The organism is Bradyrhizobium sp. CCBAU 25360, from assembly GCF_028128695.1.
In the GTDB taxonomy this organism is placed as follows: domain Bacteria; phylum Pseudomonadota; class Alphaproteobacteria; order Rhizobiales; family Xanthobacteraceae; genus Bradyrhizobium; species Bradyrhizobium ottawaense.
In genome coordinates, this window is record NZ_LBJA01000027.1 from 1 (window position 1) to 87,770 (window position 87,770).

The 87,770-nt window shown below is 64.7% G+C and carries 75 protein-coding genes and 2 pseudogenes; 42 read left to right on the forward strand and 35 right to left on the reverse strand.

Annotated features, from left to right (window positions below):
• Positions 1-1,058, reverse strand: a pseudogene (locus XH81_RS05540) (methyl-accepting chemotaxis protein); the annotation flags it as partial.
• Positions 1,059-1,323: 265 nt separating this feature from the next.
• Here XH81_RS05540 and XH81_RS05545 point away from each other — a divergent pair.
• Together XH81_RS05545 and XH81_RS05550 are read left to right on the forward strand one after the other, a co-directional pair.
• Positions 1,324-2,490, forward strand: coding sequence for an FIST N-terminal domain-containing protein (locus XH81_RS05545; protein WP_028143917.1), 1,167 nt, complete (start codon positions 1,324-1,326; stop codon positions 2,488-2,490).
• A 10-nt stretch (positions 2,491-2,500) separates the two neighbouring features.
• Positions 2,501-3,859, forward strand: coding sequence for a hybrid sensor histidine kinase/response regulator (locus XH81_RS05550; RefSeq protein WP_028143916.1), 1,359 nt, complete (start codon positions 2,501-2,503; stop codon positions 3,857-3,859).
• Positions 3,860-4,003: 144 nt separating this feature from the next.
• On the opposite strand, the gene XH81_RS05555 is transcribed toward XH81_RS05550, so the two are convergent.
• The 4 genes from XH81_RS05555 to XH81_RS05570 form a co-directional block, all read right to left on the reverse strand.
• Complete coding sequence (locus XH81_RS05555) at positions 4,004-4,702, reverse strand: response regulator (protein WP_038950738.1); 699 nt, start codon at positions 4,700-4,702, stop codon at positions 4,004-4,006.
• A gap of 106 nt (positions 4,703-4,808) precedes the next feature.
• Positions 4,809-5,495 carry a response regulator gene (locus XH81_RS05560; RefSeq protein WP_028143914.1) on the reverse strand — a complete coding sequence of 229 codons (687 nt, stop codon included), beginning with the start codon at positions 5,493-5,495 and terminating at the stop codon, positions 4,809-4,811.
• A gap of 108 nt (positions 5,496-5,603) precedes the next feature.
• Positions 5,604-6,785, reverse strand: coding sequence for a c-type cytochrome (locus tag XH81_RS05565; RefSeq protein WP_028143913.1), 1,182 nt, complete (start codon positions 6,783-6,785; stop codon positions 5,604-5,606).
• 130 nt (positions 6,786-6,915) lie between these two features.
• Positions 6,916-8,631, reverse strand: a complete 1,716-nt coding sequence (locus XH81_RS05570; RefSeq protein WP_038974744.1) for a PQQ-dependent methanol/ethanol family dehydrogenase — start codon at positions 8,629-8,631, stop codon at positions 6,916-6,918.
• Positions 8,632-9,553: 922 nt separating this feature from the next.
• Here XH81_RS05570 and XH81_RS05575 point away from each other — a divergent pair.
• The 4 genes from XH81_RS05575 (at position 9,554) to XH81_RS05590 (ending at position 14,586) form a co-directional block, all read left to right on the forward strand.
• Positions 9,554-10,039, forward strand: a complete 486-nt coding sequence (locus XH81_RS05575) for a (2Fe-2S)-binding protein (protein ID WP_018321562.1) — start codon at positions 9,554-9,556, stop codon at positions 10,037-10,039.
• Positions 10,040-10,122: 83 nt separating this feature from the next.
• The gene (locus XH81_RS05580; protein WP_028143910.1) at positions 10,123-12,465 is read left to right on the forward strand and encodes a xanthine dehydrogenase family protein molybdopterin-binding subunit; all 2,343 of its coding nucleotides are present in this window, start codon (positions 10,123-10,125) and stop codon (positions 12,463-12,465) included.
• Positions 12,466-12,480: 15 nt separating this feature from the next.
• The gene (locus XH81_RS05585; protein ID WP_028143909.1) at positions 12,481-13,281 is read left to right on the forward strand and encodes an FAD binding domain-containing protein; all 801 of its coding nucleotides are present in this window, start codon (positions 12,481-12,483) and stop codon (positions 13,279-13,281) included.
• A gap of 198 nt (positions 13,282-13,479) precedes the next feature.
• Entirely contained in the window at positions 13,480-14,586 is a 1,107-nt protein-coding gene (locus tag XH81_RS05590) for a CaiB/BaiF CoA transferase family protein (protein WP_028143908.1), read from the forward strand.
• A gap of 223 nt (positions 14,587-14,809) precedes the next feature.
• Here XH81_RS05590 and hppD read toward each other — a convergent pair whose 3' ends face one another.
• Positions 14,810-15,925 carry a 4-hydroxyphenylpyruvate dioxygenase gene (gene hppD / locus XH81_RS05595; RefSeq protein WP_097669197.1) on the reverse strand — a complete coding sequence of 372 codons (1,116 nt, stop codon included), beginning with the start codon at positions 15,923-15,925 and terminating at the stop codon, positions 14,810-14,812.
• A 123-nt stretch (positions 15,926-16,048) separates the two neighbouring features.
• Between hppD and XH81_RS05600 the strand changes: the two genes are divergently transcribed.
• Positions 16,049-16,528 carry an Lrp/AsnC family transcriptional regulator gene (locus XH81_RS05600; RefSeq protein WP_028143906.1) on the forward strand — a complete coding sequence of 160 codons (480 nt, stop codon included), beginning with the start codon at positions 16,049-16,051 and terminating at the stop codon, positions 16,526-16,528.
• A gap of 72 nt (positions 16,529-16,600) precedes the next feature.
• On the forward strand, positions 16,601-16,912 hold the full coding sequence (locus XH81_RS05605; protein WP_028143905.1) for a DUF1272 domain-containing protein: 312 nt from the start codon (positions 16,601-16,603) through the stop codon (positions 16,910-16,912).
• 125 nt (positions 16,913-17,037) lie between these two features.
• On the opposite strand, the gene fahA is transcribed toward XH81_RS05605, so the two are convergent.
• The 5 genes from fahA to XH81_RS05630 all read right to left on the reverse strand — a co-directional run bounded on the left by fahA (position 17,038) and on the right by XH81_RS05630 (position 22,727).
• Complete coding sequence (fahA, locus tag XH81_RS05610) at positions 17,038-18,309, reverse strand: fumarylacetoacetase (RefSeq protein ID WP_028143904.1); 1,272 nt, start codon at positions 18,307-18,309, stop codon at positions 17,038-17,040.
• A 210-nt stretch (positions 18,310-18,519) separates the two neighbouring features.
• Positions 18,520-19,866, reverse strand: coding sequence for a homogentisate 1,2-dioxygenase (gene hmgA / locus XH81_RS05615; protein ID WP_271596075.1), 1,347 nt, complete (start codon positions 19,864-19,866; stop codon positions 18,520-18,522).
• 2 nt (positions 19,867-19,868) lie between these two features.
• A complete protein-coding gene (locus XH81_RS05620) occupies positions 19,869-20,825 on the reverse strand; it encodes an MBL fold metallo-hydrolase (protein ID WP_271596076.1) in 957 nt (318 codons plus the stop codon).
• A gap of 37 nt (positions 20,826-20,862) precedes the next feature.
• Entirely contained in the window at positions 20,863-21,087 is a 225-nt protein-coding gene (locus tag XH81_RS05625) for a DUF2783 domain-containing protein (RefSeq protein WP_028143901.1), read from the reverse strand.
• An 8-nt stretch (positions 21,088-21,095) separates the two neighbouring features.
• Positions 21,096-22,727: an FAD-dependent oxidoreductase gene (locus XH81_RS05630; protein ID WP_212477547.1), complete on the reverse strand. Its 1,632-nt coding sequence runs from the start codon at positions 22,725-22,727 to the stop codon at positions 21,096-21,098.
• 110 nt (positions 22,728-22,837) lie between these two features.
• On the opposite strand from XH81_RS05630, the gene XH81_RS05635 reads away from it, so the two are divergent.
• The 3 genes and pseudogenes from XH81_RS05635 to XH81_RS05645 all read left to right on the forward strand — a co-directional run.
• Complete coding sequence (locus tag XH81_RS05635; protein ID WP_212429555.1) at positions 22,838-23,380, forward strand: MarR family winged helix-turn-helix transcriptional regulator; 543 nt, start codon at positions 22,838-22,840, stop codon at positions 23,378-23,380.
• 85 nt (positions 23,381-23,465) lie between these two features.
• A complete protein-coding gene (locus XH81_RS05640) occupies positions 23,466-24,185 on the forward strand; it encodes a class I SAM-dependent methyltransferase (protein WP_038973104.1) in 720 nt (239 codons plus the stop codon).
• 85 nt (positions 24,186-24,270) lie between these two features.
• Positions 24,271-24,351 (forward strand): annotated as a pseudogene (locus tag XH81_RS05645) (MarR family winged helix-turn-helix transcriptional regulator); the annotation flags it as partial.
• Between the two features lie 112 nt (positions 24,352-24,463).
• Here the strand turns inward: XH81_RS05645 and XH81_RS05650 are convergent.
• Positions 24,464-25,270 carry an N-acyl homoserine lactonase family protein gene (locus tag XH81_RS05650; protein ID WP_271596077.1) on the reverse strand — a complete coding sequence of 269 codons (807 nt, stop codon included), beginning with the start codon at positions 25,268-25,270 and terminating at the stop codon, positions 24,464-24,466.
• Between the two features lie 382 nt (positions 25,271-25,652).
• Here XH81_RS05650 and XH81_RS05655 point away from each other — a divergent pair, with 382 nt between their 5' ends.
• From XH81_RS05655 to XH81_RS05670, 4 genes are all read left to right on the forward strand, one after another.
• On the forward strand, positions 25,653-27,209 hold the full coding sequence (locus XH81_RS05655; RefSeq protein ID WP_271596078.1) for a caspase family protein: 1,557 nt from the start codon (positions 25,653-25,655) through the stop codon (positions 27,207-27,209).
• A 159-nt stretch (positions 27,210-27,368) separates the two neighbouring features.
• Positions 27,369-28,052, forward strand: a complete 684-nt coding sequence (locus XH81_RS05660; protein WP_038950746.1) for an OmpA family protein — start codon at positions 27,369-27,371, stop codon at positions 28,050-28,052.
• A 158-nt stretch (positions 28,053-28,210) separates the two neighbouring features.
• Positions 28,211-29,140 carry an efflux RND transporter periplasmic adaptor subunit gene (locus tag XH81_RS05665; protein WP_028143894.1) on the forward strand — a complete coding sequence of 310 codons (930 nt, stop codon included), beginning with the start codon at positions 28,211-28,213 and terminating at the stop codon, positions 29,138-29,140.
• Positions 29,140-32,274, forward strand: a complete 3,135-nt coding sequence (locus XH81_RS05670; RefSeq protein WP_028143893.1) for an efflux RND transporter permease subunit — start codon at positions 29,140-29,142, stop codon at positions 32,272-32,274. The genes XH81_RS05665 and XH81_RS05670 overlap by 1 nt, the downstream gene beginning before the upstream one ends.
• Positions 32,275-32,417: 143 nt before the next feature.
• Here XH81_RS05670 and XH81_RS05675 read toward each other — a convergent pair whose 3' ends face one another.
• Positions 32,418-33,092 carry a Crp/Fnr family transcriptional regulator gene (locus tag XH81_RS05675; RefSeq protein WP_097669207.1) on the reverse strand — a complete coding sequence of 225 codons (675 nt, stop codon included), beginning with the start codon at positions 33,090-33,092 and terminating at the stop codon, positions 32,418-32,420.
• 245 nt (positions 33,093-33,337) lie between these two features.
• On the opposite strand from XH81_RS05675, the gene XH81_RS05680 reads away from it, so the two are divergent.
• Together XH81_RS05680 and XH81_RS05685 are read left to right on the forward strand one after the other, a co-directional pair.
• Complete coding sequence (locus tag XH81_RS05680) at positions 33,338-35,401, forward strand: AsmA family protein (protein WP_038950747.1); 2,064 nt, start codon at positions 33,338-33,340, stop codon at positions 35,399-35,401.
• A 244-nt stretch (positions 35,402-35,645) separates the two neighbouring features.
• Positions 35,646-38,093, forward strand: a complete 2,448-nt coding sequence (locus XH81_RS05685; protein ID WP_028143890.1) for an adenylate/guanylate cyclase domain-containing protein — start codon at positions 35,646-35,648, stop codon at positions 38,091-38,093.
• A gap of 597 nt (positions 38,094-38,690) precedes the next feature.
• Here XH81_RS05685 and XH81_RS05690 read toward each other — a convergent pair.
• From XH81_RS05690 to XH81_RS05700, 3 genes are read right to left on the reverse strand one after another with little or no spacing between them, the layout of a single operon-like run.
• Positions 38,691-38,960, reverse strand: coding sequence for a hypothetical protein (locus XH81_RS05690; protein ID WP_038950749.1), 270 nt, complete (start codon positions 38,958-38,960; stop codon positions 38,691-38,693).
• Positions 38,961-39,000: 40 nt separating this feature from the next.
• The gene (locus XH81_RS05695; RefSeq protein ID WP_028143888.1) at positions 39,001-39,219 is read right to left on the reverse strand and encodes a hypothetical protein; all 219 of its coding nucleotides are present in this window, start codon (positions 39,217-39,219) and stop codon (positions 39,001-39,003) included.
• An 11-nt stretch (positions 39,220-39,230) separates the two neighbouring features.
• Positions 39,231-39,521: a BrnT family toxin gene (locus XH81_RS05700; RefSeq protein ID WP_028143887.1), complete on the reverse strand. Its 291-nt coding sequence runs from the start codon at positions 39,519-39,521 to the stop codon at positions 39,231-39,233.
• A gap of 379 nt (positions 39,522-39,900) precedes the next feature.
• On the opposite strand from XH81_RS05700, the gene XH81_RS05705 reads away from it, so the two are divergent.
• The 9 genes from XH81_RS05705 (at position 39,901) to XH81_RS05745 (ending at position 47,666) form a co-directional block, all read left to right on the forward strand.
• Positions 39,901-40,767, forward strand: a complete 867-nt coding sequence (locus XH81_RS05705; RefSeq protein ID WP_028143886.1) for a hypothetical protein — start codon at positions 39,901-39,903, stop codon at positions 40,765-40,767.
• A 166-nt stretch (positions 40,768-40,933) separates the two neighbouring features.
• Positions 40,934-41,641, forward strand: coding sequence for a GntR family transcriptional regulator (locus XH81_RS05710; RefSeq protein ID WP_038973090.1), 708 nt, complete (start codon positions 40,934-40,936; stop codon positions 41,639-41,641).
• Positions 41,642-41,694: 53 nt separating this feature from the next.
• The gene (locus XH81_RS05715) at positions 41,695-42,660 is read left to right on the forward strand and encodes an ABC transporter substrate-binding protein (RefSeq protein WP_028143884.1); all 966 of its coding nucleotides are present in this window, start codon (positions 41,695-41,697) and stop codon (positions 42,658-42,660) included.
• A 2-nt stretch (positions 42,661-42,662) separates the two neighbouring features.
• Complete coding sequence (locus XH81_RS05720; protein WP_028143883.1) at positions 42,663-43,418, forward strand: ABC transporter permease; 756 nt, start codon at positions 42,663-42,665, stop codon at positions 43,416-43,418.
• The gene (locus tag XH81_RS05725; protein ID WP_049801915.1) at positions 43,397-44,203 is read left to right on the forward strand and encodes an ABC transporter ATP-binding protein; all 807 of its coding nucleotides are present in this window, start codon (positions 43,397-43,399) and stop codon (positions 44,201-44,203) included. Before XH81_RS05720 ends, XH81_RS05725 begins: the two co-directional genes overlap by 22 nt.
• A 7-nt stretch (positions 44,204-44,210) precedes the next feature.
• Positions 44,211-45,032 carry an ABC transporter permease gene (locus XH81_RS05730; protein ID WP_028143881.1) on the forward strand — a complete coding sequence of 274 codons (822 nt, stop codon included), beginning with the start codon at positions 44,211-44,213 and terminating at the stop codon, positions 45,030-45,032.
• Positions 45,033-45,041: 9 nt separating this feature from the next.
• Positions 45,042-45,701 (forward strand): polysaccharide deacetylase family protein, encoded by a 660-nt coding sequence (locus XH81_RS05735; protein ID WP_028143880.1) that lies wholly within the window; start codon positions 45,042-45,044, stop codon positions 45,699-45,701.
• A gap of 3 nt (positions 45,702-45,704) precedes the next feature.
• On the forward strand, positions 45,705-46,574 hold the full coding sequence (locus XH81_RS05740; RefSeq protein ID WP_028143879.1) for a fumarylacetoacetate hydrolase family protein: 870 nt from the start codon (positions 45,705-45,707) through the stop codon (positions 46,572-46,574).
• Positions 46,575-46,622: 48 nt separating this feature from the next.
• Positions 46,623-47,666 carry a uroporphyrinogen decarboxylase family protein gene (locus XH81_RS05745; protein WP_197905467.1) on the forward strand — a complete coding sequence of 348 codons (1,044 nt, stop codon included), beginning with the start codon at positions 46,623-46,625 and terminating at the stop codon, positions 47,664-47,666.
• A 33-nt stretch (positions 47,667-47,699) separates the two neighbouring features.
• On the opposite strand, the gene XH81_RS05750 is transcribed toward XH81_RS05745, so the two are convergent.
• Both XH81_RS05750 and XH81_RS05755 read right to left on the reverse strand, forming a co-directional pair.
• Positions 47,700-48,992, reverse strand: a complete 1,293-nt coding sequence (locus XH81_RS05750; protein ID WP_049801917.1) for a Spy/CpxP family protein refolding chaperone — start codon at positions 48,990-48,992, stop codon at positions 47,700-47,702.
• A 184-nt stretch (positions 48,993-49,176) separates the two neighbouring features.
• A complete protein-coding gene (locus tag XH81_RS05755) occupies positions 49,177-50,226 on the reverse strand; it encodes a LysM peptidoglycan-binding domain-containing protein (protein ID WP_212477539.1) in 1,050 nt (349 codons plus the stop codon).
• Positions 50,227-50,406: 180 nt separating this feature from the next.
• Here XH81_RS05755 and XH81_RS05760 point away from each other — a divergent pair, with 180 nt between their 5' ends.
• On the forward strand, positions 50,407-51,114 hold the full coding sequence (locus XH81_RS05760) for a hypothetical protein (RefSeq protein ID WP_271596079.1): 708 nt from the start codon (positions 50,407-50,409) through the stop codon (positions 51,112-51,114).
• A gap of 128 nt (positions 51,115-51,242) precedes the next feature.
• Positions 51,243-53,906 (forward strand): bifunctional diguanylate cyclase/phosphodiesterase, encoded by a 2,664-nt coding sequence (locus tag XH81_RS05765; RefSeq protein ID WP_038950760.1) that lies wholly within the window; start codon positions 51,243-51,245, stop codon positions 53,904-53,906.
• Between the two features lie 240 nt (positions 53,907-54,146).
• Here XH81_RS05765 and XH81_RS05770 read toward each other — a convergent pair whose 3' ends face one another.
• Positions 54,147-55,514, reverse strand: coding sequence for an ABC transporter substrate-binding protein (locus XH81_RS05770; protein ID WP_038950761.1), 1,368 nt, complete (start codon positions 55,512-55,514; stop codon positions 54,147-54,149).
• Between the two features lie 204 nt (positions 55,515-55,718).
• On the opposite strand from XH81_RS05770, the gene XH81_RS05775 reads away from it, so the two are divergent.
• Positions 55,719-57,917, forward strand: coding sequence for a PAS domain S-box protein (locus XH81_RS05775; RefSeq protein WP_083859368.1), 2,199 nt, complete (start codon positions 55,719-55,721; stop codon positions 57,915-57,917).
• 244 nt (positions 57,918-58,161) lie between these two features.
• On the opposite strand, the gene XH81_RS05780 is transcribed toward XH81_RS05775, so the two are convergent.
• Positions 58,162-58,284: a hypothetical protein gene (locus tag XH81_RS05780; protein ID WP_256379453.1), complete on the reverse strand. Its 123-nt coding sequence runs from the start codon at positions 58,282-58,284 to the stop codon at positions 58,162-58,164.
• A 175-nt stretch (positions 58,285-58,459) separates the two neighbouring features.
• On the opposite strand from XH81_RS05780, the gene XH81_RS05785 reads away from it, so the two are divergent.
• From XH81_RS05785 to XH81_RS05800, 4 genes are all read left to right on the forward strand, one after another.
• Positions 58,460-58,624: a hypothetical protein gene (locus XH81_RS05785; protein WP_162131006.1), complete on the forward strand. Its 165-nt coding sequence runs from the start codon at positions 58,460-58,462 to the stop codon at positions 58,622-58,624.
• Positions 58,625-58,704: 80 nt separating this feature from the next.
• On the forward strand, positions 58,705-58,836 hold the full coding sequence (locus XH81_RS05790) for a hypothetical protein (RefSeq protein WP_256379486.1): 132 nt from the start codon (positions 58,705-58,707) through the stop codon (positions 58,834-58,836).
• A gap of 127 nt (positions 58,837-58,963) precedes the next feature.
• On the forward strand, positions 58,964-60,091 hold the full coding sequence (locus XH81_RS05795) for a lactonase family protein (protein ID WP_038973085.1): 1,128 nt from the start codon (positions 58,964-58,966) through the stop codon (positions 60,089-60,091).
• A 71-nt stretch (positions 60,092-60,162) separates the two neighbouring features.
• Positions 60,163-60,333, forward strand: a complete 171-nt coding sequence (locus tag XH81_RS05800) for a hypothetical protein (RefSeq protein WP_018321596.1) — start codon at positions 60,163-60,165, stop codon at positions 60,331-60,333.
• Positions 60,334-60,341: 8 nt separating this feature from the next.
• Here the strand turns inward: XH81_RS05800 and XH81_RS05805 are convergent, their stop codons facing one another.
• Positions 60,342-60,965: a PAS domain-containing protein gene (locus XH81_RS05805; protein WP_028143871.1), complete on the reverse strand. Its 624-nt coding sequence runs from the start codon at positions 60,963-60,965 to the stop codon at positions 60,342-60,344.
• Between the two features lie 290 nt (positions 60,966-61,255).
• On the opposite strand from XH81_RS05805, the gene XH81_RS05810 reads away from it, so the two are divergent.
• The gene (locus XH81_RS05810; RefSeq protein WP_028143870.1) at positions 61,256-62,146 is read left to right on the forward strand and encodes an efflux RND transporter periplasmic adaptor subunit; all 891 of its coding nucleotides are present in this window, start codon (positions 61,256-61,258) and stop codon (positions 62,144-62,146) included.
• 165 nt (positions 62,147-62,311) lie between these two features.
• Here the strand turns inward: XH81_RS05810 and XH81_RS05815 are convergent, their stop codons facing one another.
• Positions 62,312-63,160: a caspase family protein gene (locus tag XH81_RS05815; RefSeq protein ID WP_028143869.1), complete on the reverse strand. Its 849-nt coding sequence runs from the start codon at positions 63,158-63,160 to the stop codon at positions 62,312-62,314.
• Positions 63,161-63,592: 432 nt separating this feature from the next.
• On the opposite strand from XH81_RS05815, the gene XH81_RS05820 reads away from it, so the two are divergent.
• From XH81_RS05820 to XH81_RS05830, 3 genes are all read left to right on the forward strand, one after another.
• Positions 63,593-65,320 (forward strand): hypothetical protein, encoded by a 1,728-nt coding sequence (locus XH81_RS05820; protein WP_271596080.1) that lies wholly within the window; start codon positions 63,593-63,595, stop codon positions 65,318-65,320.
• Between the two features lie 215 nt (positions 65,321-65,535).
• Positions 65,536-66,261, forward strand: a complete 726-nt coding sequence (locus XH81_RS05825) for a thermonuclease family protein (RefSeq protein WP_028143867.1) — start codon at positions 65,536-65,538, stop codon at positions 66,259-66,261.
• Positions 66,262-66,367: 106 nt separating this feature from the next.
• The gene (locus XH81_RS05830) at positions 66,368-67,555 is read left to right on the forward strand and encodes a pyridoxal-phosphate-dependent aminotransferase family protein (protein WP_028143866.1); all 1,188 of its coding nucleotides are present in this window, start codon (positions 66,368-66,370) and stop codon (positions 67,553-67,555) included.
• 176 nt (positions 67,556-67,731) lie between these two features.
• On the opposite strand, the gene XH81_RS05835 is transcribed toward XH81_RS05830, so the two are convergent.
• The gene (locus XH81_RS05835; RefSeq protein WP_028143865.1) at positions 67,732-68,832 is read right to left on the reverse strand and encodes a hypothetical protein; all 1,101 of its coding nucleotides are present in this window, start codon (positions 68,830-68,832) and stop codon (positions 67,732-67,734) included.
• Positions 68,832-70,268 (reverse strand): MBOAT family O-acyltransferase, encoded by a 1,437-nt coding sequence (locus XH81_RS05840; protein ID WP_028143864.1) that lies wholly within the window; start codon positions 70,266-70,268, stop codon positions 68,832-68,834. The genes XH81_RS05835 and XH81_RS05840 overlap by 1 nt, the downstream gene beginning before the upstream one ends.
• A gap of 142 nt (positions 70,269-70,410) precedes the next feature.
• Between XH81_RS05840 and XH81_RS05845 the strand changes: the two genes are divergently transcribed.
• Positions 70,411-72,516 (forward strand): S9 family peptidase, encoded by a 2,106-nt coding sequence (locus XH81_RS05845; protein WP_028143863.1) that lies wholly within the window; start codon positions 70,411-70,413, stop codon positions 72,514-72,516.
• A 211-nt stretch (positions 72,517-72,727) separates the two neighbouring features.
• Here the strand turns inward: XH81_RS05845 and XH81_RS05850 are convergent, their stop codons facing one another.
• From XH81_RS05850 to XH81_RS05875, 6 genes are all read right to left on the reverse strand, one after another.
• The gene (locus XH81_RS05850; protein ID WP_028143862.1) at positions 72,728-73,819 is read right to left on the reverse strand and encodes an SMP-30/gluconolactonase/LRE family protein; all 1,092 of its coding nucleotides are present in this window, start codon (positions 73,817-73,819) and stop codon (positions 72,728-72,730) included.
• 74 nt (positions 73,820-73,893) lie between these two features.
• Entirely contained in the window at positions 73,894-74,613 is a 720-nt protein-coding gene (locus XH81_RS05855; protein ID WP_028143861.1) for a ribonuclease activity regulator RraA, read from the reverse strand.
• Positions 74,614-74,738: 125 nt separating this feature from the next.
• Entirely contained in the window at positions 74,739-76,478 is a 1,740-nt protein-coding gene (gene araD, locus XH81_RS05860; RefSeq protein ID WP_028143860.1) for an L-arabinonate dehydratase, read from the reverse strand.
• Positions 76,475-77,335 carry an ABC transporter permease gene (locus tag XH81_RS05865; RefSeq protein WP_028143859.1) on the reverse strand — a complete coding sequence of 287 codons (861 nt, stop codon included), beginning with the start codon at positions 77,333-77,335 and terminating at the stop codon, positions 76,475-76,477. Before XH81_RS05865 ends, araD begins: the two co-directional genes overlap by 4 nt.
• Positions 77,336-77,345: 10 nt before the next feature.
• On the reverse strand, positions 77,346-78,107 hold the full coding sequence (locus XH81_RS05870; protein WP_018321609.1) for an ABC transporter ATP-binding protein: 762 nt from the start codon (positions 78,105-78,107) through the stop codon (positions 77,346-77,348).
• Complete coding sequence (locus XH81_RS05875) at positions 78,107-79,126, reverse strand: ABC transporter substrate-binding protein (protein ID WP_038951261.1); 1,020 nt, start codon at positions 79,124-79,126, stop codon at positions 78,107-78,109. Before XH81_RS05875 ends, XH81_RS05870 begins: the two co-directional genes overlap by 1 nt.
• 94 nt (positions 79,127-79,220) lie before the next feature.
• On the opposite strand from XH81_RS05875, the gene XH81_RS05880 reads away from it, so the two are divergent.
• The 3 genes from XH81_RS05880 (at position 79,221) to XH81_RS05890 (ending at position 84,121) form a co-directional block, all read left to right on the forward strand.
• Positions 79,221-79,934, forward strand: a complete 714-nt coding sequence (locus XH81_RS05880; RefSeq protein WP_028143857.1) for a GntR family transcriptional regulator — start codon at positions 79,221-79,223, stop codon at positions 79,932-79,934.
• A gap of 196 nt (positions 79,935-80,130) precedes the next feature.
• On the forward strand, positions 80,131-80,550 hold the full coding sequence (locus XH81_RS05885) for a response regulator (protein WP_028143856.1): 420 nt from the start codon (positions 80,131-80,133) through the stop codon (positions 80,548-80,550).
• Positions 80,528-84,121 (forward strand): PAS domain S-box protein, encoded by a 3,594-nt coding sequence (locus XH81_RS05890; protein ID WP_028143855.1) that lies wholly within the window; start codon positions 80,528-80,530, stop codon positions 84,119-84,121. Before XH81_RS05885 ends, XH81_RS05890 begins: the two co-directional genes overlap by 23 nt.
• 140 nt (positions 84,122-84,261) lie before the next feature.
• On the opposite strand, the gene XH81_RS05895 is transcribed toward XH81_RS05890, so the two are convergent.
• Positions 84,262-84,897, reverse strand: a complete 636-nt coding sequence (locus tag XH81_RS05895; protein WP_026202588.1) for a response regulator transcription factor — start codon at positions 84,895-84,897, stop codon at positions 84,262-84,264.
• A gap of 149 nt (positions 84,898-85,046) precedes the next feature.
• Between XH81_RS05895 and XH81_RS05900 the strand changes: the two genes are divergently transcribed.
• Complete coding sequence (locus XH81_RS05900) at positions 85,047-85,367, forward strand: hypothetical protein (protein WP_028143854.1); 321 nt, start codon at positions 85,047-85,049, stop codon at positions 85,365-85,367.
• A 55-nt stretch (positions 85,368-85,422) separates the two neighbouring features.
• On the opposite strand, the gene XH81_RS05905 is transcribed toward XH81_RS05900, so the two are convergent.
• The 4 genes from XH81_RS05905 to XH81_RS05920 form a co-directional block, all read right to left on the reverse strand.
• Positions 85,423-85,926, reverse strand: a complete 504-nt coding sequence (locus XH81_RS05905; protein ID WP_028143853.1) for a response regulator — start codon at positions 85,924-85,926, stop codon at positions 85,423-85,425.
• Positions 85,927-86,067: 141 nt separating this feature from the next.
• On the reverse strand, positions 86,068-86,385 hold the full coding sequence (locus XH81_RS05910) for a hypothetical protein (RefSeq protein ID WP_018321617.1): 318 nt from the start codon (positions 86,383-86,385) through the stop codon (positions 86,068-86,070).
• 2 nt (positions 86,386-86,387) lie between these two features.
• The gene (locus XH81_RS05915; RefSeq protein ID WP_028143852.1) at positions 86,388-87,266 is read right to left on the reverse strand and encodes a CheR family methyltransferase; all 879 of its coding nucleotides are present in this window, start codon (positions 87,264-87,266) and stop codon (positions 86,388-86,390) included.
• Between the two features lie 60 nt (positions 87,267-87,326).
• Positions 87,327-87,713, reverse strand: a complete 387-nt coding sequence (locus XH81_RS05920) for a response regulator (protein ID WP_028143851.1) — start codon at positions 87,711-87,713, stop codon at positions 87,327-87,329.
• Positions 87,714-87,770 lie beyond the last annotated feature (57 nt).

Genomic DNA, 87,770 nt, shown 5'->3' on the forward strand with positions numbered 1-87,770 from the left:
AGCACCACGTCGAAATTGCCCGAGGCCAGCTCACGCATCGCCTTGCACATCGCGATCATCGGACGCGAGATGCCGGTGCCGAGCAGGATGGCGAGGACCGCACCAAGCAGCGTACCGCCGATGGCGAGCATCAGAACCAGTTGCTCGGTCTTCCCGATCGTCGCTTCCGATTCCGAATCCAGCCGCTGCTGCTCGGCGACGAGGTCCGCCTTCATGGCGGTGGCGCCTTGCAGGATGGCACCGGCCGAACCGCTCATCTCGGTGACGAGCCCGTCGACCAACTTGGCGTTGGCGATCAGCTTCTCCAGCGCTTCGCGATAGGCGCCGAGGATAGTCTTGGCCTCCTTCAGGCCGGCGACGATCTTGTCGTCCATCGAATAGACCGCGCCGAGCGAGTTCTCCACGAATTTCAGCCGCGCCAGCGCGCTGGTCGCGATCGCCTGATCGGACGTGAGCACGAAATTGGTGGCTGCAGCACTCGCGGTTTGGAACTGGGCGTTGACCTGCTTGGTACCGAACTCGATCGACTGGGCCTCGGAATCGGAAGCGTTGTTACCGATATCGTCCAGCTTGTACTTCAGGAGATTGGCTTGGCGCTGCAACTGGTTCTGCACCAGCAACGTGCTGTCACGCTTGGCCTGCAGAACCTTGGCGAAGGTTGCGGAGAAATTCGCAAACTCCTTGGCGAGCTTGTCGAGACTCTCCCCCCGCGCCGGGGTCTTGGCGCTCTTCACGGCCTGGTCGATGGCGTTCTTCAGGCTGGCCTCGGCCTCGAGCGCCGCCTTGGCGTCATCTTCCTTGCCGGTGACGACGAAATATTTGACGGCCGAACGGTAGCCGAGCAGCTCGCGGTCGATGTTGCGGGCGAGGTCGGCCTCCGACACGCTGCTGCGGTAGGACCCGACCCCGGCCGAAACCCGCTCGAAGCCGAAATAGGAGAAGGCCATGCTGCCGGCGGAGATCGCCAGCACGACCGCGAAACCCAGGATGATCTTGGCGCGGAACCTCAGGGTGGGAAATATTGTGCGCTTTGATGGCGACGCGATACGCCCGGACATTCCCACCCCCATTACTTATTCCAAACAGCCGCGATCCGAAGGCGCCCCGCCTCCCCGACCGCATGCGCAAAACTAAGGCAGAATCGTCAAGGGGCGGTAAATTCCTCCGGCTCGCAATCCCGGGCTGCGCAAGCACCAGACCGGCGACTTCCGGGCCGGACACCGCGCGACTTGTTGCGGGTAGACTGGAAAAGCCCTACTGTTTTCGGCACTTGGCGGCAGATCTTGGCGACAGACCAAGCCGGTCCTTGAGGAGAGAAACGAAGTGGGGCAGGCCGATCTTCGGTTTGGCGGTTCGTCCAGCGTTGCGGTCGCGAAATCGAAAGCTCCGACCGTCGACGAGGCCGTTGCCGAGCTGGTCGCCCAGCTTCCGTCGGACGAGCTGGCCCTGGTCCTGGTCTTCCTCTCCCCCCGCTACGATCCTCATCGGTTCATCGCCGAGATCACGAGACACTTTGCGGACACGCCGGTCTGCGGCTGCACGACGGCAGGCGAGCTGGCGCCGGACGGCTGGGACGAGAACAGCGTTGTCGCGATGACGTTCAGCCAGGCTGACTTCAACGCCGTGGTCCGGCCGATCCTGAATCTCGCCAATTTCCACGTCGAGGACGGCCGCCGGATCGGCAGCGAGCTTCGCCACGAGCTGCTGCGGGCAACCTCGGAGGTCAGCGGCCGCAACCCGTTCGGCCTGGTGCTGATCGACGGCATGTGCCGCCGCGAAGAAGCTGTGATGTCCGCCCTCTATGCCTCGCTCGACAATATCCCGATCGTCGGCGGGTCGGCCGGCGACGGCCTGCGCTTCGAAAGGACCTGGGTGTTCTTCGACGGCAAGGCCCACACCGACGCGGCTCTCCTCATTCTCCTGAACACGTCGCTGCCGTTCCGCGTGTTCAAATGCGACAATTTCGAGCCGACCGCACAGAAGATGGTGGTCACCGATGCCGATATCGAGCAGCGCGTCGTCAAGGAATTGAACGCCGAGCCTGCCGCCGCGGAATATTCCCGTGCCGTCGGAATCATCGACGCCAAGCTCGACCCGTTCTCCTTCGCATCCCATCCGGTGCTGGTCCGGGTCGGCGGGTCCTATTATGCGCGGTCGATCCAGCGCGTCGATCCCGACGGCTCGCTGCGCTTCTTCTGCGCGATCGACGAGGGCATGGTGCTGACGACGGCAACCTCGTGCAGCCTGGTCGGAGCCACCCGCGACGCCTTCGCGGAAACCCGTGACCAGATCGGCGACGTCTCTCTCTATATTGGCTTCGAATGCCTGCTACGCCGGCTGGATGCCGAGCAGCATCAGCTTTCACGCGAAATGTCCGAGCTGTACCGGCAGAACCGCGTCGTCGGGTTCCATACCTACGGCGAACAGTTCGGCTCGATGCACGTGAACCAGACCTTCACCGGCGTCGCCATCGGCAGGCGGCCGACGTAACGGAGCCGACGTGGCAGAGACCTGGCAGGATGCCGAAACGATCGAGCAGCTCCGGCGGGAGTCGGTCAAGCTGAAGAAGATCAATGCGGCGCTGATGTCGCGCGTCGAGCGGTCGATGGACCAGCAGCTCAATGCGTTCTCACTGTTCGAAACCGCAATTGCGCTCGACCATCAAGTTCGCGACCGGACGCATCAGTTGCGGGATGCCCTGCGTTCGGTCGAGCGGGCCAACGAAGGCTTGTACCGCGCCAAGCAGCAGGCGGAAGCTGCAAGCTCGCTGAAATCGTCCGTGCTGATCTCGGTCACCCACGATCTCCTGCAGCCGCTGAACGCGGCACGCCTGACCCTGTCGGCCCTCACCGAGATGATGGAGTCGCAGGAAGCAGGCCTGCTCATCGACCAGGTCGACCGGTCCCTGGTTACGCTGGAAGACCTGCTGCGCTCGCTTCTGGAGATCGCGAAGCTCGATGCGGGCGCGCTCCGGCCCGACGTGCGGCCGACCGCGCTTGGGCCGCTGCTCGACCAGCTCCGCGACGAGTTCGAGCCGATCGCCTGGAGGCAGGGACTGTCCCTGCGCGTCCGCAGCTCGCCACTCGCGGTCCTGTCCGACCCGATGATGCTCCGGAGGATCCTGCAAAATCTGCTCGCGAATGCGATCCGCTATACCCGCAGCGGCGGCGTCATCCTGGGATGCAGACGGCGTGGCGATCGCATCGCGATCCAGATCTCCGATACCGGGCCCGGAATTGCGCAGGCGCAGCAGGAGGCGATCTTCCGGGAGTTCCAGCGCGGCGACGCGAGCGCGACCGACCAGGCCGGCTTCGGCCTCGGTCTTTCGATCGTGCGCCGCTTCGCGACGGCGCTCGGCCACGAGGTGCGGCTGTCGTCGCATGTCGGCCGCGGATCGACCTTTGTGCTCGAGCTGGAGCAGGCCGATCGCGCCGATGTCAGCGACGACCTGCAGGAGATGAAGCCCGCAGACCTGCACTATGGCGGTCTGGGAGGGGCCAAGATCCTGCTCATCGAGAACGACGCCTCGGGCGCGGAGGCGCTGGCCGCCTTGCTGGAAGGATGGGGTTGCGACGTCGCGACCACGAAATCCGCCGCGGATGCCGCCCAGCGCTTGAGTGAGCTCGGCGGCACGCCGGACGCCATCATCGCCGATCTCCATCTCGATCACGGCGAAAGCGGATTGTCGGCCGTCGAGGGAATCCGGCAGCGGTTGAAGTCGGACGTGCCGGCGATGATCATCACCGCGGATTATTCCGAAAAGGCTGCGGCGGAAGCCAGCCGCTACGGGCTGGAAGTGCTGAAGAAGCCGATCAGGCCGGCGGAAATGCGCGCGCTGCTGTCGTTCCTGCTGAGCTAAAGCATGATCCGGAAAAGTGCGCAGCGGTTTTCCGGAAAGATCATGCTTAAACAACAACCTAAAGCGCGATGACGATTCATCCTGATCGCATATCGCGCTTTAGTTCATCACCTCGCGCCGCATCGGCTGCGAACGAGGTGGCAATCATGCCTGCGGATCGGTCCGGGCGCGGTCGCGCTTCGCGGCCGCTCCCGAGCCCGCCAGCGTCGCAAAATCGATCTTCGACATTTCGACGATCGCCTTGGTGCGGCTCATCACGTTCAGCTTGCGCAGGATATCCGAGACGTGAACCTTCACGGTGGTCTCGGAGATCTTCAGCTCAAAGGCGATCTGCTTGTTCTGCAGGCCGCGCTTGAGCATTTCGAGGACACGCAATTGCTGGGGCGTCAGATCGTGAAGGCGCTTCAGCAGCTCCTGGGCCGCGATCGGCGAACGCTGCGGGCGGGCCAGCGCGCGAAAAGCGGCCGGCAGACACACCGCGCCGCGCACGACTTCGCCGATCGAATGCGCCAGCTCCTGCTTGGACGAGGATTTGAGGATGTAGCCGGATACGCCGAGCGACAATGCGCCCGAGATGATCTGCGCGTCCTGGTGCCCCGACACGATGACGACGGGAATGCGCGGAAACGCCTTGCGGATGCGGATGATGCCGGACAGTCCGGTCGTCCCGGGTATCGACAGGTCGAGAAGAATGAGGTCGACATCGGGCCTCGACGCCAACAATTCGAGCGCACCGTCGATCGAGGTGGCCTGAAGCATCTCGGCATCCGGCGTCGCCATTTGCAGCGCTCCCTCGAGCGCCTCGCGAAACAGCGGATGATCCTCGACAATCAGAAACCGCATCAGATTTGGGCCGTTCCCAGCTCGTCACCGAAGTCAGCGATCAGACCGGCGAGCATGCCGTCGCCGGAGCAACCCGGCTTGATCCAGATCAAATCGGACCAGCAGCTCATTGCGGCCTCCCGCGATCGATCCTCGGATGGGGCCGCTGCCGCGGATCCGGCAGATCGACCTTGCCGATCTCGACGATCGCCTTGTTGCGGCTGAACAGTCCGAGCTTGCGCAGGATCTCGGTGATGTGCGCCTTCACAGTGGATTCGGCGAGTTGAAGCTCCTGCGCGATCTGCCGGTTCGGATAGCCGCGGCGAAGGAGATCGAGCACGCGAAGCTGCTGCGGCGTCAGTTCGCGAAGCTTGACCCTGAGTGCCTTGCTGCTGTCGGCCCGCTTCCGCTGCGGCTCCGCCACGAAATCCTTCGGCACCGACACCGATCCGCCGAGCACGCCTTCGATCGACTGCGCGAGCTCGCGCTTGGACGTGGATTTCGGCAGATAGCCGGCAGCACCCAGCGCCAGCGCCTCGCGGACCACATGCTGATCCTCCTCGCTCGAGACGATGGCGACCGGCAGGCGCGGATAGGTCTCGCGCAGCCTGAGAAAGCCGGAGAAACCGGTTGCGTCGGGAAGCGAGAGATCGAGCAGCGCAAGGTCGATCCCCCGTTCGACCGAAAGCACCCGTAAGGCGTCCTCGATCGACATCGCTTCGAGAATGCGGGCCTCCGGCAGCGCCAGCCGCACGGCATTGCCGAGCGCCTCGCGAAACAGCGGATGATCGTCGATGATCAGGAAGCTGGTCATGGCACCTTCCCCGGGGTCCATCGCGCGGGCGCATCCATCGGACGTTCGTGCCGATGGATGCGAAACGGACCCTAGAACATCTCCCCGATGCCGTCCGGTCAAGACCATTCAGTCGTTCGATTCGGCCTGAACCGTCAGCAGAAAGGCGTAGATGTTGTCGAACTGGCTGTCGGTGAAGACCTCTTTCCAGGACGGCATGCCCTTGGCCGGACGCCCCTCATGCACCGTGGTCAGGAATTTCTCTCGCATCTCGTCGCCGTAGCGGTGACGTAGCAGCCTCAGATCGATCTTCCGCTCGCTCTGGATCGCGTCGGGACCATGGCAATGCGCACAGGTGCCGTTGAAGATCTCCTTGCCCTGACCGACAGCTTCGGCATTTGACGCCAGCGCGTCGCCCTTGGTCTCGGTCGCGACGACGCTGGCCACATGCGCCGCGCCGGTCCCGGCTCCGGTCGTGGTTCCCGCCGGCGTCTGCACGGCATTGAAGTGGAGAGCCTGACCGGTCGGCAGGCCATACTTCACCTTGAGGTCGGCGATGGTCCGCTCGAGGTCCGGCAAGACCGCATCGATCTGGTCGCGCAGTTCTGTCGAGGCCTTCGCGAAGCCGATCGCCGCGTCCCACGACAAACCTTCGCCTTCGGTGAGCTGAACGCGATACCGATCCTGGTAGACGGTCTTGTTCAGCCAGCCGGCCACGGGTCCCCAGATAAAGGCGACGTCGGCCTTGCCCCGATCGAGCGCCTGCATGCCTTCCTCGGGCGACAGCACCGTCACCTTCTGGATGTCGTCACGCGTCGCCAGGAGGTTCTGTGGCGTGCTGGCGAACTGCACGGCGACCCGCTTGCCCCGGAGTTCGTCGATCCCGGAGACCGTCCGGTCCTTTGCCGTCACGAGGGCGTAACCCTCACGCGCAACCGTGCTCGAGAAGATGACGGCTGGCCCCATGAAATCCTCGGAGCGCGGCAGGCCGATCATGGCGTCGCACTGCTTGCCGAGCAGCGTCACGCGGACGGTGCGCTTGCCGAAATACGATTTGTACCAGTCGTAGGCGATCGGCCGCCCGAGCGCCCGCGCCAGCGCCTGCCCGATCTCGACATAGAGGCCGGGTTGCGAGGGGCTGTTGCTCGAGAACGGAAGATTGGTCGGATCGGCACAGAGCCGGAACGGCTTCACTTCGTCGGCGCGGCTTGTGGCGGCTGGCACGATGAGCGCGGAACCGGCAACACATGCAAGTAAAGCTGCGATGGCGCGACGTCTGCTATTGCCAAGGCCAGAACGATTTGGACGCATCCTCACCTCCCGTGGTTGGGCATCGTTGGCGTCACGTTGCGACAAGGCCCTGCCTCGGCCGCAACGACGCGATCACACTTTGGGAAAAGAGCGCGTGTATCCCCTCACCTCGGGATACACGCGCCAGTGGTCACTGGACGGAGAACACGAAGAGCGAGCCGCCCTCGGGAGCTGCAGCCGTCATCTTCTTGCCAACCTCGCCCAGGAACGCGGGCAGTGCTGCCGTACGGCCGACGACGATGGCGACGTATTGCTTGCCGTCGACCATGTAGGTCACAGGACCCGCACCGATGCCGGAGCCGAGATTCTTGCTCCAGAGCATTTTGCCGGATTTCGCATCGATGGCGCGGAAATCGCCATGGATGTTGCCGGCGAACACCAGGCCCCCGCCAGTGGTCAGCGTACCGCCATTGAAAGGCAGGTCTTCCTTGATGGACCAGACTTTCTTCTGGTTGACGGGATCCCAGGCCACGAGCTCGCCGAGGAAGCCACCGGGGCCTTCCTTGGTCGGGAATTCTGCGCCGAGATAGAACACGCCGCGCTTGTAGGCGACGTCACTGACCGACCAATCCATGCAGACATTGTTGGAGGGAATGTAGACGAGGCCGGTCTGCGGGTTGAACGACATCGGCTGCCAGTTCTTGCCGCCGATCAGATTGGGGCAGATGTCCTTGGCGGGATGGCCCGGGCCCGGACGCTTGTCGGGATCCTCGACCGCGCGCATGGTGGCGAGATCGAATTTCTGCGCCCAGTTCGAGAAGACATACTTCTCCGCCGAAAGAACCCTGCCGGTCTCGCGGTTGGCGACGAAGAAGAACCCGTTGCGATCCGCCTTCATCAGCGCCGGAACGTTGCTGCCGCCGATGTTGAGGTCGGCGAGCACGGCCTCGTTCACGCCGTCATAGTCCCAGGCGTCGGCGGGCGTGGTCTGGATATGCCACTTGATCTTGCCGGTGTTCGGGTCGAGGGCCAGCGTCGAGGCCGTGTAGAGGTTGGTCAGCTTGCCGAAATCGCCATTGCCGGTCGAGCGCACGGCAGTGTTCCACGGCCCGGGATTGCTGGTGCCCCAATACACGGTATCGGTCTTGGGATCATAAGAGCCGACCAGCCAGGCCGCGCCGCCGCCATGCTGCGCGGAATCACCCTTCCAGGTATCGCCGCCGGGCTCCTCCGGCGTGGGAACGGTAAAGGTCTGCCAAGCGAGCTTGCCGGTGTTGATGTCGAAGGCCTGAAGCGCGCCGCGCACGCCGTACTCGCCACCGCCGAAGCCGGTGATGACCTTGTCGCGCACGACCAGCGGCGGCGAGGTGATGACCGAGCCCTGCTTGTAATCGACCACCTTCGCCGTCCACAGCGCCTTGCCCGTCGCAGCGTCGAGCGCCGTCAGCTTGCCGTCGAGCCGGCCGACGAAGATCTTGCCGTCAGCGTAGGAGACGCCGCGATTGTTCACGTCGCAGCAGGCGTATTGCAGCACGTCGTCCGGAATCTCCGGCTCGTAGGTCCACTTGCGCGCACCGGTCGCGGCGTCGAGCGCGTAGACGTATTTCGGCCCCCATGACGTCGAGACGTACAACGTGTTGCCGATGACGATCGGCGAGGATTCGTTCGAGCGCAGCGATGCAAGCGAGAACGAATAGGCAAGCGACAGCTTGCCGGCGTTCTCGGCGTTGATCTGGTTGAGCGGGCTGAACCGCGTGTTGGCGTAGTCGTGGCCCGCCACCGCCCATTGATTGGAATCGGATTGCGCTTTGAGCAGTGAATCGTTGGCGCGAACGCCAATCGTGCCGGCGCCCAGCATCGCGATCATCGAAATGCCGGCCAAGAAGCCCCTCGTTCCAAAGGTCATTATTCCCTCCGTGATGTTGCTTTGCGCGCCACGTTGGGCGCCGATGCGCTTTTGCGCTTTCGATACGCAGTTCGCCTGCGAACCATCACGGAAATTACAGCATCGACTTTTCGCGCTTAGTATAGGCGGAAGGTAGTAGTGCAAATCACTGTCAGGCTTGGCCACTCATCTCGTTGTCGGCACTCGCTTCTTGTCGCTCGTTGGCAGCTCGAAACCAGTGATTGGATTGCGGCAACATCGTGCAGCCATCCGCGCGTTCCGTCGAAAGTCGGCATCAGCGACGTCCACAAATCACGACGACGGTTCAACCGCGACGGATGGCCGCTGGGCGTTACGAAATCCGTCAATGTCACGGTGTCGTTGTCGCTCGCTTTGACCGGCCCGCCTTCAGAACGACGGTGGGCGCTCGATTGGCGAAGCCATCTCGAGAGATCGGTTGTCTTCTTCGCGTCCATTGATCGCCAGGGGGTACAGGCGGACTTGGTCAGTCCGCTTCCCGGCAGCCCCCCCGAGCCGGCCCGGCTCGTCGTGGGCGATCAACGCTTCAATGAAATCAATGGCTTACCGCGCCAAATCCTACTACCAAGATCGCGATTACAAAGTTGCCCGGCCGTGCTCCTATTTTCGGAACGACGACAAGAATCCCAAGGGAGAGACAATCGGCGGCGCCAAGGACCGACATCCGCGGGGCGAGCAACCTTCGCGCGATGGCAGAGGTGGACGCCGCGGAAGACGAGAGACCATCTCCTTGCAGGTTTCGGACAGGTCGCGCCATGCGCTGGCGGCGGCACGGATCGCTGTTGTCTGATCGCGGCGCCTCGACGACCGTTTCGTGACGCCGGCGACCCAAAATCCCAGTTGCAAAGTTTCATCGCGCTGTTTCTAATTGGAATAACTACAAACATTCTGGGAGGACGACATCGTGTCTACAGTCAAACTGACGGTGAACGGCAAGGCCGTTGCTGTCGACGTCGAGGACCGCACGCTGCTGGTCCAACTGCTGCGCGATCACCTCAATCTCACGGGTACCCATGTCGGCTGCGACACCAGCCAGTGCGGCGCCTGTGTCGTGCACATGGACGGCCGCGCGGTGAAATCCTGCACCATGCTGGCGGGCCAGGCCGACGGGGCCAGCATCACCACCATCGAAGGCATCGCCAAGGGCGACGAGCTGCACCCGATGCAGGCCGCCTTCCGCGACAATCACGGCCTGCAATGCGGCTATTGCACGCCGGGCATGATCATGTCGGCGATCGACATCGTGCATCGTCACGGCGGCCAGCTTGACGAGGCGACCGTCCGAACCGAGCTGGAAGGCAATATCTGCCGCTGCACCGGCTACCACAACATCGTCAAAGCCGTGCTGGATGCAGCCGGGCGCATGAAGGTCTCGCAGGCGGCCGAGTAAAGCGGCACGCCTCGAAAAGAACCACGGCTGCAGCTTTCGAGGGAAAGCGCGGTCAAAGAAATTTCCGGTCGGGAGGACCAGACATGGGTGTAGAAGGCATCGGCGCGCGAGTCGTGCGCAAGGAAGACAAGCGTTTCATTACCGGCAAGGGCCGGTACGTGGACGACATCAAGCTGCTGGGCATGACCCATGCCCATTTCATCCGCAGCCCGCACGCACACGCCAAGGTGAAGGGGATCGATTCCTCCGCCGCGCTGAAGATGCCGGGCGTGGTCGCGGTGCTCACGGGCCAGCAGATTGTCGACGACAAGGTCGGCAACCTCATTTGCGGCTGGGCCATCACCTCCAAGGACGGCAGCCCGATGAAGATGGGCGCGTGGCCGGCGATGGCGCCGGAGACCGTGCGCTTCGTCGGTCAGGCCGTCGCGGTCGTGATCGCCGACAGCAAGAATCTGGCGCGCGACGCGGCCGAGGCCGTCGTCGTGAATTATGAAGAGCTCCCGGCGGTCGCCGACGTCCAAGCCGCGATCAAGTCTGGCGCGCCGCAGCTTCACCCCGAAGCTCCCGGCAACCAGGTCTATGACTGGGTGATCGGCGACGAGGGTGCCACCGATGCCGCCTTCGCCAAGGCCGCCAATGTGGTCAAGCTCGACGTCACCAACAACCGCCTCGCCCCGAACGCGATGGAGCCGCGCGCGGCGATCGCCGATTACGACGCGGCGGAAGAGCATTTCACGCTCTACACGACCTCGCAGAACCCGCACGTCGCCCGCCTCGTGCTGTCGGCGTTCTACAACATCGCCCCCGAGCACAAGCTGCGCGTGATCGCCCCCGACGTCGGCGGCGGCTTCGGCTCCAAGATCTTCATCTATCCCGAAGAGATGGTGGCGCTGTGGGCCTCCAAGAAGATCGGCCGTCCCGTGAAATGGACCGGCGACCGCACCGAGGCCTTCCTCACCGACGCGCATGGCCGTGACCACGTCACCCATGCCGAGCTGGCGTTCGACGCCAGCAACAAGATCACCGGCCTCAAGGTGAAGACCTACGCCAATTTCGGCGCCTACATGTCGCTGTTCTCGTCCTCGGTGCCGACCTATCTCTACGCGACGCTGCTGTCGGGCCAGTACAACATCCCGGCGATCCACGCCGAGGTGATCGGGGTCTACACCAACACCACGCCGGTCGACGCCTATCGCGGCGCGGGCCGCCCCGAGGCGAGCTATCTGATCGAGCGGCTGATGGAAACGGCGGCGCGGCAGTTGAAGGTCGATCCGGCCGAGCTGCGCCGGACCAACTTCATCACCCAGTTCCCGCATCAGACGCCTGTCATCATGGCCTATGACACCGGGGACTTTAACGCCTCGCTCGACGCTGCCATGAAGGCGATCGACTATGCCGGCTTCCCCGCCCGCAAGGCCAAGGCGAAAGCCGACGGCAAGCTGCGCGGCATCGGCGTGTCCTGCTACATCGAGGCCTGCGGCATCGCGCCGTCGAAGGCGGTCGGTAGCCTGGGCGCCGGCGTCGGCCTGTGGGAATCGGCCGAGGTACGCGTCAACCCGGTCGGCACCATCGAGATACTGACGGGATCGCACAGCCACGGCCAGGGTCACGAGACCACGTTCTGCCAGCTCGTCGCGGAGCGCCTCGGCGTTCCCATCAGCCAGGTCTCGATCGTCCATGGCGACACCGACAAGGTGCAGTTCGGCATGGGCACCTACGGCTCGCGCTCGGCGGCCGTCGGCCTCACCGCGATCCTGAAGGCGATGGAGAAGATGGAATCGAAGGCCAAGAAGATTGCGGCGCATGCGCTGGAAGCTTCCGAGGCCGACATCGTCATCGAGAACGGCGAGTTCAAGGTCACCGGCACCGACAAGGCGATTGCCCTGCCGATGGTCGCCCTTGCAGCCTATACCGCGCACAATCTGCCTGACGGGATGGAGCCGGGTCTGAAGGAAAGCGCCTTCTACGACCCCACCAACTTCACCTTCCCGGCCGGCACCTATATCTGCGAGCTCGAGGTCGATCCCGGCACCGGCAAGACCTCCTTCGTCAACTTCGTCGCGGCAGATGATTTCGGCCGGCTGATCAATCCGATGATCGTCGAGGGCCAGGTCCATGGCGGCCTTGTTCAAGGCATCGGACAGGCGCTGCTCGAGCATGCGATCTACGATGCCAACGGCCAGCCGGTCACGGCCTCGTTCATGGACTACGCCATGCCGCGCGCCGACGACGTGCCCTCCTTCAACCTCTCCCACACCACGACGCTGTGCCCGGGCAATCCCCTGGGCATCAAGGGCTGCGGTGAGGCCGGCGCGATCGGCGCCTCTGCAGCCGTGATCAACGCGATCACGGATGCGATCGGCAAGAACAACCTGGAAATGCCCGCAACCCCTGACCGGGTGTGGCGCACGATCCACGCGGCTTAAGAGGGAGGAACGAAGATGTACCAGACCACCTATCATCGCGCTTCCTCGGTCGACGAGGCCGCCAGCCTGTTCGCCAAGGGCAGCGAGTCGAAGTTCCTTGCCGGCGGCCAGACGCTGCTGCCGGTGATGAAGCAGCGCCTCGCAAGCCCCTCCGACGTGATCGACCTCGGCAAGATCAAGGAGCTGCAGGGCGTCGAATTGTCGGGCGACACGCTGACCATCAAGGCCGCCACGATCTATTACGACATCATGACCAATGCCGATGTGAAGAAGGCGATTCCCGCGATTGCCTATCTCACCTCGGTGCTCGGCGACCCCGCCGTGCGTTACCGCGGCACGATCGGCGGCTCGATCGCCAACAACGATCCGGCCGCGGATTTCCCGGCCGCTTTGTTGGCCCTTGGCGCCACCGTGAAGACCAACAAGCGGTCGATCTCGGCCGAGGACTTCTTCCAGGGCCTCTTCACCACGGCACTCGAAGACGGCGAGATCATCACCGCCGTGTCGTTCCCGGTGCCGGCAAAAGCCGGCTACGAGAAGATGCGGCATCCGGCCTCGCGCTTTGCGCTGACCGGCGTGTTCGTCGCGCAGACCAAATCGGGCGAGGTTCGGGTCGCCGCGACCGGCGCCTCGCAGAGCGGCGTGATGCGGGTGCCCGCGATTGAGGCGGCGCTGAAGGCGAACTGGTCGCCGTCGGCGATCGACGGCGTGACGATTTCGGCGAACGGATTGCTGGCCGACATCCACGGCACTGCCGAGTACCGCGCCAACCTCATCAAGGTAATGGCACAGCGCGCGGTGGCCGCGGCGCGCTGATAGCGCCTCGACACAAATTTTCCGCGGCGCGCACTTCGGTGCGCGCCGTTTTATTTTGGCCATGCGGCATCAAAAGCGCTTGCCTCGCTGGCATGAAGGCGAGAAAAGTTAATCAGCCGATTAACTCGCTCCAAAGAAGAATGTCAGCGGCGATTGCCGAACCATCGGCATCCGCCCGCGACCCGAGGAAACAACAACGTGCTCGACAAATCAGCGCCCACCTCGACCGTCCGCTCCTCCGGCCCGCTCTCGGGCTTCCGCATCGTCGAATTCGCCGGCATCGGCCCCGGCCCGTTCGCCTGCATGATGCTGGCCGACATGGGTGCCGACGTCGTCACGCTCGACCGGGTCGGCGCGAAGAAGAGCATGAAGTCGGTGGCGGGGCGCGGCCGCAAGGTGATCGAGCTCGACCTCAAGGACAAGGCCGCGATCGCAGAGGTGCTCGACCTGCTTGCCAGCGCCGATGCGCTGGTCGAGGGCTTTCGTCCCGGCGTGATGGAGCGGCTCGGGCTCGGCCCGGACGTCGTGCTCGCGCGCAACCCCAAGCTGGTCTATGGCCGCATGACCGGCTGGGGCCAGGAAGGCCCGCTCGCCAATGCGGCCGGCCACGACATCAATTACATCTCCATCACCGGTGCGCTCGCCGCCATCGGCACGAAGGAAGCACCGGTGCCGCCGCTCAATCTGGTCGGCGATTTCGGCGGCGGCGCGCTCTATCTCGTCGTCGGCGTGCTCGCAGCCCTGCTGGAGGCGCAGCGATCCGGCAAGGGCCAGGTCGTCGATGCCGCGATGTGCGACGGGGCGGCATCGCTGATGTCGTTCTTCTTCGACATGACCACGCTCGGCCGCTGGACCGAGGGCCGCGACCAGAACTTCCTCGACGGCGGCGCGCATTTCTACGGCGTCTATGAATGTGCCTGCGGGCACTTCGTCTCGATCGGCTCGATCGAGCCGCAGTTCTACGCGCTGCTGCGCGAGCATGCGGGCCTGACCGATGCCGATTTCGACGCGCAGATGAACCCCAAGGCCTGGCCGGCGCTCAAGGAGAAGCTGAAGGCCGTGTTCAAGAGCAAGACGCGCGAGGACTGGTGCAAGATCATGGAAGGCACCGACATCTGCTTCGCGCCGGTGTTGACCATGTCGGAAGCAACCCAGCATCCGCACATGGTCGCCCGCAACGTGTTCGTCGAGCGTCATGGCGTCAAGCAGCCCGCGCCGGCGCCGCGGTTCTCGCGGACACCGTCGACGGTGCGTGAGCCGGAGGCAGCGGAGATCGCCGCGGTGACGAAGGCGTGGAAGAGATAGACTCTCCGCTGCCGCCTCAAACTCCGCCGTCGTCCCGAACAAGCGAGCGTAGCGAGTGCAGATCCGGGACCCATAACCACAGGAAGCGGTTTGGCGAAGACTCGGAGTTATCTGCTCGCGCCGCAACTACTCCCTGTAGCAACTAATCCCTGTGGGTATGGGTCCCCGCCTTCGCGGGGACGACACCGACATTGAGGGTGCACCCCGCGTCTAACGCAGGTGCCTACGCCGCATCCACCTTCAGCACTCCGCGCCGAATCTGATCCTCCTCGATCGATTCGAACAGGGCCTTGAAGTTGCCCTCGCCGAATCCGTCGTCGCCCTTGCGCTGGATGAACTCGAAGAAGATCGGGCCGATCGCGTTGGCCGAGAAGATCTGGAGCAGCACCTTGGTCTGGCCGCCCTCGACCACGCCTTCGCCGTCGATCAGGATGCCGTTCTTCCGGAGACGCGCGAGGTCCTCGCCATGCTTGGGCAGGCGCGCGTCGATCCGCTCGAAATAGGTCTCCGGCGGCGACGGCATGAAGGGCAGGCCGGCGACGCGCAGGCCTTCGATGGTGCGGTAGATGTCGCGGCAGCCGCAGGCGATGTGCTGGATGCCCTCGCCGCGATAGGTCTTCAGATATTCCTCGATCTGGCCGGAATCGCCGGCGTCCTCGTTGATCGGAATCCGGATCTTGCCATCTGGGCTGGTCAGTGCGCGCGAGAACAGGCCGGAGGCGCGGCCCTCGATGTCGAAGAAGCGGATCTGGCGGAAGTTGAACAGCTTTTCGTAGAAGCCGGCCCAGACGTCCATGCGGCCGCGATGGACGTTGTGGGTGAGATGGTCGAGATAGAACAGGCCGGCGCCGGCAGGCCGCGGATCGCGCTCGCCAAGCCATTCGAACTCGGCCTCATAGGCCGAGCCCTTGGCACCGTAGCGATCGACGAGATACAGCAGGCTGCCACCGATGCCCTTGATCGCGGGCACATCGAGCGTCTTCTGGGCCGGCGACACATCGGCAGGCTCCGCGCCGAGCGAAATCGCGCGGTCATAGGCCGCCTTCGCGTCGACCACGCGGAACGCCATCGAGGGGGCGCAGGGCCCATGCGTGGCAACGAACTCGTAACCGTGGGTGCCGGGCTCCTCGTTGACGAGATAGTTGATGTCGCCCTGGCGATAGACCGTGATCTTCTTGGTCTTGTGGCGCGCGACCGGCGCATAACCCATCAGCTTGAACAGCGCATGCAGCTCTTGCGGATTGGGATGCGCATATTCGACGAATTCGAACCCGTCGGTGCCCATCGGATTGTCGGCGCTGACAGTGGCCGGCGGTGCATCGTGCGGAAACGGTCCCATAGGCGGCTCTCCCAAATTGCTACTGGGAGGAACTATCCTTCATGGGGCCTGCAATGAGCGTGCAATCGGGACGGTCTTTGGCTATCATATGCACGATCCGTGCATGATATGGGCAAACAACGCATGATTTCGGTTGACGCCTTCGACCTCAGGATCCTGGGCGCGCTCCAGGACGATGGCCGCCTCACCAACCAGGAACTCGCGGACCTCGCGGGACTTTCGGCCTCGCAATGCTCGCGGCGGCGGATGCGGCTGGAGGAGGAGAAGGTGATCGCGGGCTATCACGCCGATCTCTCCAGCGAGGCGCTCGGCTTCGGCGTGATCGCCTTCATCCAGGTGGGCCTTGCGACCCATTCGCCGGACAATTCCAAGCGGTTTCGCGCGCTGGTGAACCGGATCGACGAGATCCAGGAGGCCTATTCGCTCACCGGTGACGCCGACTACGTGCTCAAGGCAGTGCTGCGCGATCTCAAGGGCCTCTCCAACCTCGTCAACGACGTCTTGATGCCGCATCAGAGCGTGGCGCATGTGCGCTCCTCGATCGTGCTCGACAGGCTGAAGGAGAGCTCGCGATTGCCGCTGAGGGAGATCAAGGCCGGCTGAAATCGAGGGAACTACGTCATTCGCGCTCCCCGCGCGATCTGCGATGATCCCAGCCAATCCGGAGATTCAGCCATGGCCCTCCAGCTTCGACCGAACTGCGAATATTGCGACCGCGACCTGCCGCCGGATGCGACGAACGCGCGGATCTGCTCGTACGAATGCACGTTCTGTGCGGACTGCGTCGAGACGAAACTGTCCAACGTCTGCCCGAACTGCGGCGGCGGTTTTGCGCCGCGCCCGATCAGGCCGACGCAGGAATGGCGGCCGGGCGTCTGCACGAGCAAACAGGCGCCGTCGGACAAGCGGGTGCATCTGAAATACAGCGTCGAGGACGTCGCGGCGCATTGCGCGCGGATACGGGACGTGCCGCCGGAGAGCCGGTAGGTCTCTCCACGCCGTCGATGCGTAGGGTGGGTTAGCGCAGCGTAACCCACCACGTCTGCGACCGCGGACACTGAAGAGGTGGGTTACGCTGACGCTAACCCACCCTACAAGACATGAGCGCGCGGCTACTCCGCCGCCAAAATCGTCCCTTCCACCTCACCGAACCCCACGCGATAGCCGCAGCCCTGGCACCAGCCGCGCATCACGAGGCTATCGCCATCCTCCAGGAATGAGCGCTTGGCGCCACCGGGGAGCTCGATCGGCTCGGTGCCGTTCCAGCTGATCTCGAGCAAGCTGCCGCGCTGGTTCTTCTCCGGACCGGAGATCGTGCCGCTGCCGAGGAGATCGCCGACATTCATGGCGCAGCCGGAGGAGGCATGGTGCATCAGCTGCTGCACCGACGACCAGTACATGTATTTGAAATTGGTGCGGCTGATGCCGGCCGGCGCGTTGGCGCCGGCGGCGCGCAAGGAGACGTCGAGCGCGACATCGTAGTTCTGCGGTTTGCCCTGCTTGAGATAATCCAGCGGCACCGGCTCCTGCTCCGGCCCCTTCTGGCGGAACGGCTCCAGCGCCTCGCGCGTCACCACCCACGGGCTGATCGAGGTCGCGAACGCTTTGGCGAGGAACGGGCCGAGCGGCACATATTCCCATTGCTGGATGTCGCGCGCGCTCCAATCGTTGAGCAGCACGAAGCCGAAGATCATCTCCTCGGCCTGGCTCTCCGTCAGCATGCCGCCCATCGGCGAGGGCTGGCCGATCACGACGCCCATCTCCAGCTCGAAATCGAGCCGCTTGCAGGGCCCGAAGCTCGGCAGCTCGACATTCGGCGGCTTCAGCTGCCCGCGCGGCCGTTTCACCTGGGTGCCGGAGACCACGACCGTGGAGGCGCGACCGTTATAGGCGATCGGCATGTGCAGCCAGTTCGGCTGCAGCGCATTGTCCTTGCCGCGGAACATCACGCCGACATTGGTGGCGTGCTCCTTGGACGAGTAAAAATCGGTGTAGCCGGAGACGGTGAAGGGCAGATGCAGCCTTGCATCGCGCACCGGCACCAGCGCGCGGCTGCGCAGCTCCCCATTGTCGCGCAGCTCCGGATGATCGGCCCGCAGGAGCTCGCTGATCCGCGCCCGCGTCCTGGTCCAGACCTTTGGTCCCAGCGCCATGAAAGGATTGAGCGAGGCGCCGGAGAACACGCCGAGCGGACCGACATCGAGCCGGGAATCCTGCTCGAGCTCCCAGAGATCGAGCACGTAATCGCCGATCGCGACGCCGACGCGCGGCGTCGGATTGGCCGCGGTCGAGAACACGCCGTAGGGCAGGTTCTGGATCGGGAAGTCGGAGGCGGGATCGACGTCGATGAAGGAGCGGAGGCTGGGGTCGTTGGGGTGGGGCATAGGTTTCTCGTGGCACAGCGGTGACGGTGTCACCCTCCCCTGGAGGGGGAGGGTCGGCTCATATTGAGCGCAGCGAAATATGGGACGGGGTGGGGTGATCTCTCAACACGGGCAGCGTTACTCGCGGAGAGACCGTCACCCCACCCCGCTACGCATTCCGCTTCGCTGCATGCGTAACGACCCTCCCCCTCCAGGGGAGGGTAAGAGAGACTACGGCTTGCTCGGATCGAACCGCTTCTCCAGCCCCTTCCAGCAATCCGCGTAATCGTCCTGCAGCGTGGACGCGTTCGCGGCGTGCGCGGTGACGCGCTGCGGGTAGCGGGTCTCGAACATGAAGGCCATGGTCCCCGTCAGCTTCACCGGCTTCAATTCGCCGTTGCTGGCATGCTCGAAAGCGTCGCGATCCGGGCCGTGCGGCAGCATGCAATTGTGCAGGCTCATGCCGCCGGGGACGAAGCCTTGCGGCTTGGCATCGTAGACGCCGTAGATCAGGCCCATGAACTCGCTCATGATGTTCATGTGATACCAGGGCGGACGGAAGGTGTTGTCGGCGACCATCCAGCGCTCGGGGAAGATCACGAAGTCGATATTCGCGGTGCCCGCGGTCTCCGACGGCGAGGTCAGAACCGTGAAGATCGAGGGATCGGGATGATCGAAGCCGATCGCACCAACCGGCGAGAAGGTACGCAAATCGTATTTGTAGGGCGCGTAATTGCCGTGCCAGGCGACGACGTCGATCGGCGAATGCGGCAGAGTGGTCTTGAACAGCGAGCCGCCCCATTTCACGAACAGCTCGGTCGACGTGTCCTTGTCCTCGTAATGCGCGACGGGGGTGAGGAAGTCGCGTGCATTGGCCAGGCAGTTGGCGCCGATCGGCCCGCGCTCCGGCAGCGTGAACGCGCCGCCGTAATTCTCGCAGAGATAGCCGCGCGCCGCCCCGTTCGGAATCTCGACGCGGAACTTGACGCCGCGCGGGATCACCACGATCTCGCCGGGCTCGGCGTCGATGCGGCCGAACTCGGTGACGAGTCGAAGATTGCCCTGCTGCAGCACGAACATCAGCTCGCCATCGGCATTGTAGAAATGCTGATCCACCATCGATTTGGTGATGAGGTAGACATGCGCGGCCATGCCGGCCTGCGTATTGACGTCACCCGCCGTCGTCATGGTCTGCACGCCCTGAACGAAAGTCACATCGTCCTTCGGGAGCGGCGTCGGGTCCCAGCGCATCTGCGCGATCGGCAGATCGTATTCGTGGCATGGCGCCGAACGCCACAGGCCGGCATCAAGTTTCTCGAAGCGGCCGGAATGCTTCACCGAGGGGCGGATGCGATAGAGCCAGGAGCGCTCATTGGTGCCGCGCGGCGCGGTGAAGGGCGAGCCGGACAATTGCTCGGCATAGAGTCCATAGGCGCAGCGCTGCGGCGAGTTGCGCCCGATCGGCAACGCGCCCGGCAGCGCCTCGGTCTCAAAGCTGTTGCCGAAGCCGGACATGTAGCCCGGGGTGACCTGCGCCGAGCTTCGGACGATCTGATCGGGCGAGGTGTTGATGTTCATCACTATCCTCCTCCTTGCAGGGCTGCCCACATGTCCTGGTCGCGCTTGTCGGTCCAGATCACGGGATCGTCGATCCCCGACGCCTCGTCAAAGGCGCGCGACACGTTGAACGGCAGGCAGTGCTCGTAGATGGCGAAGCTGTGGAATTTCGGATCCATCACCTCGCGGGTCGCGGCCATCGATTCCTTCAGCGTGCGCCCCTTCGCCACCGAGATTTCGGCCGCACCATAAAGCGAAGTGACGAAGTCGCGCGTCATTGCGATGGCCTCGCGCACCGTAGCCGTGCCGTTGAGCGCATCGCCGCGGCCCGGCGCGATCGCCTTGGGATTGAAGTTGCGGATCTCGTTCAGCGTCATCGGCCATTCGCGCAAATGCGCATCGCCGCAATAACAGGCCGAGTGATATTCGATGAGGTCGCCGGAGAACATCACTTCGGCATCAGGCACCCAGGCGACGATGTCGCCGGAGGTGTGGCCGGCCCCGAGCTGCATCAGCCGCACCTCGCGCTTGCCGAGATAGATCGACATCTCGCCTTCGAAGGTCAGCGTCGGCCAGGTCAGGCCGGGGATGCTTTGCGCATCCTGGAACAGCCGCGGGAAGCGGCCGTATTCGGAATCCCAATCCTGCTTGCCGCGCTCCTCGATCAGACGATAGGTCTCCTGCGAGGCGACGATGCATTGCGCCTTGTAGGCGGAGGCGCCGAGCACGCGCACGGCGTGATAGTGCGACAGCACGACATATTTGATCGGCTTGTCGGTCACAGTGCGGACGCGCTCGATCACCTTGTTCGCCATCGCCGGCGTCGCCTGCGCGTCGAACACCAGGCAACCGTCGTCGCCGACGATCACGGCCGTATTCGGATCGCCCTCGGCGGTAAAGGCATAGAGATCGGTGCCGATCTCGGAGAAGGTGATCTTCTTTTCCGAGAGATCGCCGGTGGATGCGAAGTTCTTCGCCATCAATTCGTCCTTTGAGTCTTCTGGGTTATTGTTTGGGTTATTGTTGTTGCTGTTGTTGCTGCTGACCGTCGATCATGCGGCGCTTGGCAAGCTCGATCGCCTCACGCAGCACATCGATCTCGCCGATATGGTTGGCGAGGATCAGCACCAGCGCCGCATCGAAATCGGCGCTCTGCTCCTCGGTGAGCCCGCGATGCGCCTCGACGATGGCGCGAAAGGCATCGTCCGGCCGCGCAAAGTTGGAGCTGGTGGACAACGGCATGCGAAACCTCAATTGAGACCTTGAGCCTGCGACAACGCAGCCGCGATCGCGGCGCGCGTCGGATGGCGGAAGCGCGCGGCGACATAGCCATCGGGCCTGAGCAGATAGGCAGCACCCGGCGCGGCGTCATAGCGCTTTGCGACGAGGCCCGAGGGATCGGCAAGTCCGCCCTCGCCGCCGATGCGAACATCCTTGACCCCGTCGGGCACATCAATCGCCGCACCATTGCTGAACGACAGCAAGGTGAAGTCCGTTCCCCCCTTGCGGAAGGCGTCCGTCAGATAGGCCTGCTCGGCAACCGGCGCATCGAGCATGGAGCAGCCGGGAGACGGTCCGCCGCCCCAGACATCTGCATCCGGCGATGACAGCGGCGAGTCATAGCTGCACGGCACCGACAGCCGGCCGCCGTTGACCATGCGCTTGCCGAACTCTGTCTCCTTGGCGAGCGACAGCACCGCCTTGCGCAGCCGCGCTTCCTGATGCGAATTCGGCGCCATGAAATCGGTCGAGCGTGTCGACTCGCGGATGTTCTCGTCGGCCGCCATGCTGCGCTCGGCATGATAGCTCTCGAGCAGGCTTGCGGGCGAAGTGCCGCGCAGCACGCGATCGAGCTTCCAGGAGAGATTTTCGGCGTCCTCGAGCCCGGAATTGGCGCCGCGGGCGCCGAACGGCGAAACCTGATGCGCGGAATCGCCGGCGAAAATCACGCGGCCATGGATGAAGCGGTCCATCCGCCGGCACTGGAATTTGTAGAGCGAGATCCACTCGAACTCGAACTTGTCGTGGCCGAGCATGCGCGCGATCCGCGGCCGCACATTCTCGGGCTTCTTCTCGACCACGGGATCGGCGTAGCGATTGAGCTGGAGGTCGATGCGCCAGACATCGTCGGGCTGCCGGTGCAGCAGCGCGGAACGTCCCGCATGGAACGGCGGATCGAACCAGAACCAGCGCTCGGTCGGGAATTCCGCGGTCATCTTGACGTCGGCGATCAGAAACTGGTCCTCGAACACCTGTCCCGCGAACTCGGCGCCGACCATCTGCCGCAGCGAAGACCGCGCGCCGTCGCAGGCGATCACATATTGCGCGTGCAGGCGGTAGGCGCCCTCCGGCGTCTCGATCGTCAGCGCCACGCCGTCGTTGCGCTGCTCCAGCGCCGTCACCTTGTTGCGCCAGCGCAGGTCGATCTCGGGCAGATCGCTGATGCGATCGACCAGATAGGCCTCGGCGTAGTATTGCTGGAGATTGATGAAGGCGGGCCGCTTGTGGCCGTCCTCAGGCAGGAGGTTGAACTGGTAGAGCAGGGACTCCCCGTGGAAGATCCGGCCGACGCTCCACACCACGCCCTTGGCGACCATGCGGTCGCCGACGCCGAGCCGGTCCCAATATTCCAGCGACCGCTTCGAGAAGCAGATCGCGCGCGAACCTTCGCCAATGCGGTCGGCGTCATCCAGCAGGACGACGCGCTGACCGCGCTGGGCAAGATCGATCGCGAGCGACAGCCCGACCGGGCCGGCGCCGACAACCACGACCGGATGCTCGGCCGGGCCTTGGCCGGCGCGGTCCTGATCGGCATGGCGGCGATAGCCGAACTGGGCTTTGGCCTGATGTGTCTTGACCTGAAGTGGCTTGGCCTGCGCCATACTCGAACCTCGGCTATGGTCAGGAGAGCACTGATCTGCTAGATAGTCTCACGTGCAACTATTTTGGACCGGAGCCGGCCGGCCGTCAACTGGAATTCGGAGCGCGCCCCTTGGCGAGGACATCTGGCGATATCGCACTGAAGGCACGGCAAGCCGATGAGGCCTCGGCGCGGCCAAAAGCCCGACTCGATCTGTTCAAGTTCGTGCCGTTCCGCCTCAACCGGCTCGCGGCCGAGGTCAGTTCCGCGCTCTCGGTCGAATATCAGGAACGGCATGGCCTCGACATTCCGGCGTGGCGCGTGATCGCCACGCTCGGGTTCCGCAACGATGCCTGTAGCGCGCAGTACATCGCGCAATGCACCCGCACGCACAAATCCACCATCAGCCGCGCGGTGACCACGCTGCTCAGCGAGGACATGATCGAGCGGGTCGAGAACGAAGCCGACCGCCGCGAATTCCGCCTGCAACTGACGAAGAAGGGCCGCGCGCTCTACGAAGAGCTGTTCCCGCAATTGCTGCGGCGGGAGGACGAGATCCTCGCCTGCCTCTCCGCGCAGGAGCGCAAGCAGCTCTCGACGCTGCTCGGCAAGATCGAGGAGAGTCTCGATCTGATCCAGACCAGCAAGGAAGCGGACGCCAAGCAGGCGTATTAGCGACTCATAGAGGCGCAGACGTCGGCTTTTGGGAGTCCGGTTGAGAAAGCTTGGTAGGCCCGTGACGGCAGTGGCGTATATAGCGATGCTACTTGTGGCCTTTGCTGCAGCTCGCGCATACGCGGTTGACATGGGTTATCTGGCTCCCCCCGGAGTCGCTGCAAACGAGTTTCCCTCACCGCAGCGCCCTGTCGCACGAATCGTCAGCCCGCGCCGCTCCGCCGAAGAGCGCCGCGACGCCCTCAATGAGGCCGGTCAAATCGCACGCGTTCTTGAACTGAAACCAGGTATGACAGTCGGTGACATTGGAGCAGGCAGTGGCTACCACACGGTCAGGCTCTCGCACCTCGTCGGACCCGCCGGCTCTGTCGTTGCCCAGGACGTCACGCGGGATTACCTCGTCGAACTCGCCAGGCGAACAAAACTTCTGAAGTTAACGAACGTGCAATTCGCGCTCGGCGAACCCCACGACCCGCGTCTGCCCGCTTCCTCGCTGGACGCCGCAATCCTTGCGCATATGTATCACGAGATAGCCCAACCCTATGCCTTCCTCTACAATCTCGCGCCCGCCTTGAAGCAGGGTGCACGGGTGGGAATTGTCGATCTTGAGCTTCCGACGTCGAAGCACGGCACGCCAATTGAGCTCTTGCGCTGCGAATTAACTGCCGTCGGCTATCGCGAGGTCGCCACATCTAAGCTCGCAGGGGACGGAGGATACCTGGCGATATTCTCTCCGCCGGAGCTAGCGGCTCGAAAATCTCCCCGCGATATCGTTGCTTGTGTGGATCCTGCCGGCACTCGTTGAAACCATATCTGCCGCCCGTCTCGGAGACCGCACACGCCCGAGGAAAAGGTCAGACTGGAATTGCCGATCGAGACTCAAACCGGCGCTCTCGACCCGGCTCGGCAAGATCGAAGCGAGTCTTGACCTGATCCAGACCAGCAAAGAGGCCGACGCCAAGCAGGCGTATTTGCCGACGCTGTCATTCCGGGGCGCCGCAAAGCGGCGAACCCGGAATCCAGAGATTGTGGCGCGCGATTCCGGGTTCGCGCTTCGCGCGCCCCGGAATGACGGCTTCGCCCTCACTTCGCAAACGACCGCGTCGGCGGCAGATGCAGTGCCCAGGCATCGACCTTGTCGCTGGCGCGCGGATAGATCTCCGTCACGATCGGATCGTGGCCGGGGATGAATCGATCGGGATGGCCGGCGAGGCGCTCGATCGTCTCCCAGCCGACCGCCATGTCGCCGACATTGTAGACGATCGGGAACGGGCTCTTGCGCTGCAGATTGGCGTAGTAGTGCGCGGCATCGGACGCCAGCACCACGGGTCCGCGCGCGGTTTCGACCTTGACCACCTGCAAGCCGTCGGAATGGCCGCCGACACGGTGCACGGTGACGCCGGGCGTGACCTCGCCGTCGCCCGAATAGAAAGTGACGCGCTCGCCATAGACGTGGCGCACCATCTGCGTGACGTGCTCGACCGAGAACGGATGTCGCAGCAGGCCGTTGCACATGCAGCGGCCGGTCGCATAAGCCATCTCGCGCTCCTGGAGATGGAAGCGCGCATTCTGGAAGCGGTCGAGATTGCCGGCATGATCGTAATGCAGATGCGTCACGATGACGTCGCGAATGCTCGATGCCTTGACGCCAAAACACTCCAGCGCGTCGACCGGATTGAGCGTCAGCTTGCGCGCCCGCGCGCTCGCCTCCTCGGCATTGAAGCCGGTGTCGACCAGGATGTCGCGGCCGTGCCCGCGGATCAGCCAGACGAAATAGTCGAGGTCCTGCGCCGCGCTGTCATGCGGATCGGGCTGAAGGAAGTTCATGCTGGGGGTGCGCGGCGACATCGTCGCATAGCGCAGCGCGTAGATTTCGTAGGCGTTTCCCATGATTTCTTTGCTTTTTGCTTTGCTTTTCTGAGTGGACCTTCCGGGACGATCCTGCGCACCAAGCCATTGTCCGCTGCAAAGGTCAAACGCCTCGCGGCGCGACGGAGGCATGCCCTCAATGTGAGACCAATCACATTTTCGTCGCCATGGAGGCCCTAACGTGCCGCCGGTAAGATCGAGCCGGATCACGTCGAGCACAAACATGACAGCCTGCTTATTCCCCCTGCGGCGCACCCGGGCGTTGCGGTCAATCGTCGCGATAACGCCGAATCTCCAAGTGGTTGACGCCCTCCGTCCCCGGTTTGATAATGCAGGAAGCGTAAGTTAAGGTCGCCGCGGCGCAAGCTGGTAACGGCGCCTTTTTGGCTGGACCGCGCTGATTATGAAAATTCGCTTCTTTCTTCTTCTGCCCTTGCTCATCTCGCTCGTCCCGACGGCCCCATCGCTTGCGGCCGGTGACCGCTTTGCGCTGGTCATCGGCAACGCGAAGTACCCGGATGCGGATGCCCCGCTGAAGGAACCGATCAACGATGCCCGTGACGTCGCCGACGAGCTCAAGCGCGACGGCTTTTCGGTCGAGATCGCCGAGAATCTGACCGGCGACGGCATGCGCCGCGCCTTCGACAAGCTCTACGGCAAGATCAAGCCGGGATCGGTGGCGCTGGTATTCTTCAGCGGCTTCGGCATCCAGTCGGCGCGCCAGAGCTACATGCTGCCGATCGATGCGCAGATCTGGACCGAATCCGACGTGCGCCGCGACGGTTTCAGCCTCGAGACCGTCCTCGGCGAGCTCAACACCCGCGGCGCCGGCGTCAAGATCGCGCTGATCGACGCCTCCAGGCGCAATCCGTTCGAGCGCCGGTTCCGCAGTTTCTCGGCTGGCCTGACCCCGGTCATCGCGCCGAACGGAACGCTGGTGATGTATTCGGCGGCGCTGGCCTCGGTGGTCTCCGACGCCGGCGGCGAGCACAGCCTGTTCGTCCAGGAGCTCCTGAAGGAAATCCGGGTCCCCGACCTGATGGCCGAGGAGACACTGAACCGGACCAAGATGGGCGTCACCCGCGCTTCGCGCGGCGAGCAGGTGCCGTGGATATCCTCTTCATTGGCCGAAGATTTCTCGTTCAGCCCGGGAGCTGGCGGGTCGCGTCCGGCACCGGCGACGCCGCCCGCGCCTCCCGCGCCGCCGCCGGTCGTCGCCAACAACCCGCCGCCGTCACCGCCCGCGCCGCCGACACCGCCTCCGCCGTCGAAGCCGGCCGACACCGCTGCGGCGCCCGCGCCTGCTTCGCCACCAGCGCCAGCGCCAGCGCCTGCGCCTGCGCCGGCCCCCACGCCGAAGCCGCAGGTCGAGGCCGCCCTGCCCCCGCCGCCACCGCCGGTCAAACCGATTGATCCCGCTCCGGCACCGAGCACCGACAGCGGGCCGAGCGCTGCCGCGCTGGCCGACGATCCCACGATCAAGAGCCTGACCTCCAAGATCGCCGCCAATCCGGATGACGTGAACGCGCTGTACCGGCGCGGCCAGGTCTATGCCAGCAAGGGCGCCTACAACCTCGCCATCAAGGATTTCGACGACACGCTCCGGATCAACACCAAGGATGTCGAGGCGCTGAACAACCGCTGCTGGACCCGCACCGTGGTCGGCGACCTCCAGGGCGCGCTGAAGGATTGCAACGAGGCGTTGCGGCTGCGGCCCAACTTCGTCGATGCGCTGGACAGCCGCGGGCTCGTCAACCTCAAATCGGGCGCGGTCAAGAATGCCATCGCCGATTTCGATGCGGCCCTCAGGATCAACCCGCGCCTGACTTCCTCGCTCTACGGACGTGGCCTCGCCAAGCAGCGCAATGGCTCCGCCCAGGAAGGCGCGCTTGATATCGCCAATGCCAAGGCAATGGACCCGAACATCGTTCAGGAGTTCGCAAGCTACGGAGTGCGCTAGTATTTTTTTGAATTGAGGCAGGCGGCGCCTCGAACCCCTGGTGGCCCAGGGAAGACTAACGAACGGATGCCGCAGGCAGCCTTCCCCGGGGGGCTCATTGCAGGAATTTTGGCAGGAATTTTGGAACCGCGCGAGCTGGCTGCGCAGGAGGGACTGGTTATGAAATCGGCTGCAAAGGGACTTACCGCGATCCTGTCCATCATCACTCTTGGCATCACTCTTGGCGCCACGCTGTCGCTGCCGGCCTCGCCGGCCTTCGCTGGCGATGACGGCAACAGCAAGAACGTCACCGAGGACGACATCGTCCGCGCGCTGGCGCCGCCGGCCAAGAAGCCCCTGACCCGCGGCCTCTCGATCGCCCCGCAGGCCGATCCCGCGCCGAACGCGGCCGAGACCAAGCTGATCCAGTCGGTGCGCGGCCGCTCGACGCGTTCGCTGTCCTCGACCGAGCGCGAGGAAATCGCGTCGGTCGCCAAGGACAAGCCGAACATCGATCTCGAAATCACGTTCGACTACAACTCCGCCAATATCAGCGCCAAGTCGATGCCGTCCGTGCAGGCGCTCGGTCGCGCGCTGACCAGTCCCGACCTGAAGGGCTCCACCTTCGTGGTCGCCGGTCATACCGATGCCGCCGGCGGCGAAACCTACAACCAGGACCTGTCGGAACGCCGCGCGGATGCGATCAAGCGCTATCTCGTCGACAAATACAGCATCTCCGCCACCGACCTCGTCACCGTCGGCTACGGCAAGAGCAAGCTGAAGAATCCGAGCCAGCCGATGGCAGAGGCCAACCGCCGCGTGCAGGTCGTCAACATGGAAAACAAGACCACCGCATCGAAGTGAGCACGACGCAATCCTCTGAAGTGACAAGTCGTGATGTGGTGTAAAGTCTCGCCTCCAAAGCGCGTCCCGCGGCCTTGCGGGACGCCGCTTTGTTTCAGGGAAACGTTCTCGATGGGCCTCGCGCGGACGGCCGTGAGCCAGGCCAGGATGATCCGGCGATGAATCTCTCCGAATATCTCAAGCCTGCCGGAACGGTGGTGTTCGTCGTCGCGCTCGGCGTCGGCTATTACCTGTTCGAGCATCGGAAGCGCGCCGAGCCGAAGGAGACGCAGAGCGAGGCGCTCGTCATCGTGACGAAGTCGACCAATGCCTGCTTCTCCGACCTCGTGCGGGTGACCGGCTTCTTCGTGCCGCGCCGCGAGGCGGTGGTCATCGCCGACCAGGAAGGATCCAAGGTCACCGACCTCTTCGTCACCGAAGGCACCGTCGTTGCCGACAACCAGGAGCTGGCGCGCCTGACCGCGCCGCCACAGATCCCGGGGCAGCCGCAGAGACCCGGTCCGCAAGGCCCGATCTCGCTGAAAGCACCTGCGCCGGGCCTCATCACCGAAGTCCGCACCATTGTCGGCGCGCCCGCTTCACCGCAGGCCGGCCCGATGTTCCGCATCGCCGTCAACAACGAGATCGAGCTCGATGCTCAGGTTCCGGCGGTGCACATGCCCAAGCTCAGTTCGGGCGCCACCGTGCGGATCAGCCGCGACGACGCGCCCGATTTGATCGGCCGGGTCCGGCTGGTTGCGCCCGAAATCGACCGCGCCACGCAGCTCGGCCGCGTCCGCATCAGCGTTACCAACAATCCGTCGCTGAAGGTCGGCGTATTCGCCCGCGCCTCGATCGACGCCAAGCGAAGCTGCGGCGTCTCGATCCCCAAGACCGCGATCGACCATCTCACCATTCAGGTCGTCAAGGGCAACACGATCGAGACGCGCAAGGTGCGGGTCGGGCTCTCGTCCGACAACGCGACGGAAATCCTGGAAGGCCTCGACGTCGGCGAAATCGTCGTGGCCGACGCCGGCTCTTCGCTCCATGACGGCGACCAGATCAAGACCATGTTCGCCGATGAACTCGATCGCACGCGGGTACGCTGATGGCTCTCAATATCTCGGCTTGGTCGATCCGGAATCCGCTGCCGTCGGTCGTCTTCTCGATCATCCTCTTGATTCTCGGCTGGGTGTCTTTCACCAAGCTCGCGGTGACGCGGCTGCCTTCGGCCGACATTCCCGTGATCTCGGTCGTGGTATCGCAGTTCGGCGCGGCGCCCGCCGAGCTCGAATCGCAGGTGACCAAGACGGTCGAAGACGCCGTCTCCGGCGTCGAGGGCGTGCGGCACATTACCTCACAGATCACCGACGGTGTGTCGGTCACCACCATCCAGTTCGCGCTTGAAACCAACACCGACCGCGCGCTCAACGACGTCAAGGACGCGGTGACGCGTGTCCGCTCGAACCTGCCGCAGAACGTCACCGAGCCGCTGATCCAGCGCGTCGACGTCATCGGCCTGCCGATCGTCACCTACGCCGCGATTTCGCCCGGCAAGACGCCCGAGCAGCTCTCCTATTTCGTCGACGACGTGGTCAAGCGCGCGCTGCAAGGCGTGCGCGGCGTCGCCCAGGTCGAGCGCATCGGCGGTGTCGAGCGCGAGATTCTTGTTTCGCTCGATCCCGACCGCCTGCAGGCGATGGGGCTGACCGCGGTCAATGTCAGCCAGAGCCTGCGCGGTACCAATGTCGACGTCGCCGGCGGCCGGGCCGAGATCGGCAAGAACGACCAGGCGATCCGCACGCTCGCCGGCGCAAAGACGCTGAGCGATCTTGCCGGCACCATGATCCCGCTGTTCGGCGGCGGCGAGGTCCGGCTCGACGATCTCGGCACCGTCACCGACACCATCGCAGACCGCCGCACCTTCGCCCGCTTCAACGGCGAGCCGATCGTCGCGCTCGGCATCAAGCGCTCCAAGGGCGCCAGCGACGTCAAGGTGGCCGAGGCCGTGCAGAAGCGCATCGACGTACTCAAGGCCGCCTATCCCGACGTCGACCTGAAGGTGATCGACACCTCGGTCGAATATACCAACGGCAATTACCACGCGGCGATCTCGACCCTGTTCGAAGGCGCCATCCTCGCCGTCGTCATCGTGCTCTTGTTCCTGCGAGACCTGCGCGCCACCATCATCGCCGCGATCTCGCTGCCGTTGTCGATCTTCCCGGCGTTCTGGGCGATGGACCTGCTCGGCTTCTCGCTGAACCTCGTCAGCTTCCTCGCCATCACGCTATCGACGGGTATTCTGGTCGACGACGCCATCGTCGAGATCGAAAACATCGTCAGGCACATGAACATGGGCAAGTCGCCCTATCGTGCCGCCCTCGAAGCCGCCGACGAGATCGGCCTCGCGGTGATCGCGATCTCGCTCACCATCATCGCGATCTTCGCACCGGCGAGCTTCATGTCGGGTATCGCCGGACAGTTCTTCAAGCAGTTCGGCATCACCGTCTCGGTGCAGGTGTTCTTCTCGCTGCTCGCGGCGCGCTTCGTCACGCCGGTGCTCGCCGCCTACTTCCTCAAGCCTGGCACTCACGAAGAACCGCCGCCCGGCCGCGTGCTGCGGTCCTATCACAGGATCGTGGCCTGGTCGGTAAAACACTATTTCATCACGGTGCTGGTCGGCTTCGGCGTCTTCGCCGCCTCGATCTGGAGCATTACGCTGTTGCCGCAGGGTTTCCTGCCGGCGCAGGACAGTTCGCGCTCGCTGCTTGCGCTCGAGCTGCCGCCGGGCACCCAGCTCGCCTATACCGAAAAGGTCACCGAGGACATCGTCGCGCGCCTGCGCAAGCGGCCCGAGGTGAAGAGCATCTTCGTCGACGGCGGGCGCGTTCCGCCGGGCACCCAGGAAGTCCGGCGCGCCGCGCTGATCATCAATTACACGCCCAAGGATGCCCGCGACATCACCCAGCGCGAGCTCGAATTCTCGATCAGCCAGGAATTGGAGAACATTCCCGACATCCGCTTCTGGTTCCTCGACGAGAACGGCCTGCGCGCTATCTCGCTGGTCGTGACCGGTGTCGACGCCAACATCGTCAACAATTTCGCGAGCGAGCTCGCGACGCAGATGAAGCGGATTCCCACCATCTCCAACGTGATCTCGGAAACCACGCTGGAGCGGCCGGAGCTGCGCGTCGAACCGCGCGCCGATCTCGCCGCGCGGCTCGGGGTCTCGACCGAAAGCCTGTCGCAGACCATCCGCGTCGCCACCATCGGCGATGTCGGACCCGCGCTCGCCAAGTTCGACGTCGGCGACCGCCTGGTGCCGATCCGCGTGCAGCTCGAGGATGCCGCGCGCGGCAATCTGAAGACGCTGGAGCAGTTGCGCGTCCCGCTCGGCGAGCACGGCGAGAAGGGCGGCGTGCCACTCTCGGTCATCGCCGACGTCAAGCTCGACCAGGGTCCGACCAGCATCAACCGCTACGATCGCGAGCGGCAGGCGACCGTCGCCGCCGACCTCGTCGGTTCGGCCGCGCTCGGCGACGCCACCAAGAAGATCTACGACCTGCCGGTGATGAAGAGCCGGCCGAAGGGCGTGAAGGTCTCTCCCTCCGGCGACGCCGAAAGCCTGAACGAACTGTCCGACGGCTTCGCCACCGCGATCACGGCGGGCCTGATGATGGTCTACGCCGTGCTGGTGCTGCTGTTCGGCACCTTCCTGCAGCCGATCACCATCCTGTTCTCGCTGCCGCTCTCGATCGGCGGCGCCATCGCGGCCCTGCTCATCACCGGCAAGCAGCTCACCACGCCGGTGTGGATCGGCATTCTGATGCTGATGGGCATCGTCACCAAGAACGCGATCATGCTGGTGGAGTTCGCGATCGAAGCCATTCACGCCGGCAAGCCGCGCGAAGAGGCGATGATCGACGCCGGCATGAAGCGCGCCCGGCCGATCGTGATGACCACGATCGCGATGGCCGCGGGCATGATGCCGAGCGCGCTCGCGGTCGGCGCCGGCGGCGAGTTCCGCTCGCCGATGGCGCTCGCGGTGATCGGCGGCCTGATCTTCTCGACCATCCTGTCGCTGGTGTTCGTGCCCGCGATGTTCATGGTGATGGACGATCTCGGCGCCCTGATCTGGCGCTTCGCCAAGCGGCTGATCGTGCACAGCGAGGATGCCGAGACGGACGGTCATCACGGAGCGGCACCAGCACCGAAAGACGTCGCCCACCGTGCTGCGGAGTAAAATTTAGGCGAGCGGCCGGAGGGGCGCGTCAACGCAGGGCGCCTTCAGGGCGCTATGTTACCCAATAACTTTCGCGCGGACACGCTCGATCCTGCAGTCTGCACCGGCAAGCCCTGCATTCGTGGGCTGCGTTCGGCTGATCCCTACTCGTTCCGCGCGATCGCGGTCAGCTTGGTCATGTTCCGCAGCAGGATGCGGCCGCGCTGGAGATCGAGGATCGCTTCCTTGCGCCAGGCCTGCAGCTGGCGGTTGACGCTTTCGCGGGCGGCACCGACGAAGACGCCGAGCTGCTCCTGCGAGATGTGCACCTCGGAACCGAAATCGGCGGCGAGCGCGCAGAGCCGCCGCGCCAGGCGCACCGGCAGCGGCTGCAGCATGGATTCCTCCATGCGCTCGCTCTGCCAGCGGATGCGCTGGCACAGCAGCGCGATGATCTTGATCGCGACCTTCGGCTCGCGTTCGAGGAAGCTGAGAAAATCTTCGCGCCGCAGCACGAACAATTCGCTGGCCTCGCCGGCGGTCGCATCCGCGGTCCGATTCTGGCCGTCCAGCACCGCGACCTCGCCGAACAGGTCGCCCGGGCCCATGAAATTGAGCGTCAGCCGGCTGCCGTCGGAGGCACCTGTCTCGATGCGGATCTGGCCGCGGCGCACGCCGAACAGCGCGTTGCCGGCATCGCCCTTCTGGAACAGCACCTCGCCGTTCCCCAGGTGCTGGGTGTGACAGAGATTGGACAGCCGCTGGAGCTCGTCTGCACCGAGATCCGCGAACATCGCGTTCATCTTCAAAATGACCGCAAATTCGGCCTGCTTGCTCATTTCAATGTCCTTGTGAAGTCCTGGTCAGTCATCTTGTCAGACGCTTGGCAAATCGCTTGAAACCATCACGATCAGGATCGCGTAAAACCGCGTCGGGGAAGTGTGTCATAAGTCACATAACTTTGCAGCACCCCCTGACTATTTTTACGCGCTTGGAGCCGCTTCCCGTCCCGGGATAAACTCGGCCGCGAAGGATGGATAGCCGGCGGGATTCGACGCCGATCGTCCGTCAGTGGAAAGTCGAGATGAGAGCAGTAAAATTCGCCGGCGCGGCATTGGCCGCCGTCATCGTCGTGATCGCACTCCTGCTGGTGGTCGGAATCCCCTCGGGCTTCCTGACGTCGACGATCGCCTCGCGCGTCGAGAGCGCGACCGGCTATCGTCTCTCGATCGACGGCACCACGAAGATCAGCCTGTGGCCGACGTTGAACGTCACCCTGAACGACCTCTCGCTTGCCGACCCCCGGGATCGCAGCGGCATCACGCGCGTGACGGTCGACAGCGTGCAGGCCGACATGTCGCTCTCCAGCGTGTGGTCGGGCCGCCCTGAGATCCGCGAGCTGATCGTCACCCATCCGGTGCTCTACCAGCCGCTGCTGCGTGAACGCCTGCCGAATGCGGGGGGGTCGTCGAAGCCGCTCGCGCTCGATGTCGGCGGGGCATCCATCGACCGCATCAAGGTCACCGACGGTGAGGTCGCATTCGCGCGCGTGCGCGACCGTGTCGAGGGCCGCATCAGTGCCATCAACGCGGAGGCGACCATCGGCCGCGACCGCAAGGTCAATGTCACCGGCACCGCGCGCGTCGGCGACCACCCGACCAAGTTCGACATCAAGGCGACCACGCCGGCGCCGCCGGCCGACCGGCCGACGATCCCGGTGGATTTCGCCATCGACATGCCCGACGTGTTGAAGTCTCAGCTCACCGGCCATGCCGAGATGCGAATGAACGGCGACGTCGTGATGATCAACGGCGTGAATGGCCGGCTCGGCGATGGCACATTCAACGGCTGGGCTTCGGTCGACATTGCGAGCAAGCCGCTGGTCAAGCTCGACCTCGACTTCCAGCGACTGGCGATTCCGCTGGCGAAATCGCCGGAGGGCGCAGCCGGGCAGCCTTGGAGCAATGCGCCGATCGACGTCTCCGGGCTCAATTATGTCGATGCGCAGGTGCGTATCTCGGCGAACGAAGCCGTGATCGGCGATGCCCGCATCGCGCCGCTGGCGCTCGATGCGAAGCTCGCCGGCGGCGTGCTGAAGGCCGGCACCGCCAATCTCGGCGCCTATGGCGGCCAGGTCTCCGGCGAGGTGATCCTCGATGCAACCACCGGCGCGCCGAGCTTTGCCATGCATTCCGATCTCGTCGGCGTGCGTGCGCTGCCGCTGCTTCAGGGCCTTGCCGAATTCGACCGCATCGACGGCAAGCTGCAGGCCAAGCTCGCTCTTCGCAGCGCGGGCACCAGCCAGCGCGCGCTGATGGCCAACATGCAGGGCACAGCCTTCGTCAATTTCCAGGACGGCGCCATCCGCGGCATCAATGTCGCGCAGATGATTCGCTCGCTGACATCGGGCACGCTGTCCGGCTGGCAGGACAACCAGAATGCCGGCCAGGAGCAGAGCACGGATTTGTCGCAGCTCTCGGCCTCGTTCCGCATCGACAAGGGCCAGGCGGTGACGACCGATCTCAACCTGATCGGGCCGCTGGTGCGCGTGACCGGTGCCGGCACCATCGCGCTCGACACCAAGATGATGGGCTTTCGCGTCGAGCCGAAGCTGGTGATGACGACCGAAGGCCAGGGCCGCGCCAATGAGCCCGTCGGCTTCGGCATTCCCGTGATGATCCAGGGCAGCTGGTCGCAGCCCAAGATCTACCCTGATATGGCCGGCATGCTGGACAATCCGGATGCCGCCTATGCCAAGCTGCGCGAGATGGGTAAGGGCCTGTTCGGCCCTGATGGCGCCGGGCTCGGCAACATTCTGGGGAGTTTGGGTCTCGGTGGCACGACTGCACCCGGCGGCAACGCGGCCGGCAACGCCAATCCGCAAGCCCAGCAGCCGGGGCAGAACAATCTGCTCGGCGGCCCCTTGGGCGAAGCCATCGGCAATTTGATTCAGCAGGGACTTTCCAGCGGCGCGGGAAGCAGCACTGGCGCCGCGCCAGGCAGTGGCCGCAGCCGCAGCCTGCCGGCAACGCCCTCTGCGCCCGCGCCACAGGCCTCGCCCGCGGCTCCGGCCCTGGAGGACCCGCCGGTCGCTCAGCAGGACAGTCAGCCAATGAACGACGTGCTGCGGCAACTCTTTAACCGGTGATTGGCGGGCTGGGCTCCACGGCAATCCCCTTACATCAGCTTCCCCGCCACCGGCTTCCTCCGAACGGATGAGGCTGCGGCAATTCACCGGCCTTCCGCCGGCCCCGGCGTCCACAGGGAGTAACCACGCCGGCCGGTCCCCGGCCCGCGCGGCGGTCCTTTGGCCCAAATTGTGATAGAACGGCCGGGAAGGGCCTGCACGGCCCGTGAGCGCGCAGCGTCGATGGCGGCGCGAGAGGATCGGGATGGCAGGAGCGAACGACAAGACACGGTTTCTGCGCGAGGGCCTGTTCGCCAAATACGTCGTCTCCCTCGTCGGCCTCGTCGTGTTCGTCCTCGCCGTCAACGGCGCGATGGAGACCTGGATCTCCTACCGCGCCACCAAGACCCAGCTGACCGACGGGCTGGAGGACAAGGCGCAAGCCGCCGCCCGGCGGATCGAGCAGTCGATCTCGGAGCTCGATCGCCAGATCAGCTGGGTGACGCGGGCGAGCCAGGACACCCTCGAAAAGCGCCGCGCCGACTACGCGTCGCTGCTGCACCAAGTCTCGGTCGTCAACCAGCTGTTCCAGCTCAACGGCGAAGGCCGCGAGGTGCTGCGCGTCTCCCGCCAATCGACCACGACCGGCAGCAATGCCGACCTCTCCCGCGACATGCGCTTCACCGACACCGTCGCCCGCGGCGTCAGCTATGCGCCGGCCTGGTTCGCCGACCGGACGCCGTTCATGTCGATCTCGGTGGCGCATTCCGGCTTCAATGCCGGCGTCACCGTGGCCGAGATCGATCTCAGCTTTCTCTCCGACTTCCTGTCCGACGCGCAAGTCGGCAAGGCCGCCTTTGCCTATGTCGTCGATCCCCGCGGCCGCGTGCTGGCGACGTCGTCGAAAGGGCCCGATGTCGGCAAGGATTTGTCGAAGCTGCCGCAGGTCGCGGCCGCGATCGCGCCTGGCCATGAGGCCGACAGTTCGGGCACCGACTTCAACGGCCATGCGGTGATGAGCGCCGCGAGCACGGTGCCGAAGCTCGGCTGGAGCGTGCTGTTCGAGCAGCCGACCACGCAGGCCCTGACGCCGATCCGCGACCAGCTGGTGCGCATCGCGCTCCTGATCGGCATGGGGCTGATGGTCGCGATCCTCGCCGGCACGCTGCTCGCCCGCCGCATGATCATTCCGATCACCGCGCTGCGCGACGGCGCCTACAGGCTCGGCGAGGGCGATTTCAGTCACCGCATCGAAGTGCGTACCGCGGACGAGCTGGAAGATCTCGCCGGTCAGTTCAACCGCATGGCCGGCCAGATCCAGGAGACCTATTCGGACCTGGAGACCAAGGTCGAGGAGCGCACGCGCGATCTGGCGCAGTCGATCAACGAGCTGAAGGTGCTGGAGGAGGTCGGCCGCGCCGTCGCCGCCTCGCTCGATCTCAACGCCGTGCTGCCGACGATCGCCGCGCGCGCGATCGAGATCACCCATGCCGATGCGGTGCTGATCTACGGCTTCGATGCCGAGAGGCGCCGCTTCAACCTGGTCGAGGCCAACGGCATCGACAAATCCCCCGACGGCGCGCATGTCACCATCGACGAAGGCGAGAACATCCTGAGCGATGCCGCCGAAAGCGGCGAGCCGATCGCGATTGCCGAACTTGGCGCGGCCGCCGAGCAGCCGCTGCGCGAGGTCGCCATCGCGGCCGGCTTCCACTCGGTGCTGGTGGTGCCGCTGGTCGACCAGCAGGGCACGCTCGGCTCGCTGGTGGTGCTGCGCCGCGCGAGCGGCGAGTTCGCCGCCAGCATCATCGGCCTGATGCGCACCTTCGCCAACCAGGCCGTGCTGGCGATGCGCAATGCGCGGCTGTTCACCGAGGTCGACCACAAGAGCCACGCGCTGGAGACGGCGAACGAGACCGTGCGCGCCCAGGCCGACAAGCTGCGCGAGCAGACCGAGCAATTGAAGAACTGGAACAAGTCGCTGGAGGAGCGCGTCAAGACCCAGCTCGGCGAGATCGAGCGCATCCGCAAGCTGGAACGTTTCCTGGCGCCGCAGGTCGCACAGCTGATCGCCTCCTCCGACAGCCCCGAAGGGCTGCTCACCAGCCAGCGCCGCGAGGTGACCGTGGTGTTCTGCGATCTGCGCGGCTTCACCGCGTTCACGGAAGCGACCGAGCCGGAAGAGGCGATGAACGTGCTGCGCGAATATCACGCCGCGCTCGGCAAGCTGATCTTCAAGTACGAGGGCACGCTGGACAAATATGCCGGCGACGGCGTGATGATCCTGTTCAACGCGCCGATCCAGTTCGAGGACCACACCAAGCGCGCCGTGAAGATGGCGGTGGAGATGCGCGACACGATCGGCCCGCTGACCGAGCGCTGGCGCAACCGCGGACACAGCCTCGGCTTCGGCATCGGCATCGCGGTCGGCTATGCCACGCTCGGCCAGGTCGGCTTCGAGCAGCGGCTGGAATATGCCGCGATCGGCAGCGTCACCAACCTCGCCTCGCGCCTGTGCGGCGAAGCCAAGCCCAACCAGATCGTGGTCAGCCGCCGCGTCTACGGCATCGTAGAGCCCTGGGTCGACGCGCGCGCGCTCGACGACCTCCAGCTCAAGGGTTTCAATCATCCCGTGCTGGCGATGGAGATTTTGAACTGGCGCGAGGAAGTCGAGAACGTGATGGACGCCTCAGTGGCGCGGCGCCGCGGTTAGCTCTCTCGCTCGCCTCGCATGGTCTGGCATTGCCTGCTATCGCTTACAAACAGCATGTCGCGATCCCGCGGCACATGGCGCCCGGGTTTAGCTTGGTCTCGGCACCCTTCGAAGTGGAAGGGCGCAGGGAAGACCGGGCACCGGCTGGCACCCGAAAACCCCTGTGCATGAGTGCGTGATAGTCGCTCACAGGGGAGAAACAGGTGCGGCCGAATGCCCGGCCTTCCCTGCGCAGTGGTTGAAACGGCTTATGTCGCGCTCTCGCCGGTGAGTCGATTCTCTGTTGCCACCGTCGTCTTGCAGCTTTCAAGGGATGCGCAGGTCCGGTCGGACCAGCGCACCGCTGCAAGACTTGACGCCAGAAATTCGGGCGTCACGACCACACGATTTTGCCGTACGCAAGGCAGCACCGTCGTACACGCGCCCGCTGATCGCTCACGGGGACTACCCGCCCTGCGACCGCATCTGGCACCAACGCCGCCCGCGTCCACCGCCCCTCACCCCACGAACCCTGACGATCGCGATCCGTCCCTTACCGGGGGATGAGTTGGGAGGGATCATAGGGTGTTTCGTTTTTCGAGTAAAGCGAATTTTGGATTATTCGAATGAGAGATGTGCTTCAGGCCTTCTTAAAACATCGAAAACAACCCCATGCACAGTAGACGGCGACTGACAGATCAATGGGTTGCGAGAGTCGGTCGGAGGCCACAATTCAACGCGGCGGTTTTCGCGCAGACCGCCACGCTGGACCTCGGTCTCGGCAGTGGTCGTGCTTCCACCGGTGGCGGCGATTTCGATTTCGTCGCCCTCCTTGAGAGCGAGCTGGTCGATCAGCTCCTGGGGGAAGAACCACAGCAAGATCGTCATCCCATTTGAAAACCTTCATCGCTGTCTCCGCGGGAGCAGACTATGGCCGGGGCGAGTGCTGCTTCTCTGCGTCGAGGCGCTCAATGTCTTCTCTGAGAAGGGTGTTCACGAGGTCGTTCAGCGAGGTGCCTTGGGTCTCGGCGAGGTCCGAGAGGTAGGCCAGAACCTCGGGTTCCAGGTGCACCGGCGGCACGAGGCGAGCGCCTTTGCGGAAGAACTTGCCGCGCGCGGCGGTCGAGAAATCGTATTCGTCCTTCATCGGATTACCGTTCAACCTTCATAAGACCTGATCTCGCGGCGACTCGGGTAGCGCGCCGAGATGATGCGGATCGCGGCCCGGTCCGCTGTCAGCTCGACATAGGTATGAACGACCAGAAGCAAATTACCAGCCGGGCTCCGGCCCATGGTAACCCATCGCTCCTCCCCTTTGCCAGACTCATTGTCGAGTAGCGACAGGGCCAGCGGATCGCTGAAAACGCCCATCGCCGCCTCGAAGGCGACCCCATGCTTGCGCCGATTGCTCTCCGCCTTGATCGGGTCCCAATCGAACTCGAACTGCATAGTCAGAGTGCCCCGAGAAGACACGGTGCTGGAGGGCGGCGAAGAGGACATCAATCGTTGCCTCCTCACAGAGCGTAGGAATAAGCCTTTCCGTAAGAACTTCCAAGCAGCCAGATCAGATAGGAGGGGTTAAAACCGCCTCAGCGTGCCCTCACCGCTCGTCCCGCCCATACCGCGTGATCTATCGGCGGAGATAGAAGTACCGAACAACTCATCTTCGCCAAACTTCTCCCTGTGGTTATGGGTCCCGGCGTTCGCCGGGACGACAGGGGAGAATGAGGCGACGGCGTTGCCAAAATTCCTCCCCCCCGAACCACATCCCTGCTCCCCGCGACTAACCCTCGCCTCAACGGCGAGGCGCTTCCAATGGAGACTACCAGTGGCGTTTGCCTTGCCTTCGCGTGCTTATGATCTGAAGATGCTGGACCGTCCCGCCGATCGCGCGCGCGACCAGGGTTGGGTCTATGGCCTGCCGCCGGGCATCGGCAGCGAGCAATGGCCGCTTGATCCCGTCACCGGCTATCCGCTGATGCACGGCTTCACGCTGCTGCTGCCGGAAGATTATCGCGTGCATGGCGAGGACATCGTCGCGGTGTCGTTCTTCGCCACTCCGGCTGATCACACTGACGGCGGCGCGACCGATGTCCCCGAGATCCGCGCGGCGGTGATGGCGCAGCCATCGCATCCGCGCCTGTCGCGCATGACCGACATCCTCGACTACGAATATGCCGCGCTGCTGCTGACCAGAAGCGAATACGAAGGCCCGTTCGCGACACCGCCCGCGCCGCTTGCGCTGGCGACGGCCGACCGGCCGCGCTGGCTCGATGTCGGCGGCGCCAGTGCCTTCTTTGAGACGGCCCCGCCCTTTGCGCAGAAGATGTTCGCCGGCCCTCCGCGTGCCGAACTGGCCGAGAACCTCGCGATCGCGTTGACGCCGCGCGCTGATGATCCCAACGCCGGCAAGGCCCCGCAGGACCCGCACATCCCGCGCAACCCGCCGACCGGCTATCAGTCCTATTATTACTTTGAGGGCGGCGTCCCGACCGCCGACAATTACCGCCTGCACGACTGGGCCAAGGACCACGCCCACAACCATCTCGGCGGCACCATGCGGCCGTGCCAGGCGGTGCCGGAGATGAGTCCGTTCTATATCGAGTTCGAGGAATATCTCGGCGGCTACAATTTCGGCACCGGCAACGCGCAGTTCGACTTCAGGGACATGAAATTCGACTGGGCGTGCGGCTGATCGAAGCGGCTTCGGCGGCGTAGGCGGGACAGGCCCCACCGATGGAGATTCCCGAGCTTCCAACGCCAGCCCAAGCTTGCCTGCCAGAAAAATCGATTTTCGATTTTCTATTGACCCCGGGATGCCGCCTTGCAATCATCGCCCGATGGGTCCGCTTCAATTCGATATGTCCGGAAACTCCGGGGATGGTCCGCGCAGCCTGACGTCGGCGCTGCATGAGCGGTTGCGCGCCGATATCCTGGCGGCGCGACTGCTGCCGGCCCAGAAGCTGCACATCGCCGGCCTCGCCAAGCAGTTTTCGGTGAGCCTTGCCGCCGTCCGCGAGGCACTGTCGCGCCTCGTCGCCGACGGCCTGGTGCAGGCCTCGGACCAGCGCGGCTTCCGCGTCAGCCCGGTGTCGCTCGCCGATCTCGCCGACGTGACGCAGACCCGGATCGACATCGAGGGGCTTGCGCTGCGCCGGTCGATCGAGCGGGGCGACGATGCCTGGCTCGAATCGGTGAAGTCGACCTGGTCGGCTCTGAAAGCCGTCCCCTATCACTACCCCGATGATCCCACGGTGCATTACGAGGAATGGGTGATCCGTCACCGCATTTTCCACCGTGCGCTGGTCAACGCCTGCGGCTCGCCATGGCTGCTCGGCTTCCGCGACGTGTTGCACGAGCAAAGCGAGCGATATCGGCGTCTGTCGATCCGTCGCGAGCCCGGCGTCAAGCCGCGCGACGTCGAGGCTGAGCACGAGGCGATCGTCGCGGCCGTGATGAAGCGCGACGCCGATGCGGCGGTTCGCGCTCTGTCAAAGCATTTCGGTATCACCAAGGAATTCGTCGAGCTCGCCGCCTCGCGCATTGCGGAGGTGAGCCGCACGACCTGACGATCCGGACGAATCCGGCACACAAACAAGAAAAGACAGACCGGGAGGAAACAATGAAGATCAATCGCCGTCATGCGCTCCTATCGCTCGTTGCCGCCGCCATCCTGGCCGGCCCCGCGAACGCCGCCGACACCATCCGCGTCGGCCTGCCCACCAAGACATATTGGCCAACGACGATCGCCGAGACGGCGGTGCGGCAAAAGCTGTTCGAGAAGGAAGGCATCCAGGCCGAGCTGACCATCTACCGCAGCGGTGCCGAGACCTTCGAGGGCATGGCCGCAGGCGCGGCCGACATCATCCTCGATCCGCCGTCGCTGGTCTCCGCCGGGCGCAAGAAGGGCGTGATGTCGCGCATCGTCGCCAACGCCGCGATGGGCAATTTCGGCTGGCAGCTGATGGTGCCGACCAAATCCACGCTCGACGTCAAGGACCTCAACGGCAAGAAGGTGGCGATCACCGCGGCCGGCTCGGGCTCGGACCTGCTCGCGCTGTGGACCATTCAGGACAAGAAGATCGACTTCACGCGCGTGCCCGTCGGCGGTGGCGGCCTGGTGCCGAACCTGCTCGCCGGCAATGTCGAGGCCGCCGTGGTCTATTCGCCGCTGAGCTTCCAGATCTCGAAATCCGGCGAAGCCAAGACCATTCTCGACTATTCGACCGCTGTGCCGCCGAACCTCGCCGCGGGCTGGATCGTGCTCGACAAGTTTGCCGATGCAAAACCCCAGATGGTGCAGAAGGCGGTGAACGCCCTCTACGGCGCGGTCGCATTCATGCGGGCCAATCGCGACGTCACCGTCAAGCTGATCGCCGAGCTCTACGAAATGCCGCCGGAGATCGCCGGCCTCGAATACGACAACACCATCATGAAGCTGGAGACCAGCGGCGACATGGGCGCGGCCAACGTCAGCGCCGCCGTGCAGCTGTCGCTCGATCTCGCCAAGCTCGGCGGGCTCAAGGACATCGTGCCCGCCGAGGACGTGATCTCGACCAAGTTCAAGCCCGTCCCGACCAAGCCGTAACGATGCAGGGCACGCTCGCCATCAACCTCGCGCGGATCGCGATCATCGTCGCGGTCCTGGCGCTGTGGGAAATGCTGTCGCGCACCGGCATCGTCAATCCGCGGCTGCTGCCGTCGGCCTCCGACACATTCGTGACGCTCGGCGAACTGCTGCAGCGCGCCGCGGTGCAGAAGGATTTGATGGTCACCGCGACCGAGGTGCTGACGGCGTTCGCGCTGGCCGTGCCGTTCGGCGCGCTGATCGGCTTCCTGGTCGCGGAGAACCGCTACTTCGCCGATGTCGCCAAGCCGCTGCTGTTCTTCGCCTTCAGCATCCCGAAGTCGATCTTCCTGCCGATGTTCATCCTGGTGTTCGGCGTCGGCTTTGCCCAGAAGGTCGGCTTCGGCTTCTTCTCCACGATCTTCATCGTGATCATGTCGACCACCACCGCGGTGGAGTCGGTCAAGGTCGAGCATCTGACGGTGGCACGCTCCTATGGCGCCACGCGGATGCAGACCGCGTTCCGGGTCTATCTGCCGAGCATGCTGCCGGTGCTGCTGGAGGCCTTGCGGATCTCCATGATCTTCAACCTCACCGGCGTCATCCTCGCCGAGATGTACGCCTCGCGCGACGGCATCGGCCACCAGATCGCGACCTGGGGCGAGAATTTCCAGATGAAGCAGCTCCTCGCCGGCGTCGTGATGGTCGCCGCGATCGCCATGACCTTCAACGAACTTGTCAGATGGGTGGAAACGCGATGCAGCCATTGGCGAACGTGACCCAATTGAAGCCCGCCCCGCGCGCCGGCGCGATCGAGGTGAAGAATGTCGGCCAGGTGTTCAAGACCCGGTCGCAGGACGTCGTCGCGCTGGAGGACGTCTCCCTCGAGGTCAAGCCCGGCCGCTTCGTGGTGCTGGTCGGACCCAGTGGCTGCGGCAAGTCCACCCTCCTGATGATGATGGCGGGCCTGCGCCAGCAGACCGCGGGCACGATCACCATCAGCGGCGCGCCGATCCTGCAGCCCGACCCCGACAGGGTCGGCGTGGTGTTCCAGGAAGCGAGCCTGTTTCCCTGGCTGACGGCCGAGGACAATGTCGAGTTTCCGCTGGCGCTGCGCGGCGTGCCCAAGGCCGAGCGCCGCGCCAAGGCGCAGGATGCGCTCAAGCTGGTCGGGCTCGAAGGTTTCGGCAGGCGCCATCCGCACGAGCTCTCGGGCGGCATGAAGCAGCGCGTCTCGATCGCGCGCGGGCTGGTGCAGGATCCGCCCGTGCTGCTGATGGACGAGCCGTTCGCAGCGCTCGACGAGCAGACGCGCATGACCATGGGCGACGAGCTGCTGCGCATCTGGGCGGCGACCGGCAAGACGGTCGTCTTCGTCACCCACAGCCTCACCGAAGCCGTCTATCTCGCCGATGAGGTGATCGTGATGTCGGCGCGGCCCGGCCGCATCGTCGACCATCTTCAGGTCCAGCTGCCGCGGCCTCGCACCTACGAGATGCTGAGCGGCGATGCGTTCGGGAGCCTGCGCGACCGCATCTGGCGGCATATCCGCAAATCGGCGTGAGGCGACGATGAGCGCCAGGATCAGTGCCAGAATAAGCGCGAGGACGTTGCGATATCTGATCGTGATCGGCCTGATCGCCTTGTGGGAGCTGCTGCCGCGCACCGGGCTCATTGCCGAGCTGTTCCTGCCCTCGCTATCGTCCACCTTGATGGCCGGATGGACCGACGCCGGCGAATATGGTCATGCGCTGGCAGTCACGCTCTACGAGGTCGTGGTCTCCATGGCGTTCGCCTGCGGCGGCGGCATCCTGCTCGGCGCCGTCGTCGGCAGCCTGCCGCGCCCGCGCGTGTTGATCATGCCGATGGTGTCGAGCCTCTACGCGGTGCCGCTGGTGATCCTCTATCCCGTTTTCACCGTGTGGCTCGGCATCGGCTCGGAATCCAAGATCGCGTTCGCCTCGATCTACGGCTTTCTGCCGACGATGCTCGCGACCGCTGCCGGCATCCAGACCATCGATCCGCAGCTCCTGCTCGCGGCCCGCAGCATGGGCGCGACGCTGAGCCAGCGGCTGGTCCGCGTCATCATCCCCGCGGCGATCCCGACCGTCCTGTCCGGCCTTCGTGTCGGCGGCGCGCTGGTGATCGTCGGCGTCGTCGTCTCGGAGATGCTGATCTCCTCGGCCGGCATCGGCTATTTGATCTCGCGCTACCGCACCATCCTCGACAGCCCGCACGTGTTCGCGGGCGTGCTGCTGGTGCTGTTCCTCGCGATCGGCTTCAACGCCGTAATCCGGTGGATCGAGCGCAAGGCGGCGATCTGGCAGACCGGCACCCGCGCCGGCCAGGCCAACGACGACATCGCGACAGGCGCGATGCAGCCGGCGACCTGAGGTAGCTGCGTGTACGATCTGACCCTGACATTCGACAACGGCCCCGATCCCGAGGTGACGCCGCGCGTGCTCGACATTCTCGGGACGCGCGGGATCAAGACCACCTTCTTCGTCATCGGCGAGAAGCTCGCCAACCCCGAGCGGCGCGGCCTTGCGGAGCGCGCGCACCGCGAGGGGCACTGGATCGGCAACCACACCTTCACGCACAGCATCCCGCTTGGCGAGCAATCCGGGCGCGACACCGCGGAGAACGAGATCGGCCGCACGCAGGACGCGATTGGCGATCTCGCCCATCCGCAGCGCTGGTTCCGGCCGTTCGGTGGCGGCGGCAATCTCGACAAGCGGCTGCTCAAGCCGTCCGTGGTCGACTATCTCACACGCAAAAAGCACAGCTGCGTGCTCTGGAATTCGATTCCGCGCGACTGGGACGACCCCGACGGCTGGACCGAGCGCGCGCTCGACCAATGCAGCCGGCAGCCCTGGACACTGATGGTGCTGCACGATCTTCCGACCGGCGCGATGGCGCATCTGGAACGCTTTCTCGACCGCGCCGGTGCGGCCGGCGCCCGCTTCCGCCAGGACTTCCCGCCGGCCTGCGTTCCGATCCGGGGCGGCGAGATCGCGCTTCCGATCAACGACTATGTTTCCTCCATCGAAGAGAGTGTTTGACCCATGAAAGTCGCAAGCTTCACCATCGCCGGCAGTGCGAGCTATGGCATCGTCACCGACAAGGGTGTCATCGATGCCGGCAAGCGCCTGAAGGCCTATCCGACGCTGAAGACGCTGCTTGCAAAGGGCTCGCTCGACGAGCTGAAGAAGCTCATCGCCGAGAAGCCCGACTACGCATTGCAGGACGTCGCGCTGCTGCCGACGGTCCCCGATCCCGACAAGATCTTCTGCATCGGCGTCAACTACGCCACGCATCTCGCCGAGAGCGGCCACCCGACGCCGGCGCATCCGATGATCTTCACCCGCTTCGCCAACAGCCAGGTCGGCCACGGCCAGCCGATGATCCGGCCGCTGGAATCCGAGCGTTTCGACTATGAGGGCGAAATGGCCGTCATCATCGGCAAGGCCGGCCGCCGCATCGCGCGTGAAGCTGCGCTCAGCCATGTCGCAGGTTATGCCTGCTACAATGACGGCAGCATCCGCGACTGGCAGCGCCACACCTCGCAATTCGCGCCGGGCAAGAATTTTGCCGGGACCGGCGGCTTCGGGCCGTGGATGGTCACGACCGACGAGCTGACCGATGTCACCGCGCAGACGCTGATCACCCGGCTCAACGGCGTCGAGGTGCAGAAGGCGCCGATCTCCGATCTCGTCTTCGACGTGCCGGCCCTGATCGCCTATTGCTCGACCTTCACTGAGCTCGTGCCCGGCGACGTGATCGTGACAGGCACGACCGGCGGCGTCGGCGCCTATCGCACGCCGCCGCTGTGGATGAAGGGCGGTGACGTCGTCGAGATCGAGATCTCCGGCATCGGCATCCTCAGTAATCCCGTCAAGGACGAGGGTTCAGTCGCGGCAACGCGCGCGGCCTGACCAGACGCGCTCACAACAGCGCTCGACAACAATAAGAAGGAGAACCCCATGCCCATGCCAACGCACATCCTGCCGACCACCGTGGTCGGCAGCTATCCGCAGCCGGAATGGCTGGTGAACCGCGCCATGCTGTCGAAGGTGGTGCCGCGCACCCGCCTGCACGACATGTGGCGGCTGCCGGCGGAGCATCTGGAGGAAGCCCAGGACGATGCCACCATCGTCGCGATCCGCGACATGGAACGCGCCGGCATCGACATCGTGACCGACGGCGAGATTCGCCGCGAGAGCTATTCCAACCGTTTCGCCACCGCGCTCGATGGCATCGACGGCGACAATCCCGCGATGATCGTGGCGCGCACCGGCAACACGAAGACGCCGGTGCCGCGCGTCGTCGGTCCCATCAAGCGCAAAGGCCCGGTCGAGCTGCATGACATGCAGTTCCTGCGTGAGAACACCGAGCGTGCGGCGAAGATCACCCTTCCCGGCCCGTTCACGATGAGCCAGCAGGCCAAGAACGAGTTCTACAAGGACGAGGAAGAGCTGGCGATGGCACTGGCCGAGGCCGTCAATGCCGAGGCGCTCGATCTGCAAAAGGCCGGCGCCGACGTGATCCAGCTCGACGAGCCCTGGGTGCGCAACAATCCGGAGCTCGCCAAGCGCTATGCAGTCAAGGCGATCAACCGCGCGCTGCAGGGCATCACAGTGCCGACCGTGGTGCATCTCTGCTTTGGCTATGCGGCCGTCGTGCCGGGTTCGAACAAGCCGGCCGGCTATTCCTACCTGGCCGAGCTCGACGACACCATCGCCGACCAGATCTCGATCGAGGCGGCGCAGCCGAAGCTCGACCTCGGCGTGCTCAAGGATTTGTCGTCGAAGAAGATCATGCTCGGCGTGCTCGACCTCGCGGACCCCGCGATCGAGAGCGTCGATACTGTCGCCGATCGCATCCGCAACGGGCTCAAATACGTGTCGCCCGACCGTCTGATCCCCGCGCCCGATTGCGGCATGAAATACATGCCGCGCGCGACCGCATTCGGGAAGCTGAAGGCCATGTGCGATGCGGCCGCGAAGGTCAGGCGGGAGATTAGCTAACCGATTTCACGGGGAGGCGTCTCGCCGTCGGCCTCACGCCCCCCGCTTCGGCCCGATCGCCTCGAAGCCGGCCTTCTGCTCGTCGGTCAGATCCGCCTCGAAATCGTCGAGCGCATCGGTGACGCCGTTCACCGCTTGCAACATCGTTTGCAGCCGCGCTTTCACGGCGGTGAGGCGGGCCTGCGGTGTCTCGGGCGTCTGTGACGGGCAGGCACTGAGCGTTTCCATGGTGCGCAGCGTGGTGTCCTGGAGCACCTCGAAGCGGGCGCGGGCGGTGTCGTCGAGACGGAGCGTCGAGGCGACATCATCTGCCGGCCATTGCTGCTGCACGAGCTGCTCATACTGACGCTGCAGCTTTTCGTCATAGCGGGGATCGCTGTTGGGGTCGCAGGCGCTCGAAGCCTGCGCATCCTTGCTCGTATCCTTGCTCGTATCCTTGCGCTGCATGGACGCGAGCGCGGCACGACGGTCCTTGGAGAGCGCCTCGAGCTTGGCCTTCTGGCCGTCATCGAGAAGACCTGTGAACTTCGCCAGCGGCGCCTCGATGGCGTCGGCTGCCTTGATCATGGCCTCGATGCGCGCCTGCATCAGCCCCAGCCGTTCCAACGCGCTGGCGGGCGCCTGCGCCGGGCAGGCGGCGCGGATGGTGTCGCGCGCATTGGTCCAGGCGGATGCGAGCTCGTCGAGCGCCACGCGCTGCAATTCGTTCGGCTGCAGGGCGCTGGCGATGCGGTCGACCGGCAGACCGCCGGTGTCGCTGGCCTCGCACAGGGTCTCCGCAGTCGGGACCCGTCGCCCGCGCCGGCCTTGCGGTGCGGTGTAGGCCGCGAGTTCGGTCGCCGCATAGGGCGCGAAGAGCGCGGCATAGATGTCGCCATAGCCGTAAAGCGAGAGGCTGGTCGCATCGCCGAAGACCACGGCATTGGTGAGGTCGTCATGCGCGAACGGCCAGAACACCGGGCCGACCCAGCCGTAGCTGCCGTCGGGATGGCGCCACCAACCCTGCGGTCGGCGACCGCCCTGCCAGCCCGACAAGGCTGCTTGCGCCGTGAGTGCCGCACGCAGGACGTAAGGATTGGAATTCTGGCTGCGCTCGGCGCCGCGCGGATCTTGACGTGGATCTTGCGACCTCAACGCGGCGGAGCGGTATCGGCCGCCCCGCACCGCCATGCGGGAATGGCGCAAGCGCGACATGCCGATCACATGGCCAACGGCGAAGCGTGCGACGCCAAGCGGACCGCCGCGCAATCCGAACTGCGCTTCAGCCTTACCGGGCAGCAGCACTGCCGCCATCATGATGGTCGCGCCTGCCAGCGCCAGTCCCATGCGTCCTGACACGACCGCTGACCTGACCAATTCGGCCTCCTCCCAGCTGCCCGCGCGCGCACTGCGGCGCATCGAGATGACGCGCCGGGGAACCAATTGTTCCCCGGGGGACACAGGGCAAAGCGTCGCGGGCGGCGGCTGACTTCATTCCGCCCGCGGGAGAAGGAGGAGAAAGACCGCGCCCTCACTCCGCCTTTTGCGGCATCACAAACGTCTGGCCGGGATAGATCAGATTGGGATTGTGGATCTTGTCGCGGTTGGCCTTGAAGATCACGGCGTAGCGGGCGCCGTCGCCATAAGCCAGCCGACTGAGCGCCCACAGGCTGTCGCCGCGGGAAATCACCCGGCTGCCGGTCTCCGCCGGCGCGGCGCTGAGGCCATCCGCCGGCGAGGCCGATGCAACGGTCGTCGCCGCCGGCGCCCGCGCCATGACGCGAGGTTTCGGCGCGCCGACCAGCTTCGGCCGGGCCGCGAGCCTGTCGGATGCCGCGGCCAGATGCGGCGAGCCCGACTGCAGGGCGGCGACGACATCCGATTTGTCGTCCGGCTTCTCGGCCTGCTTCACGTCTTGCCTGGCGACCGGTGCCGGACGCGCGGGCGGCGGCGCCGCCTCGGCGATGGTCACCGGCATGGTCCGGCTGGACTGCGTGACCGTGCCATCCGGCGCCCTGGCGCGGAGCGTCAATTCATAGGAGCCGGCGGGAAGCTGCGGCGGGGTCATGACGAACTGACCCGAAGCGTCCGCGACCACCGTATCCAGCGGCTTGCCGTCGCGTAGCAGCTCGACCTTGGCACCCGGCGTGGCCTGGCCCGCAATCACCGCCGCCTCGCCGTGATCGTCGACGCGGGCGACGTCGAAACGGGGGCCGGTGTCGGCGACCGCCAGCGGCGGCTTGACCGGTGCAAGATCGGGCAGCGCCGTGACCTGCTTCTGAATCTCGCCCAGCGCGGCCACCTTCGGCTCGGGGGCCGGCGACGGCAACGCCGCGGGCGCAGGCGGCGCGATGGCGGCAAGCTTTGGCTGGTCCGGTTTGGGCTGTTCCAGTTTCGGCTCGGGCTTGAGGTCGACCTTGGCCTCGACCTTTGGTTCGACCTTGGACTCGGGCTTGGCGGCGACGGCGGTCTTGGTCCCGTCCGGCAGCAGGCGGCGCAGCTCGGTCGGGCCGATCACCAGCACCGTGCCGACCAGTGCGAGCAGGCAAAGAGCAATGAAGGCCTTGGATGCGGTCATCATCGGAAAAGAACCTTGGGTGGCAAATCAGCCGAGGGCGGCAGGGTGCGCCGAATTGGCTGCGGCAGCAAGACGGTCGATGGGATGAGACCTCCGTCCCGGCACTCAGGGATGAACCGGCGCCACCCCGCCGGCGTCAAATCACGCGAGGCCGCATCGCGGCATTTTTTGAGGAATTTTCCCGTGACCGCATTTTGCCGTTCCGCCCCAAATCTCACCCTTGGGGTGGCGCTTGCCCTGACGCTTGCCGCTTCCCCCGCGCTTTCAGCCTCCGGCCCGCCGCCGGGGTTTGTCCTCACCGACAATGCCGAGCTGGCCTTCACCTCGCCCGACGGCGCCACCAAGCTCGAGCAGTACATGAAGGACAGTGAAGACCTCTTCGGCGTCAAATGGCAGGTCTGGGCGCGGCGCGGGGATCAGATGGCGGAGCTGAAGCCCGAGCAGGGCTATGGCGCCGGCTTCCGCTTCACCAGCGACTCGCAATGGCTGGTGCGCATGCAGAAGACTGGCTCGGGCTCGCAGGACCTCTTTCTCTACCATGTCGAGAACGGGAAGTTCGTAAGCGCAACGAAGCAATCGCTCAGCGATCTCGCTTGGGACTATTTCCACAGCCGGTCCGACACGAAGAAGATGAAGCTCGACTACCACATCTCGGCCAATCTCATGAAAGGCACGGAGGATGGGTATCGCTGGCTCGGCGTCGACTGGCCCAACAACCGCTACCTGCTGATCTCGCTGTCAGGCGAAATGGACAAGCATCCGAAGAACGTCGCCGTGAAGGGACTCGCCGACTGGAAATGCCGCTATGACCTCAAGACCGGCAAGTTCGATGTCCCCGCGATGTTCGCCAAGGGCAATGCGGAAGCGCTTGAGTGGGAGATCAGGCGGTGAGTACACCGCAATCGCCGCGATCGCTGGAACCAACCCTCTGATTTCGTTCCGATTCATAGTTTTCTAACCCTCGCTGGTAACGGGGTCTTGTCGGTTTTGCTGCACCTTGCATCCCACGGGAGGGCTGGATGGGCACATCGATCCGATGGACCGCGCGCATGCGCGCGCTGCTCCGTCGCTGGCGGGGAGCGCCACTGACATGGCTGATCGTCGGCGGCTTCGTGCTGATGGCCGCGACCGCAATCGGCACCGCGCTCACCGTCGACCGCTTCCGGCAGAATGCAATCGAGAGCGGCCGCGACAGCCTTGAAAATTCCGTGCGCCTGCTGGCCCGGCATTTCGACCGCGAGTTCGAGGATTTCGCGGTGCTGCAGAAGAGCATCATCACCGAGCTCGAGAGCCGCGGCATCGAATCCGCCGACATCTTCCGCAGCGAGATGGGCACGCTGGCCATGCACGAGGTGCTGCGTGCGAAAGCCAGCGGCTGGACCGACGTCGCCGGCGCCAATCTGTTCGATTCCAGGGGCATGCTGATCAACTCGTCGCGGCGCTGGCCGGTCCCCGACGTCTCGGTCGCGGACCGCGGCTACTTCAACCGCCTCAAGAACGATCCGACTGCGCAGGAAGACGTGGAGGTGGTGAACGGCCGGCTCGGCAGCGGACCGGCGATCGTGTTCGCGCGGCGCGTGTCCGGCCCGCATGGCGAATTCCTCGGGCTGGTCTCGCGCGCGATCGCGCCCGAGCAGTTCGAATCCTTCTTCGCCTCGACCGGGCTCGGCGAGGAATCCTCGATCGCGATGCACCACCAGAACGGCCAATTGCTGGCGCGCGTTCCGCGTGTCGATGCGATGATCGGGCAGAACTTTCGCAAGGGCACGCCGGAGCAGGTGGCGGTGTTCGACCGCACCTTTGTCACCACGCAGCTCGCCAGCCCGATCGACGGCAAGGACCGCATCGTCGCCTCGCGCCTGCTCGCCGGCGAGCCGCTGGTCGTGGTCGCGACCAAGTCGCTGGATGCGACGCTTGCGACCTGGCGCACGCAGACGAAATTCTTCGTCACCGTCGCCGTGCTGTCGATCGGCCTGCTGGTGCTGACGCTGTTCCTGATCTTCCGCCAGGTGACGAACCGGCTCTCGCTCGAAAAGCAGCGGCTCGACACCGCGATGAACACGATGACGCAAGGGCTCCTGATGTTCGACCAGGACGAGCGGCTGATCGTCTGCAACCGGCGCTACATCGAGATGTACGGCCTGTCCGCCGACGTGGTGAAGCCCGGCACCACTTTCCGCGACGTGATCCGGCACCGCCATGACACCGGCTCGTTCCATGGCGACGTCGGGGCCTATTGCGACGACATTCTGAGCCATGTCGGGCGCACCCAGAGCGCCATCGTGGAGACCGCGGACGGCCGCCTGATCGAGATCAAGAACCAGCCCGGCGCTGCCGGCGGCTGGCTCGCGACCCACGACGATGTCACCGCGCGCATCCGCGCCGACGAGCGCATCGCCCATATGGCGCATTACGACGCGCTGACCGACCTGCCCAACCGGGTGCTGCTGCGCGGCCATCTGGAGCGGCGCGTGGCGGAGCTTACCCAAGGCAAGCCGTTCGCCATCCTCTATATCGACGTCGACGAGTTCAAGGGCGTCAACGATTCGCTGGGACACGAGGTCGGCGACGAATTGCTGCGGCAGGTGGCGATGCGCCTGCGCGCCTGCGTCAGCGGCAACGACCTCGTCGCGCGGCTCGGCGGCGACGAGTTTGCCATCGTCAAGGCCGGCACGAGCGATCCGGCCGAGCTGACGGCGCTCGCCGAGCAGATCCTGACGACGCTGCGCACGCCGGTGGACTGCAAGGGCCAGGAGGTCCCGACCGATGCCAGCATCGGCATCGCGATCGCGCCCGACCATGGCGACAATCTCGACGATTTGCTCAAGCGCGCCGATCTCGCCATGTATGCGGCGAAGTCAGAGGGACGCCGCACCTTCCGCATCTTCGCGCCCGAATACGACGCCAAGGCGCGGCTGCGCCGTCAGCTCGAGCTCGATCTGCGCCAGGCCCTCGCCCGCGGCGAGTTCGAGGTGCACTACCAGCCGCTGGTCGATCTCGCGGCCAATGTCGTGACCGGCTGCGAAGCGCTGCTGCGCTGGCGCCATCCCGAGCGCGGCATGGTCTCGCCGGCGGATTTCATTCCCGTGGCGGAAGATACCGGACTGATCGGCGAGATCGGCGAATGGGTACTGAAGCAGGCCTGCCGTGAGGCCGCCTCCTGGCCCGGCCAGATTCACATCGCCGTCAACGTCTCACCGGTGCAGTTCCGCTCGCGGACGCTGGCGTTGAAGGTCGCTGCCGCGCTCGCGGAGTCCGGACTTGCACCGGGCCGGCTCGAGCTCGAGATCACCGAGACCGTGCTGATCCGCGACGACGAGGAGGCGCTGACGATCCTGCAGCAGCTGCGCGAGCTCGGCGTGCGCATCGCGCTGGACGATTTCGGTACCGGCTATTCCTCGCTGAGCTATCTGCACCGCTTCCCGTTCGACAAGATCAAGATCGACCGCAGCTTCATCAACGACATCGGTCAGTCCGAAGATTCCTCCCCGATCGTGCAGGCCGTGGTGCACATGGCCGCGGCCCGCCACATGGCGACGACCGCCGAAGGCGTCGAGACCGAAGCCCAGCGCGAGGTGCTGCGCCGGCTGGGATGCAGCCAGATGCAGGGCTGGCTGTTCAGCCCGGCCGTGCCGGCTGCGAAGCTGAAGCAGCTGCTGGCGTCGCAGGCGGTTGCGGCTTAGCGGCGCGACGCTGAAAGGAAAACGCTGCGGAGTTTATGCATCTCACAAGTGCGGCCTAACCCGCCGGACAAACTTGGACTGAGAAAGACTTCTACCACATCAATCTCGTCGACTCTGCAATGGGTCACACTCGGCTGTCAGCCACAGCCGGCGATGAGGTCCGCCGTCCATCGGCCAGCCGACGTTGATCCGCCCTACTCGCGCGAGCCATGACGCGCGTACTGCTTCGGGACGGCTCCCTTATCCACGGATCGCGGCATTGGCCTTTTCAGCCGCGGCGATCATTGCATCCTTTGCCGATCTGACTCCGGACACGACTTCATTAACGCCAATCATGAAGACATCCTGGATGGGTCTCGATTGCGGGTGGAAAAGGATTGCCTTGGCGCGATCGACATCGGCCTTTTGCAAGTTGCTCAGTGCTGCCTCGGCTGCTTGCCGGCCGAATGCGTTATTGAAAGCCTCGCTCGACCAGGCCGACAGCCGTGTCGTTGCCAGTCCCGCAGCTGCGGTCCGCAACGAGGTCGGCTTGCTCGTTGCCCATAGCAGGAACAGGAAAGCGGCCTGCTTGTTCTTTGATTTGGAATTGATGCACGCCTGCCAGTGCGACATGAAGGGGACGGGTTCGCGGCCGGGGAGATGCGGAAAGGCTGCAAACCCCGCCTGCTTGGCGACATGGCTCTTCGCTGGATTGGAGATGTCGGTCGCAAAGTTGCTGCTATCGATCGCCATTGCTGTCCTGCCCTGCAGGAAATCGTCCAGCACCTGGTACCATTCATAGCTGCCGACCCCGATAGGCCCGGCCTCGCGGAGCAGCCGTCCGTACATGTCGACGGCCGCGATCGCCTCAGGGCTCGCGAAAGCGGCCCTGTTGTCCTTGATCATGGCGCCACCGTAAGAGAACACGAAAGCCATGGCCGCTGGGGTGGAATTGCCGCCCGCCTGGGCTCGCATCGCGATTCCCGATATCGCATCGGTCTTGACTGCCCTGGCGGTCGCGAGCAGTTCGTCGAAAGTCTGGGGAGCCGGCAAGTCCTTGGCTGCCAACATTTCGCTGTTGAGGAACAGGGTCATCGCCTCGGACGTGATCGTGAAGCCGTATCTCTCGCCGTCCGGCCACAGCGAGAAAGTCCGGGCGGTCTTGAGAAGATCGCGCTCGTCATACCAAACAAGATCGGTCAGCGACTTCTTGGAATAATAAGCGTTCAGCGGCTCGAGCCACCCTCCGGAGATGCCCTGGCCGTACGTGGCGAACATGCAAACGTCAGGTGTACTGCTGCCGCGTGCGAGCCTGATCGGTATCGCGCTCAGGTATGTGGTTTCCGGTGCAAAGTCGGTCACGACGTTGATGCCGGTGAGCTTGGTGAAATCCGGCAACAGCGGCGTGATCGCACTGGACCAGGGATGGATCGCACCTGCGAGCGTGATCGCCTGCCCCGCAAACTGCTTCCAGTCGATTGCGGCGCTGGCATAGGCCTGGTCATCCACGGCCAAGCTCGTGCGCGGTAACATGGTGAAGGCCGGCAAGACTGCTCCCGCAGCGCCCAATCCCTTGGCGAAGCTGCGCCGGCTGACGGGCGCGCGACCGCTTGATGAGTTTCCATCCATGATGGTGCTCCCCCAGCTATGGCATTCACAGGATGCGAAGCTGAGCCATATCCGTCAGTTCGCGCCATTGCGAAGCCGGGATGCGTGGCCGGGAATGTTGGGTTCCCGGGTCCCGCGCCAACGCGCATGTGCTATCGTTGCGTGCATGCGCTGCCCGCCATTCTATCACGCGACCGCCGGGCGGTCACCGAAGACACGAAGCCGATGCCAGCTTTTGCTCGGAGCCACTTTTCGCGATGGTTTGCACGACCGCTGATCCCTGTGATTGCAGCGCTTCTGACGTTGTCCGCGGTGACCGGATTGCTCGGTCTCCAAAGCTGGCGTGACGGCGAGGCGATCAATCTCTCGCTCGAGCACAGCGGCCAGGTCATTGACACCCTTGATCGGCTTCGGACGATCATCGTCGACCTGGAGACTGAAAGGAGCGGGTATCTGCTCACCCTCGACCCGGCTTATCTCAAGGCTTACGGCGTCTCGGACGAAAGCGTACGACGGGAGACTGAGGCGCTCCAGACTCTGGTCGCAAACGATCCGTTACAGAGTTTTCGCGCCGGACATCTGGCTCTGATCATTTCAGAAAAGCTGCGTGAGATCGACGACCTCGTCAAAACGGCGGCCCGCGTATCCGGGCAGGCGGCCCAGGCAATGATCCGCGGCATGGACGATATCCGATTGCAAATCGACCTGTTGCAGGACGTTGAGCGTTTTCAGCTCGTAGGTTGGGAGAAGCGCGCCGGGGACCTCGAACGACGCAGGACGCGGCTTGGCCTCGCAGCCGGCGTCATCGGCGCCGTCCTGGTGGGGACCGCGATGGCGCTCGCGCGGATCGAGGCGAAGCGGCGGAGAAAGGCAACCGAGGAGAACGTGCAGCTCCACAGCGATCTCCTGGAGCGCGACAGGAAGATTCGACGCCTCGTCGACTCCAACATCATAGGGGTCATGATCTGGAACCTCGAAGGTTGCATACTTGAGGCCAACGACGCGTTTCTGCGTATCGTGGGTTACGACCGCGAGGATCTCGCCGCGAGACGCCTGCACCGTACGATGTTGACGCCGCCGGAATGGCGCGACCTCGACGCACGTAACATTGCGGAGCTGGAGCTGATCGGGACCCTCGCGCCATTCGAGAAGGAGTATTTGCGTAAAGACGGAAGCCGTGTGTCCGTGCTAATCGGCGGGGCGATGTTCGAAGAGGGTACAAATCAAGGCGTTGGCTTCATCCTTGATTTGACCGAGCGCAAGCGGGCGGAAGAGGCGTTGCGCCAGAGTGAGGAGCGCTTTCGCACCCTCGTGCAATTCTCCTTCGACGTGTACTGGGAGACCGACGCGCAGCATCGCTTTACCCGCCAGGAATTCGCGGAGAGCCTCGTCGACGCGCCGGCGGCGGAGTCGGAGATCGGTAAGACGCGCTGGGAAGTGCCTTACCTTGAGCCTGACGCAGAGGCCTGGCGCAAGCACCGGGAAACGCTCGATGCCCATCTGTCGTTCCGTGATTTTGAGCTCGCTAGGCCGGCCCGCGACGGCAGCAAGCGCTATGTGTCCGTCTCGGGGCTGCCGGTGTTCGATAAGACGGGGTGCTTCATCGGCTACCGCGGCGTCGGGCGGCACATCACCGAACGCAAGCGGGCCGAAGAGGCCTTGCGCTCTGCGCAGGCGGAGCTCGCGCACGCCAATCGCGTCACCATGATGGGGCAGCTCGCGGCCTCGATCGCCCATGAAGTCAGCCAGCCGATCACCGCGATGGTCACCAACGCCGAGGCCGGATTGTCCTGGCTGGCTGCCCAGCCGCCGAATCTGGAGCAGGTCCGGCAGATGTTCGATTGTATCGTCAACGACGGTCTGCGAGCCGGCGATGTAATCGGGCGGATCCGGGCCCTGGTGAAGAAGGCGCCTCAACAGAGGGTAGCGTTGGAGATCAACCCGGTGGTACTTGAGGTCATCGCCCTGACCCGTCTCGAAGCGGCCAAGAATGGCGTACTGGTGCGGACGCGACTTGCGGAGGACTTTCCACCGATTCAAGCGGATCGGGTCCAGGTTCAACAGGTGATCCTCAACCTGATCATCAATGCAGTCGAGGCGATGGGAGGAATGGGCGATGGGGTGCGGGAGCTGCTGATCAGCACCGGCAGAACTGCCTCGAACGGCGTATTCGTCAGCGTGCGGGATTCTGGTCCGGGACTGGACCCGAGGACGATGGACCGCCTCTTCGACCCCTTCTTCACCACAAAATCCAAGGGGATGGGCATGGGTCTGGCCATCTGCCATTCGATCATCGAGGCGCACGGTGGACGGATGTGGGCCGGCGCAAATGAACCTAGGGGCGCCATCTTTCAGTTCACGCTGCCTGTAGAACCAGACGAAACTGTTCCCTCCGGACACGTCGACCCGATGTCGGCGGTATGAGATTGCAGGACCGCGGAGCGAACGACTGTTCTCGGCGGCAGAAGCCCGGCTGTGATCGCCAGCAGCTCAGAACGTCTGCTTCGGGGTCACTTACCGACATCCTGGGAGCAGGGGGCCTCGCCGCGCAGGCTCGCGACGACGGCCGATACGCGAACTCGCCGCTCAAGGGCTGGTTCGCATCATCCGCTGCTTCATGCCGGGCAGCATGATTTGAGCCGCGACGAACTCCACAAGGACAGGATGTTCACACCGACCGTCTGGCGGCCTGCACTTCGACAAACTCGGAATCGGGGTGGCTGACGATGGTGGCAACCATGATGCCGCTGATGATCAGCGACCAGGCGGTGTTCCAATAAATCCAAAACACGAGCCAGCCTCCGTTTTCAATCTCTCAGCCTGCGGGAACGGGTAACGGCAGAGCGATGCCGCGGTTCCCAACACGAGGCGCGGCAGGACCGCGCGGCAAGACGCTATTTTGATTTGGTCGGCGGCGACGCCTGATCGGTTTGGCCGGTGTGGCGCTTTGCCACGACGTCCTCATCATGTTCGCCTTGGTGCGGGCGCGGCGGCGACTTGGGCTGACCGGCCTGACCGCCATGCTTGCCGCCCATGTCGGGCTTACCTTCGAGATCGTTTTCACGGGGCATGCCGGTTCAATGCGCTCGCGCGGCATTGGTTCGCCTTGCGCCGGCCGTTTTCGCCTGTGAACGAGTTCATAGGATTGTCGCGGTTTGCAGTGCACGATTCCGGTGCCCCGCAGCTTCATGACAGCGACGGATTCGACCAGATGCGGAAACGACTCATCACCTGGACCATCCTGACGTCCGCTCTGGTGGCGGTCGCCGTCTGGACTGTGCTCGGACCACCCGCTCATCCGTCCAGTCCGCATCTGCCCTCCCGGACCGCGGCGATGCGGTAGCCGTTCTCCGGCGACCGATACAATTTCGGCATCGATCGATCCCAACTGGAATTTGGTGCGGCGGCGCGCCGCCCGCTATCCTCGCCGGCAAAACGACAAGGCCGCGACCGGCCCTCAGGAGGAGCCCATGTTGAGATCGACCCGACGCATCGCATCTAAAGCGCCACGCGCCGCGATCGCCACCACCCTGTTCGCAGCCCTCACTCTCATTTCTGGAGTCCACGCCGGCATGGCCGAGACCTTCGCCTATGTCGGCAACGCCGACAGCAACGACATCAGCGTGTTCAAGATGACCGAGAGCGGCGAGATGACGCCCGTGCAGACGGCCGCCTTCAAGGGCGTCGACAAGCCCGGCTCCTCGACGCCGCTCGCGATCACGCCCGACCACCGCGTGCTGATTGTCGGTGTCCGCTCGCAGCCATTCCAGGCGGTCAGCTTTGCGATCGATCCCAAGACGGGCCAGCTCAGTCCTATCGGCAACGGACCGCTCGCGGACAGCATGGCGAACATCGCCGTCGACCGCAGCGGAAAATTCCTGTTCAGCGCCTCCTATGGCGGCAACAAGGTCGCGCTGAATCCGCTTTCCGCCAACGGCGTCGCCGGCGAGCCGAAGCAGGTGATCCCGACCGGGCTGAACGCGCACGCCTTCCTGCCCTCGCCCGACAACCGCTTCGTGTTCGCAACCAATCTCGGCTCCGATCAGGTGCTGGGCTTCGCGTTCGATGCCACGACCGGCACGCTGACGCCGAACGATCCGCCCGCCCACAAAGTGCCGGAGAAATCCGGGCCGCGGCACTTCGTATTCCACCCCAATGGCAAGTTCGTCTATCTCATCCACGAGCTGAACGGCGACGTCGCCGCATTCACCTACGAGGCCAGGAGCGGCGCCTGGGACGAGATCCAGCGCACCACGGCGCTGCCGGAAGGCTTTTCGGGAAAACCCTGGGCCGCCGACATCCACATCACTCCGGACGGCCGCTTCCTCTACGCCTCCGAGCGCACCACCAACACGCTCACAGCCTACAAGGTCGACGCCGCCAGCGGCAAGCTGACCACGATCGGCAGCGTGCCGACCGAGAAGCAGCCGCGCGGCTTCCACATCGATCCCACGGGGCGCTACCTCGCCGCGGTCGGCGAGCTCTCCGACAGCATGACGGTCTATGCGATCGACCAGGGCAGCGGCGCGCTGGCCAGGCTGAAATCCTACCCCACCGGCAAGAAGCCGAACTGGGTGGAGTTCCTGAACCTGCCGTGAGGGGCGCCGCCGCCGACCTACGTAATCATCCGTAATTTCGGAAGGCGCGCCTTGTCGTCATATCATCGGTCATGGACCGTCAGATCGTCTTCAAATGCCCGCAGACCGGCATGAACGTGCAGCATCGGCTCGGCGACGAGCCCGCCGACCGCACGCATGTGTCGGTGTCCTGTCCGGCCTGCACGCGCCTGCATTTGATCGACCGGGCCAACGGCAAGCTGCTGGGTGAGCGCCGCGGCTGACGGGCCGTTTAGGCCCGCGCCGCGACCTGTGCCGTGACCTGCGCCGTGACGTCCTCGACATGGTGCAGCAGATAGACCAGATGGCCCGTCGTGTCGTGGATCGGCGAGTTGATCGGCTGCCAATGACGCTCGACGAAGGTGCCGCCGGGATCGCGGATGTCGTAACGCTGGATCGCCATGGCATGGGCCCGCCCGGTTTCGCCGACGATCCTCAAGCTGCTGTAGAGATTGCTGACGCCATCGGCGAGCGGATCGTCGGGATTATCAGGGAACATCTCGAACAGCGAGCGGCCGACGATTTCGGCCCGGCTGGTCAAAGTCGCGGCTGCATAGGCATCGTTGACGTCGACGATCACGAGGCCCGGCCCCGGGTCCAGCAGCATATAGGGATGCGGGGAGGCATCGAATTCGGGCTGGAATTGCTGCCGGATCGTGTCGGTGTCGCCGTGCTGCCGCCGGCGCTGTTCGAACGGCGTCGTATCGGCCCCTGATGCCGCCGAGTTCAGCAGCGCCAACTGGCGCTTGGCCGATGCCAGCAGCGCGCGCACGGTGTTCTGGACCGTCGGGTCGGCCGTTTCATTGAGCAGCCGCTCGAAATGAACGATATTCTGCTCGCAAACGAACCGTTGCATACCGCCTCGACCATGAGCTGTGCGGCCGCCCTGCCGCGTCATCCTGATTCTAGTTCCTTACAGGCGCCCCCGGCAGATGAGAAGACCGTGATCGGCGGCACTTTGGGAGTAGTGCCGACCGCGGCGCGCCCGCCCGGGAAAAGCGAACCTGTTGCCCAATCCAGCGACTAATCAAAGACTTGCTGCGACGGCCCGCGGCGGCGTGGCCACCCTTTTTGGGACAACGCTGCCGTAGTCCGCAGCCCTGCCATCTGCTATCGATTGGAGGCATAGCCCCCGTGGAATTTCCGATGCGTCATTTGCCCCGTGCCGTCGTTCGAAGCCTGTGCCCCGCAGCCGTCGCCGGCATGCTCATCCTCGGTCCCGATCCGGCCGCAGCCGCCGATGACGACGCGCCCAGGGGGCCGGCGGTCACGGTGCTGAAGGTCGCAAAATCCTGCTTCTCCGACATCGTCGAGGCCACCGGCACGATCATCGCGCGGGAGGAAACCTCGGTGCGGCCCGAACGTCCGGGCCTCAAGGTCACGGACGTGCTGGCCGAAGCCGGCGACACCACCACCGCCGGCCAGGTGCTGGCGCGGCTGGCGCTCCCCGAGGGCGGCACGCTGCAGGTCACCGCACCGGTGGCGGGCGTGATCGCGACGTCGACCGCGCAGATCGGCAACTTCGCCTCGGCCAAGGGCGAGGCCTTGTTCACGATCGTGGCGCGCAGCGAATACGATCTCGTCGGTCTGGTGGCAACCACCGACATGCGCAAGCTCGCGGTCAATCAGCCGGCGACCGTGCGGATCGCGGGCGCCGGCGACATCGACGGCAAGGTGCGCCGCATCGGTCCGACCGTGGAGCCGAACATCCAGCAGGGCATGGTCTATATCGGCATCTCCTCGCAGAAGCGGCTGCTGCTGAAGGCGAGCGGACGCGCGCTGATCAAGACCGGGCAGAGCTGCAACGTCGCGGTGCCGCTGACCGCCGTGCAATATTCATCCGCCGGCACCGTGGTGCAGGTGATCCGCCGCAACCGCGTCGAGACCAAGCGTGTCGAGGTCGGATTGATGTCGGGCGGCAATATCGAGGTCCGTGACGGCCTCAACGACGGCGATGTCGTCGTCGCGCGCGCCGGCGCGCTCCTGCGCGAAGGCGATCCGGTGCGCCCGGTGATGGCCGCGGAAGCGGCGAAGTAGGCTTCCTCGTGTCCCGGACGCGCTGCAGGGTGTAACGCTGCTGCGCAGAGCCGGGACCCATCTCGTCACACAGCGACGGTCAAAAAAACTGGGCCCCGGCTCAGCGTCGCATCATTGCATGATGCGCCGCGTCCGGGGCACGAGAGATCGTAAATTTGATAGAAACTAGCCGCCGGCTTCGCCGAAATGGACGTCTTCGAGCAGCGATGAGGAGACGGTCGGGACCTGGTCGCCTTCGCTGGCGCGGGAGATGGCGACGCGGGTCTTGTTGAAGACGCTTTCGGCGCTGCCCTTCGCACTGAGGTTGTTCAGGAACTCGCTGACCAGCACGCTGTGCTCGCCCTTGCCGTCGTCGACGACCTTGCCGGGCGAAGCCGAGGACAGGATCAGCGCGTTGTCGGACGCGCTGATCGGCGCGAGACCGTGACTGTAGGAGCGGAAGCGGCGCTCGTAGGGGTTACGGCGGGAGGCGTCGACGACGACGAGCTTGGCCTTGGCGCCCTGCTCCTTCATCATGTCGATCACGCCGTCGATCGAGACGCCCTGGCGGCGGACGTCGCTTTCCTTCCAGATCACGGCATCGACCGGCAGCATGTAGCTCTCGCGTCCCGCCTGCACGCCGTAGCCGCCGAAGAACAGCATGACGACGGTGTCGCGCTTGATCCGGGACTTCAGGCGGCCCACGGCGCGGACCATGTCGTCCTTGGTCGCGTCTTCGACCATGTCGACGTCAAAACCGTTCTTGCGCAGCGACGAGGACAGCGCGCGGGCGTCGTTGATCGACTGCGTCAGCGGCGCGCTGGCGTCGGGATAATGTCCATTGCCGATGACCAGCGCCAGGCGCGAGGTCTGGCCGATCGAGCCGGTGATCTGGTCGGTGGAGACGGCCTTGGCAGCATCGATCGCGCGCATGTTGAGAGCAGCATGGGCGCCGATCACCAGCGAGACCGTGCCGATCAGGGCGGCGGCCAACGCGATGGTGCGTCGGGAAAGGTCGAGCTGCTTTACATTCATCTCGTTCGTTTCCTGTGCCAAAGACCAGCCACACGCGCGCACACTGTTTGAGTAGCGCGATAGCGTCTTTAGGTTTGAGGGATTGGCCGGGGATGTGCCCCCGAATTGCGCGCAATTTGCGGCGCCGCACCAAACAAACCTTTAACCGCATATAGGGTGCCCGGCAATAGATTGCCCAAAATTTGAGCTAAGCCACTGACGATATTCGTTAATTCTCCTGCGCAGATTTGTTGGTTTTCCCTCCCCGACAGCCTTTTCGAGCCTCGATCCTGCAGCCTTCGTGCCGGCTTTTTCCGTGACTTCCATCACATTTGTATTTCCTGCGAATCCGGATAGCCTTTTCAACGACTTGCAGGGGGTGGCGCGTGGCTGGAAGCGCGCTGGCCGGCCCCCGGCCAAAACCCCGCCAAAGGCCCCGCGACCAGGTATTTCATGAGCTTTCATTATTTTGCCGGCGCCGCCTGCCGGGCGCTGACCGCGCGGAAGGACGGCCCCTCGCTTTACGACGTCTGCGATCCCGTCTTGTCTGCTGCGGCCAGCGGCGATCCGCATCTGGCCAAATTCTACAAGACCGCGCTCGGCAACCCCGCGCTGCGGGTGCTGCTGCGGCGGGCCGGACTGCCCGAGCTGCGCGACGAGGCCAGGCTGACGGCGCTGCGCGCGGCGCTGGCGCGCGCCCGCGACGAGGCCGAGCCGGACTGGGCGGCGGTCGGCCAGCCTGTCGCCGATCTCGTCGACAGCATCGCGCTCGACCATCCCAGGCCGCCGCCGGCGATGTTCACCGGCTCCGCGCCGCCAGAGGCGCAGATCGACGGCGTGATCCGCGACTGCGCGCAGCATCTGCTCGGCTCGTACCGCCGAAACGGCTTTCTGCCGACCTACGCCGCCTTCAATCTGATCGGCGACCCTGACTTTCGTGGGCGCGAGCTGATCATGGCGCTCACGGGCCTCAACGCACGCGGCTACAAGAATTCCTCGCTGCTGTTCAACCTCGCCCGTGTCTTCATCGCGCGCACGCCGGCGCGCGCCGTCGTCAATCCGCCCTGGACCGGCATCGCGGAGCCGATGTGGGAACCGGTGCAGATCCGCCACCGCTCGGCCTATTACGATGCGTTCTTCATCGAAGCGCTGCTGAGCTATGGCGAGACCGGACTCGCCTCGCCGGCCGACAAGATTGCAGCCGAGCGCGCCATCGCCGACATGGTGGATTTCTGCGTCAACATCAGCCGCGAGGAGGTCGACGGCATCGACGGTGAGCGCTTCAACGTCGTCACCGCGCTGGCGCCCGCGCCGCATCCGCGCTTTTCCCGTTACTTCGCGCAGATCAAGCAGGATCTCGGCTTCGGCGTTTACGTGCCGGATTGCGACACCACGGCCTGCTCGATCTCCGCTGCGACGCAGGCCGGCTGCCTTGATGAGATCATCGATCAGCCGCTGCTGGATTTCTATGCCGGCTATCAGGTGCGCGCCGGCGTCAACGAGCCGCGCGTGACCGTGCCGCTCAACGACAATATCGACTATGAGGGCGGCGTCGCGACCTGGATCGACAACCTCAAGGGCGAGCGTCCCTACGGCAACGATCTCGATCCGACGCTCAATCTCGACATTCTCGAGGTGAGCTTTCGCAACCTGGCGCGCTGGAAAATTCTGGAGACGCCGGCGCGGCTCGCCACGGTGCACCGCATCATCGGTTTCCAGAAGCGGCTGGCGGCGAGCGGCGCCTTCGCCAATCCGCGCTCGCACATCTATTATCTGCCCGAGCTCTACAGTGCGTATTTCGGCCGCTGCTATGCGGCGTTCCTGGCGCTGCCGCTGGCGGCCCAGGCCGCGATCGATCCCGCAGGCGATTTCGACTTCATCCGCCATCGCGTGCTGTCCTACGTCAAGGGCGAGCTGATGGCCGCGGAGATGAACGTGTTCGACGCGGCGCTGGCGCTGATCGCGCTCGGCCATCTCGGCGCCGACCCGCGCGCCTTTGCGCCGGCACTGAACGTGATCGTCGCCGGTCTCGGCGAAGGCGGCCGCCGCGGCCCGTTCCGCGCCTATGAGTGGAACAAGATGAAGACGCCGACGCGGATTTTGGTGGGCGGGCCGGAGGTGACGTCGGCGTTCGTGCTGATGGGGCTCGCGGTGGCGAAGCGGGCGATGACGCGGGGGTAGGTCTTCGTAGGGTGGATTAGCGAAGCGTAGTCCACCATTTCAGCACCCGCGGATGCCAACAGCGGTGGGTTACGCCTCCGGCTAACCCACCCTACGAGACCTTCGACGATGACGGGAAGTTGAAAGCCTCTCCGTTAGGCATAAGCTGGCCCGATGGCCAAAAGCCGACCACAATTGCGCGATCTATCGAAATTGTCCCCAACACGCGGGCCGGCATGTTGCGAAAAGTCCTGATTGCGCTGTCTCTCCTCGCTCTCCCGTCACTGGCACTGGCCACGGACATCACCGGCACGGCAAAGGTGCGCGCCGGCGATGCCGTGGTGATCGGCAACACGCGGATCCGGCTCGGCGGCATCGATGCGCCCGCGGTCGACCAGCTCTGCCTCAACACCAAGAGCGAACGCTGGACCTGCGGCGTCGCGGCGCGGGACGAACTCGCCAAATACGCCGAGGGCAAGAGCTGGGTCTGCCATACCCGTTCGATCGACCGGCGCGGCCGCACCGTGGCGCGCTGCGAGGTCGGCGGCGAGGACATCCAGAAATGGCTGGTGCGCAGCGGCTGGGCGCTGGCCTACACCCGCATCTCCAAGGACTACGAGCCCGACGAGGCCGCCGCGCGCGAGGCAAAAGCCGGGATGTGGCAGGGCGCCTTCATCGCGCCCTGGGACTGGCGTGAGCGCAACAAGAAGACCGTCATCCTCGGCGCCACCAAGCCGCCCGACGGGGCGCATGCGGTGCTGCTCGCCTCGGCCTCGGGACCGGTGGCGCCCTCCCCGGATTGCACCATCAAGGGCAACGTCAACAGCGCCGGCGAATGCATCTTTCACCAGCCGACCAGCCGCTGGTACACCCAGATCAAGATGAAGATCAGCAAGGGCACCCGCTGGTTCTGCTCGGTCGAAGAGGCGGAAGCCGCCGGCTGCCGCGAGACCAAGAGATGAGAGCCCCAGACCTGCGTTTTGCGTGCTTTTCTTGGGGGTTCACGGCGCGTAAAACGTGATTCAGCAAACTCACCAGTCCGTTCTCAAGCAACAAGGATCAAAAGCAATGACCGTTCGCGCGGGCCGGGAATTTCTGGCCATCCCCGGGCCCACCACCATGCCCGACGAGGTGCTGCGGGCGATGCATCGTCCGGCGATCGACATCTACTCCAAGGAGATGCTCGACCTGACCGAGAGCCTGCTCGGCGACATCTCGAAACTGTTCTCGACCAAGGGCAAGTCCTACATCTACATCGCCAACGGCCACGGCGCCTGGGAAGCGGCGCTGAGCAACGTGCTGTCGCGCGGCGACAAGGTGCTGGTGCTGGAGAGTGGCCGTTTCGCGATCGGCTGGGGCAATGCGGCGGCGCTGATGGGTGCCGAGGTCGAGGTGCTCAAGGGCGACTGGCGCCGCGCGGTGCGGCCGCACGAGGTCGAGGAGCGCCTGCGCCGCGACAAGGAGCACACCATCAAGGCCGTCGTCGTCGTCCAGGTCGACACGGCCTCGGGCGTGCAGAACGACATCGAGGCGATCGGCAAGGCGATCAAGGCGAGCGGCCATCCGGCGCTGTACATGGTCGACACCGTCGCTTCGCTCGGCTGCATGCCGTTCGAGATGGACAAATGGGGCATCGATGTTGCGATGTCCGGCTCGCAGAAGGGCCTGATGACGCCCCCCGGCCTCGGCTTCGTCGCCGCCAATGCGCGCGCGCTCGAGGTGCACAAGAAGGCCAACATGTCGACGCCCTATTGGAGCTGGAGCGAGCGCGAGGGCACCGAGAATTATCGCAAATACGCCGGCACCGCGCCGGTGCATCTCTTGTTCGCTTTGCGCAAGGCGATCGACATGCTGCACGAGGAAGGCCTGGAGAACGCCTTCCGCCGCCACAGCCTGCTCGGCGAAGCCGCACGCCGCGCGGTCGGCGCATGGTCGGAAGGCCAGGTGCTCGGCTTCAACGTGGCGGAGGCCAGCGAGCGCTCCAACACCGTGACCACGGTGACCATGAGCAACGGCCATGACCCGGCGGTGCTGCAACGCTATTGCAAGGACAAGTGCGGCGTGGTGCTCGGCACCGGCATCGGCGACCTCTCGGGCCAGGCCTTCCGCATCGCCCATATGGGCCATGTCAACGCGCCGATGCTGCTCGGCACGCTCGGGGTGATCGAGATCGGCCTGAACGCCCTGAAGATCCCGCACGGCATGGGCGGACTGGAGGCGGCGGTGGCGTATCTCGGCGACGAGGTGGCGGTGTAGAGGCGCCACATACTACGCTGTCGTCCCTGCGAACGCAGGGACCCATACCGCGGGATTTATCGATGGGGCGCGGTCGCAATACCGCGCCCAGACTTTTCGCTGCTTGTCTTCGCCAAACTCCTTCCTGGGGTTATGAGTCCCTGCGTTCGCAGGGACGACGACTGAGTCTGCCGCGATTACTTCGGCACACGATACGCCTCGACCTGTGACTTCAGCTCATCCAGCGACGCCGTCGGCTGCTTCGGATCGACCCGATGCTTCCCACTCGCCAGCCACTGCAGCACCATCGCGTCCACCGCCGGCGAATGGTGGATGACGTCGCCGTAATTATCGAGATCGTGCGTCACCGCCTTGATCGCGCGGAAATCGTGCAGACGCACATTGGGAAGCTGCGTGAGGCGCTGCGCGACGACTGCCGTCAGGTCAGTGACGATCTTCAGCGTCTCGGGCGAGGCATCGCGCATTGCAACGAATTGCAGGACCGAATAGGGCGGGAAGTAGATGTCGAAGGTCACGTCGGGGTGGCGCGTGATCAGGCCGACGGCATCGCGCTCGAAATGCCCGGCCATGGCGTCATAGCCGTAGCCTTCGCCGAGAAAGCGGCTGCGCATGGGGCTCGTGATGTAGGCGAAGGCGGCGAGCGTCCTCTTCGCATTGTACTCGCGCGCGACATCGAAATCCCGCGGCAGCGCGTAGATGTCGTCGACATCAGCCAGCGCGAACTTGACGGGAAGAAACGGCGCCGCGCGAGTCAGCGGCCCTTGCAACGGCGGGACCGACCGCAGCAGCGCGAACAGCGCCTCTTTCGCCATCGCGGCGCTGAACAGATAGGACGCGATGCCCTTGGTCGTGCCGCGATAGAGATCGACGGACAGATAGGGATCGGCCTCGATGTCGGCCGCATCGACGAAGATGAAATCGTCCATCGCCCAGATCACGCGCCTCGCGCCGCGGTCGATCGCCTGCTCCAGCACGAAGGCCTGCTGGCGTGAGTTGGAGCCGGTCATCGCCAGCTTGAGCGAGCGAACGCCGAGCGCACGGTCGATGTCGCTCTGGCGGAAATGGATCGCGAGCGAGGTGCCCATGAAGGCGGTGTCGAACGACTGGCTGCGGATCAGCCCGGCATTCTGCACGCGCGTGTCGTCGGAATAGAAGGCGGTGCGCGAGGGGCGGAACAGCTGCAGGGGATCGACGACGTAGGTGAGCACGGCCGCACCGAGCACGAATGCGATGCTCGCGAGCAGAAGACGCTTGAGACTGGTGAACGGCCCGCGCATCAGAACCGGAAATAGATGAATTCGCTGTGGCTCTGGATGCCCAAGATGCCGAACGCAAGCACCAGAGATGCGCCATAGAGAAACAGCGGCCGCATGCGCCCTGCCCGCAAGTTCTCGCCGACCCGGCGGTTAGCGTGATCGTATCCCAAGATGCCTTGCGTGTTCGGCGCCAGCCACACCAGCGCAGCGTGGATGGAGATCAGCACCAGCGCCGCGATCTCCTCACGGCCGAAGACGATGTTCGAGGGATCGGCCATGGCGTGAAGGACGCGCACCGCCCATGCGACGCTCTCGGCGCGGAAGAACACCCAGGCGACGACGACGGCGAGGAACGTCAACGCTGCTCCGGCAATGCGAACCGGACGCGCAAGGACCGACGGAATGGTTGGCATCAGGGCGTTGAAAGCGTGATTGACGCAGAGATAGGCGCCGTGCAGCGCGCCCCAAATGACAAAAGTCCAGGCCGCACCGTGCCAGAGCCCGCCCAGCAGCATCGTGATCATCAAATTGAGGTAGCGCAGCACGCGGCCGTGGCGGTTGCCGCCGAGCGGGATATATAGATAGTCGCGCAAAAATTGCGACAGCGTCATGTGCCAGCGGCGCCAGAACTCGACGATGCTGGACGCCTTGTAGGGCGAGTTGAAATTCACGGGCAGGAAGATGCCGAACATCAGCGAGATCCCGATCGCCATGTCCGAATAGCCGGAGAAATCGAAATAGAGCTGGAACGTGTAGGCAAGTGCGCCGAGCCAGGCCTGGTCGAAGCTCGGCGAGCGCGCCTCGAAGGCGAGTGCGACCAGCGGCTGGATGCCGTCGGCGAGACAGGTCTTCTTGAACAGGCCGATGGCAAAGATGATGACACCGCACAACATGAGATGTCCGTCCGGACGCTTCGTCTCCTTCCGCTCGAATTGCGGGATCATGTCCTTGTGGTGGAGGATCGGCCCGGCGATCAAATGCGGGAAATAAGTCACGAACAGCGCGTAGTGCGGCAGCGCATAGGCTGCGACCTGCCCGCGATAGGCGTCCACCAGGAACGCAATCTGCGTGAACGTGTAGAAGGAGATGCCGACCGGCAGCAGGATGTGAACCGCGGCATGCGTGCCGAACAAGGCGTTGAGGTTCTCGGTGAGGAAGCCGGCATATTTGAAGATGCCGAGCACGAGAAGATCGCCGACGACACCGAGCGCGAGCGCCGCCTTGCGGTGCGACGGGCCGAGCTTCGCCACGATGAGGAGATGGCCGACGCCGTAATTGAAGGCGATCGACAGCAGCAACAGCGCCACGAACTGCCAGTTGCCGATGGCGTAAAAGGCGAGCGAGGCCAGCGCCAGCCAGATCACCGGGGTGAGATTGCTGCGCCGCCCGAGCCAGAAATAGCCGGCCAGCACGACGGGCAGGAACAACAGGATGAACGGGTAGGAATTGAACAGCATCAGGCTGGACCGGCGGCGGGGATATTGGTCCGTAAAGCATACAAGGGGCCGGTCAACAACCCGGCAGGCCTGGCGGAGTCGTGCTGGCAATTCGTGGAGTCGGGACGATATAAGATGGAACACGTATTGAGATGAGGACCGAGTGACCCAGGCCAAAACCCCTTCCCAGCCCCCCGTCGCCCCGCGCCGGCCGCATTCCTTCACGCGGCACGGGATCACCGTTACCGACGACTATGCCTGGCTGAAGGACGCGAAATGGCAGGAGGTGCTGCGCGATCCCAAAGTGCTGGATCCCGACATCCGCAAATATCTGGATGAGGAGAACGTCTACACCGACAGCCTGCTCGGCCACACCGCCGGCCTGCAGAAGACGCTGGTGCGGGAGATGCGCGGGCGGATCAAGGAGGACGATTCCAGCGTGCCGTCGCCGGACGGCCCGTTTGCCTATTTCCGCAGGTTTCGCGAGGGTGGACAGCACGAGCTGTTCGGCCGCATGCCGCGCGACGGCGGCGACGGCGAGATCGTGCTCGACGGCGATGCGCTTGCAAAAGACCACAAATATTTCAGGTTCGGCGGCAGCCGGCACTCCTATGATCACAAGCTGCAGGCCTGGAGCGCCGACACCAAGGGCTCGGAATATTTTTCGATCCGCGTGCGCGACTGGGCAACGGCCAAGGATCTCGACGACGTGGTCGAGGAGACCGATGGCGGCGTGGTCTGGGCCGCGGATTGCAAGAGCTTCTTCTACGTGAAGCTCGACGACAACCATCGTCCGATGCAGGTGTGGCGGCATAGGCTCGGCACCAAACAGGCCGACGACACGCTGATCTATGAAGAGCAGGATGCCGGCTGGTTCACCCATCTGCACGAGAGCACCAGCGGCCGCTTCTGCGTCATCGCTGGCGGCGACCACGAGACCTCGGAGCAGCGGCTGATCGATCTCGCCAACCCCGGGGCGCCGCCGCGCCTCGTCGCGGCGCGCGAGGAAGGCGTGCAATATTCGCTGGCCGATCGCGGCGATCAGCTCTTCATCCTCACCAATGCCGACGATGCCATCGACTTCAAGATCGTCACCGCGCCGCTTTCTTCGCCCGAGCGCAAGAACTGGCGCGATCTGATCCCGTATCGTCCCGGCATCTACCTCATCGACCTCGATCTCTATGCCGGCCATCTGGTGCGGCTGGAGCGCGCCAATGCGCTGCCGGCGATCGTGATCCGCGATCTCGTCTCGAACGAGGAGCATGCCATCGCCTTCGATGAGGCCGCCTATTCGCTGGATACGATGGGCTCCTACGAATTCGAGACGACGAATTTGCGCTTTGCCTATTCGTCGATGACGACGCCGTCGGAAGTCTATGACTACGACATGGTCAAGCGCACGCGCACCTTGCGCAAGCGCCAGGAGATTCCGTCGGGCCATAACGCGGCCGATTACGTCACCACGCGCATCACGGCAAAGGCGCATGACGGCGCCGAGGTGCCGGTGTCGATCCTCTACCGCCGCGGGCTCAAGCTCGACGGCACGGCGCCGCTGCTGCTTTATGGCTACGGCTCCTACGGCATGGCGATGCCGGCCTCGTTCAACGCCAACCGCCTGTCGCTGGTCGACCGCGGCTTCGTCTACGCCATCGCCCATATCCGCGGCGGCGCTGACAAGGGCTGGGGCTGGTATCTCGACGGCAAGCGCGAGAAGAAGACGAATTCGTTCGACGATTTCGCCGCCAGCGCGCAGGCGCTGATCGACGCGAAGTACACGGGCGCAAAGCGCATCGTCGGCCATGGCGGCTCGGCCGGCGGCATGCTGATGGGCGCGGTCGCCAACCGTGCCGGCGAATTGTTCGCAGGGATCGTCGCCGAAGTGCCGTTCGTCGACGTGCTCAACACCATGCTCGACGACACCCTGCCGCTGACGCCGCCGGAATGGCCGGAATGGGGCAACCCGATCGAGAGCGAGCAGGATTTTCGAACGATCCTGTCCTACTCGCCCTACGACAATGTCGCGGCGAAGGCGTACCCGGCGATCCTGGCGATGGGCGGGCTCACGGATCCGCGCGTGACTTATTGGGAGCCGGCGAAATGGATCGCGCGCCTGCGCGCTACCATGAGCGGCGGCGGTCCGGTCCTGCTGCGCACCAACATGGGCGCCGGTCATGGCGGCGCGTCGGGGCGGTTCGACCGGCTCGATGAAATCGCGATCGTCTATGCGTTCGCGCTGTGGGCGGCGGGGGTGGCGGAGGCCGGGGTGTAGCGATAGCCGCAGCCGTCGCAACACCTTCCGCTGTCGTCCCCGCGAAGGCGGGGACCCATACCGCGTGATGTATCGATGGAGTGCGGGTGGCCGTACCGGAAGACTTTCTAACTGGCGATCTTCGCCAAACTTCTCCCTGTTTCTATGGGTCCCGGATCGGCGCTTCGCTGCGCTTGTCCGGGACGACATCGAGTGTGAGCCGCGAGATATCTCACACCGCTCCATGCGCCTCGACATACAGCGCATAGACCGAATGGCTGCTCGCCATGTAGAGCCGGTTGTTCTTCGGGCCGCCGAAGCAGAGATTGGCGCAGCGCTCGGGCAACCTGATGAAGGCGAGCGGCTTGCCGTCCGCGTTGAACACCATGACGCCGTCGAGATCTTCGGGCCTGGCCTTGAGCTGAAACACCTTGCGGCCGCCGACATCGGTCGGCTCGGATTGCAGCGCGCCGTTGGAGCCCCAGCCGCACCAGAGATTGCCGTCGCGGTCGACGCGGAAACCGTCGAGCGAGCCCTGGTCGGCGGCGTCGATCAGCTTGGTCTTGCCGCTGAGCGCGCCGTCGTCGCCGACATTGTAGCTCCAGATGCTGCGGTTGGGCGTGCCCTTCCACTCGACGATGTAGAGCTTCTTCTCGTCCGGCGAGAAGGCAAGGCCGTTGGGATTGACGAGGTCGGTGAGGACGGCACTGATCTTGCCGTCCTTGGCGATGCGGTAGACGTTGGTGGTGGCCTGCTCGGCCTTTTCCTTCTTGCCTTCCCACTCGCCATTGATGCCGAACAGCGGATCGGTGAACCAGATGCTGTCGTCGGACTTCACCACGATATCGTTCGGCGCGTTCAGCCGCTTGCCCTCGAACTTGTCGGCGAGCACGGTGATCGTGCCGTCCGTCTCGGTGCGGGTGATGCGGCGGGTCACGGAGTGCTCGCAGGTGACGAGACGACCCTGGCGGTCGCGCGCATTGCCATTGGCGTAATTGGCATTGGCGCGGAACACGCTGGTCTGGCCGGTCTTCTCGTCGAACTTCATGATCCGGTTGTTGGGAATATCCGAGAACAGGAGATAGCCGCCCTCGGGGAAATAGGCCGGGCCTTCGGCCCAGCGCATGCCTGATGCGACCTGCTCGACCGTCGAGGAATAGAGCCGGTATTTTGCGAAGCTGGGATCGAGGATCTGGACGGCGGGGTCGGGGTAGCGCTGGTTCGGCGTGAACGGGAACGACTGGGCGCCGGCGGCGCGGGCGAGAAGCGTCGATGCTGCCGCTGCGCCGGCGGCGGCCATGAGGTTACGTCGCGTGAAATTCATTGAAGTCCTCCCTGCTTGCCAAAAGGCCGGCGCTTGATGCGCCGGCTCGTTTCTTGACGTGAGTTCGTTTTGGTTTAGCGGCCGTTCTTCTTCCGCCACTCCGCGAAGTCGGTGAGCGTCTGCGGATCGGTGGCGGGATAGAGACCGAAGATCCCGCGTCCCTTGCCGACTTCCTCGGTGACGAAATCCTCAAACGCCGTCATCTCGAAGGTTTCGTTGGCGATCTCGTCGGCGAGATGGGCGGGGATCACGATCACGCCGTCGGCGTCGCCGAGAATGACGTCGCCGGGGAACACCGGCGCATCGCCGCAGCCGATGGGCACGTTGATCTCGATCGCCTGGTGCAGCGTGAGATTGGTCGGCGCCGACGGGCGGTGGTGATAGGCGGGGATGCCGAGCTTGGCGATCTCGGCGGAATCGCGAAAGCCGCCGTCGGTGACGACACCGGCGACACCGCGCTTCATCAAGCGCGTCACCAGGATCGCGCCTGCCGAGGCCGCGCGCGCGTCCTTGCGACTGTCCATCACCAGAACGCTGCCTGCCGGACAATCCTCGACCGCCTTGCGCTGCGGATGGGAGCGATCCTTGAAGACGTCGATGGTGTTGAGATCCTCGCGCGCCGGCATGTAGCGCAGCGTGAAGGCTTCGCCGACCATGGTCGGCTGGTCGGCACCGAGCGGATGCACGTCCTGGATCATCTGGATCCGCAGGCCGCGCTTGAACAAGGCGGTGGCCACCGTGGCCGTGGAGACGGATTTGAGCTTGTTGCGGGTGGCTTCGCTGAGTTTTGTCATTTGGTCGAACTCTCTCTTTCGTCATTCCGGGATGGCCCGCAGGGCCAGGCCCGGAATCCATAACCACGATCGGGAGTATGGATTCCGGGCTCGCGCCAAGGGGCGCGCCCCGGAATGACAGTGGGCTAGTAAATCGACGGCTCGCTGATTGGCGCGCCGAAATCGGTCTCGAGGAAGTCGAAGTCGCAGCCGTCATTGGCCTGCTTGATGTGTTTCGTGAACATCCAGCCATAGCCGCGCTCGAAGCGGCGCTCCGGCTGCTTCCAGGCGGCGCGGCGTTTTGCGAGCTCGGCTTCGGGGACGTCGAGATTGATGGTGCGGGCGGCAACGTCGAGCGTGATGCGGTCGCCGTTCTGCACCAAAGCCAGCGGGCCGCCGATGTAGGATTCCGGCGAGACGTGCAGGATGCAGGCGCCGTAGCTGGTGCCGCTCATGCGCGCATCCGAGAGGCGCACCATGTCGCGCACGCCCTGCTTCACGAGCTTGGTCGGGATCGGCAGCATGCCCCATTCCGGCATGCCCGGCCCGCCCTGCGGCCCCGCATTGCGCAGGATGAGAATGTGGTCTTCGGTGACATCGAGATCGGGATCGTCGACCGCCTTCTTCATCGAGGGATAATCGTCGAACACCAGCGCCGGCCCCGTGTGCTTGAGGAAGCGCGGCGCACAGGCGGAAGGCTTGATGACGCAGCCGTCGGGCGCGAGATTGCCCTTGAGCACGGCGAGCGCGCCTTCCTTGTAGATGGGATTGTCGACCGAGCGGATCACATCGGCATTGTGCACCTCGGCGCCCGCGATGTTCTCAGCCAGTGTCTTGCCGGTGACGGTGATGCAGTCGAGATGCAGATGCGGCTTGATCTGCCCCATCAGCGCCGGCAGGCCGCCGGCATAGAAGAAGTCTTCCATCAGATACGCATCGCCGCTCGGCCGCACGTTGGCGATCACGGGCACCTTGCGGCTCGCGATCTCGAAATCGTCGAGGCCGATGTCCTTGCCGGCGCGGCGAGCCTGCGCGATCAGATGGATGATCGCGTTGGTCGAGCAGCCCATCGCCATCGCCACCGCAATGGCGTTTTCGAATGCCTTGCGCGTCTGGATCACCTTCGGCGTCAGATCCTCCCAAACCATCTCGACGATGCGTCGGCCGCATTCAGAGGCCATGCGGATGTGGTTGGCATCGGCCGCGGGAATCGAGGAGGCGCCGGGCAGCGTCATGCCGATCGCTTCGGCAATCGCCGTCATGGTCGAGGCCGTGCCCATGGTCATGCAGGTGCCGTAGCTGCGGGCGATGCCGGCCTCGATGTCGAGCCAGTCCTTGTCGGAGATTTTTCCGGCGCGGCGCTCGTCCCAGTATTTCCAGCCGTCCGAGCCGGAGCCGAGCGTCTTGCCCTTCCAATTGCCGCGCAGCATCGGGCCGGCCGGCAGATAGATCGCCGGAATGTTCATCGACGTCGCGCCCAGCAGCAGCGCCGGCGTGGTCTTGTCGCAGCCGCCCATCAGCACGACGCCGTCGACGGGATGGCTGCGCAAGAGCTCCTCCGCGTCCATCGCCAACAGATTGCGATAGAGCATGGTGGTCGGCTTCAGCAGCGATTCCGACAGCGACAGCGCCGGCAGCTCCAGCGGCAGCCCGCCGGCCATCAGGATGCCGCGCTTGACGTCGTCGACGCGCGACTTGAAATGCATGTGGCAGGGCTGCGCGTCCGACCAGGTGTTGAGGATCGCGATGATCGGCCGGTCCTTCCACTCCTCGGGCGCGTAGCCCATCTGCATGGTGCGGGAGCGGTGGCCGAACGAGCGGAGATCGTCGGGCGCGAACCAGCGCGCGCTGCGGAGCTGGTCGGGCGTTATTTTCTTCTTGGTCATGATTGGGTGCCCCATTTCTGCACGGTGTTCCGCTCGATGGCGCGGAAGATCAGGTTCTCGACAAAGAGCCCGATGATGATCACCGTCAAGAGGCCCGCGAACACGGCGGGTATGTCGAGCAAATTGCGGTTCTCGAAGATGAACCAGCCGAGCCCGCCCTGCCCGGAGGACACGCCGAACACCAGCTCGGCCGCGATCAGCGTGCGCCAGGCAAAGGCCCAGCCGATCTTGAGGCCGGTAAGGATCGAGCCGAAGGCGGCCGGGATGAGAATTTTGGCGACGTAGGGCAAGCCGCTCAGGCCGTAATTGCGGCCGACCATGCGCAGCGTGTTGGACACGCTCTTGAAGCCGGAATGGGTGTTGAGCGCGACCGGCCACAGCACCGAATGGATCAGCACGAAGACGAGGCTGCCATTGCCGAGGCCGAACCAGATCAGGGCCAGCGGCAGCAGCGCGATCGCCGGCAACGGATTGAACATCGCCGTGACAGTCTCGAGGAAATCGGTGCCGATGCGGGTCGAGATCGCGAGCACGGTGAAGATCGCGGCGAGCGCGATGCCGGCCGAATAGCCCATGAACAGGACTTTCAGCGACGTCCAGGCCCGCATCGGAATGGTGCCGTCCTTGACGCGGTCGAACAACGTGATCGCGGTGTCGTGCAGTGTCGGGAACAGCAGCGGATTGTCGAGGGTGAGGCCGTAGGCTTCCCAGACCGCCGCCAGGAACAGGATGATCACCGACTTGCGGACGAAGCCGTCGTTCCACAACAGCTCAAGCACGCTCAGCTTGCGCTCGACCTCGCCTGCGCCGATGGCAGCAACCGGTTCGGCCCGCAGCAATATCCTGGCTTCGCCCATCAGAGGCTCCTCAATGCGCGGTGGCTTCGCCGGCGAACAGGAGATCGTGGATCTCCTTCTCCAGCCGGCCGGCGCTGCCGTCTTCGTTCGAGACCTTGTCGACGTCGATCACCTCGGCCTTGACCCGGCCGGGATGCGGCGACAGCAGCAGGATGCGGTTGCCGATGCGAATCGCCTCCGCAATCGAATGGGTCACGAACAGCACGGTGAACTTGGTCTCGCTCCAGAGCTGGAGCAGCTCGTCCTGGCAGGTGCGGCGCGTCAACGCATCGAGCGCCGCGAACGGCTCGTCCATCAAGAGGATATCAGGCTCCATCGCCATGCCGCGCGCGATCGCGACGCGCTGCTTCATGCCGCCGGACAGCGTGTGCGGATAGGCATCGACCACGCGGGTGAGGCCGACCTTCTCGATATAGGCCCGTGCCTTGGCCTCGGCGTCCCTGCGCGACAGTTTTCGCGCAGTCAGCAGCGGAAACATGACGTTGGCGAGCACGCTCTTCCACGGCAGGAGCTGGTCGAACTCCTGGAAGATCATCATCCGGTCGGCGCCGGGACCGTGGATCTCGCGATCGCCTATGGTCATGCGGCCCTCGCTCGGGGTCATGTAGCCGCCGACGGCCTTGAGCAGGGTCGACTTGCCGCAGCCGGACGGACCCAGCAGCACGAAGCGGTCGGACTTGTCGACCGTGAAACTCACCCTCTCCGTGGCGGTGACGACTGCGCTGGAGGTCTTGTAGCGCAGCGTCACGGAGCTGACGTCGAGCAGCGCCATCAGTTGCCCTTCAGATCGTGCGCGACGGGGAGATAATAATCCGTCCAGGCCTTGGGCTGGCTCTTCAGCGTGCCGGTCTTGAACAGATGCGCAGCGAATTTCATCGTGCCCTGCGGCTCGAGATTCCACTCCATCATGCCGGGCTCCTTGAGCAGATCGAGCAGCTCCTCGACCGAGGTCTTGTCGCCAGTGATCTCCTTGTAGATCTCGACCGCCTGCTTCGTGTCGCTGCGGATCAGGGCCTGCGCTTCCTTGGTCGCGTCGCGCACGGCCTGGATGATCTTTGGATTGGCCTCGGCGAATTTGGTGGTGGTGAAGAACTGGGCCTGGCTGAGCGGCCCGCCCATCACGTCCGGCGACGACAGCACGATATGCGCGCCCGGCACGTTCTTCAGCTCCAGGAAGGTGAAGGGCGGAATCGAGAAGTGGTTGTGCACCTCGTGCTTGGGATTGGACAGCGCCGCATAGGCGTCGGGATGGCCGAGCTGCACGGTGTTGGCATCCAGCTTCGACCATTGGTCGGCGCCGAAGGCCTCGGCAGCCGCGATCTGCAGCACGATCGCCTGGGTCGACACCTTGACGGTCGGCACCGCGATCTTGTCGGAGGGGCCGAAATCCCTGATCGACTTGATGTTGGCGTCGCGGCTGATCAGCGTCATCGGCTGCGCCGAGGTCGCGACGATGCCCTTCACGCCGCCGCGGGTGCGATCCCACAGCAAGAGAAGATTGCCGGTGCCGGTGTTGAGGATGTCGACGCCGCCCGCGAGCAGCGCATCGGTCTGCGCGCCGCCGCCGGAGAAGGTGATCCATTTGGTGGTGACGCCCGCGAGGCCGAGTGAAGCTGCGTGCTTCTCGATCAGCTTCAGCTTCTCCATGATGTGGCTCGGCATGTAGAAAATGCCGGGCTGGCGCGACAGCGCGATCTCGGATTTCTGCTGCGCACGCGCCGGCGAAGCCGCCAGCACGGTTGCGACGATCAGGGCGATGGCGGCAGCGCCACGCTGGAATGGCTTGATCATAATTGTTCGTTTCCTCCGGCGGCCATTGACGAGCGATCCTGCTGATGCACTAATGCATTAGTGCATCAAAGGCAAGTCCGCCGGAGCCCTCGCCATGGAAACAGCCCATCCCGCGCCCCGCGCGGCCCGCCCCGGCGCGCGGCTCGACCGGGCCCGGCAGGCCGCGCCGCAGGTGTTCGAGCGGCTGCGCAACGCCATTCTCGCGCTCGAACTGCCCCCGGGCTCGCCGCTGTCGCGCACGGATCTCGCCGCGCAATTCGGGGTCAGCTCGACGCCGATCCGCGACGCCCTGATGCGGCTCGAGGAAGAAGGGCTCGTGGACGTGTTTCCGCAGCACGCGACCGTGGTCAGCCGGGTCGATGTCGGCCGCGCCGAGCAGGCGCATTTCCTGCGCCAGGCGCTGGAGCTCGAAATCGTCCGGCTGCTCGCGGAGCAGCATGACCAGGCCCTGGTCCTCCGCCTCGACCATGTGATCGCGCTTCAGCAGCAATTCGCGAAAGCCGGGGACTTCGAGAGCTTCATCGCCGCCGACAATGATTTTCACGCCCAGCTTTATGCCGCGGCCGGCAAGCAGGAGCTCTGGACGCTGGTGCGCAGCCGCAGCGGACATATCGACCGGCTGCGCCGGCTGCATTTGCCCTCACCCGGCAAGGCCCAGAACATCGTCCGTCACCACAAGCTGATCACCCGCGCGATCGAAGCCGGAGATTCCGATGGCGCGCAACAGCATCTGCGCAAGCATTTGTCGGGCACGCTCAGCGAACTCGACAAGATCCGGAGCCATTATCCGGAATATCTGACCGATTAGACAGACCACTAGCCTGACGAACCCTTATGCACGCAACCGTGCATAAGCATGCGTCCCCATTTTCGGCTTAGGCGAGCATTCACCGGACGTTCGCGAAGTGCTTGCAGGCCGGGCTGAATCCGCGCAACAATTTCGTCTTTGATGGTTTGATTTGCGGCCGGTGGGGACGTCCTGTCCGGCCCGGAGGAATTCAGACGTGGCCAACATCCTGATCGTGGATGACGACCCGGCCGTCCAACTCACGATCCGGCTGCTCCTGGAGAGGGCCGGTCATCACGTCACCGTCGCGGGCGATGGCCGCAAGGGACTTGCCCTGTTCGAGGCCAGCCGGTTCGACCTCCTGTTTCTCGACATCTTCATGCCCGGCATGGACGGGCTGGAGACGATGCGTCACATCCGGCTGCTGGCTCCGGCCATTCCGATCATCGTCATTTCCGGCCGTTCGATCACGCCGGATGCCTATGCGGAGCCGGACTTCCTGAAGATGGCGACCAAGCTCGGCGCGGTGGCAAGTTTGCAAAAACCGTTCCGGCCCGACGCCCTGCTCGCCGCGGTCGATGGCTGCCTGAAAGCAGGCGAGCCGGAGGGGTCCGATGTCAGCTCCGGCCACCGGTGACGGGGACGCCGCTGCTCCAGGCCAGACCAGGCGCGGTCATCCGGGAAGCCCTGCGAACATCCGCTTGACCCTCGCAACGCGGCTGGCGATCGCGATGATCCTGCTGGTGGCGGTCACCGTGGCCGCAGTCGGATGGCTCGGCATTCGCAACACCACGCAAGCGGTCATTCCGCGCGTCCTGGAGCGGGTCGAGGCCCAGTCACGCCTGCTCGCGGCCAACCTGGAATCCTATGTTGCCGGAGTCCGCGGCGATTTGATCGGCTATCGCTCTGCCGCGGCCATCAACGGCCTGATCCGCGCCCGTCTCGGCGGAGGAGTTGACCCCCTTGACGGCGTTACAGAGCAGACCTGGCGCGAGCGCATCGCGACGCGGCTCGCAGCCGAGATCGAGGCCAAGCCCAGCTACGGGCAGTTTCGCATCATCGGACTCGACGACGACCAGCGCGAGCTGGTCCGCGTCGACCGCTCCGGCCCGAATGGAGCGGCGCGGATCGTCCCCAACAGCGAGCTGGAGCGCAAGGGCGACCGAGCCTACTTTCAGGACACGATGAGGCTGACGCCGGGCGAGATTTACGTGTCCCCGATCGATCTCGCGACCCGCCAGGGGGGCACCACGGTCTTGCACACTCCGACGCTGCGGGTCGCTACGCCGCTGTTCACGCCGGATGGCAAGCCGTTCGGCATCATCATCGCCAATATCGACATGCGTCCGGCCCTCGACCGCATCCGCTCGACGGCGAGTTCGGGTGGCGAGATCTACGTCGTGAATTCGCACGGCGATTATCTCGTTCATCCCGATCGCGCGCGAGAGTTCGCCTCATTGCACGGCCGCCCCACCAACTGGCGCGACGATTTTCCATTCTTCTCGGCCATGGCCGGCACGTCGGACCTATCCACGCGGCTCATGACCGACGCGTCGGGCCGGCCGACCGGCGCGGCGATCGCACCGGCGCTGCTGGCGGGCAAGGAATGGACCGCAATCATCGTGACCATTCCCCCGTCCGTCTTCGGCCGGGTGCCGGCCGCCATTCAAAAGACGTCCGTGCTGGTCGGCGTGCTCGCCGTCCTCGCCGCAGGGGCGCTCGCGGTGCTGCTGGCGCGCTCATTGACCCGCCCGATCGGCCGCCTGACCGCGGCCGTGGAGGCGATCGGTCGCGGACGGCAGGCGGACATCCCCGTCGATGCCAGCGGCGAGACGGGCGTGCTGGCGCGGGCTTTCGCCCAGATGGTCGAAGAGACGCGGGCGAAGACAGCCGCTCTCGAGCGCGAGATCCGGGAGCATCGCCGCACCGAGGCCGCGCGAAGCCATCATGCGGCACGCGAGCAATTGTTCAGCGCCGCCGTCGAGTCGTCCGACGATGCGATCGTGATGCAGACGCTCGACGCCATCATCACGGGCTGGAATCCGGCCGCCGAGCGGCTCTATGGCTATTCGGCGAGTGAAGCGATCGGGAAATCCACTGCGATCATCGTGCCGCCCGACCGGCGCGAGCATGGCAAGGACTATCTGGCGCGGATCGCGCGGGGCGAGTCGATCGAGCGGTTCGAGACGGTGCGCCTGCGCAAGGACGGCACGCCGGTCGAGATCTCACTCAGCCTCTCGCCGATCAGGGGGCCGTCCGGCGAGATCATCGGCGTCTCCGGGACCGCGCATAGTCTCACCGAGGCGCGGCGGGCCGAGCGGCAGCTGCAGCAGCAGCTCGAAGAGCGCCGGCAGATCTTCGATACCTCGCAGGATCTGATCATGGTCATGGACCCGCGGGGCCATGTCGCGCAGATCAGCCCGAGCAGCGAGACCATTCTCGGCTACCGGCCGGACGAGATGATCGGCCGCAGCGGCGCGGACTTCATTCATCCCGACCATCTGGCGCAATCGCGCGAGGACATGCGCGCGCTGCGGCGCGGCGAGCGCCCCAAGCTCGGCGACACCCGCTGTTTCCACAAGAACGGACACGAGGTCTGGCTGTCCTGGCTCGGCAATTGGTCCGAGCAGGCGCAGCGCTTCTTCTTCGTCGGACGCGACATGACGGAAGCGCGGCTCGCGCAGGAATCGCTGCGCGAGAGCGAGCGACTCGCCCGAAACATCGTCGAGACCTCGCTCGACGCCTTCATCCAGACCGACGAGACCAGCAGCATCCTGAACTGGAATTCGCAGGCCGAGCAGCTGTTCGGCTGGCGCCGCGACGAGGTGCTCGGCAAGAGCACGATCGACCTGATCGTCGCCGAGAGCGAACGCGAGAGGGTCAGGGCCGGCCTGAAGCAATTCCTGAAGAACGAGGACGGCAGGACGCTGAACCGCCGCCGCGAGCTGATGTGCTGCCGCCGCGACGGCAAGGAATTCAAGGCCGAGCTGAGCGTCACCGCGCTGAAGCGCCGCGAAGGCCTGCTGTTCAACGTCTTTTACCGCGACCTCACCGACAAGATCGCCGCCGAGGAGCGCATCCGCCATGCCGAGAAGATGGAGGCGGTCGGCCAGCTCACCGGCGGCGTGGCGCACGATTTCAACAACATCCTCACCGTCATCACCGGGACGATCGAGATTCTCGCGGAGGCCGTCGAAAAGGAGCCGCAGCTTGCGGCCATCACGAAGATGATCGACGAGGCCGCCGCGCGCGGCGCCGATCTGACCCAGCACCTGCTCGCCTTCGCGCGCAAGCAGCCGCTCCAGCCGCGCGAGATCGACATCAACTCGCTGGTGGTCGACACCGCGAAGCTGTTGAGGCCGACGCTGGGCGAGCAGATCCAGATCGAATCGGTGTTCGAGGACGAGAATTGCGTCGCGATCGTCGATCCCAACCAGCTCACCACCGCGATCCTCAATCTCGCGCTCAATGCCCGCGACGCCATGCCCGCCGGCGGCAAGCTGATCGTGGAGACCGGCGCCGCCTATCTCGACGAGGTCTATGCCAGCGGCAACGACGTCCGTCCCGGCCATTACGTGCTGATCGCCGTGAGCGACACCGGCACCGGGATCCCTGCGAACATGCTGCCCAGGGTGTTCGATCCCTTCTTCACCTCGAAGGGACCGGGCAAGGGCACCGGACTCGGGCTGTCGATGGTCTATGGCTTCATCAAGCAGTCTGCGGGTCACATCAAGATCTACAGCGAAGAAGGCCACGGCACCACGATCAAGATGTACCTGCCGCCCGGCAAGACGCCGACAGCCATCGGCGAGGGCGTGACGCCTGCGACGATCGAGGGCGGACACGAGACGATCCTGGTGGTCGAGGACGACCGGCTGGTGCGCGACTACGTGCTGGCGCAGCTGCATGCGCTGGGTTACGTCACCTTGCAGGCCGCGAACGCGGCGGAGGCGCTCGCGATCGTTGCCGCCGGCAGGCCGTTCGACCTGCTGTTCACCGACGTCATCATGCCCGGCAAGATGAACGGACGGCAGCTCGCCGACGAACTGATGAAGACACGCCCCGATCTCAGGGTGGTCTACACGTCAGGCTATACCGAGAATGCGATCATCCATCACGGCCGGCTGGATTCCGGCGTCCTGCTGCTGGCCAAGCCCTATCGCAAATCGGATCTCGCGCGGATCATCCGCAAGGCACTGGGCGGCTGATTGCTCGTGTGTCCCGGACAAGGCGCAGCGTGCAACGCTGCGACGCAGAGCCGGGACCAGAACTGTCAGCGGTGAAATTCGAGAGATGGGCCCCGCTCAGCAGCGCATCATTGCATGATGCGCTGCGTCCGGGGCACGAGTTACGACGCGCGCTGGGCCGCGGTCATCACGATGCGGATCAGATCGGCGGCGTTGCGCGCGCCGAGCTTCTTCATGATGTTGGCGCGGTGATCCTCGATGGTGCGCGGGCTGATGCCGAGGGTGCGGCCGGCTTCCTTGTTGGACGCACCGGAGGCGAACTGCTCGAGCACCTCGCGCTCCCTGCGCGTCAGCGGCTCACGTCCGGGGAAGTGCAGCGAGCCGAATTTCGGCGAGGCGTTCTCCGCCTGCCTGCGCGCATAGGCGCCGATCGCCTCGTCGAGCCGGCCGACGATTTCGCTGCCGCGGAACGGCTTCTCGATGAAGTCCAGCGCGCCGCTCTTGATCGCGCCCACCGCCATCGCGATGTCGCCCTGTCCGGAGATCATGAAGATCGGCGCCGGATAATCCTCGCCGTGCAGTTCCTTCAGAATGTCGAGGCCCGACTTTCCGGGAATGTTCACGTCGAGCAGGATCGCAGCCGGTGTGCGGTTTCGCGCGACGGAGAGCAGCGCTGCGCCGTCCGCAAAACAGATCACCTCATAGCCCGCCGCCTTCAACACCATCGACAGGGTGTCGCGAACGGCAGGGTCGTCGTCGACCACGAAGATTTCACCGCGAGAGCTTTGTTCGGCCATGTGCCACATCCAGTTGGCATGAAGGACTCGCGTCCGCGCCAACTGTTATGGCGTTCGGCGCGGATTCGGCCCACCCGTATTTGTACGGGACATGGACTTAACGCACAAGTAGCGGCAGGGTGCCTAATTGCGGGGTACGGAGAATATCCATGCTAAATTTCGCTGGCACACCCCCGCTCATCGCGATGCTTGAGACTGACAGCCGTCGGTTGATCGCTGCCGATCTTCGCTCCCTGATCACACGGATCGAGAGCAGCATGCGCCTGATCGACGCAGCCATGATGGAAGCTGGCCTGTTGGAAATGGGCCTGGCGCACGACGATCATGGCGATCCGGCCGGTTCCGCCGACATTTTCGTGCTCGACGACGTCACGCCGCGCTATGCGACGGCGAGCGCCGCCCTCAACGCCTGCCGGGCGGGCCTTGGCCACGCCCTGCAATGCCTCTCTGAATCCGGCACCCCGGCATAGATCGCTATCAGCGCGGCGCAGGGCCGCATGCCATCGCATGGCAGCTCCGCAAACCTTACGCGCGGTGGCGTTCCACGATCGCGTCGGTGGCAACACCACCCCAGGTGTGGATCGCCGGAAGGCCCATCGCGGTCTTGCCGAGATTGGCGAGGCTGATGCGCAAGGCCGCTAGGTCGAGCGGCTTCGGCAGGCTCTGGAGCTCGATCCCGACGGACCGGGCGAAGCTGCGGGCGGCGCTGCGGCGCTTGCCGTCCATGCCGCTGATGACGATCACCGCGCCACCGAACTTCGCCGCCGCCATCTCGCGCAGCACGTCGATGCCGTCGCCATCCTCCAGCACGAGATCGAGCGTCACGCAGTCGAAGCGCGCGGCGCGGAGCTTCTCGATCGCATCCGCCACTGACGGCGCCACGGTGACTTCGTGGCCGGCCTGCTTGGCGGCGACCGTGATCAGGCTGCGCTGCGTGGCGTCGTCATCGACCACAAGGAGCTGAAGCGCACGCCGCTCGGCGCCGTCGGGCAGGTTTGAGGGGATGGGGGAAAGAGAACTTCTGGGCATTTCAGTATCCTGAGATTGGGACCAACAATGGATACACGCTTCGCGCTTAGGCCACGTAAAGTTCCTGGCGCCAATTCATTCGGATGTTTTCAGAAAATGTGAAGCAACGGGCCGGAAAAGACGGCGACGGATGCGGGCGGATCACGCCGCTTCGTCGCGGCCGCCGGCTGCGCCGCGCTTCTTCCTGTTCTTGCCGCGCAGGAACTGAATGTCCATCTCGGCGCCGTTGACGCGGACCAGCTCGCAGCGGCGGTAGGCGAGGCCCGTGGACGACAACAGCAGGAAGAACTCCTTCAGGTTCAACCCCTGGATCGAGCCTTCCACCGTGAGGATGGCGTCGGTATCGGAGATCGCGTTGAGCTTGCAGTCGCGGCGCCAGGTGCCGTCGATGGCCATGATGCAGACATCGTAGCCGCGACTGAAAGTCACGCGTTCCGTACCCTTGCCATCCTCGGCCATGTCTATCGTCCTGCCATGGCCGCCAGGCGCGGCGCTGCGCCGGCGAGAGCCGGCTTGGCGGCTGCGGCACGCGGATCGTTCGGCTTGTAGAGGCCGCGCCGCTCCGGAATCGGCCGGAACGTATCGGTCAGGCCGACGACGGTTTCGGCCGCACCCAACACCAGGAAGCCGTCGGGCTCGATCTGGCGCGCCAGCCGGTTGAAGATGTTGATCTTGGTGTCCTGATCGAAATAGATCAGCACGTTGCGGCAGAAGATGACGTCGAAGGTGCCGAGCTGCGCGAAATCGTGCAGCAGGTTGAGCTGCCGGTGCTGGATCATCGCCCGCAGTTCGGGATTGACCTGCCAGGTCTCGCCGGTCTGCTTGAAATATTTCATCAGCATCTGGATCGGCAGGCCGCGCTGCACCTCGAACTGGCTGTAGATTCCGGCCTTGGCCTTCTCCAGCACCTCCTGCGACAGATCGGTCGCGATGATCTCGATGCGCCAGCCGGTAAGGGCCGCGCCCATCTCCTTCAGGCACATCGCCAGCGAATAGGGCTCCTGCCCGGTCGAGCCGGCGGCGCACCAGATCCGTATGCTGCGGCGGGCGGCCCGCGCCTTGATGATCTCGGGCATGATGGTGTCGCGGAAATGATCGAACGGGACCTTGTCGCGGAAGAAGAAGGTCTCGTTGGTGGTCATGGCTTCGACCACGTCGGTGATCACCGTGCGCGAGCCGCCCTGCAGCTTCTGCACGAGTTCGCCGATGCCGGAGAGTCCGGCCTTGCGGGCCAGCGGCAGCAGGCGGCTTTCGATCAGATATTGCTTGTCTGCGGAAAGATCGAGACCGGAATTGTCCTTTAGGAATTTACGCAGATACTCATACTCGGTCGGGGTCACGGATGGCCTCTTCGAAGCTGTACTGGAACACTCTGGCCTAAATACGCGGGCCAGACACACTCAGACCATGGCTTGTCCGACCGGGATCAAACCAACTTCAGCGAACTTGTCGGCGATGATGTCTTTGTCGAAAGGCTTCATGATGTACTCGTTGGCGCCGCCGCTGAGCGCCTGGGCAATATGAGCCACATTGTTCTCGGTGGTGCAGAACACCACCTTGGGCTGGTCGCCGCCGGGCAGGCGGCGCATGTGGCCCATGAACTCGAAGCCGTCCATGACCGGCATATTCCAGTCGAGCAGCACCGCGTCGGGCAGCTGCCGCTGACAGATCTCGAGCGCCTTCGAGCCGTCCTCGGCTTCGGTGACTTGGAATTCCAGGCCTTCCAGGATCCGGCGCGCGATCTTACGAACGACGCTGGAATCATCGACCACCAAACATGTCTTCATTTTGGTTCTCCGGCTTCGATGTTTCGTTGGCTCACGCAGCCATCTGCACTTTGGTTT

Excerpts from the sequence above, each read along its gene's own strand:
- XH81_RS05745 (WP_197905467.1), top strand. The coding sequence starts at position 46,623 with ATGCCCATGCCAACGCACATCCTGCCGACCACCGTGGTCGGCAGCTAT.
- XH81_RS05640 (WP_038973104.1), top strand. The coding sequence starts at position 23,466 with ATGCTACTTGTGGCCTTTGCTGCAGCTCGCGCATACGCGGTTGACATG.
- XH81_RS05715 (WP_028143884.1), top strand. The coding sequence starts at position 41,695 with ATGAAGATCAATCGCCGTCATGCGCTCCTATCGCTCGTTGCCGCCGCC.
- XH81_RS05865 (WP_028143859.1), bottom strand. The coding sequence starts at position 77,335 with ATGGGCGAAGCCAGGATATTGCTGCGGGCCGAACCGGTTGCTGCCATC.
- XH81_RS05775 (WP_083859368.1), top strand. The coding sequence starts at position 55,719 with ATGCCAGCTTTTGCTCGGAGCCACTTTTCGCGATGGTTTGCACGACCG.
- XH81_RS05835 (WP_028143865.1), bottom strand. The coding sequence starts at position 68,832 with ATGCGCGGGCCGTTCACCAGTCTCAAGCGTCTTCTGCTCGCGAGCATC.
- XH81_RS05730 (WP_028143881.1), top strand. The coding sequence starts at position 44,211 with ATGAGCGCCAGGATCAGTGCCAGAATAAGCGCGAGGACGTTGCGATAT.
- XH81_RS05605 (WP_028143905.1), top strand. The coding sequence starts at position 16,601 with ATGGCCCTCCAGCTTCGACCGAACTGCGAATATTGCGACCGCGACCTG.
- XH81_RS05920 (WP_028143851.1), bottom strand. The coding sequence starts at position 87,713 with ATGAAGACATGTTTGGTGGTCGATGATTCCAGCGTCGTTCGTAAGATC.
- XH81_RS05840 (WP_028143864.1), bottom strand. The coding sequence starts at position 70,268 with ATGCTGTTCAATTCCTACCCGTTCATCCTGTTGTTCCTGCCCGTCGTG.
- XH81_RS05905 (WP_028143853.1), bottom strand. The coding sequence starts at position 85,926 with ATGCCCAGAAGTTCTCTTTCCCCCATCCCCTCAAACCTGCCCGACGGC.
- XH81_RS05815 (WP_028143869.1), bottom strand. The coding sequence starts at position 63,160 with ATGAATGTAAAGCAGCTCGACCTTTCCCGACGCACCATCGCGTTGGCC.
- XH81_RS05555 (WP_038950738.1), bottom strand. The coding sequence starts at position 4,702 with ATGCGGTTTCTGATTGTCGAGGATCATCCGCTGTTTCGCGAGGCGCTC.
- XH81_RS05670 (WP_028143893.1), top strand. The coding sequence starts at position 29,140 with ATGGCTCTCAATATCTCGGCTTGGTCGATCCGGAATCCGCTGCCGTCG.
- XH81_RS05900 (WP_028143854.1), top strand. The coding sequence starts at position 85,047 with ATGCTAAATTTCGCTGGCACACCCCCGCTCATCGCGATGCTTGAGACT.
- XH81_RS05830 (WP_028143866.1), top strand. The coding sequence starts at position 66,368 with ATGACCGTTCGCGCGGGCCGGGAATTTCTGGCCATCCCCGGGCCCACC.
- XH81_RS05680 (WP_038950747.1), top strand. The coding sequence starts at position 33,338 with ATGAGAGCAGTAAAATTCGCCGGCGCGGCATTGGCCGCCGTCATCGTC.
- XH81_RS05690 (WP_038950749.1), bottom strand. The coding sequence starts at position 38,960 with ATGACGATCTTGCTGTGGTTCTTCCCCCAGGAGCTGATCGACCAGCTC.
- XH81_RS05565 (WP_028143913.1), bottom strand. The coding sequence starts at position 6,785 with ATGCGTCCAAATCGTTCTGGCCTTGGCAATAGCAGACGTCGCGCCATC.
- XH81_RS05880 (WP_028143857.1), top strand. The coding sequence starts at position 79,221 with ATGGAAACAGCCCATCCCGCGCCCCGCGCGGCCCGCCCCGGCGCGCGG.
- XH81_RS05825 (WP_028143867.1), top strand. The coding sequence starts at position 65,536 with ATGTTGCGAAAAGTCCTGATTGCGCTGTCTCTCCTCGCTCTCCCGTCA.
- XH81_RS05580 (WP_028143910.1), top strand. The coding sequence starts at position 10,123 with ATGGGTGTAGAAGGCATCGGCGCGCGAGTCGTGCGCAAGGAAGACAAG.
- hmgA (WP_271596075.1), bottom strand. The coding sequence starts at position 19,866 with ATGAACATCAACACCTCGCCCGATCAGATCGTCCGAAGCTCGGCGCAG.
- XH81_RS05655 (WP_271596078.1), top strand. The coding sequence starts at position 25,653 with ATGAAAATTCGCTTCTTTCTTCTTCTGCCCTTGCTCATCTCGCTCGTC.
- XH81_RS05625 (WP_028143901.1), bottom strand. The coding sequence starts at position 21,087 with ATGCCGTTGTCCACCAGCTCCAACTTTGCGCGGCCGGACGATGCCTTT.
- XH81_RS05820 (WP_271596080.1), top strand. The coding sequence starts at position 63,593 with ATGAGCTTTCATTATTTTGCCGGCGCCGCCTGCCGGGCGCTGACCGCG.
- XH81_RS05720 (WP_028143883.1), top strand. The coding sequence starts at position 42,663 with ATGCAGGGCACGCTCGCCATCAACCTCGCGCGGATCGCGATCATCGTC.
- XH81_RS05795 (WP_038973085.1), top strand. The coding sequence starts at position 58,964 with ATGTTGAGATCGACCCGACGCATCGCATCTAAAGCGCCACGCGCCGCG.
- XH81_RS05790 (WP_256379486.1), top strand. The coding sequence starts at position 58,705 with ATGCGGAAACGACTCATCACCTGGACCATCCTGACGTCCGCTCTGGTG.
- XH81_RS05750 (WP_049801917.1), bottom strand. The coding sequence starts at position 48,992 with ATGGGACTGGCGCTGGCAGGCGCGACCATCATGATGGCGGCAGTGCTG.
- XH81_RS05910 (WP_018321617.1), bottom strand. The coding sequence starts at position 86,385 with ATGGCCGAGGATGGCAAGGGTACGGAACGCGTGACTTTCAGTCGCGGC.
- XH81_RS05870 (WP_018321609.1), bottom strand. The coding sequence starts at position 78,107 with ATGGCGCTGCTCGACGTCAGCTCCGTGACGCTGCGCTACAAGACCTCC.
- XH81_RS05620 (WP_271596076.1), bottom strand. The coding sequence starts at position 20,825 with ATGGCGAAGAACTTCGCATCCACCGGCGATCTCTCGGAAAAGAAGATC.
- XH81_RS05755 (WP_212477539.1), bottom strand. The coding sequence starts at position 50,226 with ATGATGACCGCATCCAAGGCCTTCATTGCTCTTTGCCTGCTCGCACTG.
- XH81_RS05855 (WP_028143861.1), bottom strand. The coding sequence starts at position 74,613 with ATGACAAAACTCAGCGAAGCCACCCGCAACAAGCTCAAATCCGTCTCC.
- XH81_RS05765 (WP_038950760.1), top strand. The coding sequence starts at position 51,243 with ATGGGCACATCGATCCGATGGACCGCGCGCATGCGCGCGCTGCTCCGT.
- XH81_RS05600 (WP_028143906.1), top strand. The coding sequence starts at position 16,049 with ATGATTTCGGTTGACGCCTTCGACCTCAGGATCCTGGGCGCGCTCCAG.
- XH81_RS05560 (WP_028143914.1), bottom strand. The coding sequence starts at position 5,495 with ATGACCAGCTTCCTGATCATCGACGATCATCCGCTGTTTCGCGAGGCG.
- XH81_RS05895 (WP_026202588.1), bottom strand. The coding sequence starts at position 84,897 with ATGGCCGAACAAAGCTCTCGCGGTGAAATCTTCGTGGTCGACGACGAC.
- XH81_RS05710 (WP_038973090.1), top strand. The coding sequence starts at position 40,934 with ATGTCCGGAAACTCCGGGGATGGTCCGCGCAGCCTGACGTCGGCGCTG.
- XH81_RS05770 (WP_038950761.1), bottom strand. The coding sequence starts at position 55,514 with ATGGATGGAAACTCATCAAGCGGTCGCGCGCCCGTCAGCCGGCGCAGC.
- XH81_RS05810 (WP_028143870.1), top strand. The coding sequence starts at position 61,256 with ATGCGTCATTTGCCCCGTGCCGTCGTTCGAAGCCTGTGCCCCGCAGCC.
- XH81_RS05725 (WP_049801915.1), top strand. The coding sequence starts at position 43,397 with ATGCAGCCATTGGCGAACGTGACCCAATTGAAGCCCGCCCCGCGCGCC.
- araD (WP_028143860.1), bottom strand. The coding sequence starts at position 76,478 with ATGACCAAGAAGAAAATAACGCCCGACCAGCTCCGCAGCGCGCGCTGG.
- XH81_RS05660 (WP_038950746.1), top strand. The coding sequence starts at position 27,369 with ATGAAATCGGCTGCAAAGGGACTTACCGCGATCCTGTCCATCATCACT.
- XH81_RS05850 (WP_028143862.1), bottom strand. The coding sequence starts at position 73,819 with ATGAATTTCACGCGACGTAACCTCATGGCCGCCGCCGGCGCAGCGGCA.
- XH81_RS05685 (WP_028143890.1), top strand. The coding sequence starts at position 35,646 with ATGGCAGGAGCGAACGACAAGACACGGTTTCTGCGCGAGGGCCTGTTC.
- XH81_RS05700 (WP_028143887.1), bottom strand. The coding sequence starts at position 39,521 with ATGCAGTTCGAGTTCGATTGGGACCCGATCAAGGCGGAGAGCAATCGG.
- XH81_RS05785 (WP_162131006.1), top strand. The coding sequence starts at position 58,460 with ATGTTCGCCTTGGTGCGGGCGCGGCGGCGACTTGGGCTGACCGGCCTG.
- XH81_RS05800 (WP_018321596.1), top strand. The coding sequence starts at position 60,163 with ATGGACCGTCAGATCGTCTTCAAATGCCCGCAGACCGGCATGAACGTG.
- XH81_RS05665 (WP_028143894.1), top strand. The coding sequence starts at position 28,211 with ATGAATCTCTCCGAATATCTCAAGCCTGCCGGAACGGTGGTGTTCGTC.
- hppD (WP_097669197.1), bottom strand. The coding sequence starts at position 15,925 with ATGGGACCGTTTCCGCACGATGCACCGCCGGCCACTGTCAGCGCCGAC.
- XH81_RS05875 (WP_038951261.1), bottom strand. The coding sequence starts at position 79,126 with ATGATCAAGCCATTCCAGCGTGGCGCTGCCGCCATCGCCCTGATCGTC.
- XH81_RS05650 (WP_271596077.1), bottom strand. The coding sequence starts at position 25,270 with ATGGGAAACGCCTACGAAATCTACGCGCTGCGCTATGCGACGATGTCG.
- XH81_RS05585 (WP_028143909.1), top strand. The coding sequence starts at position 12,481 with ATGTACCAGACCACCTATCATCGCGCTTCCTCGGTCGACGAGGCCGCC.
- XH81_RS05740 (WP_028143879.1), top strand. The coding sequence starts at position 45,705 with ATGAAAGTCGCAAGCTTCACCATCGCCGGCAGTGCGAGCTATGGCATC.
- XH81_RS05890 (WP_028143855.1), top strand. The coding sequence starts at position 80,528 with ATGTCAGCTCCGGCCACCGGTGACGGGGACGCCGCTGCTCCAGGCCAG.
- XH81_RS05695 (WP_028143888.1), bottom strand. The coding sequence starts at position 39,219 with ATGAAGGACGAATACGATTTCTCGACCGCCGCGCGCGGCAAGTTCTTC.
- XH81_RS05630 (WP_212477547.1), bottom strand. The coding sequence starts at position 22,727 with ATGGCGCAGGCCAAGCCACTTCAGGTCAAGACACATCAGGCCAAAGCC.
- XH81_RS05805 (WP_028143871.1), bottom strand. The coding sequence starts at position 60,965 with ATGCAACGGTTCGTTTGCGAGCAGAATATCGTTCATTTCGAGCGGCTG.
- XH81_RS05570 (WP_038974744.1), bottom strand. The coding sequence starts at position 8,631 with ATGACCTTTGGAACGAGGGGCTTCTTGGCCGGCATTTCGATGATCGCG.
- XH81_RS05675 (WP_097669207.1), bottom strand. The coding sequence starts at position 33,092 with ATGAGCAAGCAGGCCGAATTTGCGGTCATTTTGAAGATGAACGCGATG.
- fahA (WP_028143904.1), bottom strand. The coding sequence starts at position 18,309 with ATGCCCCACCCCAACGACCCCAGCCTCCGCTCCTTCATCGACGTCGAT.